The sequence below is a fragment of the Collinsella sp. SGI.241 genome, assembly GCF_050312955.1.
Taxonomy (GTDB): domain Bacteria; phylum Actinomycetota; class Coriobacteriia; order Coriobacteriales; family Coriobacteriaceae; genus Collinsella.
Map to the genome: position 1 here is coordinate 57,672 of NZ_JBNPKM010000002.1, position 115,343 is coordinate 173,014.

Consider the following 115,343-nt stretch of genomic DNA (forward strand, 5'->3'; position numbering starts at 1 on the left):
GCTTTTAGCAACTTTTAGCTCCCCAAGTAGTTAAAAAAGCCCCGTCCCAAAAAGACTACTTAGCCCAAAACGTGAGCCATGCGCGTCTTGAACTCGGACAGGAAGCGCGGGGCATCCACGGTCAGCGCCACAAGTGCACTCTTGTCCGGATCGGACAGGCGATGCTCGTCGCAAATGGTGCGGCCGCGATACTCGCCCAGCAGATCAACACGCAGATTGCAGCCGAGCGCACCCACGAGCGTGGGGTCGATCGCCACGGCGACGGCCAGCGGATCGTGCAGCGCACAACCACCCAGGTAGGGTGCGTTCATCTCGTACGAGCCAATGTAGTGCTCGACCATGCTCGCAAACGCACAGCCCGCCATGGTGCCCGAGCCCGTCCATCCGGCAATGTCGCGACGCGTGAGCACCACGCGATGCGTCACGTCCAGGCCCACCATAGTGAGCTTGCGGCCCGAGCGCAGCACGGCATCGGCCGCCTCGGGATCGCTTGCCATGTTGGCCTCGGCACCCGCGCTCACGTTGCCGGGCACGGTCAGGGCGCCGCCCATCACCACCACGCGGCCGATAGACATCACCGCCGCCGCATCGCGCTCCAGGGCAAGCGCCAGGTTGGAGAGCGGGCCGGTCGCTACGTAGACCAGATCGGGACCATAGGTGCGCGCGGCATCGATTAGATAATCGACTGCAGCGTTGCCATCGGCCGACGTCGCCCCCACCGGCTCGTAGGGCGACGCGGGCACGCTCGCGCCGCCGATGCCATTCTTGCCGTGAATGAGTACGGTGGACGCCGGCGGCGTATAGGGCTCAGTCGCCTGCAGAGGACGGTCAGCACCCAGGTACACCGGCACCTCGGGACGGCCCAACAGGTCAAGCACCGCCAGGCAGTTGCGCGCCGACTGGTCGACGCGCACGTTGCCAAAACACGTGGTAATGCCCACGAGCTCAACCTCGGGGCTCGCGATGGCATAGGCAAGCGCCATCGCATCGTCCACACCCATATCCAGATCAAGGATCAGCTTCTTGGTTGCCATTGTTCTACTCCGCTTCTCCGTCTTGTACTAAATCGTCTAAACCAAACACGCGCTCAACTTCGGCACGCGTGGGAATCGACTGCTGCGCGCCCAGGCGCGACACCGTCACTGCCGAGGCGCGAGCACCCGCGGCCATGCACTCAAAGAGCGGCAGGCCCTCCAGACGAGCCGCGGCAAGCGCACCGATAAATGTATCGCCCGCAGCCGTCGTATCGACCACCGAGCTCGAAAGCGCCGGCATGCGCAGCAGCTCGCCGTCGTCGCCGAGCGTAACCGAGCCGGCGCCGCCCAGCGTGATGACCGCGGCGCCGGCACCCTTGGCGAGCAAGGCGTTGATCGCCGCGACGCAGCTCGCATCGTCTGCAGGCAAGATGCCCGTCAGTACCTGGCACTCAGTCTCGTTGGGACAGACCAGGTCGACTGCAGGCCAGACCTCCGCAGGCAACTCGCAGGCTGGCGCTGGATTAAAGACCGTATAAAACCCCTGCTCGTGAGCGCAGAAAAGCGCCTCGACAGTCGCCACAAGGTCACATTCGCCCTGGGCGATAAAGACGCTTCCGGCAGCCGGGGCAATCTCGCTGGCGTCGCCGTCGAGCTCATCGGCCACCAGGCGCCTCAGCGCGCGGGCAACGTCCTCGCCCGCAAGTGCATGGTTGGCGCCCGGCGACAGTACGATGCGGTTATCGCCCTCACAGCGAATGATGGTCGCCGTTCCCGTCTCCACATCGTCGCGACACGCCACAAAGTCACAGTCCACGCCAGCATCTTGGAGCCCCGCCACGAGCGACGAGCCAAACGCGTCGCGGCCGACCGCGCCGATCATGCGCGTGCGCGCGCCCATGCGCGCAGCTGCTACGGCCTGATTGGCGCCCTTGCCGCCGGCGTTGGTGATAAACCCGCTGCCGCCGACGGTCTCGCCCGCACGCGGCATGCGCTCGCACGCCACCGAAAGGTCCATGTTCATGCTGCCAAACACCGCAACGATGCCGCAATCTGCCATGAAAACCTCCTCGTCCGCGGGCCCCGCACCCGCTGTCGGCCGTCAATCGTGCGCTCTCGCACCTCTATAACTTTAGTTCACTTTGATGTGGACGCGCGCTTGAGCTTACGCCAGCAGCAAGCATTCACAGGAGTAGGCGGCTACAATGAAAGCGTGCTGATTATTCTCGTCATTGGATGATGTTTTATGGATCAATTCCCGCGATCGAGCTCGCGCAGCTCACGCCATGCGAGCGATCAACAAGCGCCGCACGAACGTTCGCGCACTAACCGCCAAACCACCGAGCCGCGCCGCGCTGCAGGCTCCCATCGCTCGCCCGCCAACAAGGGCGCCCGCACCGACAGCGCCGCAAAAGAACAGGCGCCCACGCGTCCCAAATCTCGCTACATCCCCGCCCTCGACGGCCTTCGCACGCTCGCCGTTGTCGCGGTGGTGCTCTATCACCTCAACCTCACGTGGGCTCAGGGCGGCCTGCTCGGCGTCACGATCTTCTTTGTGCTCTCGGGATACTTGATCACGCGCCTGCTCCTCAACGAAATCGCAAAGACCGGTCGTATCGATCTCAAGAGCTTCTGGATCCGCCGCATCCGTCGCCTGTTCCCCGCCGTGGTAACCGTCGTGGTGGTGACCTGCGCACTGTGCACTGTCTTTAACCATGTGATGCTCACCAAGATGCGCCCCGACATCCTGCCGTCGCTGCTGTTCTTTAATAACTGGTGGCAGATCATGCAGGACGTTTCGTACTTTAACGCCCTGGGCGACCCCTCGCCGCTCACGCACTTTTGGTCGCTTGCCATCGAGGAACAGTTCTATCTTATTTGGCCGCCGCTGCTGCTCGCCATGGTGTCGGTGCACATGAGCAAGCCCAACACGCGCCGCGTGGTCCTGGGCCTTGCCGCGGTATCCGCCCTCGCCATGATGGTGCTCTACAACCCCGCCACCGACCCCAGCCGCGTGTACTACGGCACCGACACCCGCGTGTTCTCGTTGCTGCTGGGCGCCTGGATGGCCTTTATCCCCGACCGCGACCTGGCGCCTGCGCGCCTTGTCCGCCATCTGGGGCTCGACCGACTGGCCGGCGCCGCCAAGCACGGCAAGTCAAAGAGCGACACCGCCGAGGCCGCCACGACAAAGCCAAGTGAGCTCGCACGCTTTTGGTCCTCCCCCGCATCCATCGATTTGATGGGCGTCGTTGGCCTGGTCGGACTCGCCGCCATGGTCGCGCTCACCAACGGCTATACCGCGTTTCAGTATCGCGGCGGCACGCTGCTGTGCTCCATCCTCACACTGATGGTTATCGCGGCATGTGTGCAGCCCCAGGGCATGGTCGCACGGGCCTTGGCCGCCGAGCCGCTCGTATGGATCGGCAAGCGCTCCTACAGCATCTACCTGTGGCATTATCCGCTGCTGCTCCTCATGAACCCGGTCGCCAACATTAACGACACGCCCTGGTGGCACTACATTTTGCAGGTGTTGTTGGTGGTCGCCGTGGCCGAGTGCTCCTATCGCTTTATCGAAACGCCGTTTAGGAAGGGCGCTTTTGGGCGCACCGTTGCCGAGCTCCGCGACGGCACCACCACGCCCGCCGGCTGGATGCGCGCACATGTCCCCACCTGCGCCGTTTGCGCCGTCGCGCTTGTTGTGGCGCTGGGCGGCCTGGTCTTTGTGCCCGACACATCCGCACTGAGCGGCGAGGGCGCCGAAATCCTAAACAAGGAGGCCAAAAATGCAAAGCCTCAAGATCAGCGGGCGGCCGATGACACCGACAAAGATGACGACGGCTTCCCCGACGGAGCCTACGACCTGCTAATGATTGGCGACTCCGTGTCCCTGCGCGCCGTCGATGCCTTTGACGGCGTGTTCCCGCACAGCCACATCGATGCCGAAAAGGGCCGCCAGTTTGATGCGGGCCGCGCGACATTTGAGGGCTATATCCAGCAGAACCTTGCCGGCAAGATCGTGGTCTTTGCCCTGGGCACCAACGGTTTGGTAACGGACGCCCAGGTCGACGCGATCATGGCCGACGCCGGTAATCAGCGTATTGTCGTGTTTGTAAACACGCGTAGCCCGCAGCCGTGGGTCGGGTCCACGAACCAGGCCATCGCCAACGCCGCTACGCGCTACAAGAATGTACGCGTTATCGACTGGTACGGATACAGCACAAATCGCAACGACCTGTTCGATGGCGACGGCACACACCTGTCGACTACCGGCGTGACCGAGTACCTTAAGCTCATCCACGATGCCGTCAAGAAGGACCTACCCGTGCACCCCGAGGACCACGTTAACGATCCGCAGCCGGCGGCTGTCAAATCCGCTGCCGAGGCACTCGTCAACGCCCTCGCCTACAAACCGCACAAGCTAGGCACCGACAAGTAACGCACCGCCAAATCTGCTTACAATCCGGCACTTGGGACCACTTCCGCGACTTACAAAGCCGCCTCTGGGCTGTTAATTCACCCCAGAGGCGGCTTTATAGCTGCACATCGGTATATAACTAGCACCCTATAGCAGACAAAAACAGGCCACAGCCCATGGCGGCGGCCTGTTTAGAGTCCAAGAGAGGTGCTACGCGCTGTAGCCCATCGCTTGCAGAACAAACATAACGACCGTCAGCACCGTAATAACGCCGATAGTCGCCCAAGTGAGCACATTCCACACACGGCCGTTGCGGTTGGCGCCCATAATGTGTCGATCGGCGGCAATAACCACCTGGAACACCAGAACCACGGGCAGCAACACGCCGTTGATGACCTGCGAGGTCATCATAATCTGGAACAGGTCGACGCCGGGCATGAGCACCAGCACGGCAGAAATGCCACTGATTGCCGTAATGATGCCGCGATAGACCGGGGCCTCGTCCCAGCTGCGATCGGCACCGCGTTCCCAGCCAAACGCCTCGCAGATAGCGCTGGACGTAACGCCCGGCAGCACACAGGCGGCCAAGAAGCTCGCCGCAACCAGGCCCGAGGCAAACAGCACCGTGGACCACTGGCCCGCAATGGGCTCCAGCGCGCGGGCAGCGTCTGCAGCATCGCTAATCTGAATGCCCGCGGGGAACAATACCGTACCGGTCGTGATGATAATAAAACCGGCAATGACATCGGCGGCAATCGAGCCGCTCACGGTATCGATGCGCTGCAACACGATATCGTCCTCGCCCGCATTCTTATCGACCACGTTGTTCTGTGCCAAGAAAATCATCCAGGGCGCGATGGTGGTACCGATCGTCGCGACCACAAGCGACACGTAGCTGGGGTCATTTTGAATGTTGGGTACAACCAGATCGACCGCCACCTCGCCCCAACTGGGACCAGCCATAATTGCAGCGACAATGTAGGTCACAAACACGCAGCTCACCAGCAACAGAATCTTCTCGATGCGCTGGAAGCTACCCGACATGGTAAGCATCCAAACCATCAGCGCCACAAGCGGCACCGAGATGCTCGCCGGCACGCCAAAGAGGGCAAGGCCGCTCGCGATACCCGCAAACTCCGAAATGGTCACGGCTGTGTTGGCAATCAGCAGCGCCGCCATGGCCAGCACGCTCTTGCGCACGCCAAAGCGCTCGCGAATGAGCGAGGCCAGGCCCTTGCCCGTCACGCAGCCGCAACGCGCCGCGGTCTCCTGCGTCACGATGAGCAGCACGGTCATGACGGGAAGCATCCAGAGCATCTTGTAACCATAGCTGGCACCGGCGCTGGAATACGTGGCGATGCCGCCGGCGTCATTGCCCGAAAGCGCCGCCAGAAGGCCAGGACCCATGGCACCAAAGATGGCCGCGATGGTCAGCTTTTGCTTGGTGCCCTGCTTTTGCTTGCTATTTTGCACGCGACCACCTAACCCATGACCGACATGGTGTGCAGCACCGCAGCGGCACAGTACGCCACGCACGAGATCATGACGGCAATGACGTTCATGGCGGTACCCGACGTATTGAGGTCGTGCTCGTCGCGCCAGAACAGCACCATCAGGTAAATCACAGCGCTCATGTTGCCAATCAGGCAGACGATGGCCGCGATGTTAAAGCAGCCGGTAAAGAGCTGCTCCTCAAGCATGGGCGCGTCGGGGAACGCCGTGGTGCGCACCAGCTGAGCGCACAGGTAGGTCACGAGCGACAGGATCAGGCCCATGCCCGTGCTCTGGAAGAAGAATCCCAGATACGGCTTGGGTTCATCGTCATGGCCGTCGTACTCCAGGAAGTAGTTCTTGACGAACGACACCATACGCGAGGCAGCCAGCAGCACGAGCGGCATGGCGCACATGGGGAACACCACCAGATGTGCGGAGCCCAGCGCCGTCCCCAGCACTGCCGCCATGATGCACGAGGCAATGCCCCACACGACAACCCAGTACTGGCGATGCACAAACCAGCTGAGCACATTCGTCGAGTCGTCGGACGCGCTGTCGCCCGAGCCGACGCCTGCGATCTGCAGGTCCTCCTGGTGCTCCTCGGCGATAACGTCCATGGCGTCGTCGAAGGTCACAATGCCCAAGATGTGGCGGTTCTCATCGCAGACGGGGATGGCGACCAGGTCGTACTTGGTCATCTCGTCCGTTACGTCTTCCTGGTCCTCGTCGGGCGATACATAAACCAGGTCGCGGTAGGCCAGCTGGCCCAGCGTGGCGTCGCGGTCGGCCACGATCAACGTGCGCAGCGAGAGCACGCCGGTCAGCATACCGCTCGGATCCTCGGTATAGACGTAGTAGACGCTTTCGAAATCCTCGTCGAGCTTGCGGATCGCCTCGATGGCGTCACCGACCGTCGCCGTGGCAGGCAGGGAGACAAACTCCGAGGTCATAATGCGGCCGGCAGTGTTTTCCTCATAGCCCAGCAGGTTACGAATCGCCTTCTCCTCCTGAACGCCCATCAGGCGCAGGAGCTTCTCGGCCTTCTCGTAATCGAGCTCGTCGATCAGGTCGGCGGCGTCGTCCGGGTCCATCATGGCCAGCATCGACGACGCATCCGTGTCGGACAGGCCCTCGAGCATCTCGGTCATGAGCTCGTCGTCATCGAACTCCGAGATGGCCTCGGCGGCCTGGGCGGTGTCGAGCTGCGCGAACACCTGCGCGCGTAGGCGAGGATCGAGCTGCTCGATAATGTCGGCAATGTCGGCAGGATGCAGCTCGCCGAGCGTCTTATGCGACACCGACAGCTGGATGTTCTTAGTCGATCGATCGAGCAGGTCCATGTAGGACCAGGCGATGATGTCCTCGCCGAGCGGTTTGCCCAGGTGCTTCATAAAGCCCTCGACGACATGTTCAAGAGCGGGGCTGATTGCGCGCAGCAGACCGCGGGCACCGACTTCGGCACCCAGCAGGCGCAGCTGATTTTCGCCCGACATGGAAAACTTGATGTCGTTTACGCGCACGACCTTCATGCCCTGCGTGTCGACGATTTGTTTATTGAGCACGTCGCGCGCGAGCAGGAGTTCGGTCGGCTGCAGGTACGAAAAACGGATTTCGGTGGCCGACGTCTTAAGGTATACGCCCGTCTCGTCGATACGGTCGACCCATTTTCGCCAGCTGATCATAAACGGCGTCTTGCCGGGACCGCGGAACGCGAGCGACGTCACGTGCGGAAAAACTTCGCCGGTAGCAATGCCAAAATCGTTCACAACGCCGAGCTTTTCGCCATCGACGTCCAAGACCGGCAGCTTGAGCATCTCACTCAGATAATTCACTGGTGCTCCCCATCATTATTCCTTCGGACCGTGGCCATGCCGGCACGCCATCCGTGGACTTTTAGATATGTATACGCATGCGCGGGCGGCACACCGCTCGGCGCTCACACCCCGTGCATGCGCAAGAAGCACCTGCAAGGGGTCATCGACTGTATGGTCGAGGTTTGGATTTCACCTGCAACCTTTCTCTTGACCCTTGTTATCCGCAGTAACTATAGCATCAGCATCGCGCCGTGACGCCAAATTTATGCTCCAAACATCGCAGGCATACCAAACGCTGACGCATCCGTGACATAGTCGTTTAAAAACGTCCCCCGTGACTAGTCTGTGGTGTCGTTTTCTTCGGCGAGCTGGGGAAACACGGCGTTCTTGGGCATGGAAGTCTTCGTTAGCGAGGTGAGTTTTTTGCTCAGCGACGTATCCGTCTTAACCAAATCGCTCAGCGTCACGATCTTGTAGCCCTTGGCGACAAGGCCATCGATGATCTGCGGCAGCGCTTCGAGCGTCTGTTCGGAGCACTCGTCGCTATCGGTGAACAAAACAATGTTGCCCGGAGTCACCGATTCGAGCACTGTCGAAACCTGTTCGTCGGCGCCGTTGAGCAGCCAGTCGCCCGAATCGACATTCCACGAGACCACGGCAGACACCAGGTCCATCGCATCGATCCAGTTTTGCTCGTCAAACGCGGCGTAGGGAGCACGCAGCAACATCGTCTCGACGCCGGTCGCCGACTTAATCGCCTCGGTGCCCTTCGTGATCTGCTTGCGCACCGCCTCACGATCCTTGCCCTTGAGCGAATCATCGCTGTAGCTGTTGGAGCCGATCTCGCATCCGGCATCGACAATCGCTTTGGCAGTAGCGGGCGAGGCTTCCGCAGCATCGCCCGAAAGGAAGAACGTCGCCGTGACGCCCTTTTCCTTGAGCACCTGCAAGACCTGCTTGGTCGCGCCGCTCGGACCCTCGTCAAATGTCAGGGCCACGTACTTTTCGTTGCCCTTGGGCGCTACGCTCGCGCACTCGACTACACAGTCGGTGGCGGGCACGACCTCGCCGCGGTCCTGCGTCTTGCCCGACTGCTCGCCGACCCATACCTCGGAGCGGCCCCGAACGCCCCAGGTTTTAACGTATTCGATAGCGCCCGTGCCCTCGACCTTCAACTTGGGCTCAATGGTCGTGACCTGGACCTCGTGCTTCTCGTACGTGTCGCGGCCGTCTTTGACCGTCACTTTCTCGCCGCCCGTTAGCTCGCGGCTATTCCACTTGCCCTGCTTCACCCGTTTGCCGTCCACCTTCACCGACAGCTTTTCGCCGCCACGGCGGGTAAGCACGCTATCGTCGACAGCCAACAAGTCGCCGGCATCGTAGGTGTCGGTCAGGCCTTGATCATCGATAAGGTTCTGCAGCGTGGAGCCCACGCGCACCGAAGCCTGCTCCCCATTGAGCACAATGTCCACGCTGCGATTGACATAGCCCACGACGGCAGCGATAAACAGCACGAGCGCACAGCCGACAGCGATGAGCGCATAGGGCAGGCGGGACGGTCGGCGCGGTGAGCGCCCGTTGCCGATGCGCGCGCTGCGATCGCTAAACCCACGGCTATGGTTGAGGTACATCGCGCCGGGTTTACGGCGACGTCGACGCTGACCGCTGGGCAGCTGCCCCAGGTCGCGTCGCGCCGTCGGACGCGCACCCGAGCGCCCGTTTAAGTTAGATCCGTTTTGGCGCATGTGCCCTCCCCCATAAACACAGCGAGCCGGAGCAACATGTCTCCGGCTCGCCCCCCGTCATTTGGTACGTCGCTATTTGCTAGCTTTTGACGAGCCCCCGCTCGCCTTTTGATATTCGTCCTTAAAGGCCTTGAACATACCGCGCGTCTTGCCGAGCTGCTTGCCCAGTGCGCGACTGCCCTTGTCCACGGCGGCCGATCCCTTGTCATCGAGCACCTTGGCGCCCTTCTTGACCTTATCGCCCACCACGACACTGGCCTCGGCAGCCTTGGCGGCCGCGCCGCCCGAATACCCGAGCGACTTGACCTCGTCCGAGACAATCATCGCGCCGTTCTCGTAGCCGCGCAGCATCGTCGGCGGCATCAGTGTGTCGCCCACCAGCACACTCGAGGCAGTGCCGGCGGTCACGTAGAACGTCTGCACGATACCCGAACGCGGCTTGAACTCAACGTCCGAGCAGTAGCCCACGACATCGCCCGATTCCGTGCGCACGTCCATGCCAACCCAGATGATGCAATCGTCCAGGTTGATATCGAGGCGCTTGGCCGCGGCGGCATCGTAGGTGCCCTTGACGTCGTCGACCGCAACAGCACCCTCATAGACGCCGATGGCATCGAGCGCCACAAATCGATCGGGGCGCTCGATCATGCCCGCGATATCGGACTGGCGAACCATAAAGCCCACCACGCGCGTACCGCCCGGGGTAAAGACCGGAAAGTGAATCTTGCCGAGCTTTTTGGGGCTGCGCGGCGTGCCGTCCTTTTTGGTGCGCTTGTCTTCGGCAGGCTTACGATAAACCTTGACGCCAACAAAATCCCCTGCGCGCATTATGCCTCGGTCGAGGGCTCCGTGGCCTCGGTGCCGGCCTCAGTGACGTTCTCGACCACGACGTCGGCAGCGGGCGTCACGTTGCCGCCCGAGATGGCGTCGTTGAGCTGCTCGCGAAGCTGGTCCATGCGCTCGCGGGCCAGGTCGACCTTGGCGCGCAGGTCATCGGTCTTGGCGTCGACCATCGGACCAAAGTCGTTGACCGCGGCACGAGCCTCCTCGGCACCGTGCTCGTAGGTGTCGCGCATGTTGTCCCAGGCATCGTTGGCGATATCGGCGGCCATGGCACGGGTCTCGGCACCCGAGCGCGGGGCCAGAGCAACGCCGATGATAGCGCCGGCGGCAGCGCCAAAGAGCGCACCGGAGACAAAGCTGAAAGTCTTTCCCATGATCATTCCTCTCCTGCGGGCACCTCGATGCCCACCGTTTAAATGCTGTCCATTATACCCGCAGCGCAACACTTGCCGTCGCGCACATCTGCGTACGGTAAAAGCGCAGGTACATGATAGTGATAAGCGAGTGAGCCTACTCCTGCGGCATGGCAGGCATGGCCACCGTGGCCGCCGGGTCCTCGCCGGCGCCATCAACGAGCGGAAGCGCACCTTCCTGTGCGGGGCCTGCCGGAACCGTCGCCGCGCCACCGTAGACGGCAGCGGGGGCCTCGTGGCTCTCGGCGGTCGCGCCCTCGGTATCGATTGCCTCCTGCGGCTCATCGTCAAAGCTCGGGACACCCTGGGGCTCCGCGGGCTCGGACTCGACGGCTTCCTCAGCAGCTGCCTCGACGCCGGGTTCGGAATCGGCAGGAGCCTCGCCTTCGGCCCCGTCCTCGGCGTTTGCGGCGGCGATGGCCTCGTGCGGATCCTTGCCCTCGGCCTCGGCGCGCATACCCAGCACCAGGTTGCGCAGGCCCGCGACCGTGCCCTCCACGTCAGGGGCAGGCTGGTCGGCGTGCAGATAGGCCCAGTCCATCATAAAGGTCGCCGAAGACAGCGCGCCGATGGCCAGCGCGTCATCGGGGCATGAAAGCTCAACCTCAAAGACACGCTCATCGTGCTCGCTTACGCGGGTACGGCCGCACGAAATGCTGCCGGCGAGACCGGTCTCGTTCATGAGCTCCACTGTCACGTGCTCCAGCAGATGGCAAAGCTCGGTCTGGCCCATGCAGTCCTGGAATTCACGACCGGAATCGCCTAGGCACAGGTGCTTGGCAATCGCGGGCACCAGGTAATACACGCGCGCCGTGGCCTCGATGTCCTCCGAGGTCATGAGCGGCATGCCGGGGTTCACCAGCACATGCGCGCAAATCTTGTCCTCGCTGACGGTGACCTTAAGGATGTTGAACAGGCCTGCCATAACTCTCCCCTACTCTTCCTTGCCCCACTCGTCGCCGTCGTGCGGGCCCGCAGAGCCCGCGCCCGGCGCCGCCGGCTTATCTGCCGAGGACTCGGAATCCTTCTTATCGGTTTCGTCCGGAGCGATCACGCGAATAAGCGAGATGCGCTGGCCACGCATCGACTGCACCTTGAACTTGTACCCTGCAACCTCAAACACCTCTCCGATGTCGGGCACCGAGTCGCAAAGTTCCAAAATCCAGCCGGCGATGGTCTCATAATCATCGCTTTCCTCGAGCGGCCAACCAAGCTCAATCGCATCATCGCACGAAAAACGCCCATCGACGAGCCACTCACGGCGCGAAAGACGCGTGAGGTACTTGTTGTCGGGGTCGAACTCATCCTCGATCTCGCCCACGATCTCCTCGACGATGTCCTCGATGGTAATGATGCCGGCCGTGCCGCCGTACTCGTCCACGACCACCACGATCTGGTCGTGCGAAGTCTGCATCTCGGACAGCAGCGGCAGGATGTCCTTGGTGTCGGGCACAAAGGTGGCATCGCGCAAATAACCGGCGATGGGCTGGTCGCCCTCGCCGTCGAGCGAGGGCTGAATCAGGTCCTTGATGTGCGCGATGCCCGCCACGTTGTCGGGATCTTCGTGATAGACGGGGATGCGGCTAAAGCCGGTCTGGCGCATAGTGGACAGCACGTCGGCGACCGTCTCGTCGTCCTCGCACATGGTGGTGTCCACGCGCGGCACCATGACCTCGCGGGCAACGGTATCGCCCAGGTCGAAGATCTCGTGGATCATACGCTTTTCCTCGTCGAGCAGGTCGTCCTGCTCCGAGACCATGTACTTAATCTCTTCCTCCGAGACGTTTTGGCGATCGTCGGCGCTCTTGATGCGCAGGATGCGGGCCAGACCATCGGAGCAAGCACCAGTCAGCCACACGAGCGGACGGGCGATCTTTTGGAAAAACGACAGCGGCCCCACGACCTGCTTGGACACGCCTTCGGCATTGGCCAGACCAATGCGCTTGGGCACAAGCTCGCCAATCACGATGGACACGAAGGCGACCGCAACGGTGATGATGACCGGCGCCAGTCCGCGCGCGATGGCAGAGAGCGGCGCGATGCCAAAGCTCATGAGCCACGTGGCGAGCGGGTCGGACAGGCTCGTCGAGGCGACGGCGGACGAGGCAAAGCCCACGAGCGTGATGGCGACCTGGATGGTGGCGAGCAGCTGGTCGGAGTCGGCAGCCAGCTTAACGGCGCGCTCGGCGCGTTTGTCGCCTTCCTCGGCCTCGTGCTCCAGCACGGCGCGCTTTGCCGTGGTGAGCGCCATCTCGGACATAGAGAAGTAGCCGTTGATGAGGGTCAAAACGAGGGTGGTGATAAGGGAGATGGTTATGTCCATCGGGAGTTTCTCGAACCTCCAAGATTCGGGACGTTAGGTAGTAAGCGTAGATAACGGATAGGGCAGTTGCGTCCGGCGGCCGCTTGGATGGGTCCGCAGGCACAGACGTGATCGCTAGATTACGAAGAGGATCACCGCCATGAACTGGAAGATACTGCCGGCGAGCACCCACAAGTGAAACACACTGTGCAGGTAGCGCACGTTTTTAGCGATGTAGAACGGCACGCCCACGGTGTAGCACACGCCGCCGACAGCGAGCAGGGCAAGTGCCACGGGGTTGAGCAGCGACACGAGCTCGGACAGCTTAAAGACGACGAGCCAGCCCATCAGCAGGTAGACCAGGCCGCTTACCCAGTGCGGTTGACGCTCGCGCATAAAGCACTCGAGGGCGATGCCGATAATGGCGATGGCCCATACGGCAAAGAACAGCATAGGGCCGCCGTCGTTTGCGAGCGTGATGAGGCAAAACGGCGTATAGCTGCCGGCTATGAGCAGGTAGATGCAGCTGTGGTCGATGATGCGAAACACGCGCTTGGCGCGTGCGGGCTGAATCGCGTGGTAGAGCGTAGAGGCTAGGTATTCGAGGATAATGCTGACGCCATAGACAATCGCCGCGGCCATGTGAGCCGGGCCTCCGCCGCGAAGAGCGGCAAATACGATCAGGAGCACCAGGCCCGCGATGCCCAGCAGGCAACCGACACCATGGGTGACGGAGTTCATGATCTCCTCACCCACCGTGTAGTGTGGAACGGCCGCGGCCTTGGGTCGCGGCTTAGAACTGTCGCTCGAATCGGACATGCCGGTTACATCCTCCAAGTAAATAGTTCTCAACACTATATCAAAGCGTCTGGGTACGTGCGAAATTTGCACCATACGTGACCCCTTGTTTACCCATTCTTTTCTTGTTGACGCATCAACGGCGAACAATCATGGTTGATTACAGCGCTGGAGGACCGTTTTGGCTCCCGCCTTCGGAAGTATGCGGCAAAATCTGGAACTGCCGACCAGACCGCAGTTTTACCAACAATTTATCAGGGGTTTTGTTGCCAAAAAATGTCGTGTGCTCGGCTGTCTCGAAATTTGCCGCATACTTCCGGAAAGCCGCCCGTGAGCGCTGTGCTCGCGAGCGGCTTTTGCTCGAATTACGCCACAAAGGCGCTTATATTGTCCAATAGCTAGGCGCTATTTGACCTCGATAAGCTCGTACTTGCTCGTGCCCAGGCCGATCTTCTCGGCGTGCGCGATGCACGCGCGCCAGTCGGTGTCGGGATGCGTGATGCAGAAGGGGTCACGCGCCTGCTCGCCCTCCAGATGCTCGTGGTTATGCTCCATCTTGGCCGCGCTATCGGTGAGCTCGGTGTTGGGCAGCGGCTCGGACGCCATGACGGCATCGGCACAGGCCTGGTCGATGGCGACCGGGTCGAAGCTCGCGAACATGCCGATATCGTTGACGATAGGCGTATCGTTTTCGGGATGGCAATCACAGTTGGGGCTGATATCCATGGCAAGCGAGATGTGGAAGCTCGGGCGGCCGTCGACGACGGCCTTGGTGTACTCGGCGATCTTACAGTTGAGCACGTCGGCCGCGGCGTCATAGACGGGCTTGATGGCGTCCTGGTTGCACACGCCGATGCAGCGTCCGCAGCCCACGCAGCGATCGTGGTCGATGGCAGCCACGTGCACCGTGCGAGTAGCGCCGCTGGCAAGCTCGCGCTCGCGGGTGTCGTCGAACGAGATAGCGTTGTGCGCGCAGATCTTTTCGCAGGCACGGCAGCCAATGCAGTGCTCGGTCGCGACGTTCGGCTTGCCGGCGGCATGCTGCTCCATCTTGCCGGCACGGCTGCCGCCTCCCATGCCCAGGTTCTTCATGGCGCCGCCAAAACCGGCCTGCTCATGGCCCTTAAAGTGGGTGAGGCTGATCACGATATCGGCATCCATGAGTGCCTGGCCGATCTTGGCCTCGCGCACGTACTCGCCGCCCTCGACCGGGACGAGCGCCTCGTCGGTACCCTTGAGACCGTCGGCGATGATGATCTGGCAACCCGTGGCATACGGGGTAAAGCCGTTCTGATAAGCGGTATCGATGTGCTCGAGCGCGTTTTTGCGGCTACCGACATAGAGCGTGTTGCAGTCGGTGAGGAAGGGCTTGCCACCCAGCTCCTTCACGACATCCGCGACGGCGCGGGCGTAGTTGGGGCGCAAAAAGCTCAGGTTGCCCAGCTCGCCAAAGTGAATCTTGATAGCGACGAACTTGTTCTCAAAGTCGATCTGCTCAATACCGGCGCGGCGGATGAGGCGCTTGAGCTTGTCGAGCTGGCTCTCGCGAGCATGCGTACGCAAGTTGGTGAAGTACACCTTAGCGGGTGCTGCAGGTGAAGTTGCGGTCATAGATCTATCCCCTCGGTCTATATGGCGTTACAGACATAGAGGATGGTACCCGTTAAAGCGGGGTCAAAGTCAAGTACGGCGCCTAGTCATTGGGGACAGACTTAAATGACTGAAACCACTCATTGGGGACGGACTTAAATGAGTGCCTCGCCACCTGGCGGCTAGGGACGTTCTTTTCCTGCCGGCAGTTGGGGACAGTCCTTGGCAACCCTGCCGGCGAGCCAGCGAATCGGCAAAGACTGTCCCCGATGACTAGTCGTTTAAGTCTGTCCCCAATGACCACTCTTGGTCGTTTAAGTCTGTCCCCAATGAGCACCCAATGACTAGGTGGCTAGGCGTGGGATTTGGCGTGAGTGAGGGCTAGGCCTACGGCGGCGATGGCCATGGCAAAGAGCACCGTGACGCCCAGATCGCAGACGATGTCGCCCAGCACGGCGGACGTCAGGTCCGACGAGAGCGCCTTGCCGATTGCGTCGTTCACCCAATACGTCGGCACAAAGTGCGCCACCGTCTGCACGGCCGGGCCCATCAGCGACAGCGGCATCCAGGCGCCGCCCAAAAACGTCATGAGCATGCCGAGCAGGTTACCCACACCGTTGAGCAGCTCCTCGCGCGCGCCCAAGCCCGACAACGCAAAGCCAACGGCCAGCGGCGTGCACGCCAGGGCAAACGTTGCCGCCAGCGCCAGGCATACACGACCTACGCCGACCTCGGCGACCGCGCCGGCAAAGCCCACGACGCCCATCATGCTCGACACAAACCAGATGCAGACGGTGATCACGGCAGCGGCCGCAAACACGGCAAGGGAGCGCTGGCGCTCGGAGATTGGGCCGGCCTCCATGCGGCGCACGCGCTCGGGTTCGTTCATGCCCGAGAACACCAGCCCCACCGACACGATGACCGACGAGATAATCGCGTACGCGCCAAAGTTGAAATACGACTCAAGCGTGGCGGCGGCTGTCGAGTCGACCTTGACCTGCTCGATCTCGACCTCCGCGCGCTTGGCGGCGGCATGCTCGGCGGCCTTGGCGACGTCACCGTCGGAGGCAGTAGGATCAAGTGCGGCCGCAGCGCCCGCGAGCGAAATCCAGCGCGAGGCCTCGGCAGACGAAAGCGCCGCCGCCATGGTGCCGGCACCGTAGGTCACATCGAGCTTGGGCAGGGGCTCCCCCGCTCGGGCGGCTGCAACGAGGTCGTCCTCAAACCCCTCCGGAATAAAGAACACGCAATCGGCGCTACCCTTGGCGCTGTTGCTCTTGGAGAGCGCGTCCGCAAGGTCGTAGGTGTCCTCGCCGATACCCGTGACCAGATCAAAGCGCGAGCCCAGGTGCTTGGTAAGCGCACGCGAAAGATCGCTGTCGTCGCGGTCGACCACGATCACGTTGGCATCGTAGGGCTCGTACTCGGTGAGCTGCGACGAGTTCCAGCTCACCGAGGCCGCGATGAATACGCCCATGAGCGAGATGAACACCGTATAGATGAGCAGGTAGAACGGGTGCGCCAGCGCCATGCGAAGCGCAGTCTTAAAGGTGCTCATAGCGGCTCCTTCCAAAGATCAGCGTGGCGGCGGCAACGAACAGCAACGCCATAAGGACCAGCGCGCCGGCACGAACGGCAAAGGGACCCAGGTCCTCAAAGAAATACAAGCGGTTGAACATGTCGCAGATAAGCTTGACGGGGTTGAGCCAGCACTCGGCCGGACAGGCGCGGGCGACGTCGTCGGCAAGCGCCATCGCCGGCTCGCCGTAGAGACCGGCGAACAGGGCGCACGTGGTGGCGAAGCCCGTGAGGATGCCCGACTTGGATGCCTTGCCGCCTTTAACGGGAAGCGTGCCCACAAAGAGCCCCAGGCCCGTCGCGGCAAGCGCGGAGGCAGCGCCGCCCACCAGGCAGAGCCCCTCGCGCCCGCCAAAGCCGACGCCCACGACCAGGCGCACGTAGCCGATCGCGATCGTCATCGAGGCAAAGGAGACCAACCACGCGCCCACAAAGATGCCGGCCAGCGACGCCGTCTTGGAAAGGCCGCCCACGCAGCGACGCGCACCAAGGCCAGACAGATTGGGCTGCAGGTCGACAACGCCCAAGGCAGCAAACTCGGCAGACATCATCGCAACCAGGCCAAAGAGCGCGTAGTAGTAGATGACCGTGCCATCGGGCGTGGCACGCGTCAGGCTCACACGGCGGGTTCCGCCCTCAAGCGACAGAGCGCGCGCAACCACCTCCGGGTCGGCGAGCGCCGCCTGGTTGTCCTGGGCAATCTGGCGCATGAGTTCGGCATTTTGCGTATACGAGCTTGCCACCGTCTCCAGGATGCTGCGGTCGGTGAGCACCGACGTCGCACGCGAGCTGTCATAGCTCGAAAGCAATGTGAGTTTGGGCGTGCCCGCGGCATCGACCGTATAGATGCCCGCGACCTCGCCGGCTTTAAGCGCACGGCTCGCATCGACTGCGTCATCGCACTCGTGGATCTCGAGCAGTTGGTTGTCGCCTTCCTTGGCAAGCGACGTCGCCACGTCCTTAAAGGTCGAGGCGCCCCAGGCCTCATCCGCCACGACGGCCACCGGCACCGGGTCGACCGTGCCGTCGGAGCTCAGATTCGCAAACATAAACATGAACATCGTGGAAAGCGCGACGGGAAAGATCGCGCCCCAAACCCACGTGCTCGGCCGGCGCAGCAGCGTCTTGACCGTGATAATAATGGTGTTGAACATGACCGCCCCCTAGTCGCGCAGCTCGCGGCCGGTGATCTCGAGGAATACGTCGTTGAGGGTCGGCGGCTCGCTCCACACGCGGCCGAGCGCCACATCGGCGGCGCGCAGCGTGTCGAGGATGTCAACCAGGTTGTGCGGGCTCGCTTCGCAGGTGCAGACGAGCTCGCCGCCGGAAAGCTCGACGCTGAGCACGTGCTCGAGGGCGCGCAGTCGCTCGACCGTGGCGAGCTCGACGGCGCCGACCTCGACGGTCACGCGCTCACCCATCTGAATCATGCGCTTGAGCTCGTCGTTGGTGCCCTGCGCCAGCACGCGCCCGCCGTCCATGATCATGATGCGGCTGCAGATCTGCTCGACTTCCTCCATGTAATGGCTGGTATACACCACCGTGGCGCCCTCGTCGCGCAGGCGGCAGATGCCCTCCAGGATGGCGTTGCGGCTCTGCGGGTCGACCGCCACCGTGGGCTCGTCGAAGAAGATGAGCTCGGGCTTGTGCGCGATACCGCAGGCGATGTTGAGGCGACGCGCCAGGCCGCCCGAGAGCTTGCCGGGGCGAAACTTGGCAAAGTCGCCCAGGCCGACAAAGTCGATGGCCTCGTCGACCAGCGCGCGACGGCGTTTGCGGTCGTTGACGTAAAGGCTGCAGAAATAGTCGATGTTCTCGCGGACGGTAAGCTCGTCAAACACCGCAACTTGCTGCGGGACCACGCCGATGCGGCGCTTGAGGTCGTAGCGGGCGGGCGTCATGGGCTCGCCGAACAACTCGATGGTGCCTTTGTCGTAGGCGAGCAGCTGCAGAATGCAGTTGATGGACGTGGTCTTGCCCGAGCCGTTGGGGCCCAGCAGGCCAAAGATCTCGCCGGGGGCTATGCTCAGGTTAAAGTGGTCGAGCGCGATAAGATCGTCGTAGCGCTTGACGAGGTTTTCGACGTGGACGATGTCTGTCATGAGGTGGCCCTTCTGTTGATTTCGGCCCGGAACGATTGCATCATCGCAGGAGCCGCCGGCGCGCACCAGTGAGCTTTGTCACGAGTGCGGCGGGGGCGGGCGGGAGGAATGTCACGGTTGCGGCACCTGAGCAATCGTCGCGCGCACCATCGCGTACAATACCCGTATGAACAGGCTATTCGACAAATCGATCGTGCTGGCGTGCTGTATCGCGGCCGCTCTGGGCCTTGCTGTGGATGCTTGCTTGGTCGCGGCGTTTTGTCTTGGCGTCGTAGTCGCCTCGCTTACGGAAATTGCGCAAGGCGAACGTGCCCGCCGCGCCGGTGAGGCCGCGAGCTACGCTTACATTATGGTGGCCGTCTTTGTGCCGTCGTTTGTGCCGTTTGCGCCCCTCGCCCTCTATGACATCGCGCGACGCGTGCGCCGTGAACACGTTTGGGTCGCGCTGGGCGCCGGCGCCATCTTTGTCTGCGCACTCGTCGCATATGCCCACGCCGGCGCGCTTCCCACCCGTGCGCTGCTGTTGACCGCCATCCTTTCAGTCGCCGCCACCTTGCTGTCTCTGCGCACCGCTCAGCTGGAGCGCGAGCAGGAGCGCATGCGTCGCACCCGCGACGAGCTGCAGGAGCGAGCCCTCGCGCTCGAGGCGCGCAACCGCGACCTTGCCGACCGCCAGGACTACGAGGTCGAACTCGCAACGCTCGCCGAGCGCGCCCGCATCGCACGCGAGATCCACGATAACGTGGGGCACCAGCTCACGCGCGCCTCGCTGCAAACCGAGGCCCTACGCGTGGTCCACGCCAACGAGCCCGGCGTCGCCGCCGACTTCGCTGACGTCAAGCGCACCGTGGACGAAGCGCTTCAGCTCGTGCGCTCGAGCGTCCACGCGCTCAACGACAACGCGGCGAATCTCTCCGTACAGCTCGAGCGCATCGTGGAGGGCGCGCGCTCAGATGGCGGGCCGCAGATTGAACTTGAGGTTTTGGCCGAGCATGCGCCCGCAAATGTCGCCAACTGCTTTGCGGCGGTCCTGCGCGAGGCGCTCTCCAACACCATGCGCCACGCTTGCGCCCAGACCGTCACCGTACGATGCATGGAGCATCCGTCGTTTTACCAGCTCATCGTTACCGACGATGGCGCGGGCGGGGTCCAAGCAAGCGGCCGCGGCACCGCAGAGGGCATGGGGCTCGGCTCCATGCGCGAGCGCGTCGAGGCGCTTGGCGGCACCTTCACCGCCGGCCCGCGCGCCGGCACCGGCGGCTGGCGTGTGTTTGCCACCGTTCCCAAACAGCAAGGAGATGAGGTCCGATGAGGCTCATCGTTGTCGACGACGACCGCTTGGTGGTCGATTCGCTCAAGATAATCCTGGGCGCCCAGCCGCAGATCGAGGTGGTGGGTACCGGCGCCGACGGCAACGACGCAATGGCTCTTTATGCCGAACACGCACCCGATATTGCGCTGCTCGACATTCAGATGCCGGGGCGCGACGGGCTTTCGGCGGCCCGCGAGATCCTTGAGCGCGACCCTGCGGCGCGCGTGGTATTTCTGACGACATTCTCGGATGACGAGTACATTGTGTCGGCGCTCAAACTGGGTGCCCGCGGCTACCTGATCAAAACCGATGTCGCTGCCATCCCGCCGGCGTTGGCCCAGGTCATGGACGGCAAACGCGTGCTCGAGGGTAAGGCGATCGAGGATATCAACTTTGGTGGGGCGGGCGTCGAGGTGGGCACGACCCGCCGGCCCGCGGCCTTCGTCAGCCTGACCGACCGCGAGTTCGAGGTCGCCGAGCTCATTGCCCGCGGCCTCGATAACAAGGAGATTGCCGCCACCGCCTATATGGGCGAAGGCACCGTGCGAAACCACATCAGCTCAATCCTGGCCAAAATGGGCCTGCGCAACCGCACCCAAATCGCCATCGCCTACCTGCGAGGGTAGTTGCCCGAAGACCGACCGCCCCGACATAACAAAATGTCTGCTACCGGTTTAATGCTATTTCAAAACTATGCCGGTTTACGGGGCCAAACTCAGGGCCCCCATCCATACCCGCGTTTTCTGTAAAATGACGGCTCGTCTACCTGCGGTTTTATTTTCACGAATATCAGCATGGTTGGAGACTCGTGACTCAGCCCCGTAAACCGGCCTAGTTTTGTCCGAGCGGCCACGTCAAGTGTCTCCGCAAGCCGCTTCAAGCCAAAAATGATCCGTTTTCCTCCGTCCCCAAGGGATCAGCCGGAACCGCTCCACGAAATCGGCCCATCTACTACGTTTAACTCGATACCCCTGACCATACCTTCGTTTTGAGCAAAACCGCAGGCGTTCTACCTGCGGTTTTGTTTTCGCGTTTTTTGACATGGTTGGGGGTAAGGGACTAAACGTAGTAGATGGGCCGGTTTCGTGGCGAGCCCTCCTCGCCTACGCACAAAAGCGCCGCCACGGAGGAGGGAGATGCCTCCGTGGCGGCTGGGGGTGGGGGGGGTGGGGCTATGTTCTGGCTCCCCGCCGGCCGCCCGGGGCCTTTTGGCCCCGGGCGCCGCCAGCGTGCCTAGCGTTTACGGATACCCCAGACCAGGGCTCCGACGCCGGCTATGGCGATAACAAATGCCATGAGCAGTGCGGCGGTCTGCTGGTCACCCGTGGTGGGCAGGAAACCCTTGACCGTCTTGACGATGTTCGTCACGGTCTTGGGCGTGCCGGGATCGGGCGTCGGCACGGGCGTCTCGGGCTTCTTGTACGTGTTGTTGAACACGATGCCCTCGACGCTCTTGTCGCCCTTGGTAAAGGCGACATTCGCCTTGAGGTTGCCCTCGCCGTCATCGGCCACGTTGACGGTCGCGGTAAAGACGGACTTGTCATAGGTCATACCGGCCTCGTCGCCCTTGACCTCGCTGATGGTATAGACGTACGTTCCGGGCTCGTCGTACTCGAACTTGTCGAAGTTGATCTTGCCGTCGGCATCGTTGGTGATAGTGGACTCGATGTCCTCGCCAACGAGCTTAAAGCTAAACTCGTCCTTCTTGAGCTCGCGTCCCTCGAGCACCTTGATGGCACCGATGGAGACCTGCGTGGGCATGGCATGATACTTGTTGGTAAAGCCAGCCGACTCAGTAGTTCCCTCGAGCTTGTGCGTCGCGGTCAGCGTGCCGTCGCCGTTGTCGGAGACGGTGGTCACGACGGTGTAGGTCGTGCCGTCATAGGTGACGCCCTTGTACAGGCCGAGCGCGTTGGGGCAAGCCTCGCGCAGCATGTACGTGTGCGCGCCAGGTGCCTCGTAGCGGATCGGGCTCAGCGCGACGGTGCCATTGGCGTCGTTGGTGCCGGTCGCGACAACCACGCCGTCCTCGAGCAGCTCAAACGTGAACTCGCCTGCTGCAAGGTCGCGTCCGGTCAGGCGCTTGACCGTCTTGACCTGATCGGTCACCACAGAATCGGTAGGCGTCACGCTGTAGGTGTTGGTGAACGTGAAGGCAGCGCCGTCGTCACCCTCGCGCACGACCTTCAGATGTCCGGCACCGTCGTCAGTCACGGTGTAGGAAACCTTACGCGTGGCGTTGGCGTCGTTGGTCACGCCAGGGGCGCTACCGGACTCGGTCACCGTGTAGGTAAAGATGTGCGAGCGCGGGGCGGTGGGGGCTGCGGGCTCGGACTCGCCGCCGGACTCGTCGTCATTGGCATCAGCGTCGACGTCGGCCCCTTCAGCCTCTGCCTCGTCGGCCTCGGCTTCATCAGCTTCGTCTGCCTCAGCCTTATCGGTCGCATCATCCGTCACGCCCAAGGCGCGGTTGAGGTCCTCGAGCGTAAAGTGGATCTTGCCAAAGTCCACGTTGCCGGCCGCGTCGTTGGTTGCGGTCGTGTGCTCGGGCATCGGGGCGCCCGCCTCATCGGCGGTCACGGTAAAGGTGAACTTACCCGTGATATCGACCGGGGTCAGGCCCTCGGCAGCCTGGAGCTTCTTGGCGCCGGCGAGCGCGGCGTCAACGGCATCGGCGCCGTAGACGTTCTCGAACACGGGCTCGACGCCACCGTAGTCAGGATTCGCCGTCAGAGTGCCGTCGCCGTTGTCGACGACGATGACCTTAAAGCTAAAGCTCGACTTCGCGGCAGTAATACCCTTTGCTGCGAGCGGGGACGTGTACTCAAACGCCGTGTAGTTGATAGTCCACGCAAGCTTGGCGTCCGTGTCGGTACGGATGGCGCGTCCGGCGCTCACCAAATCGGCGAGCATCTCAGTCGTGTAATGCAGCGTGCCAAAGCTCACCTGGCCGTTGATGTTGGTCGCCACAGTGCCGTCAATGGCTTCCGTCTCGCCCGCATAGGCGATGCCAAAGTAGAACTCGCCGTTGGCCAACGGACGACCGGTCAGGGTCTTGGTGGCGACAATCTGCGCAAGCTCGCCGCCCGGGTTATCGGTCGAGGCGTGGTAGCTGTTGGTGAACGAGACCAAGGCGCTCTCGACCTTATTCTCGCCGCTCTTGTGGACCGCCACAGGCGTGCCATTGGGTCCGCCAGAAACGGTCGTCGTAGCGGTGAGCGTACCAGCGCCATCGTCGGCGATAGCGATCGTCACGGTGCGCACGGCCTCGTCGTAGGTGTAACCGGGCTGGCCATCGTTCTTCTCGGCAACGGTGTATGTAAAGGTCTTGCCCGCGTCAGCCTGCGTAAACTTGACCTCATGGCCAGCCAGGATGTCGATCAGACCAACCGTTGCCTCTGCCGTTGCAGGGGACTTGTACACGTTGGCGCCCTCGTGCAGGCCGAGCGCGATGGCCGAAGCCTCGTCGGCGGGCGTCACGGTAAAGGTGAACTGACCCTCGGTCATGGGACGTCCGTAGAGGGTCTTGCTGAGCTTGAGGCCGCCGGCCGCGGCGTAATCGAGCTCAGAGCGGTACATGTTGGTGAAGCGGCCGCTTTCCTTCTTGGTGACGTTGGCGGTCAGGGTGCCGTCGCCGTTCTCGGTCACGGTCACTTCGGCGGTTGCGACATGCGCGTCATACGTCATACCGGCCGCGCTGCCCGCGTTCTCACGGATCTCGTACTTGTAGGTTCCGGCAGCCGTGTAGTGGATCTTGCCAAACTTGATGGCGGCGATGCCGTCCTTCGCGTCCTTATTGCTCACGGTTACGGTTGCGGGATTAGGCAGCGGGGCGCCTTCGGGGGCGGTGATGGTAAAGCTGAACTCGTCCGCATCCGTCCAGTCGCGGCCGTCAATGGCCTTGCTCAGGCCAAAGTCGAGCTCTGCATCGAGCGGTGTCACGCTGTAGGTGTTCTCGAAAGTTGCAGCCTTGACGTCGTCCTTCAGGACGTGCTCGGCCTTGAGCGTACCGTCGCCGTTGTCCGTGATGGTGGTCTCAACGGTGTACTTGGCGTTGCTGTAAGTGACGCCCTTGCTGGTGGTTCCGCCGTTGACCTCGCGCAGTGTGTAGGTGTGCTTGCCGGGCTTGTCGTACTTCACGGCGTTCATCGTGATCTTGCCTTCGGCATTGTTGGTGCCGGTGGCGACGACCTTGGCGTCCTCGCCCTCGCCCTCGACGAGCTCAAATCTAAACTCGCCAGCCTTGAGGTCGCGTCCGGTCAGGACCTTGGTCGCGGTGATCTGGTCGGTGACGCTTTTCTCGACGGGCGTCACGCTATAGGTATTGGTGAACGTAAATGCCGCATCGCCGTCCGGCTTGCGGGACACCCTCAGAGTACCCTCGCCGTCATCAGTCACGGTGAAGGAAACCGTACGCGAAGTCTCGGCGTCGTTGGTCACGCCAGCGACCTCACCGGACTCGGTCACGGTGTAGGTAAAGGTGTGCACGCGCTTCTCGGGCTTCTCGCCCAGAGCCTTGTTAAGGTCGTCGAGCGTAAAGGTGATCTTGCCAAAGTCGACCTTGCCCTTGGCATCATTGGTCACGCTCGCGTTCGCGGGCATGGGTGCGCCCTCTTCACCGGTCACGGTAAAGGTGAACTTGCCGGCAATGTCAGCCGGGGTCAAGCCATCAGGAACCTGCAGATTCTTCTTGCCCACAAGCGATGCCTCGACAGGCGCGGCAGTGTAGGTGTTCACAAACTCGTTGCCGGCATCGCCGTAGACAGCCGTCGCCGTCAGGGTACCATCACCGTTGTCGACAACGGTTACACATGCGTCAATTGCCGACACGGTGGCGCTCACGCCCGCAGGCAGCTTTCCGGTCTGCTCGGCAGCAATGTAGCGAATGGTCCACGTGGGCTTGTCGGAGCTAGCATCAACCGACGCCTTGCCCTCCTCGACCAGCTTGGCAAGCGACTCGGTCGTGTACGTCAGCGGCCCGAACTCAACCTTGCCACTCTTGGTGGTTGCATCCAGCAGAACCTCGTCGTACCCCGCATAGCTCAGCGCAAACTTAAATTCGTCATCGGCCATCGGGCGCCCCGTGAGCGTCTTGGTTGCCTCAAGGGTCAGCGGGGTTTCCGTCTTGGCGCTATAGGTGTTCTTGAACTCGGTCTTGCCCGAGATCTTTTCAACGTCAGCCTTAAGCCCACCCGTGGCCTTAACCGCCACGGTCACCTTGAACGTGGCAACGTTCTCGCTGTAGGTGATGCCACCGGCGCCGCCCTTGACCTCGCGGACCTCATAGGTGTACTCGCCCGGCTTGTTGCAGGTGATCTCGCCGAAGTCGATAGCTGCCTTGCCATTGTCGTCCAGGTCGTCATTGGTCACGGTCGCGGTCGCGTGTGCGGGCATCGGGGCGTCATTCTCAGACGTTGCGGAGAGTTCAAACTTAAACTCGTCCGCATCCGTCCAGCTGCGGCCCTCGAGCACCTTGGTCAGGCCAAAGCTGGCCTTGGTATCCACCGTTGTCGGCGTCACGTTAAAGCTGATCTTGCCGTTGTTGCCCAGGTAGGAATTGACATGCGTCGCGGTCGCCTTGGCGGACACGTTGTTCCACTTGGGGTTAAGAACGTCGGTCGCGGTACCAGTGTTGTTGCCGCCCACACTCTCCTTGGTGGTGTGGAGCTCGTCGATAAAGGCTAGGCGCGCGGTTCCCACGCTAAACGAAAGGCTGCCGTCCTCGTCAGCAACAATAGCGCCGTCAAACTTCGCAGCGTCGCCGCCGATAAACTCGATGACGGCAGAGGCGGGCTTGGCCTCATCGTTTTCGCCCTGCTCCTCAAACTCATCCTTGTAGTAATAGGTGCCGGTATCTGCCAGCGAATTCTTTGCAGGCTGCGTGCAGTCCTTGTCCGTGTAAATTGGGGTCTGTTTCTGGAAGTAGTAGTAGCGGTTGGTGTCGGCCGGCTCAAAGGTCGCAACCGTATTACCCAACGCGCCGGTCTCCCACTTGTTCGCGTAGAAGTTCACGGTCTTGGTGCCATCGTCGGCAACGGTCGTATTCTTTTCGATGTAAGCCTTGAGCCCCGTGACCTCCTCGGGCGTAAATAGGTTGTCGAGCGCAACACTCTTCACGCTCGAAGCATACTTCACCTGAATGGGCTTAACGTTGTCGACCGAAAGCTTGCCGTCTACGGTCTTAAAGTGACTCAGCGGAATCAACGACGCAGGAATATTGACCGTTACGATATCGCCCTTCTGGGGATTGTCATCGCCGGCGCGCTGCACGGTAATGAGCAGGTCTTTTGCCTTGCCGGTGAACTCGTAGGTGTCGGTATTGGTTTCTTTGTTGACCGTCTTGCTCGCCTTGGTAAACGGCGTGCCGTTAATGACGACTTCGGTAAATCCGTCAACCTGCATAAAGTCGCCCAGCTCGTCGGTAAACGTGATGTAGCCGGACTTGGTCTCGTCGTAGCCCTTATGGATTTCGGTCGGATAAGGCGCCTCCGATGTGATGGCCTGCGAGATGTCGTCGAAGACCTTCTTGAGCTCTTCGGCATTGGTCGCCGACTTGTAGTAGTCGGAGTTTTCCGCACGCGTTCCGTGAGAATTCCATTTCGTGGCATTGGGGTAGTTGCTCGAAACGGCCTGCATGAACTTGTTCTCTTGGCTTGTCTTCGAATCCTGGACGCTGGCTTTGGGATCCGCACCATCAAAGATGCCGATAGTATAAACGGTGGCCTTGCCGTCCTTCATGTTCTTAGCAGCTGTCACGGCAGCGTTGGCAACACCCGCATCGAATTTATCTTGCTTTGTTGGCGTACCGTCGGTAAAGAACACAATAATCTTCTTGGCGTCTTTGCGGCCAGAAGTGATAGTGATTCCCTCGGCCAGCTCTAGGCCATAGTCGGCGCGCGTGGCGCCGGCAGGCTGAATTTGATTAATTGTATTCTTCTTGAGATCATCCGCATTGCTGCCGGAACAGTAGGTCAATTCTTTCATAACCTGGGTGTAATTGTAGGAGTACCCTCCGTCGCGATACATATTGTTGCCGATATCGTTGGACTTCTTGCCCGCAAACTTAACAATGGCAACCTTATGCTGCCTATCCACGCCCTCGATACCCTCGTTTTGCTTGGCGATGGTATCAATAAAGCTGTTCGCAGCGCTCTTCAGTGCATCGATACGCTTGGTGGAATCTCGACCGCCCATCTCACCATCCATCGAGCCAGAAGCATCCAGCACCATCACGATATCGAGCGGCGTGGTGACCGTCACGGTTGAATTAGACGTCGAGGACATCGCCGAAAGCGTGGTCAAAAAGTCCGACTTTTCGTTTTCTCCAGTTTCCTTAACCGTCTTGTCGGTCCAGATTCGACCGACGTTTTGGGTTGTTACTTTATTACCGCCGTGGCCGGCTGCCCAGATTTCCCAGCGTCCGCTGGTGTCGGGATCGACGACGACCTTTCCGCTCATTGTCGGTCCATCCATTCCGGTGCTGGACCTGGCGTTGGCCTCAGGCAGCATGGCAAATGCTGCAGCCGGCAACACAAGCACTACGGCAAGTATCACCGCCAAGAGACCCCTCGTGTACTTACTCATCGCGTCTCCCTTCTCGCGGTTTCAGACCTTGCATCAGCCTAAAGTTACGGAATGAGACACAATTAGGGCAGGTGACACATGTTCCAGATTCGGTTTTAAGCGTGAGACAAATGTCTCATCAAAGTTGAGACACGAGGGTTTTCGCAGGAAAACGGGTGCGACTCAAGATTGACGGAACAAAAGGGCCCGTTTTCCTCCGTCCGCGGGAGATCAAGGGCTGTTATGAATGTGGTGCCATTTCAAAACTATGCCGGATTACGGGGCAAAAGCCGGAGCCCTCATCCATACCTTCATTTTTTCAAAAACAGCAAGCAGTCTACCTGCGGTTTTGTTTTTGCGGTTTTCAGTACGGTCGGAGGTTCGCTATCTAGCCCCGTAAACCGGCATAGTTTTGTTAACGGCAGCCTAACCGCGCGTTTAAGCGCGGGGCCGGTGGGGCATTTTTGCCCCACCGGCCCCTATTCCAGCGCTATTCCGGCTTGGTTTCTACCGTGGGAGTCTTGTTCGCCGCGACTGGAGTGCGCGCGGTGTCCATAGTCAGGCAGTGCTTGGGGCAGCTCTCGATGCACTCGCCACACACCACGCAGGCGTACGGGTCGATCGACCAGGTACCACCCTTGCGATCGACCGCAAGCGCGCCCGCCGGGCAGCGACGAGCGCACATACCGCAGCAGATGCACACGTCCATATCGTTGACGATATGCCCGCGCAGGCGCTCGGGCGCCGCCAGCTCCTCCTGCGGATAGCACACCGTGACCGGCTGCTTGACCATAGAGCCCAAGGCCGTCTTGGCAAATGTCAGCAAACTCATGCCGCGCCTACCTTTCCGTGCAACTAATGCAGGGGTCGATGGTCAGGATAATCATGGGCACGTTGGCAATGAGCACGCCCTGCAGTGCATGCGTCAGGCCCGCCAGGTTTTGCGACGTCGGCGTGCGCACACGGAAACGGTCTAAATTCTTGGTGCCGTTACCGCGCACATAGTAGTACGCCTCGCCGCGCGGTTGCTCAATCACAACCTCGCCGCGCGCGCCATCGGCTGGCGTAAGCTTGGTACGCCCGCCGATGCCGTCGTGCGGAATCTTGCCCACAAGCTCCTTAATGATGTCCATGGCCTGCGTGACCTCGGCGCAACGCACCTGGCAGCGGGCATAGCAATCGCCATCGGTAGCAACGATGGGCTCAAACGCAGCCAGGTCCGCATAGGCACCATCGCCAAACATGCGCACGTCGTAATCCACGCCCGAGGCGCGCCCAAACGGACCGACCATCGACAGGTCCAGCGCGTCTTTCTTGCTGATCACGCCCACGCCATGCAGGCGCTCGCCGCAGCTGTCGTCGTCCAAAAAGGTATGCACCAGGGCCTCGTAGTCGGGGCGCATGGTGTCGAGTGTCTGGACAATGCCCGACAGCTCGGAGTCCTCAATGTCATGCTTAAGGCCGCCGATCTCGTTAATCGACAGAATCACGCGGCCGCCGCACGTGCTCTCAAAGATCTTGAGAATCTGCTCGCGCAGGGTCCACGAACGATAGAACAGCGCCTCGAAGCCAAAGGCATCGGCGAGCAGGCCCAGCCACAGCAGGTGCGAGTGAATGCGCGAAAGCTCGTGCAAAATGGTGCGAATATACTGCACGCGGCCAGGCACCTCGATATCGAGCATGCGCTCGCAGGCGCTGGCATAGCCGCAGCTGTGACCCACGGCGCAAATGCCGCAGATGCGCTCGGCGATGTAGCCAAACTGGTGCATGTCACGCTTTTCGGTGAGCTTCTCGAGTCCGCGGTGCACAAAGCCGATCTGAGGAATAGCCTCGATAACGCGGTCGTCCTCGAGCACCAGGTCTAGATGAAGCGGCTCGGGCAGCACCGGGTGCTGCGGGCCAAACGGAATAACGGAGCGATGTGCCATGGACCTTACGCCTCCTTTTTCTGCTTATCGCGGGCGGCTTTGGCGGCAAGCGCCGCGCGAACCTTGGCCGCTTTCTCGGGATCCATGGCGGCGAGCTTTGCCTCCATCTCGGCAGCCTTGAGCGCGGCCTTGGCGGCAGCCTCGTCATGCTGAGCATCGGAGCCGGCAGCCGCAGCGGGCTGAGCGACGGCAGCGCCCGCAGCATCGCCAGCGCCCTCCCCCGCAGCGGCCGCGGCAGCGGCGGCCTTCTCGGCCGCGGCCTTGCGCGCCTTGGCCTCGGCGGCGGCACGGACCTTCATGGCCTTCTCGCGCGCAGCCTTAACCTCGGGCGTGATGACGCTCATGGGCTCGGTAGTCGAGACCTGGTAGAAAAAGCCCTTAAAGTCAATCTGCATGTCGGTAATGGCAAGCCCAAACAGGTCGTGTGCCTCATTTTCAAACGGGAACACCGCAGGGTAGTACGAGCTGATGGATGGAATCTCCTGGTACTGGTCGATGCCCTCAACCACCAGGTTCTCAATCGCATAGCTGCCGTCCTGCGCGATCTGCTCCTGGGCAGCACGAACGTTGATGAACGTATAGACCAAGCGATACGTGCCGTCGTCCACGTTGCGCTCGGCGTGCATCTGTACAAAACGGGCACCAGCACCCTTGAGCGCCAGGACATGCGACAGCAGCGCATCGAGCTCGACGGTGGTATAGATTGCCTTTTGCATTACTCGGCCCCCCTTGCAGCGGCGGACGCGGCGGGCGTCCCAGCAGGTGCGTCGCCAGCGGCGGGCGCGTCGCCGGCCTCAGCCGCGGCCACAAATCCGTCCTCGCCCAGCTCAACGCCGCCATCCCAGGTAGCAGCACCGCCCACGGTAAGCGGGTCGCCGCCGGCGCGCATCACGGCCTCCTTCTGGTCCAGGATGCCGCACGCCTCCACGATGGCGTCGATCACCGTCTCGGGACGAATGGCGCACCCTGGCGCGTACACATCCACGGGAATCGCGCGGTCCACGCCACCGATCACGTTGTACGCATCGCGGAACACGCCGCCCGAGCACGCGCAGATGCCGCACGCCACCACGCACTTGGGCTCGAGCATCTGGTTGTAAATCTGGCGCACGACGGGCAAGTTCTGGGCGTTGACCGACCCCGTCACCAAAAAGATGTCCGCATGTTTGGGGTTGCCGGTGTTGACCACGCCAAAGCGCTCCGCATCGAACAGCGGCGTGAGCGAGGCCAGCACCTCGATATCGCATCCGTTGCAGCTCGAGCCGTCGTAATGAATAACCCACGGCGAGCGCGACATTTTATGATCCATGGATGCCGCCTCCTAAATAAACACGTCGACGAGGATGGGCATAAGGTTGAGCAGGCCAAACACCAGCGCCACACCCCAGCCGAGCTTAAAGCAGCTGCGCCAGGTGCTACGGGCGAAGGTGTTATCGATCAGTACCTCGGCAAAATACGTCATGACCATAACGACCAGGGCGACCACCCAGCTCACCGGGTTGTCCCAAACAAAGAACATGCCCACCCACATCAAAAACAGCACGGTCTCGCACCAGTGCATAAGGGTCATCTTGGCCAGCGTGCCGCCGCTCATCTCGGTGGCGACGCCCTGGACGATCTCCTGATGCGCGTGATGCGAGTACGAAAGGTCAAACGGCGACTTGCGCAGTTTGATGGTAAGCACCGCGAGCAGCGCGAGGAAAATGGGCGCGCTGTACACGATGATGGGGGCCGACTGCCCCGTCACGGCGATGGAATCGAAGCTGTCGGTGGCAAGGTACAGGCCCACACTCATCAGCAAAACGGCGGGCTCGTAACTCATGACCTGCAGCAGCTCGCGGTCGGCTCCGACCTGGGCAAACGGGCTTTGCGTCGAGGCGGACGCCAGCACCACAAAGATCGCAGCGAGGGTAACCATAAAGGCGCATAACAGTGTGTTGGAACCCGACACAAAGATGCCGCCGCCCACCACGGTAAAGATGAGCGCGCACGCCATGTAGGTATCGTCCACGGTGTTTACGCTGGCAGGGGCTTTGCGCAGGAGCTTGGCTACATCGTAGAACGGTTGCAGCAGACGTGGTCCCACGCGGCCCTGCATGCGGGCGGACAGCTTGCGGTCGACGCCGTCGATCAGGCCACCAACCAAAGGCGCCAGCAGGGCAAACGCCACGGTGCCTATAAAGATGCCTACGACACCCGAGCCTTCGAAATACTTGCCGCGCAGCACCGAGGGCTCGCCCATGGCGAGCGTATCGGGACCAATCCATGCGCAGCATAGCAGCGCGAACAGGATGATGCTGCAGCACACGATGCTGCCCGCGGGGCCAATGCGATTCTCGCCAAGGGCGTCCTCCAGGTACCAATTGCGCTTTTCGGCCTTCACCTCGTGTCCCATCGAGCCGCGGAAATGACGGTAATTGTCGGTTCCCACACCCGAAAGATATACGTTTACGTGCGGTTTGTCGCTCACGCGGAATGAAGTCAGCAGCACCACGGCGATAAAAGCCACGATAACCACCATTAGATACATGGCATCCTTGCCAATAACATACGGCACGCGGCCAAACACCATGGCCAAGTAAGGCGACACCAGACCGCTCGAGATAATCGGGAACGCTACACAGCACAGAATCAGCAGCGCGGCGATAGTGTTGAGCGCTATCCATTCGGTCTTATGGACATTGCCCTCCACGTTTTCGGCCGTAGAATCCACGCCCGAGAGCTTGGCGAGCCACTTGCCCCAGAAGAAGAACGTCGCGGCCGAGCCAAAGGCCAGCACCATGATCATGAGCACATTGCCGGTCTGCGCAAACGCCACCAGGGCGCCCCACTTAGACACGAGCATGCCAAACGGCGCCACGAACATGCCCATGATGCCCAGCATCATCAGGCGCGTCAGGTGCGGCATGCGACTGAACATGCCGTCCATGTCCTCGATATTGCGGCTGCCGATATGATGCTCGGCCGTGCCCACGCACAGGAACAGCAGCGACTTTGCCACCGTATGGAACAAGATCAAGAAGATGGCGGCCCACACGGCCTCGGGCGCGCCGACACCCAGGCAGGCACTGATGAGGCCCAGGTTGGAAATGGTGGAGTACGCGAGCACACGCTTGGCATTGCTCTGCGAGACGGCCATGAGGGCGGCGAGCAAAAACGTGATGGCGCCCACGCTCGTGACCATAAAGCCGGTCACGGGATAGGTGGCGTACAGCGGGCTCAGCTTGACCATCAAAAACACGCCGGCCTTGACCATGGTGGACGAGTGCAGCAGGGCGCTCGTGGGCGTGGGGGCGACCATGGCGCCGAGCAGCCAGGTGTGGAACGGCATCTGTGCGGCCTTGGTAAGCGCGGCGATCGACAGCAAGACGACCGGCAGCACCAGCAGCGCGGATTGCGCGGTTCCGGCGCCGGAAAGCTCGATCATGCCCGAGATGGTCAGCGGCACGCCGTTGACGTGCAGGAACATAAGGCCCGCCAAAAACGCGATGCCGCCCAGCATGTTGAGGATGATCTGGGTAAAGGCGTTTTTGATGGCCTCGGGCGTGCGCGTATAGCCAATCATAAGAAACGAGCACACGGTGGTGATTTCCCAGCCGCAGAACAGCCACTCCAGGTTGTCGCTCGTCACGATGACGAACATGGCCGAAAGGAACAGGAACATAAGCGCCAGGAACTGCGGGCGTCGGTCGGGCGCGGTCTGCCCACGCAGCGCGGCCTCGCGCTCATCGTGCGCCTGGAAGTCCTTCATGTAGCCCAGGGCATACACGCAGATCAGGCTGCCGACAATGCCGACGGCGAGCACCATGATCACGCTCATATAGTCCAGGTAGAGCGGCGTGGCGGTGACGACCTCGGCCGTGGGCAGCGTCATGGCAGCGAAGGCAACCGAACCCACCAGCTGCACCACGCCGAGCACACCGGTAAACGCGTTCCTATATTTGAACGCGTTGTACAGGATGACGGCGCACAGAATTACGTCGATGACGGAGCTGATGATCGAGAGCACATGCGAGGTGCCGGGGGCAACCTCAAAGCCCTGCGGACCCGTGCCAAAAAATAAGACGGCAACTACAACGGTCACCGCCATAATAATGCCGGAGCCTACAAGCCCTACCGCATCGCGGGCTCGGTCACTGCGCGCGAGCAGCATGCCCATCGCCGGTACCAGCGGAAACAGGGTAAGGAAATACAGTAGCGTCATACCATCACTCCCCCATGCAAAAACGCTGCAATTATTTAACGTTATAGCTCAAATTGGGGGTTCAGGCGGCAGGTTTTCGGTCAACTGGGGGTTTTAGGCGTATGGGGTAAGGGCATGTCCGCTTTGGAGCAGAGAGGCGACGCTCCCCCTATCGTAGCGGCGGGCGCACGGGCCACTGCGCGCGGTTTATTGACCACTTTGAAGGATGTCCCGATAGACTCGCGGCGGTCCAAAAAGTTGGCGCGGCAAGAAAAATGCGCCCCTGCGGACGCACCATCCCGTTCGCTATTCCGCCTTTTTAACGCGCGGTTTACGACCCCGCGGCTTATCGACCAAGGCGGCCTCGCCACCGTCGCGATACTGTCGGCACCAAGCTTTAACCGAAGACTCGCTGGGGATCTTGTGCTTGACCATGACCTCACGCACCGTCAGACCATGTTCCAAGCGGTCCTTAACCACGGCAAGCTTAACGTCAAACGAATATGTGTGGTGATGAGAGCCCGCATTGAGAACGGCGTCGGCGCCGCCCACGGCATACGCACGGGCCCACTGACGGGCTGTGGCCTGGGGGATGCCAAGCTCTGCGGCGAGCGCGCGATGGCCGACCCCTTCTTGGAGGATCTCGACAGCACGCTGCCTAATCTCGGGCGCATGCGTGCGAGTCCTTGTTGTTTCTGACATACCTGCCACTTCTACTTCTTAGCCTTAAACGTTAAATTGCTTTCTTACGCGCAAGTTAGATAGTAGCATTTTACTGTTTGCTCAAAGCAGTTAATTAAAATAGACGCGGCGCTATCTGGGAATTTGACACCAATTTACGACATTTCTTTATTGATTATTTACGCTGGTAACTAGCTCGCAGCTAATCGTCATTCGCTTGCCAGCAAAATTGGCATCTCTTTATATCCTTTGGAATAGAGGATATGATTATTAACCCCTCCTCCAATAATTTTGAGCAGCCTGCAAGGCAGTAGACGCCTCACTCCCCATGATTAGCGCGCATTGCCGTCCACCGGGGCAAAACAAAAAGGGCGGGACCTGCTGCGCTTGCAGGCCCCGCCCCGATTGACACCCGATGGGACGCGGCCGGGCGAGACAGATCCGTGCTACCGCCCCGCCTGGCCGCGATGTTCAACTACAGCTCGTTGGCCGCGTGATATGCCGTGCGAATGGCGTTCGCAATGTCGGCGGTGCGCTCGCCCGAGCAGTCGCCCACACAGGTCACGGGCACCGTAACGCCATCCAAGTCAAACGCGTTGGCCTTGGAACCGACGGCCATCACCACGTAATCGCAGGCGATCTTCACCGGCTCCTCGGCGCCGTCATCGGCAGTGCGAATGGCCTCCACGCCCTCGTCGGTAATGGCGGTCAGACGGGTCTTCACGTGCTGCTCCACGTTGTGCTCTGCAAAGTCGCTCATAATCAGCGGCAGAATGGTCTCGGACTCGCCCGCGGCAATCTTGTCGAGCATCTCCACGATCGCCACTTCGCAACCGTGCTGCAGCAGGTACTCGGCAGTCTCGGTGCCCACCAGGCCACCGCCAATGACGGCGACGCGGCCCGTAAGCTCCACCTTGCCGGCCAGCACGTCCCAGCTCGAGACGACCTTCTTAGAATCGGCACCCGGAACGGGGATGACCACGTCGTGCGCGCCCACAGCCACAATCGCGGCGTCGGCGGCGTTGAGGTCCTCAGTGGTAGCGGCATGGTTGAGCTCAACCTTCACGCCCAGGCCGGGCAGAATCTTCTCGTAATACTCGACCGAGCGCATGATCTCGTCCTTGCGCGGAGGCGCGGCCGCCAGCACAATCTGGCCGCCCAGATGATCGCTCGCCTCGTAGACGGTCACGTCGTAGCCGCGCTTGACCGCCACGCGCGCGGCCTCCAGACCGGCAATACCGCCGCCCACAACGGCGATCTTCTTGTCGCCCACGCCCGGCTTAATCGCGATGGTGGCCTCGTCGCCGTTCTCGGCATTGAGCACACACGAGATGTACTTGCGGTTTTGAATCGCATCGACGCAGCCCTTGTTGCAGTTGAGGCACTCGCGGATGGGTTCGCCCGTGGCGGCCTTCAGCGCAATGTCGGGGTCGCACATGAGCGAGCGGCCATAGGCGACGATATCGGCTGCGCCGTCTTCCAGGATCTTCTCGCCAGCCTCGACCGAGACAACACGGCCCACAGTCGCCACCGGCACGGAGACCAGGGCCTTGACGCGCTCGGCCACGGGCAGCGTCCAGTTGTAGGGCATGGCGCCCATGGACGGAATGGTATCGCCCATATTGCCGGTGTGGTTGGCCTGTGCAACCTGGATCATATCGATGCCCGCGCCCTCGAGCAGCTTGGCGAACTCGCAGGCCTCGTCGGGCTGCAGGCCGCCCTTGCCACGCGGCGTGCCATCGGGGTTCTCCATGATCACGGGGAGCTTATACTCCACCATCAGCTGCGGCGCGGCTTCCTTGATGGCAGCGACGACCTCCAGCGCGTAGCGAACGCGGTTCTCAAACGAGCCACCGTACTCGTCGGTTCGCTTGTTGAGGATCGCAGAGCACAGCGAACCCACCAGGCGGTCGCCGTGGACCTCGATGGCATCGATGCCGGCCTGCTGCGCGCGAGCGGCCGAGGCAGCGATGGCCTCCTTGATCTGGGTGAGCTGCTCTACGCTCGCCTCGTTCACAAAGTGCTGCATATCGTGGTGCAGCTTGGCATATGCCTGCTTGCGGATCTCGTTGGACTCGGCCATCTTGGCGGCAAAGGTCTCCTCGTCGCCGGCGGCCTTGGCCTCCTGCGCAGCTTTGGCCGCAGCCATGGAGCCCATGACCATGCGACCGACACCGGGCACGTCGTACTCGGGGTGGAACAGCTGCAGCGCGACCTTGGCACCGTGCTTGTGGACGGCGTCGGCCAGTGCCTTAAACGTGGGGATCTGGGCGTCGGTTGCCAGCTTGGGCGTGGGGCTTGCGGTCATGACGGGAGCGACGTCGCCGATGACGATGTAGCCCACGCCGCCACAGGCCAGGCGCTCGTAAAAAGCCAGGCTGCGCTCGCCGATGGAACCGTCGCGCTCCTCATAGCCGGTGGTCAGCGGCGGAAACATAATGCGGTTCTTGAGCTCAAGGGGGCCAACCGTAATGGGCTGGAGCAGCTTGGACGCAGGTGCGGTCATGGACATTCCTCTCTTGTAGACGCGGCGGCGATGGTGCCGCGTAGTTGTTTAGAGGATATGGCATGGGGGTACAGCGGCACAACGAAAATCGGCGGATAGCAGGCAGCGGCAGGCGGATGGGGCGGGGCGGCCCGTCGGTTTGTCTCAATCTGTAACAGCTACCCAGCAAAACCGGGTCTTACTGTTACAGATCGAGATATTTCTCTCGACCCATCCTCAACAATCTCAATCTGTAACAGCTAGACCCGCTTTTGACCCCTACCTGTTACAGATCAAGACAAACGGAAGCGTTCCGTCGGAAAATCTCGATCTGTAACACCTACAGGCCAAAAACGACCCCAGATGTTACAGATCGAGACGAACAAACTCGGTCCGACCAAACATCTCAATCTGTAACATCTAGACCGACTTTTGGCCTCCACCTGTTACAGATCAAGACAAACGGCAACTGTCCGTCCGAATATCTCAATCTGTAACAACAACTCGGCAAAATCCGTCCCTCGTGTTACAGATCGAGACAAACGGAGCCCCGCTCGCCGGAAATCTCAATCTGTAACATCTACAGACCAAAATCGGACCCACCTGTTACAGATCGAGACAAACCCCAGCAGCAACACCGTCCCCGTTCGAGGAAACGACCGCCACACTCACCTTTTTAAACAACCTAATACTGCGCAGCCTGCGATAATAATTTGGTCACGCGTCGACTACGGCGAAGACGCGGCAGAGGGGACACCCATGCAACCGAGTACCACCGATAGGTCCACCGCAAAGCAAGCGCTGCTCGAGGCGCTCTTGAGCGACGCGGGACTCAAGAACCTCACGCAAACAGCCTCTACCGTTATGGGCAACCCGGTGCTCGTCGTCGATCCCGTCTACCGCTATGCCGCCCGCGGTGGCTTTGAGCTCGACGATGCCGACGACCCCCCCTTGCAGCCATCACCCGCGCCGAGCTCTCCGAAGGCGATATGCTGCAGGACGAAGCCGTGCGCTACATCATCGAACGCGATCTAGACGAGAAGATTGCCCGCTCGACAGGCCCGCTCACACGCTATAACGACATGTTCTGCCTCAACACCATGACCGGTGCGATCAAGGTGCACGGCACGTGTCTGGGTCGGGCGATGATGATCGAGCGCAATCTCATGCGAATCCTCCTTTATAGGGCTCTCGGACGAGCCCGGGTTTCATGCGAATTGCATGCGTATCGACAGCCATACTTTCGCTCGAGAACAGGCTCAAAACCATGTGCAGGCGCACCGATGTTTGCCCATAGCGACCATGGGCTTTGTGCGGATGAACCATGCGTTTGGGCAACGCTTTCGAGCGCATGGTCCTGGCGCCATACGCACAAGGGGGGGGCGGTGTGCCTTATGGCACCCGCCCCTGATAATCGAGTTTTCTTATGTTTAGTCCTATTAAACAGTCCAATATCTTTAGGCAAGATCACCCCGACGGCGCTCATCCCACTTGGAAGGCCAGACTCCACCCGCCTGCTCGATGGGATGAGTCCGCGCATCACCTGGACTCTCTACGCCTCCAATGGATCGGTAGCCTCTTACGAACACTTTCAAAAGTATGACAAGAGAAAGAAAAGTCCGTAGATTATGCATCTTTAGACTCGCGAAAAAGCACATCATGCCCGTCAGCGGCGACGCACCGGCCTTCGGGACGCCTGAAGGCTACTGGGCACGGCGGCGATATTCATAGCGAATGATACGGACGCTGCAACTGGTATTATATGACGTACTATTGAAAGGATGCTGAAGAGGTTGCGGGAAAATGCTTGCTTACTAGAAGCAGAGCAAGGAGATCCAGAAGACGGATTGCGGACAAATGATATGAATTAAATAGGGCACTGCGCGCTATAGAAGGAAAAGGGTGGTGGGTCCTGATGCTGGTACTGTCTGCTGTTTTAAGTTTATTAATAAAATCTGGCTGTGTAATCTGTGCAGCCCTTTATTTAATCCTCTATATCGGAGGTCAAAAGAAGGAATATCTGTATATCGCTCTGTTTATGCTAAGCCAGTACTTGATTGAGCTAATAGTTCGAGGATACGAAATTAGTTCGCCCCTTTATTATTACTTTCATAATTTTTTTTCGGTGCCCGTAGTAATCAAGTCGCTATTATATTTCGCCTGCGCCTTTCTCATATGTCATTTATTCAAGGGGGCTGTTGGAGGGTCAAAAACATGGATATTGACATTGGTGGAAGCGCCATTGTTCATCTGGCTCATCATGTTCCCTTTGTTAAAGGTGCGTACAGGATTCTTGTATATTTGTTATTTATTGCCATTCCAGCTTCTGGTTATCGTACTAGCCTTTATCGGTAGCAGGTCCTTTGGCAAAACAGTGCATAAGAGCATGTTTTTAAGGTTAGATATGTTCTTGCGACTGGTTGGAATCCTTGGATTAATGACTGTCTTTGAGGATATTCTTACGGGGTTACATTATGGGCTAAATAATGATGTTGCAAGCCTAGTAACTAGCGGCGCGATTCGAAGCCGCAATTTTGGCGAAAGCGTCTCCCAGATAGTTGTTGCCGCATATCTTATTGTTGTTGCGGCGCGTTTTCTTGTTGACAAGATCACAGTGAAACCGATTAGCTATGAAGCCTTGACAGGAGAGCTTTCGGAAGAAATCATAGACGCCTATGCGACATCTATTGGCCTTAGTCTCAGAGAGCGAGAGATTCTGGGATTCTTGCTCAAGGAGAAAAGCACACAGGAGATATCCGAACTGTTGTTTATTTCGACTGGCACCGTCAAATCTCATACACATAACATTTACCAGAAGGCCGATGTTAGCAACAGGATGCAGTTGCTGCAGAAAATCAGATGTTCATAACGTTGATTACGTTGGGCTAATCAATATGAATCCCGCTTCCTTTTGTTTATACAGTTTAGCGCTTTATGAACCCTGGTTCATAAAGCGCTAAACCAGGGTATAGGCTAAGATTGAACATATTTATCGAGACCAGTTCATGTGAAAGCGGATTGGAAAACTACATAATTTTGTCATTGGGTTGTCGGCAACGAGGGGCCTTTGCTTTAGCCATCAAGTTATCGGCAACACGGAACCTCTGAAAGAGAAGGTGACAAGATTATGAGAAGAAAGATAGCCTGCGTATTGTGTTGCGCCAGCCTATGTTTAAGCATGGTGGCAGGCCCAGGATGTTCTGCAAATAATACGCAAGGTGGGTCATCAGACGGCGCGCTGGCAAATGCCGGATCAACTTCTGAAAACGAAGAGTTTGACGGGAAGTTCGATGCAACCGTCAACGCAGGAAATGCGCAAGAAGTTGTGTATGTAAATGGCTCTTGGTTTGACATGGGAAAGCAGTATGGCTTACAGCAAAAGGATCAGTTAGAAAATAACTGGACAGCTGTAATGTCTTCAATTTATGCAGAGGCAGACGATGCCGCATATAACGAAGCTATGGGTAAGATTCTGAAACATTATGAAGAGGATGATCCATCTGTATTTGATTTCTTGTCGGGAGTAGCTGAGGGGGCAGGAGTCTCAAAGGAAGATGCAGTAGTTGCAGTTATGGGCTCATCTGTTCTTAACTATGACCTCATGATGCATTTTGATCCAGAGAGCTCAAATGATCCAGAGCGTTCAAAAACATGTATGAATGTATCTGCTTGGGGAAGTATGACTCAGGATGGTCATCATCTTGGAGCTGCTAATCTTGATGCAGTCAGCACAACACCCGCCGCAATGTTCTCGAGCATGGTTTCTTATCCGAAACATGGCAATGCAGTCATTGCATCAGGTGGATTGCAGGGAAATGCGTTCATGAACTCTAAGGGCCTTATTATTACCTATGCCGGAGGGCCTACGGCATCGCCAAGCGATGATGCTAAGACAATCGATAGGGAAGGCACCTTCCTCGATACTTTGTTTGCTTATTGGTACACAGCCACAAAGTGCGATACGGCAGACGAAGCAGTCAAAATGCTTACGAAAACTGAGTGGATTCACACGGGTAACATCAACGTTTCCGACAACAAGGGAAATGCGTATCTCATCGAGCAAAAAGATAATGCATATGTAGTACGCAAAGCCGGTGACTACGGTGAGACGGACTATCTAATTGCAGCGAATCATTTCAGGGATGAGCTCTGGATGAATGATTCATATGAGGCATATCCGGATAGCGTGCCAAGAGCCAATACTCTAGAAAAGGTTATGCAAGACGAGAGCGGCAGCGTTACCCCACTCACGCTCGCGAACGGACTCGGAAGCATTCGTTACTATGACGAGGGCAAATGGAGTGAGGAAAATTGGGACTTCGGTGGTTTCTATCAGTTCCACTCTCCAGAAGGCGATGACATAGAATTCAAGACAATTTTCAGGACAATTTTTGATGCAACTGATCAGGAAATGTATGTCTTGAGAGGTCATGACGAGAAATTCCGTTCAGACGTTCCCTATGGTACAGCTAATTACTACAAGCTTACCCTCGGAAAGAACATGCAGGCCACTAATAAGAGCGCAGAAATCGACGCGCGTATTGCGGTAAGAAATGCAGGAGCTGAATTGTATAAGAAGGGCTCAGTGGATGACGAGTCCATGGAGTATTACAATAAGGCTGCTGAGGCGGTGCACACGGGATGCAATTACACCACTATGGCTGATTGCGCCAATGCGAAAGGCGATAAGGAGCAGGCTGCGATTATGTATGGCCTTGCTACTTCGCAGTTTGCCAATGCTCAGCGATACGCACAGGCATCCTATACTGCTGAAAATGTAATTATTCAATAATCTTGCGTAACGCTCAGCTCGTCATTTAAAGAAAGCGGAAGTGATCTCGAACCCTCCCTAAAGATAACGCTCGAGATCACTTCCAAGATGTACCATCATGCCGATCATCTCGGCATGATGGTATTTTTCGTTTATTCGCGCTGCCAGGCTTTCCTGCGTCCGACCCGGAGTTTTGATCGCGGAGGGCGGATTCGAACCAACGACCTCCAAGGCGCAGAGATTGACACGGGGGATCCAAAATGCCCGCTCAGCAACTAGCTCGCCGTGCTATTTATCCAAAGAAAAACAGCTCAGAGGAACAATGCCTCTGAGCTGCTGAAAGTCTTGGTCGCGGGGGCAGGATTTGAACCTACGACCTCCGGGTTATGAGCCCGGCGAGCTACCAGACTGCTCCACCCCGCAATGTCTGGGCGCCTCATATGCGCAAGAAGGAATATTACTCGGGAGTTCGGTGGACGGCAAGGAAAATCTCGTAGAGCATAATTCCTTCATATTTAAAACCTCTCAGCCCATATCACCGTAAACGAATCGCAGCCGAGCGCCGTCGACAGCACGTATACAATGGTGCGCGTCCTTTTATGCCGAAACCGGGAGTAGACATGCTGCTCGCTATCGATATGGGAAACACGCAGACGGCCATGGGCCTGTTTGACGGAGACGAGCTGGTGCAGTCGTGGCGCATGCCCACCGACCGCTCCTATACCGCAGATGAAATCCATGTGCGCCTGATGGGTTTTTTTAAGATGTACGGCCTTTCGCTCGACGCGGTCGACGCTATCGCCTTTGCGGGCGTGGTGCCGCAGCTCTCGCGCGAATGGCATACCGTGGCCGACCGCATTGCCGCAGACGTCATCGTCATTGGGCCGCAGACGGCCGCCGTGACCAAGCTGCGCGCGGCGCGTCCCCAGGCCGTTGGTGCCGACCGCGTTGCCAACGCCGTTGCGGCCGAGACCTTCTACGGCGCGCCGGCGATCGTGGTGGACTTTGGCACCGCAACCAATATCGACGTCATCGATGAGGACGGTTATTACATTGGCGGAGCGATCGCGCCGGGCATCCGCATCTCCATGGATGCGCTTGCCGCCCGCGCCGCCAAGCTCGCCAGCGTGCCGCTCGAGGCGCCCGAGCACGCCATCGGCCGCGATACCGAGGAGTGCATCAAGGTCGGCGCCGTGGTGGGCACTGCCGCTATGGCCGAAGGCCTGGTCGCGCGCATGAAGCGCGAGCTGGGCCGCGAGGATGCCACCGTTATCGCCACGGGAGGCCTCGCCGGCATCGTCGCCGATTCGACCGATGCCTTCGACGTGGTCGATGGACAGCTCACCATTAAGGGTATCTGCGAAATCTACCGCCGCATGCAGGAGCTGGGGCAAGACAGAGACCGGAGCCAAGCGTGAGCATTGTCTTATCCCCTCGGTTTCTCTGACGCACGGACTAGGTGACTCTAGTTCTCCAACCCCTCCGTGAGCCAAATCAAGGGACTACGTTTCATTAAAACAGAATAGTCAGCTGGAAAGAGTACGTTGGCAACCCTTGGCATAGCAGCCCCCCTCGCAAACCTCAACCTCACCTTTCTTGCACGTCCACCGACGGCAGCGCGACGCTTGCCACAAAGAGCGGTACGCCGGTGCGAGACACGAGCGCTGCATAGAAAGGCCTGTCAAGCGTTATCTTGCGCGGCTCTGGTGGGTTCTCCGGCGGAAGGCCCGCGACAGCGACCATCACCGTGTACGCGCCGGCCTCTACGCCGTTCTCATCGACAGCGAACTTCGCGCCATGGACAATCTGCGTTGGAGTCCCCTCTACCCCCACCATAGGTGTAAGCTCCATCGCAGTTGCCGTAGAGACGCCGGCGGCCTTTAGCAGCGAGCAGACGTCCGAGAGCGTCGACTCGCATTCAAAGCGAGGAATCCCCAGCTCGACGGGCTCCCATTCTCCCTCGCCTCGGGACAGACGCTCGAATAGCCCAAGCGCGTCATCAACATGATCATCCTCGCCGCTCGGAAGAACAAAACACACGCCGGCATCGGAGCTGAGCGGCAACAAGAAGGCAACCCTGCCGTTCTCGACGATCACCGCGCAATCGCGCTTGCCACGCATAAACGCTGCTTGAACATCACCGTTCTTTGCATGGAAGGTCTCAACTTTGGTCGATTCGCCATCAAACGGATCCGCCCATGCATCCTTCATGTAAAGCGCGCTCACAAGACAGGCAAGAGCCACTGGTGATAACTCGATGCTTGGCGACAGCAGGCCGTGAGTTTGTTCGGCTATCCAATCGGTCACCCGTTGGCTAACGCGCGGATCGGCCAAGTCATCGATTGACACATGCACGCTGCATTTGTCGCACTCGTGCAGAAACGCCTCCGATGGGCTCGCGGACCTGGAAAGCCAAGCCGCCGTTGCCGAGTTCGCATCATAACCGTCATAGCCCCAGTTCCGCTCCAGCTCGATGCCGAAGGGATCACGCTCGCTAAACATGTCGCCATCGCCCAGGAGCATGTCGAGCTCCCGACATGTGGCGCCCGAGGCACCCTTTCGTACAATCGTCAACAAGCTCGCGACGCACGCAGGCGACCAAACCCCGTTCTTGCCTTGAGCGAGTATTTTCTCGGATAGGGATTTTGCAACCCTCCATGCCTGTGGACACGCCGAATTTGCTTTGTCAGCCATAGTCTGCTCCCATCGTTAGGACATAAACTATTATTTCGCACGGCGCGGACACAAATCTCGCACCGAAAAGGCAGCCCAATGGCTTTCTAAGAGGCTCAAAGCCTTTCTATTCCTCAAAAACGAAAAATTTTCAGTTTTGAGGAATAGACTCGATGCACGCTACGCCTCACCGCACAGCCACCTCGCCAGGTCCACGATCTGCACTCCGTCGCGGTCCGTGGCCTCGTGATGCGTGCGGGCGAGAATCATCTTGGGATACGCATCGCCAATGCTCAGCAGATGCGAAATCTCGCGTTCAAATGTCTTATCCGAGCTGATGTCGTCGCTCACCTGAATGTAGAGCTTCTCGCTTCGCTTGATTGCTACAAAGTCAATTTCCTTTTTATAGAGTACGCCGACGTATACCTCATATCCGCGGCGCAGCAGCTCGATGGCCACTATGTTCTCGTACACGCGACCCCAGTCCATATCGCGTGTACCGAGCAGCGCGTATTTGAACGCGTGGTCTGCCAGGTAATACTTCTCGCCGCTCTTAAGATATTTCTTGCCGCGAATGTCGTATCGGCGAACTTTATAGAAGGCAAACGCATCGCACAGGTACCCCATGTACGCACCGACCGTCTTGTTCGTAATCTTTAGTCCATCCGCATTTAATGCATCGGTAATGTTGCGTGCCGACGTAATGTTGGAAACGTTGTCCATCATGTAATCGGCAATGCGCAGCAGCGCCGATTCGTTTCTCACGTTATGCCGTTGCACGATATCTCTCACAATGAGCGTCTTAAAGACGTTGGAGAGATATTGATAGCGCTGCTCCTGCAGTGGATAAGGGTAAGAGCCAGACATACCGCCGGTTCTCGCGTACTCATCGAAGTCACGGTCGACCTCGCCCTCGTCGCCATAGAGACGATACTCCTCAAACGAGAATGGGAAAACCTCGATCTCGAACGTGCGCCCCGTAAAGAGCGTCGACAGATCGCTCGACAGCAAAAAGGCATTCGATCCGGTAATGAAGATGTCATAATGCTCGGATGCGTGAAGGCTGTTGATCGCACGCTCAAAACCTTCGCACATCTGAACCTCATCGATAAGCAGAACGTTTTGTTTGCCGGGCACCCGATGATCTTTTACATAAGCGAGCAACGCGTGATACTCGAGCAGGTTCTCGAACTCATCGAGGTTGTAGTTGATATGGATGACATTCGAATTAGGCAGATTTGCCTCCACGTAATCGCGGAGGGCCTCGAGCAATTTTGATTTACCGCTGCGGCGGATGCCCGTGATGACCTTGATATCCGGCACGCCAATAAGACTCGTCAACGTGTCCATATATGACGCTCTATTGATGAGTTTCATCGGGGGCTCCTCGCGGTCTTTTATCTCTATTCCTCAAAAACGAAAATTTTTCAGTTTTGAGGAATAGGCTCTATAGCGAATATACCTCGCAAAAGGCCGAGCTGCCTTAATCCTATTCCTCAAAAACGAAAATTTTTCAGTTTTGAGGAATAGGGCTGCGATGCCACCCTGTAGTCGCGCAAAGACCCTCCCTGGCAGAGGCAGTTCACTCTGCCGGGGAGGGTCTTGTTGTCATCGTTGTCTTTGAGCGCGGACATCTCGCGTTACAGTCCGCGAATCCGTACGGCCTCGGGCGGAAACTCCTGCTCGCCGGCATCGGTCTTGATGGTCGCGCGACCCCAGATGTCCAGGCCCGCAAACACACCAACCGCAAGCGGCAAGCCGTTGGGCGACACCGCCGCAACCTGGCGGCCCAGCAGCGGCACCATGTCGAAGTACTCGCCCAGCACGGGAGCCAGCGGGCCGGCGGCGCCCTGCGGCGTGTTGGCGACAACCGCCCAGGCGTCCACGCGGGCCAGCACGGCGGTAGTCAGCGCTTCGACCAGCGCTTCATCGGTCACATCCACGCCAAGTTCGCCCAGCGCCGCGCGCTCAATATCCACCGTCACGGCACCGAACATACCCGCGGCACCGGCGCCACCGTTGACGGCGACGCGTGCAAACGACGTCTCAAACGCGGGCGCACCGCACACGATATCGCTCGGCCACTGAATGCCCACCTTGCCGACAAGGCCCAGCCCCGGCGTCGATGCCGTTCCCGCGAGCGCGTCCATCATGCCCATCGCCGCCACAAACGGCAGGCCATGGAAGGCGTGCATATTCACATCCGGGCGCACGACCAGCGAAAACGTCAACGACGCCTCGCCCACGCTCCAAGCGCACCAGCCCGCGGACACGCCCTCGCGGCCCGCGTCACGTGCCGCGTCGAGCTCGGTACCGGCGGCAACAGCATTCATCTCGATCATCTACATACGCCCCAATTCGCCCACGATATGGCCCACGCGATCCTCGGGCTCCTTGACCTCGACGCCGTTGTAGCGGAAGAACCGCGCCGGGTCGTGCATCAGGTCCTCGAGCGGCACCAGCACAAAGTCGCGCTCGCCAATGAGCGGATGCGGCAGGCGCAGCTTTTTGCCGCCATGGGTCTCGCCATCCATCCACAGCAGGTCCAGGTCGATGGTGCGCGGGCCGTTGACCTTGGCCTTCTTGGATCGGTCGCGCCCCAGCTCGGCCTCGATCTTCATAAGCTCGTCGAGCAGCACCAGCGGCGCCAGCTCGGTCTTGATCTCGATGACAGCGTTGGCAAACGCGTCTTGGCGTGTCTTGTAGGCCGGCTCGCTCTCGTAGATGCGCGAGCAGTTGGACACACAGGTGAGCGGAATCTCGGCGATCATGTCGCGCGCGGCGCGGATGTTGTCGCAACGATGCCCCAGGTTGGAGCCCACGGCCACAAACGCGCGACGCGGCTGCGGCTTGGCAACAGCCCAGTAGCCGTTCAGGAACTGCGCAAAGCCGGTGACATCGTGCACGCGCACGATGTTGGCACCGGCCTGGATAGCGCCCAGGCACACGCCAAATGTGGCGGCATCGCGCTCGGCGGCCTCGGTCACGCCCGAGACGGCGCCCACAAAGCGCTTGCGCGACACGGCGCACATGAGCGGATAGCCCAGCGACGCCATCTTGGCGGTCTCGCGCTGGATGACGATGTCTTCGTTGGCCGTCTTGCCAAAGCCCGGGCCCGGATCGATGCAGATACGGTCGCGTGACACGCCGGCGTGGATGAGCGCGCGGGCCTGATCGGACAGAAAGCCCATGACGCGGCGCATGATGGGCGCCGAATCGGGCAGGGTAAAGCGGCGGAGCTGCGAGGTGGGAACATAAGCCTCCTCGCGGCGGGCGCTGCGGCGCATCATGGCGGCCAAGTGATCGCTGGGCTCTGGCGCGGGCTCAGGGGTCGCGGCGGCCTCGGCGGCAGGGGTAGCCTGCTCGGCGGCCGGCGTCTCCTGCTTCTGCTCGCCCGTTGGCTCGGGCGCTGGCTCCGGATCGCCAAACGGCAGCGAGGGCTGCACCACGCCACCCGGCAGTTTGGCCTCCGTCTTGGGCTCGCCCAGCAGCTTGCCGCGACGACGGCGGGCGGGCTTCTCGGCCTCGCGCGCGGCCTCGGCAGCCGCCTCGCGCGCCTTCTCGGCAACAAACGCCGCGGCAGAGGTATCGAGCTGAACCGTTGCATGCGTGCGAGCGGGCGCGGCGACCTCGCCGGCGTGCATCACGATGACGCCGCAGGTGCTCGTCGCGACAAACTCGACCATCTTGGGGTCGGTGAATCCCGTCACGTCGTTGACGATCGAGGCGCCGCAGCGCACGGCCGCCTTGGCAACCGCCACGTGACGCGTGTCGATCGAGACGATGGCGCCCTCTTTGGCCAACGCACGCACAACGGGCAGCACGCGGCGAGCCTCCTCGTCGGGGTTGACCGGGGTAAAACCGGGGCGCGTGGACTCGCCGCCCACGTCGATGATGTCGGCACCGGCGTCGAGCATCGCCAGGCCGTACTCGATGGCGGCATCCGGGTCGAAATGCTCCCCGCCGTCGCTAAACGAATCGGGCGTCACGTTGAGGACGCCCATGATGCGCGGACGGTCAAAGCTGAGCTCGTACTTTCCGCACCGCCATGTCTTGCTGTCGTTCGCCATGAACATCCTCCTAAAATGCCCGCGCCGCCACGCTCGGGCGCAGGCGGCGGGGTCGCTTTGCAATTAGTCTTTCTATTGTATCCGCGCGCGCGGGCTAGAACGCAAACGCGGCAGCGATGTCGCAAGAAATCAGCAGGTCGGCATTTGCATCCTGATCGGTGGGAGCAAGATTGCATATGGCCAGCGTATCGCCGGTAAAGTATCGCGTAAGGCCCGCCGCCGGATACACCACGAGCGAGGTCCCGCCCACAATGAGGGCATCGGCCGCGGCAATGGCGGCAACGGCGTCGGTCAGCACATGCTCGTCGAGCGGCTCCTCGTAGAGCACCACATCGGGCTTAATGCGCCCGCCGCACGCGGGGCACACGGGCACACCCGCGGCGTCCTCGTGCCCGCGGGCGCAAATCCACTCGGCGCTATAGACCGCGCCGCACGACTGGCAAATGTTGCGATGGACCGATCCGTGCAGCTCGAACACGCGCTGCGAGCCCGCCATCTGATGCAGGCCGTCGATGTTTTGCGTCACCACGACATTTAGTTTACCGGCACGCTCCAGCTCGGCCAGCTTGGTGTGGCAGCGGTTGGGCTTGGCGCCAAGCGAGATCATCTTGGTGCGGTAGAAGTCGAAGAACTCGGCCGGATGCGCCTCGTAAAAGCTATGCGAGAGCATGGTCTCGGGCGGGTAGGCAAACTGTTGGTGATATAGGCCGTCCACGCTGCGGAAATCGGGAATGCCACTCGCCGTGGAAACACCGGCGCCGCCAAAGAAGACCACACGCTTGTGAGTACCAAACAGCTCCGCCAGTGCGGCGGAGGCCCGCTTGGGATCCGTTATCGCCTGCGTCATATGAGTCCTCCGTCCTTGTTGGTCGGGCAGCGTCGGGCGACATCCCAGCATGCGGCCTTTGAGTCAGCACGCGCGGAGCCCACCACCGCCCCTTTTGCGCTAATCTTAAGCCTGCAAACCCCGTCGAAAGGACACCATGCCTCAGACTTACACTTTCGCCTCGTGGAACGTCAACGGTCTGCGCGCCGTGCTCAAAAAGGACCCGAGCTTTATCCAGATCGCACAGGAGCTCAATGTCGATATCCTGGCGCTGCAAGAGACCAAGCTGCAGGAGGGCCAGGCCGATATCGACCTGCCCGGTTATCACCAAACCTGGAGCTACGCCGAGCGTAAAGGCTATTCGGGCACTGCGGTCTTTAGCCGCCAGGAACCGCTGCGCGTGCTGCGCGCCGATGCGCTGCTGCCTTACGCCGGCGAGGGCGCGGCAGCCGAGCTCGTGGCGCAGGCCGCGACCGAGGGCCGCGTCTGCGCGCTCGAGTTCGACAAGTTTTGGTTTGTGGACGTCTATACGCCCAACGCCCAAAATGAGCTCGCGCGCATCGATGTGCGCATGGCCTGGGACGATGCCTATCGCGGCTTTTTGGCGGGACTCGAGCGCGAGACCGGCAAGCCCGTGGTGACCTGCGGCGACTTTAACGTCGCGCACGAGGAGATCGACCTTAAGAACCCCAAGTCCAACCGCGGCAACGCAGGCTTTTCGGACGAGGAGCGCGGTAAGTTTACCGAGCTACTCGACGCCGGGTTTACCGATACCTGGCGCGCGGCAAATCCCGACGTCGAGGGCGTCTACAGCTGGTGGAGCTACCGCTTTAATGCCCGCAAGAACAACGCGGGCTGGCGCATCGATTACTTCCTGGTGAGCGACGCCATCGCCGGCAACGTGCGCGACACCGGCATCCGCGGCGACATCTTTGGCAGCGACCACTGCCCCGTCACCCTCACCCTAGAGCTCTAGCACCAGCCGACCCCTCGGGGACGAAGCAAAACGGATCATGTTCACCTCGCGAGGGAATCCACGCGGCACACCCGCCACGAAACTGCCCCATCTACTACGTTTAAGCCACTACCCTCAACCACGGCGAACAACGAAAAAAGAAAACCGCAGGTAGAAAGCCTGAGGTTTTTCATAAAACGCGGTCATGGTCGAGGGTATCAAGCTAAACGTAGTAGATGGGCTAGTTTCGTGGCAAGCGCCGTCAACTGATTCCCTGGGGACGTCTGGGGGCGGAAGAAAACGGATCGATTTGGCTCTCTGAGGGCCACGACGCCCGTCATATCAGCCGGCCATTCCAAAACTATGCCGGTTTACGGGGCTGAATCGCAAATCCCCAACCAAACGCAATTCAAGCAAAATAAAACCGCAGGTAGACGGATCGTCTATTTTCGGAAAAAGCCGGTATGGTCTGCCTGGGCCAATCTAGCCCCGTAAACCGGCATAGTTTTAAAATGTCACTTCAACAGTATTGATTCTCGCCCCGGCGCAACCGCCACTACAGCCCGTATTTCACGACGACACGGTTAATGCGACGACACCAAGGTTTGTAGAGAGCGGCCAAGAACAAGCAGGTCGCAAGGCCGTGTGTGATATCGAACGGTACCGCCGTGGCAAGACGCGCCACGGCGCCCGCCCACGTGAGCGGTTGCACAAAACCGATGATGTCGTAGGCGTTAATCACGGCGCCATAGAGCAGGCCCGACGCAAAGCCGTACGCCATCAGCGCTGGCATGCGCACGGTGCCGTCGGCGCGGTCGAACGCACCCGCATACGCCAGCGCACCGCCAACATAGCCGACCAGACCCCAGGCATACATCTGCCACGGTGTCCACATGCCCTGCCCAAAAAAGAAATTGCTGGTCAGCGCCGCCAGCGCGCCAACCATAAAGCCGTTACGACGACCGAGCGTCGCCCCGGCGATAATGGCGATGGCGCTCACGGGTTTAAAGTCGGGAATGGGGCCAAACAAGATACGCCCCGCCGCGGCCAACGCCGCCAGAACCAGCGTGGGCATAATCTGGCGCAGGCCCGGTCGCGACGCCTCGTAGCCCGCAAAGAACAGCGCGAGCACCAGCGCCACCACGACAAGCATGGCAAGCGCCGCCTGCTCAACGCCTGCCAGCAACGCCGCGGCCATTACCGCTGGCACCGCCAGCAGCAGTGGGATCTCCAGTTTTGCGAGTAGGCGCAAGACGCGATAATTCGCCATCCCATCACGCCCTATAAAACACATTGTCGGCAAAAAAGTCGGCGGGCGGCTCCATGCAGGCAATCTCACCGTCGAACATCATGGCAATGTCATCGGCAACCTGCTCGGCAAAACCCAGATCGTGCGTTGCCATGATGACGGTACCGCCGGCCTCCGCATGGTCGCGCAGGGCGCGGGCGATGATGCGACGGCTGGCCAGGTCCAGACCCTTGGTGGGCTCATCGAGCAATAGCAGCTCGGGGCCGATCAACAGCAGCTTTGCCAACGCAAGCAGCTGGCGCTGCCCGCCCGAAAGATCGTACGGATGGCGCCCATCCAAGCCGGACAATCCCAGACTCGTCGCGCGCTCTCGCGCCATAGCCTCGTCATATCCGCAGGTCGAAGCCCATTCCATCAGCTCCTCGCGCACCGTCTCGGCAACCAGCAGCGCCTTGGGATTCTGAGGCAGCAGTGCCGCCGAGGCCGCCCCGCGCTCCATATGCCCACGCTGCAACTTGACCGTCTTGGCCAGCACCGAAAGCATTGTCGACTTACCGCAGCCGTTACCGCCCACAACAGCATGCACCGCGCCTGCCGAAAACGACGCATCGAGCCCGCGCAGCACCCAGCCGGACGCTCGATCGTAGCGAAACCAGCCCCCTGCCAGGGTGGTAGCCGACCCAGCGTGCATTTTTGGGAGTATTCGGCATCCACCGGCGCACGACGGCGCCCCCGAGTCGTCTTGCGACAGGATTTGCGCCTCAAATTCAGCCGATTTGTCCGATTTCGGTCTTTTTTTTGCGCCCGGAGCGCCCACGCGCGGGTCCAAATAGCCCGGCCGGCCACTGGCGCTGCTGAAAACTCCGTTTTTTGCACGCCGCGAGCCACCCCACCCTGGCACCTCGCCAGAAAACAGCTCTTCGCGATGCCCCAAGGAGGCGATGTCAGCGACCTCGCATACGCGCCCGCCCTCAATCCGATACGCGCACGTCGCGTATTCGAGCATCGGGCGCGGCTGGTGCGTTGCCACAACAACCGTGCAGCCCAGCTCGCGATTCACGCGAAACAGCGCATGCAGAAAATTTTTCTCGGCAACGGGATCCAGTTGGGACGTGGGCTCGTCGAGCAGCAGCACGCGAGGGCGCAACGCCAGCACGGCTGCCAGCGACAGCAGCTGCTTGCGTCCGCCCGAAAGCGTATCGGTATCGCGGTGGAGCCAATCCTCCACCCCAAAGAAATAACTGGTCTCGGCCACGCGACGACGCATCTCGTCGCGTGACATGCCTAAGTTTTCCAGGCCAAACGCCATCTCGTGCCACACGGTTTCGCACACAATCTGGTTCTCGGGGTCCTGAAACACATAGCCCACGCGCTCCGCGGACGCGCGAACGTCCATGTCGGCAACGCTTTCGCCCAGCATGCGCAGCTCGCCGGAGCATTCGCCCGCCGGCGAAATCTCGGGCTTGAGCAACGAGAGTAATGTCGACTTGCCCGACCCGGTACCACCGACAAGCAACGCAAACGTCCCTTGGGGAACACGCCAATCGAGCTCCTCGAACACCGGCACTTCGGCCCCGGGGTAGGCAAAGCGCAGGCCCCGCACTTCAATCGCCGGTATATCCGAGCCGCACACCGCGTCCGCCATGATGCTCCCGTCCAACCGAGCCATCAGCCAAACCTCTTCTCGTCAATCGCATGCACCACGCAGGGCAGCGCCATCCAGGTCGCGTATACAACATAGCCAGGCCACGGCGCTGGCACCGAAAGCTGCGGGTAAAACGAATACTGCATCGTCGCGGTCCACGCCACTGCCGCCGTGGCCACGCCAAACAGCGCAAGCCCAACCAGCGCGGCAACGTCGCCGCGCGCCAGCCGATACCGCACGTACGTCGTGCGACGCGCCGCGGCGCCCCACCCACGGGAGCGCATGGCGTCCGCACGCTCCAGCGAATCTTCCATGCCCCAGCCCATCAACACGCTCGATGCCCGTAGGCGCGAACGCACGGGGTCGGCCGGCGCGCGGCCCGGCACATCAATCGCATCCTGCACCGCCAGCACCGTGCGACCGCGACGCAAAAACTGCGGGATAAGCCGCATACACATCGAGATCATGAGCGCGATCACCGGCGCGGCATTACCCAAAAGCGCAAGCACCTTGTCGTAGCTAAGCATCGATGCCGCGGCCTCAAACCACAGCACGCTCGCCACAAACAGCCCGCCCATGCACAGGCCGTATACCATGCTCTCCAGATACACCGCGCGCATGCCAATACGGAACAGTTCCGTCGAGCCCGAAGCGCTAAATAACGGGTTGAGCACCGCGATAATCAAAATCACCGGCAGCTGCCAGCGAAGCGCCCCCAACGTGCGTGCGACGCCGCGCGTCGCAAACCCATACGCCAGCCCGCCCGCAAGCGACAGCGCAAGCAGCACCGGTTGCATCGAGAATATGGTGAGCCCCAGCGTCAGCACCATGTAGAGCGCCGGCACCGCCGGATGCGACATCGAGAATGCCGCGACGGGCTCGTTGCCCGACTCCTCTCGCATGATATCCACGGACACCCCCATCCCCTCGCTCAAACGCCAACGCCGCAGTGCCGCCGCCATGCACAACCAGCGCAAACATCACGCCGGTGGCACCGACATCGGCCGCCATGCGCCAATCGTTACGCGCTCATCATATGCCTGCGGTATCATATTGCGCCGTGTATCGTTTCCAAACTCACGTCTCTATAACGTAACAGGAGATCACATGGACGCAACCGCAATTATCCTCGCCGCCGGCGAGGGCACCCGCATGAAGTCGAACCACTGCAAGGTTTCGCACAAGATCCTGGGCAAGCCCATGGTCCAGTGGATCGTCGACGCCACCATCAAGGCCGGCTGCAGCCGCGTCGTGGTCGTCATCGGCAGCCACGCCGACGAGATGCGCGCCCTTATCGACGGCGCCTACGCCAACAGCGCCACCAAGGTCGAGTGCGTCGAACAGACCGAGCGCCTGGGCACCGGCCACGCCGTAAAGGTCGCGCTCGAGGCATGCGGCATCATGCAAGGCCCCGTCGTCGTGCTCAACGGCGACCTGCCGCTCATCACCGCCGACACCGTCGCCAAGTTCGCGAAGACCGTCGCCGGCGGCGAGCTCGCCTGCACCGTCATGACCATGACCCCGCCCGATCCCTTTGGCTACGGCCGCATCAAGCTGGGCGCCGACGGCCAGATCGAGCGCATCATCGAGCAGAAGGACTGCACGCCCGAGCAGGCCGCCACGCTGCTCGAGTGCAACGCCGGCTGCTACGCCTTCGACGGCGCGCAGCTCGCCGCCCACATCAGCGAGATCGGCAACGACAACGCGCAGTCCGAGTACTACCTGCCCGACATGCTCGAGATTCTCAAGGGCCACGGCCAGGCAGTCTCCATCTTCCACTGCGACGACTACCGCGACGGCCTGGGCGTCAACAGCCGCATCCAGCTCGCGCAACTCACCGCTATCGCGCGCGACCGCATCAACGAGCACTGGATGGCCGAGGGCGTTACCTTCATCGACCCCACGCAGGCCTGGATCGGCCCCGACGCCGTCATCGGCCGCGACACCGTCGTGTGGCCGCAGACGCACCTGATCGGCCACGTCACCGTGGGCGAGGAGTGCCAGCTCGGCCCCAACAGCCGCCTCACCGACACCACCGTTGGCAGCGGCTGCACCATCGATGAGACCATCGCCATCGAGGCTGTCATCGAGAACGGCGTCGACTGCGGCCCGCGCGCCTACCTGCGCCCGGGCACCCACATGCTCGATGGCTCCAAGGCCGGCACACACGTGGAGATCAAGAAGTCCACGATCGGCGAGGGCTCCAAGGTACCGCACCTGTCCTACATCGGCGACACCACCATGGGTTCCGGCGTCAACGTGGGCGCGGGCTCCATCACCTGCAACTACGACGGCGTGCACAAGCACAAGACCGTCATCGGCAAGGATGCCTTCATCGGTTCCGATACCATGATGGTCGCGCCCGCCCAGATCGGCGACGGCGCGCTCGTGGCCGCCGGCTCCGTCATCACCGAGCCGGTCCCGGCTGACGCACTCGGCCTGGGCCGCGCCCGTCAGCTAAATATTGAGGGCTGGGCCGCCGATTATCGCCGCCGTCTGCACGAGGACGACGAGGTATAACGTTTTACCAAACATCTAAGGAGCTGTTCCCATGGGGATGGCTCCTTTTTCTATGCTGACCTGCGCGACCGGATGAGTGGTCGGTTCGTGTCCGTTGACGGTAAAGACGTTATCAAGACCCGATAAACCCCGCCGCGCGGTTACAATGCAACAAGGCATCTATATGGCATTCGATATATAAAGGAGAAGGGTAATGCCGATTAATGATCCCGAGAAGTCGGAGAATATGCGCAAGTCCATCCGCGTGTATTCCGGTTCCTCCAACCGTCCCCTCGCTCAGAAGATCGCTGAGTACCTTGGGGTCGAGCTTTCGGGCCTTACGCTAAAGCAGTTCGCCAACGGTGAGATTTACGCCCGCTACGACGAGACCGTCCGCGGCGCCGACGTCTTCCTGATTCAGTCCGTGGCCGGCGGCAACGTCAACGACATGCTCATGGAGCTGCTCATCGCCACCGACGCTGCCAAGCGCGCATCCGCCCGCTCCATCACCGCCGTCATCACCCACTACGGCTATGCCCGCCAGGACCGCAAGGCCGGCCCGCGCGAGCCCATCACCGCCCGCCTCGTCGCCAACCTGCTCGAGCGCGCTGGCGTCAACCGCATCATCACCCTCGACCTGCATCAGGGCCAGATTCAGGGTTTCTTCGATATCCCGGTTAACCACCTGTCTGCACTGCCGCTGTTTGGCCAGTACTACAACGACATGCACTTCGACACCGACAACCTGGTTGTCGTCTCCCCCGATGTGGGCCGCGCCAAGGCCGCCAAAAAGCTGTCCGACATGCTCGGCTGCAGCCTCGCCATCGCCCACAAGGGCCGTCCGCGCCACAACGCCGCCGAGGTCATGGGCATCATCGGTGACATCAAGGGCAAGACCTGCATCATCAATGACGACATGATCGACACCGCTGGCACCCTGTGCGCCAACGTCAAGGAGCTCAAGGCCATGGGTGCCGGCGACATCTACGTGTGCGCCACCCACGGCATCTTCTCGGGCCCGGCCATCGAGCGCCTGAACGACGCCCCCATCGTCGAGTGCCTCGTCACCGATGCCATCCCCGTCGAGGTTGGCGGCAAGATCAAGACCATCTCGGTCGCCGAGGAGTTCGCCGAGGCCATCTCTGCCGTTTACCACGAGGAGCCCGTCTCCACGCTCGTCGGCGGCGACTTCGCGCTGTAATCCAGCGCGCATCGCATCATCTTTGGTGTTTTTGAAGGGTCGGAGGCTCGCTTCCGACCCTTTTTTCTGCCCCTCGATAACCCGTCTTGGACAGTTAGTTCAGATTTGTATTAATGTGGCATTCGTTTGGGCCATTTAATGCGTCGAAAGCTCTCTTGCCGGCATAATTCCACTCGATTCCTCCACCTATGGATCTCTTCACCATGCCATTGGCCCCATTTTGCCCACCGAGTCCTTCAACAACGGCAATACACCCCGGTCACCTTGTACAAATCTGAACTAACTGTCCAGCACCCATCTCAGTAGATGCCTCCAAGGCCAACCCATCACTCCATTCTCCACTTTTCCAAGGCATTCCGTATGATGTCGTTACCGCCCGCGGCGCGCGACGCCCCTTTGAGCGAAAAGAACGGCACGGCCATATCATTTCGCCAACGGCTTAGTACCTTATAGCTATGACAACCGTAATTTCACACCTCTCCGCCCTCCGCGCAATTCGCCGCGCTCGACGGGCGTACTCCGCCCTTCCCTGGGACGCCATCGATGACGAGCAACAGACACAAGCCCTCGTAGGTTGCGTTCCCAACAAGGACGCCATAGACTTTGCGGCCCTTGCAATACTTGACGCCTGGAGCGAAGACGACTCCGAGCGTCTAGACCTCTTTGTTGCGAGCGGCAGCAACAGACGACCCGACGGACGGCTCCTCCAGCACACCATCACCGCCCCTCTCCCCCAGGGCGCGATCATGCACATCGAAGCCGACATCTACGCAACGTCTCCCGCCATGACGGCCATGCTTTGTTCCAAAAATGAATCGGTTGCCAAAACCTTGATGCTTCTCATGGAACTGCTCGGAACCTACTCACTTCCGCCCGAAGCAACTTACCCCATCGCCTACGACGACACGTGGCCCGAGGCCAACAGCTTCGAAACGATGGACGATCTCGATTGCCAGGGCGATCAACCGACACCCGAAAAGCAAGCCGAAACCCGCTACGAACAGGCACACTACAAATGCGAGCCCGCCACAACCATCGAAGAGCTCGAGGCAGTCGCACGGTTTGCCAAAAGTAGTTCCTACGCCTCGTTTCGCACAGCTATCAAACTTGCCCGGGCCGGATCCGCATCCCCAGCGGAATCATTGATGTTCGCTGTCCTGGGCGCACCCATGCGCTTTGGCGGATTCGGGTGTTGCAGCCTGCCCATGGGAGGCCTGCTGCTCAACTATCGAGTCGATTTCGACACCCTTGCGGTCAACATGTCCTCGGGTATCCCCTACGCCATCTGCGACTTATATTGCCCAGCCGCCGGAGTCGACAACGAATACAACGGAATTGGACATGAGCTTCAAAACGCTCGCATCCACGATGGCAATCGCAACAATGGCCTTAAGGCCATGGGTATCCACGTCCTGGTTATCAACCGTGACCAAATGAAGGACCTTGTTGCACTCGAAGCCTTCGCCCAGACGATGCATCGACTTGCGGGAGTTCGATTCCGCTACCGCATCAAGGGTTATCGCAAGCGTCAGGCCGCCTGGCTCAACACCCTGCGGGCCGGAATCGGCCTCGCGCCGGTCTAAAAGACTTTTACCCAGTGTTACCGAGCATGGCTGGACAGTTAGTTCAGATTTGTATAAACAGACGGCTCATGTCGAGGTAGTTTGCCGCCATCCCGGCGCCAATCACCTCATTTGAAGACTCAAAAGATCTGAAATAGCGCAAATTGTGCTCCCCAAAGCGCCGTGACAATTCCGTGGCCCCGATTTTGGCAGTCAAAGATCTCTTGGTTTATACAAATCTGAACTAACTGTCCATCCCGGCTTCTGACGACTGTCCAAACGCCCTCATGCAGCCTCAATCACCCTCCATTTGACAGCAGCGACGGGGTCGCTCACCATAGCAGGCGACAAATCGATGAAAGGAAGCACATGGCAGCTGCACAGCCGCTTAAGATTCGCATGGTTGCCGGACTTGGCAACCCTGGCGATGAGTATGCCGAGACCCGCCACAACGCAGGCTTTAAGGCGATCGACGAGCTGGCGCGTCAGGCCGGCGTCACGTACTGGAAAAACCAGGCCGGCGCCGAGGTCGCGCTCATCAACATCAACGATCCAGAGGAAGAGGGCGGCAAGCGCCAGATTGTGCTGGTCAAGCCGCAGTCGTACATGAACACCTCGGGCGGCCCCATCTCCAAGCTTTGCCGCGAGTACAAAATCAAGGCCGAGGAGCTGCTCGTAATCCACGATGAGCTCGACATTCCGGCCGGCGACGTGCGCGTCAAGGTGGGCGGCGGCCACGCCGGCCACAACGGCCTGCGTTCCATCATCGACAAGATGGGCAGCCGCGACTTTAGTCGCATCCGCACCGGCATCGGCAACCCTCCCGGCAAGATGGCTGTCGCCGACTACGTGCTCAAGCAGCTGCGCGCCCGCGAGGCCGAGGACTTCCAGGACACCTGCGCCCGCGCCGCCGACGCCGCCGGCCTGGCGATTGTGCACGGCGTAATCTATGCCCGCGACCACGTCAACGGCTCCGCCTCTGCCAACGGCAAGCACTAAAACCTACCAAAAAGGGACGTTTATTTTGGCAGGTTTTATATGCGAAAACGCCGCAGCGGCCGCATCGCAATAAACCCTGTGCCGCCATACATACCCAACACCCCAAAAGGGGCCGGCCTCACCGATGTGCAAGGCCGGCCCCTTTTGTCGTTTTATCTGATAAAACCCGCCAAAATAAACCTGTCTCTTTGTGCTAGATCACTTTTCCCGCCTGCCAAAGATACACGTAAGCAACATGTCCATGAGGGTATAATTTACACCGTATGTCTGCACAACGCCTGTGCGCGTACGGTTTTATTCGGGCTGCCGTCCATTTCCGTGGAGGCACGGTTCGGTTGCCCTAACAAGAGAGGGGTTCTATGTATAAGATCCTGGAGAAGACGCAGTTCTCGGAGAAGGTGTTCAAGTTCCGCATCGAGGCGCCTGCAATCGCCAAGCATGCGCACGCTGGACAGTTCCTCATGGTTCGCGCCAACGAGACGGGCGAGCGTGTCCCGTTTACCCTGGCCGGCTGGAACGGTGACGAGGGCTGGGTCGAGTTCATCTTCATGGTGATCGGCAAGACCACCGAGATGCTTTCCACCTACGAGGCCGGCGAGTCGCTGCGCGACGTCGTGGGCCCGCTGGGCGTTCCCACCGAGATGGCCGAGGGCCCCTGCGCCGTCATTGGCGGCGGCGTCGGCCTGGCAATTGCCTTCCCGGTCGCCAAGCACCTGGTCGAGACCGGCCACGAGGTGCACGCCATCATGGGCGCTCGCACCAAGGACCTCCTGCTCATGGAGGACCAGTTCCGCGAGCTCCTCGACGAGGACCACATCCACATCACCACCGACGACGGTTCCTACGGCGAGCAGGGCGTTGTCACCGCTCCGCTGGAGCGCCTGCTGCAGGACAAGGCCGTGAGCCAGGTCTTCTGCGTCGGCCCCGTTCCGATGATGAAGTTCTCGACCCTCACCGCCCAGAAGTACGACACCCCCATCACCGCGTCGCTCAACCCCATCATGGTTGACGGCACCGGTATGTGCGGCTGCTGCCGCGTCGAGGTGGGCGGCGTGACCAAGTTTGCTTGCGTCGACGGCCCCGACTTCGATGCCACCCTGGTCGACTGGGATGACCTTCGTGCCCGCCAGGCCGCTTACCGTTCCGAAGAGGGCGAGTCCCTCAAGGCCTATGAGGAAAAGAGCTGCGCATGCCACTAGTTAACGGTCGTTTCGTTGCCGATATGAAGTCGCCCCGCACCCCCGATAACGAGGAGCCGGCCGCCGAGCGCGCCTGCGACTTCCGCCCCGTCGACAAGGGCTTCACCGAGGAGATGGCGCTGGCCGAGGCCGAGCGCTGCCTCAACTGCAAGAAGCCGTTCTGTGTTGAGGGTTGCCCCGTCAACATCAACATCCCCCGCTTTATCGAGCAGATCCGCGAGAAAGATTTTGGCGGCGCCCTCGATACCATCCGCGAGGACTCCATGCTTCCCGCCATCTGCGGTCGCGTCTGCCCGCAGGAGAACCAGTGCGAGGGCAAGTGCATCCGTGGTAAGAAGTCCGAGCCCGTGGCCATCGGCCAGCTCGAGCGCTTCCTGGGTGACCGCCCCGAGCTCGCCTCCACGCCCAAGATGGCTCCCAAGAACGGCAAGAAGGTCGCCGTCGTCGGCTCCGGCCCGTCCGGCATCACCTGCGCTGGCGAGCTCGCCCGTAACGGCTTTGACGTCACCGTCTTTGAGGCCTTCTTCACCGGCGGCGGCGTGCTGGTCTACGGCATCCCCGAGTTCCGTCTGCCCAAGGCGGTCGTCAAGCGCGAGATTGACGGCCTTGAGGACATGGGCGTCAAGTTTGAGTACAACTCCGTCGTGGGCAACATGGCCACGGCCGATGAGCTGTTCGAGCAGGGCTTCGACGCCATCTACGTGGCGACCGGCGCTGGCCTGCCCAAGTTCCTCAACGTCCCCGGCGAGAACCTGCCCAACGTCTTCTTCGCTAACGAGTACCTCACCCGCGTGAACCTGATGAAGGCCAACAAGTTCCCCGAGTACGACACCCCCACCAAGCACGGCAAGAACGTCGTCGTCTTTGGCGGCGGCAACGTGGCTATGGACGCTGTCCGTACCGCCAAGCGCCTGGGCGCCGAGCACGCCATCATCGCCTACCGTCGTACCGAGGACGAGATGCCCTGCCGTCGCGCTGAGCTGCACCATGCTAAGGCCGAGGGCGTCGAGGTTCTGCCGCTCGTCTCCCCGCTCGAGTTTGTCGCTGGCGAGGACGGCTCCGTGTGCGCCGTCAAGGTCCAGAAGATGGAGCTCGGCGAGCCCGACGAGTCCGGCCGTCGTCGCCCGGTGCCCATCGAGGGCGCCATCGAGGAGATCCCCTGCGACGTCGCGATCTCGGCTATCGGTACCAACGCCAACCCCTTCGCTGCCAAGATCGGCGGCAAGATGGAGCTCAACAAGTGGGGCTACATCGTCGCCGACGAGGAGACCGGCCAGACCACCGATCCCCGCATCTGGGCCGGCGGCGACATCGTTACCGGTGCCGCTACGGTCATTCTGGCGATGGGCGCCGGCAAGAAGGCCGCCGCTTCCATCACCAAGAGCCTGCTGGGTGAGTAATCACCTGCAGCGCTAACCACCAAACGGCAAAGTCCCCGTCGGGCACACGCCCGGCGGGGACTTTTTCTATGCCGGCCGCCCGATCACCATAAAGGGAACGGGCACCTTTGTGATGGCTTTTGGTCGGCTAGCCTTCGAGCTGCGCCACCTTGTAGCGGTAGGCAGCGGCTATGACGTCTTTGCAGCCCTCGCGGCCCAGCTTGGCGCGGTTGACGACGATATCCTTGCCGCTCGTCATTTTCCACTTTCCGGCGCTGTAGCGCTTATAGAACGCCTCGCGTGCCTTCTGCTGCTGCTTGACCAGCTTGGCGCCCTTCTTTTTGTTGAGCCCACGCTTCTTGCGCACGATCTCGACGCGGTCCTCAAAGGGTGCGGTCACCAACACGGCAATGTGATTAGGGTTGTTACGCAGCAGGTAATCGGACAGGCGACCCTCGATAATGCAGCTCTCGGTCTCGCCCAGGTCCAAAATCACCTGGCTCATCTTTTGGAACAACTTGTCCGAGTACGAACGCGCATCGTAGCGGTCGGGCAGAAACGCCATGTTCTCCACGGCCAGACGCTCGTCATAGGCGGCCATCTTATCGAGCGACTCACCCGCGCGCATCGACGCACGCACCAGCAGCTCGTTGTCGTACAGCGGAATTCCCAACTCGTTGGCAAGCATGCGGCCAATCTCGTGGCCCTCGGCGCCAAAGTCGCGCGCGATGGTAATGACCACAGGATTCTTCTTGTTCTCCAGATCGCTCATCGCGATTCCTTTCTCTATGTGACAAAGGGACAGTCCCTTTGTCACATTCATTTTGCCCCCACCTTCGTCCTGGTTTCCCAAGTGCGGCAGATTGCCCCGAAAGAGGAGCGCCGCGTACTAAATGTACGCAAGCGACGATTGAGGGGCAAGGTGCCGTGCTTGGGGAAGCAGGACTATGCGGCCACAATGCGACGTTGATATGCCCTCACCAGCAGCGAGATACCAAAGTTGAGCACAAAGTACATCGCAAACACCAGGCCGTAGAGCATAAGCACCTGCGACAGGTCGATCGCGTGGGCCATCACGACGTTTGCCGTGTACATGAGCTCGGCCACGTTAATGCCCGAAAGATACGAGCTGTCCTTGATGACGGTCGTGCACTGGCTAAACAGCGCCGGAATGATCGTCTTAAACGTCTGCGGCAGAATGATGTAGCGCATGGTGGCAAAGAAGCCAAAGCCCTGGCTCTGCGCCGCCTCAAACTGGCCGCGCGGAATCGAGTTGAGGCCGCCGCGCACAATCTCGGCCATAACGGCGCTGGTAAACAGCGTAAAGGCGATGGTCGAAATCACAATGTCCAAACCCTGCACCGTAAAGTAGATAAACAGGATCCACAGCAAGTTTGGCGTGCAGCGGAACAGCTCGATATAGGCGCTCACCAAAATACGGAATGGACGGGGCGCGTAGCTTTTAACGAGCGCCAGCACCGTGCCAAAGATGAGCGAGAAAAAGATCGACAGCGCCGAGATCTCGATCGTCTTAACAAAGCCGCCCCAAATGTAGAGCAGGTTGGTCGCGTTGAAGATTTCCATGCGCTAGGCCTCCTCTACGTTGTCGAGCCCCAGCTCGGCCAGGCTCATGCCGCGCGGGCGCTCCTTGGAGCGGCGCTCGAGCCACTGCACCAGCATGGCGAGCGGAAAGCAGATGATGAAATACATAAGGCAGCAGACGATGTATCCCTGCAGGTAACCGTACAGACTCACAAAGTTGTCGGAACGGTACATAAGGTCGCCGCCGGCCACAAGCGCTAGCACCGACGTGTTTTTGACCAGGTTGAGTGCCTGGTTACACAGCGGCGGCAGAATGATCTTGAACGTCTGGGGCAGCACGATGTAGCAGTATGCCTGCGCACGGGTGAAGCCCTGGCTCTGGGCCGCCTCCATCTGGCCACGCGGAACGGCCTCGATACCGGTACGGATGACCTCCGAAATGTAGGCAGCGTGATACAGGCCCACGCCCAAGAAGCCCAGCACAAACGGCGCGATACGCACCGGCTGGTCGGCACCGGTTATGGCCTGCAAAAACTGCGGACCGGCCATGTACATAAAGAGCACCTGCACGGGCAGCGGGGTGTTCTGGTAAAACTCCACGTACACGCGGCTTATGGCGCGCAGAACGCGAGAACGAGTGGTAGAGAACACGCCCAGCAGCGTGCCCAGCACCAGCGACAGCAGCAGACCGGCAACGACCACCTGCAGCGTCACGCCAAAGCCCTCCCAGAAGGGCCCCATGTTTTGGAATGTCGTCGACCAGCGGTCGGCGTCAAACAATCCTTCGAGCATTTGATTCCTTCCTTGGACGATGCGCCTATACAAGACCCCAGGTCTTAACCTCTTGGTCGAGCCAGCCGTCGGCCAGGCGATCGCATATCACCTGATCGACCACGGCCGAAAGATCACAGCCCTTCTTGGTCGCCACGCCGTAGCCCTGCTCGCCAAACTTGACCTCGGGTTGCAGCAGCTCGACGGTCTCGTTCATGTAACCGGCCAGCGTGGAGCGGTCCATGGCAAAGACGTCGATATTGCCGGCATCGAGCGAACTCTTAATGATGGGGTAGCCGCTAAAGGCCCTAAACTCGGGCTCGCAGCTAAAGCCGTTGTCCTTGATCATCTGCTCGATCAGGCCCTGCGTGGTGGCACCCTGGCTCACGCCAATGACCTTGCCGTCCAGGTCCTCAATCGAGGTAAAGCCCGAACGCTTCTTGACCATGAGTCCCACGTAGTCGGTGCGGTACGGCGTCGAGAAATCCCAGCTCTTCTTGCGCTCGTCGGTGATGGTGTAGGTCGCCGCGACCACGTCGAGCTGGCCGTTATCGATCAGTGGGCCGCGCGTCTTGGGCGTTACGTCGGTAAACTCGACAAGCTCCTGGGCACGGGCCTCCTTGTAGCTCACGCCAAAGACGGCAGCGGCGATCTGGTAGCACAAATCGACCTCCATGCCCTCAAAGCGGCCCTTGGCGGTGTCGTAATAGCCGTAGCCAGGAACGTCCTTCTTAACGCCGGCATTCAGATGGCCACGCGACTTGATGGCCGCAAGCTTAGACCCCTTGTCGGAGCCCTCGCCGCCGGTGGAGTTGTCGCAACCGGTAAGCGCGGTCCCCGTCAGCGCGAGCATACCGGCGCCCGCCAGCTGCAAAAAGTGGCGGCGCGACACGGCCGCCCTCGTCATATCCGTCATGTCCATCACCGCGCCTAGTGCAGAATCTTGGACAAAAACTCGCGGCAGCGCGGGTTCTCGGGGTTATCGAAGAAGTGCTCGGGTGTGCCCTCCTCTAGGATGCGGCCGTCCTCCATAAAGATGACGCGGTCGGCCACCTGGCGCGCAAAGCCCATCTCGTGCGTCACGCAGATCATGGTGATATCCTCCTGCGCGAGCTCAATCATAACGTCCAGGACTTCCTGGACCATCTCGGGGTCGAGCGCCGAGGTCGGCTCGTCAAACAGGATGATGGGCTGCTTGGTGCACAGGGCACGGGCAATGGCGATGCGCTGCTGCTGACCGCCCGAGAGGTTCTGCGGATACTCGCCGGCCTTATGCGCCATGCCGACGCGCTTGAGCGCGGCGATGGCGATCTCGGTCGCCTCCTCCTTACTCTTCTTTTGCAGCTTGATGGGCGCGAGCGTCAGGTTGCCCAGCACCGTCATGTTGGGATATAGGTTGAACTGCTGAAACACCATGGAGCTGTACTTGCGAGCCATCTCCAGATGATTCTTCTTGGTGAGCGGCGTACCGTCGATGATGACCTCGCCCGACGTGGGCTCCTCCAGATAATCGACGCAACGGATGAGCGTGGACTTGCCCGAGCCGGAAGGCCCGATCATTACGAGCTTCTCGCCGCGCTTGACGGTGAGGTTGATATCTTTGAGCACATGCAGGTCGCCAAAGTACTTGTTGAGATGCTTGATCTCGATCATGTCTGCCATGAATATCCCTTCCCTGCGCTTACACGAATTGCTCTATTTTACGGAAAGAACCACGTTTCCGCAGCCCACACTACATTCCCGTAAAGAACCCGCAACCTTTAACCCACTCATTGGGGACAGACTTAAATGAGTACCCAGCCCACCAAAAAGGGGCGCGACCATGACGGCCATACCCCTCAAGAACCGAAAATAATACAACCGCCCTTGTTGAGCATAAGTCAGCGAAAACCCGTACACGCGAGCAAGGTGACGTGAAATGAAAGGGCGCAGACCTCATGGTCGCGCCCTTGAAATTGAACGTCAGATTGCCGCGTGTACGGGTTTGCAGCGTCAAGCCGTTACGCGGTTTGGTAAAACCGCGTAACAAATTACACGAGTTTGCCGCCGACGATCTTTGCCGCGGCCGGCTTATCGAAGTTGCCGCCGGTGGCCTTGCCGAGCGCCCCCATAACCTGGCCCATCTGCTTCTTGGATGTGGCGCCCAGCTCGGCGATGACCTGCTCGATCAGCGCCTCGAGCTCCTCACCCGAAACCTGGGCGGGCAGCAGGCTCTCCAGAATCTTGACCTGCTCGGTCAGGTTGTCGGTACGATCTTGATCGGTACCGGCCTTGATGGACATCTCCAACGTCTCGCTTGTCTGCTTAATCAGACGCTTGATCATGCTGTTGACGTCTTCCTCGGTCACGTCGCGGCGCTCGTTGACCTCGATGTTCTTAACCTCGGCCTTGACCTGGCGAATGATAGACAGGCGAACCTTGTCCTTGGCCTTCATGGCGGCAATCATTTCCTGCTGCAGCTCTTCGTTGGTCATCTGCAAATCCTCCTCAATAGTGTGGGCGGCACTCGCACGAGCACCGCCCCTTGATTACTCAGTCGTCGACGAATCGTCGGTCGAGCTCTTGGTGACGCCCTTCAGGCTCACGTTATAGGGCACGTCCTTGGGCATGGGGTTGACGGTAATGTCGGCATCCTTCGTGTACTTCTCCAGCCACTCGTTGTATGCCGTGCCCGATGCCTGGGTCTTCACCACATTGGAAACGTACTTCTTAATAGCCTTGGGCACCTGATTGATGTCATCGACCTGGCCATCGACATGGAAGTAGTCGGTGCACTTGATGATGTGGTAGCCATACGTCGACTCGACCACGTCGCTCACATCGCCCTTGTTAAGGCCCTCGAGCGCCGTCTGGTAGCTGTCGACAAAGGTGGTGAGCTTATCCCAGCCCACGTCACCCTTCTTCTCCTTGGAACCGGTGTCGTCGGAATACTGCTTCACGGCATCCTCAAAGCTCAGCTCGCCGGAGTTGATCTTATCCAGGCACTCCTGCGCCTTGGCCTTGGCGGCGGCCTTGTCCTCGTCGGAAGCGTCGGAATCAACCTTGATCAGGATGTTCGACGAGCGGCGGGCATCGTTGTAGTTAGACAGGTTCTCGTTAATGTAATCGACAATCTCGCTGTCCTTGGGCTTGCTGGTGGGAGCAACGGCATCCTTAAGTTTCTGCTGCGCCAGGCTCTCCTTGAGCGAGTCCTTGTAGGTGTCCTCGGTATAGCCGTAGGTCTTAAGGGTCTCCTTAAAGGTCTTGGCGCCGCCCGCGCTCTTGCAGGCGTCCTTCCAAGCCTTCTCTACTTCCTCGTCCGAAACCGTCACGCCGTTCTCCTTCTGCGCCTGCTGGAGCAGAATCTGCTGCGTATAGGAATCGATGAGCTGTTTGCGGTACTTCTTGGGCGTCAGGTCGTTATTGACCAGGTACTGCGCCCAATCCTTGTCCTTGGTATAGCCGTAAGACGTGCGCATGCTCATGATCTGCTTGGTTACGGTGTCCTCGGTGAGGTTGGTGCCGTTGATAGTAGCAGCCACACCGCCGGTCAGTTTGTAACCCGAGTTATTGTTCTCGGTCTGCGACATCAAACCGGAGCACGCCATCGCCGAGACGGAAAGCAGCATCGCCAGCACGCCGATAACCACCAGGACGATCTTGACGGTCTTGGACACATAGGTCTTGCGCTGCTTCTTGCGAGAGCTGGAGGCAGCGCGGGACCGTTGCTCGGGCGTCGGTGCGGCCTCTGGGTTCTTTTTCTTGTTTGCCATAGTTGGCCTTTCGCATCACGAATCGAACAAACGTCATTGTGTCACAACGCAGCCCCGCGGCACACCTGGTGCATGGGAGACAGGTCAATCTGCACCATTTTGGTGCAAAGGGGACAGCTCCGACAGCTAGGGACGTTCCTTTTCTGCCGGCAGTTAGGGACAGTCCCCAAATGCCGGCCCTAGAAGTGGCGGCGGATGGCGTCGACCATGCCCTGGGACGAAGTCTGACCGAGCACGTCGGCTGCGGCGTCGGCATCCATAAAGATATTCATGAGCGCTTGCAGGGCCTCGACCTGGCCGCCCGGCTCGGCAATACCCAGATTGATGATGATCTGCGCCGGCACGGGGGCACCCATGCCCGCCATAGCATTGAACGTCACGGGCGCGGAGGGCTTCATCACCGCGATATAGGGCTTAGCCACAAACCCCGGATCGGTATGCGGGATGGCAATATTGGCCGCCGGCATAGCGAGGCCCGTGGGATAGATGTCCTCGCGCGTACGGACGGCATCGAGCCAACCGGACGCAATGTAGCCGCGCGGAGCGAGCTCGCCCTCGAGCCGCGCAAACACCTCATCCGGCGTCGCGCACTCCCAATCAAAAAACACCAGCTCAGGCGCGAATAGCATCTCTGCGTTATCCGCCATACCGTCCTCCAAAGTTGCATGAGGTTCACAATGCCCCATATGATAGCGAAACCAGACAGGCAAGGTTAGCCGAGGATCCCAATCATCTCGAGTGCGCGGGCAGGCGTCAAGCACACCTCGGGCATCGCCTCCAGCATGCGCCGGTCGCTCGTGACCACGTAGTCAACATCTGCCGTCTCGCCCGAAGCGATGATGAGGTTGTCTTCGAGATCCGGCATGCGCTTGCCAAGCATGCGCGCCATCTCGCACTCTGCCACCGAAAGCGGAGAGGCAGTTGCCACCTGCATCATGTGCTCGATGCAGGCCCATGACGCCGAGGCAAACGAAACGTTAATCCCATTCGCATTCCGCCGGGCTAGACGCCGAGGCAGGATATAGAACACATCCTTTGCCGTCGTGGGCGCGTACAGAAGATCAATCTTTTCCGCCTCGGCCAGTTCAACTAATCTCTTCGCTTCGTCGAACGCCCCCTCTTGCAGGTAATAATCGAGCCAAACGTTCGTATCTACCAAGAGACGCTTTGCCTCGATCATCGACAATTCGCCTCAATATCGGCAATCATCGTGTCATACATATCATCTCGTACGGCATCCCAGTCTTCCGCAGATGATCCAACTGGCGCAAAATCCGAAGCACTTAGCCCCAGCGATGAAAAAGCTAGGCCACACCCCTGCTCAGCCAGGCTCTCCGCGCGGGGTGCCTCGCGCTTATCCGTCACCATAAATCCCGGCAACGCTTGATGCTCGACAAGATAGGCCCAAAGTGCACGAACGGCATCGCTCGGCCCCAATCCATTGCGTGTCAGGACCGCATCGCCACCAGCCTTGAGCATAGGATCGATTCGTGTGTTGAGCTGCACCGTTGCTGCACCCATAGCGGCTCCTCTCTACTTGCTAGCAGTATAGCAAACATAAAAGGCCACGCAAAAGGGCCCCACCCACACGCGGACGAGGCCCTATCGGATTTCTTGGAATGGGAATGGTGCCCGTCACGTTATCCAGAGCCCAAAATCAAAGAGATATTAAGCTGATTGGGGCACATGCGATTCCATGTGCCCCAATCAGCTTTTTGATAGTTTACGTCGCAAGGAAAACCAAGCGAATCCTTTTACGCACGATGGCGCGCCGGGTCAATCGCCACCTTGCCGCTCTCCAACACGTGGACGCGGCCGTCAGCGAGCATCTGCACGACTTCGGGATACAGCACGTGCTCGATCGCATGGATGTGCTCCTCGAGCGTGTCGACATCCCAACCTTCCTCAACAGCCAGCGCGCGCTGGGCGATGATGGGACCGTTGTCGTAGATCTCGTTGGCAAAATGCACAGTCACACCGGTCACCTTGACGCCGCGCGTAAAGGCATCGTCGATCGCATGCGCACCGGTAAAGCTCGGCAGCAGCGCCGGATGCAGATTGACAACGCGGTTGGGGAACGCCGCCAGCAGCGGCGTATGCACCATGCGCATGTAGCCAGCCATGACCACATACTCGCAGCCGCGCTCGAGAAGCTCGTGCGCAATAATCTCGTCGGCGGCGATAGGGTCGGCGTAGACATCCTTGGAGAGCGTCAGCGTCTGGATACCCGCACGCTCTGCACGCTGCAGGCCCTTGGCCGAAGGACGGCTCGACACCACGAGCTCGATCGAAGCATTGAGCTTGCCGGCGGCGATCAGGTCGATCAACGCCTGTAGGTTGGTGCCCGAACCGCTGATGAGCACGCCGATCTTGAGCGGCTCGGTGGTATCGGTGCCGGTCGGACGGGTATAGGGCGCAAAACCCAGGCCCTCGGCGGCAGCCGTCTGCTCGTTAGCGCTCATCGGAGTACACGACCTTACCGGAGCCCTCGACGCATTCGCCCACGCGGAACGGCTTCTCGCCCAGCGCGACCAGGGCATCGGTTACCGCGGCCTCATCTTCGGGAGCGACAATCAGGCACAGGCCGACGCCCATGTTGAAGGTCTTGCATGCCTCGTTGGGCGTAAGCTCGGCCTGGTGCGAAACATAGGCGATGACGGGCGGAATGTCCCAGCCCATCTCGGCGCCATTGCGGGTGACCACGGCGTCGACGTCGTCGGCCAACGCACGGTTAAGGTTCTCGGTGATGCCACCGCCGGTGATATGGGCGATGGCGTGCACCGGAGCGCCGCCGCGGAGCAGCTCAAGAATCGGCTTGACGTAGATGCGCGTGGGGGCCAGCAGAGCGTCTGCCAGTGATGCGCCGCCGAGCTCCTCGAGCGGACGGCTCAGCTCCTCGGCCTTAGCGGCGGCCTCGGGCGTACCCGGCTTGATGCCGTCAACGCCGATGACCTTACGCACGAGCGAGTAGCCGTTGGAGTGCACGCCGGTGGAGGGAAGGCCCAGAATCACGTCGCCGGGGCGGACGTTGGCGGGGTCGAGCATCTTGGAACGGTCGACGACACCCACGGTAAAGCCGGCGAGGTCGTAGTCGGCGGGAGCCATGACGCCCGGGTGCTCGGCCATCTCGCCGCCCACGAGCGCGCAGCCCGCGAGCTTGCAGCCGTCTGCCACGCCCTTGATGATCTTTGCCATGTGCTCGGCCTCGATGTGGCCGATGGCAACATAGTCCAAAAAGAAGAGCGGCTCGGCGCCCGAAGCCAAAATGTCGTTGACGCACATGGCAACCAGGTCCTGGCCCACCGTCTCGTGACGGTCCATAATCTGGGCGAGGACGAGCTTGGTGCCCACGCCGTCGGTGCCGCTGATCAGGATCGGGTCTTCCATATCCTTAAGTGCGGCGGCCGAGAACAGGCCACCAAAGCCACCGATGCCACCGATAACCTCGGGACGGTTGGTATCCTTAACCATTTGCTTAATAGCGTCGACGGCGCGGCCGCCCTCGGCGGTATCGACGCCGGCATCCTCATACGTCACATGCTTGCTGTCGCTCATCTGAGCCTTCCTCTCCCACTACTGTTTGACACACAGACGCCAAACAGTGCTCATAGTTGCGTTCATATCGGCGCACACCGCAGCGGTGCGCGCCGTCATATCAACAAAACAGCAGATAAAACCTGCCAAAATAAACCTGTCCCTAAATGGCAGGTTTTAGGCCTCGCCGTGCTTCTCTTCCCAGCTGCGGTCATCGTATTTCTCGACCACGGCGTCGTCGCCAAAGTGCAGCGGCTTATCCAGGTTGCGGGGCTTAAAGCCCTCCATAAACTTGTCGCGGCCAAAGCTCTCGGGAATCGCCACGGGATAACGGCCGGTAAAGCACGCATCGCAGTAGCCGCCCTTGGGCATGACCTTCAGCAGGCCCTCGACCGAAAGGAAGGCCAGCGAATCGGCGCCGATGTACTCGCAGATCTCATCGACCGTCTTGTTAGCGCTGATGAGCTGCGACTGCACGTCGGTATCGATGCCGTAGAAGCACGGCCAGATGACCTCGGGCGAGTTGATGCGGATGTGAATCTCCTTGGCGCCGGCGTTGCGCAGCATCTTGACGAGCTGCACCATGGTGGTGCCGCGAACGATGGAGTCGTCGATGACGACCAGGCGCTTGCCCTCGATATTGTCGCGCAGTGGGTTGAGCTTCATGCGCACGCCCATGGCACGCAGCTCCTGCGTGGGCTCGATAAACGTACGGCCCACATAGCGATTCTTGATGAGGCCCTCGCCAAAGGGAATGCCGCTCTCGCGCGAATAACCCTCCGCAGGCGGCAGACCGGAGTCGGGCACGCCGATGACCAGGTCGGCATCGACGGGCTCCTCGTGTGCCAGCTGACGACCCATGTCGTAACGGCAGGCGTAGACGCTCTTGCCGTTCATGATGGAGTCGGGGCGGGCAAAGTAGACCTGCTCAAAGATGCAGTTAGCGGGCTCTTCGGCAGCGGGCACACCCTGCTCGGATACCAGGCCCTCGGCACTGATGCGCAAGATCTCGCCGGGACGGACATCACGGACATACTCGGCGCCCACGATATCGAGTGCACATGTCTCGGAGGCAACGACCCAGCCGCCAGCGCGCGTGACATGAGCGGCAGCGTCGACCGTCGCGGCGTCGTCTTGCGACGGTAGCTGCGAAACGGATGCGGCGTCGGCCTGGTCCAGGCCCTCGTCCACGAGCTTGCCCAGCACCAGCGGACGAATGCCATGTGGGTCGCGGAAAGCGTAGAGTGCCTGCTCGTTGATGAGCGTCATGGCGTAGCCGCCGCGCACGAGCTCCATGGTCTTGCGAATGCCCTCGCGCAGGTGGCCCGTACGCTGGGTAAAGTAGCCAATGAGCTTGGTCGCGACCTCGGAATCCGAATTGGAGAGGAACGGCACGCCGAGCTCGATCAGCTGGCGGCGCAGCTCGTCAGTGTTAACCAGGGTGCCGTTGTGCGCAAGCGCGATGATGACGCTGTTGATGGTGGAAAGATGCGGCTGCGAGGCTTCCCAGCTCTTGGCGCCGGCGGTACCATAGCGCACGTGGCCCACAGCCAACTGGCCGGAGAGCGTCGACAGGTCGGCGTTGGAGAACACGCGATCGAGCAGTCCCAGGTCTTTGCGAACCATAACCGTGCCGCCATCGCCCACGGCGATTCCCGCCGATTCCTGGCCGCGATGCTGCAGCGCACGCAGACCAAAGTACGTCAGTCGAGCCACGTCGCGATCGGGTGCCCACACACCAAAGATGCCGCATTCCTCATGCAGCTGGTCGGAGTCCGGATCGTACGTCGACATGGTCGTCACCCGTCCTGTAGCACGCTCGGCCGCGCGGATGGTTTCTTGAGACATGGCATCCCCTCAGAGCCTCGTTATTTGGCGTTACCTGCCCTATTATACGCACGGCAAGACAAGCACTCCCGCGCATGAACAGCGGTTTTTAAAAGCCCACCGAGCTTATAATCCGTTTTGCGGCCAAACATTTTATCGGGCAACCCGCCCTCGGGGCCAACGGTCCCGTATGTTTCCGTCGCGACGCGTCTCGCCCACCGTTAGGGCTTACATTGCTGCAATTGGGCCATTCGTCCTGTCTTTAAGCAGGTCGGCGGCGTATCCTTGTAACCTACAACAAAACGAGAAAGGTTCCGTATGGATCGAAACGAACTCGACCCCAGCGTCCCCAGCGCCACGGAGGTCAAGAAGATTCCCCTCATCATTAAGGTGTACGCCGTCCTGTGCATCCTGTCCGGCGTAGGCACGCTCCCTTCGGTCGGCGCTTTTATGTGGCAGGTCATCACCGCGCTCATCAACGGCAACGCCGCCGCCAAGCTCGGCGACAACACGCTCGTCGCGGTCGGCCTTATCGTCGCCGGCATCATGCTCTCGGCGGCGAGCGCGGTCATCTTGATCATCTTTGGCCTGGACCTCATCAAGAACCAGCGCCGCAACGCCGCGCGCCTGTCCTATATCCTTATCGCACTTACCGTCATTGAGCTTTTGGTCGACGTGATGCTCCAGGGTATCGGGCCGTTCTTGCTGCGCCCCGCCATCCAGCTCGGCATCCTCGTCGCGCTTTCGGCCACTGTTGACCCCACGCTTCGTCAGGAGCGCGAACTGCAGCGCCGCCTGCAGGAGATGCTCGATCGCGACGCCGCCGCCGAGGGCATGCTCGGCCGCGATGAGACCGGCGAGGGCTACATTAAGCTCAACTACTTCAACCTGTTCTGGGTATTCTTTGTCTGCTGCGTGCTCGGCCTGATCCTGGAGGACATCTGGCACATGACGGTCGACGATCCAGGCGTCTACCAGAACCGCGCCGGCATGCTATTTGGCCCCTTCAGCCCCATCTACGGATTTGGCGCCGTACTCATGACCATGGTGCTCAACCGCTTCTACAAAAAGAACCCCATCATTATCTTTTTGGTGAGCGCCCTGCTTGGCGCAAGCTTTGAGGTCTTTGTGGGCTGGTTTATGCAGACCTCGTTCGGTGTGGTCTCGTGGAGCTACTCGCATATGAAGCTCTTTGGCATGCCCGATCCGCTCGCCGTGCTTACGGGCGGTCGCACTTGCACGGGCTTCGCCTGCCTGTGGGGTCTGGGCGGACTCATCTGGATCAAGCTGCTGCTGCCCAGATTGCTCAAGCTCATTAACATGATTCCCTGGAAGAGTCGCTACTCAGCCACCGTCATCTTTACCATCATCATGCTGGTCGACGGCGTCATGACGCTGCAATCGCTCGACTACTGGTACCAGCGTGTCAACGGCACGGCCAGCGATATTCCCGTTGCGCAGTTCTACGGAAAGTACTTCGATGACGAGTATATGGAAAATCGCTTCCAGAGCATGACCATGAGCCCCAAGGACGCCACACGCGTGTAGCGAGCGCCGGCACAAAACAGCCCCAACACACCAAAGCCCGCTGGCAGATCTACATGAACTGCCGGCGGGCTTTCGCTATAGACAGACTCGGATTGCCGACGAGGCCTTACGCCTCGCGCTCGACCTCGCTCACGCACTCGTTCTTGATGGTGCCGACGAGCGACTGCAGCGCATCGACCACATGCGGGCGGATATCCCCTCCAATAAGTACAAGCATGATGTCATCGCCCACGGCAAGCTCACCGCTCGCCAGCCATACGCGCACATAGCCGATGCCAGGCATCGCACGCGTCGCTTCGATGGCAGACCGTACCTTGTCGGCGTCGTAGCCAAACACCATGCCGCTTACTTTATGACCCGGCGCCACGCCATCGGTCTTGACACCACGGGCCTCAGACTTGGGCGTTGCGCGCACCACGCCGTTATGCGTCAGGTACATACCGCACGCCGGTGCCGAGGCGTCGGCCTTGGCCTCGCGCAGCCAGACATCGACCGAAGGCATCATCTTGCCATTCTCAAGCATCATTTCCCCTTATTGTCGTCGAGTAGCCTTGGGGCGGGGTTCCTTATAGCTACCCTTCGATTACCAGCCAGATTCTCTGTCAAACAGAATGAGAGCGACTAAAAGATCCCCGTCCCAAATTAGCCACCCTCGGGCAATTTATTCTTCAACCGGCGTGAGCACCATCACGGCACGCGTATCGCTAAAGGAAAGGGAGCGGCAGGTGATGAGCGTTACGGCCTTGGTTGCCGAAGACGCACGATCACTCGCATCATAGGCCTTCGCCGATGCTCCATCCAGCATTTCGGAAAGATAGTTCTTTAGACCGTCTTCGCCATCGAAGCTCGGTGTGCGCGCTTTGTTATACGTATCCTCGACAATCTTGGTCACGAGCGGCTTGAGTTTATACGTACCGTCGCGCGTAATGTAGTACACATACTCGATGCTATCGAACTTTGCCTGGTCGGTTGTGTCCGAAATAATGTTGAACATCGAGCCGTCGTTCATATGATGGCCATAGATCGTGGTCTGCTGGTCCACCATACCGGGGGCCGTATCGTCGCAGTCCAGGAAAATTGCACCGGAAGCGTTGGATGTACCGTCAAACAACGTGTTGAGGTACTTGGAGTTATTGTTGGCCTGAACCACCGGATAATTGATAGTAGTATCCGGAACGTAAATCCAGCCGACAATCTCGGGGTTCGTCTGCGCAAGGGCATCAAAATCAACGACGGGGATGCCGCTGCCATCCTTATCGCTCACATATTGTTTCTCGATCTTTGCATACGAGTCGCTTGCCTGTTTGTAGCCAATTTGCGCATTGATGTAGATAGCCGCTGCGGCAACAATCAATCCGATTCCGACAATGATGAGCAAGATAGGGAAAATCGACCGACGTTTTTTGCGCGGCTGTTGGACATGTCCCGCCGAGTCCTTATGGGCCGGTGGCGTAGTACGCTGCGGCGATTTCGCCGTGCTATACGCCGAAGGACGGTATGCGGCAGGCGTATTCTGGCGCTGGCGGCGCTGCCCTGTCGGCACCACGGGGCGTGGGGCACGGGCATGCTGGGGAGAGGATGCCCGACCCTGCTGAGGCGCACGACTGTCAGCGGGCTTTGAAGGGTCGGGGATTTGAGAGGACCTAAAACGTTTTCCCTGATAGTCGGACATAACTCTCCTTATGGCACAAAAGGAATGGTGGCGATCTTACGCGTCAGCCATCTCCTGTTTCATTTTCTCAATGACCGTACGATACTCGGGGTCGCAAGCGCCCAGAATCTGTGTGGCGTAGATAGCGGCGTTCTTGGCGCCGTTGATGGCAACACAGGCTACGGGCACGCCCGAAGGCATTTGCACCATCGACAACAGCGAATCCATGCCGCCCAGGTCACTCGTCTTCATAGGAACACCGATAACCGGCAGCGGCGTAAAGGCAGCCACGACACCGCCCAAGTGAGCGGCCTTGCCGGCGGCGGCGATAATCACCTTGATACCGCGATCGGCAGCAGTCGAAGCCCACTCGTGAACCTTCGCCGGCGTGCGGTGCGCGCTTGCGATCACGAGCTCATAGGGCACGCCCAGCGCCTCGAGCTCGGCGGTGCAGCCTTCCATAACGCCCAGATCGGACTTGGAGCCCATGATGATCCCGACAACCGGCTTCTGATCTGCCATAAATAAAGACCTCCTGTTGAGAGCGGTGACGCGGCCAATCCGCGACCCTTAACTACTGAGAGTAGTATAGCCGCTCCCGTCCCTGCGGTCTGTTGGTGCTCTGCGGCGGCCCGGTGTTTTCATCTTCACTCCGGTTGCTACGCAAAGTCGTTCAGATGAAAACACCGGGCCGCCGCAGAGCACCTTCGACCTACCGGGAATTGCCATGACGTACGTTGGCTGAAATAATGAGCTTCCCTTGCTTCGCAAAGTCGCTCAGCTAAATAACCCAGCCCGCCGCGGGGCACCCGGGGACCTACCGGATATTGCCATGACGTACGTTGGCTGATTTGGTTTGGAATGGGAGGTTGACGAGGCTGAAAGTCCCTCCTACATAACGTGGGCGCCGTCGTTCGAATGAACGACGGCGCCCACACTCAATTTTATTCAGCCCCAGTCATCGCGCAAAGCCCCTTCTGCAGCACACGGTGCAGCAAAGTCACCGCAGGCCGGGGCGGGAGGGGCCGAGTTTCCTCCTGAGCGACTCTGCTTGCAGCCGGAGCGAAAGGGGGAAATCTCGGCCCCTCCCGCCCCGGCCGACCAGGTCACATTACACCGTGTACTGCGGCAGGTCCTGCAGGGCGATGACGTCCATGCCCATGTCGTTGGCGCTGCCGTGGCCCTGCTGGTCCTCGCGCACCGCCTCGATAGCACTCACGTAGGTGTTGGCGGCAGACATCGCCGTCACGCAGGTCACGCCGCGGCGCACCGCCTCGGTGCGCAACAGATAGCCGTCGCCGCGCGAGCCCGGGCCGTACGGCGTATTGATGATCACCGCGATCTTGCCATCGGCGATAAGGTCACCGATGTTGGGACGTTCGCCGTCGTGCGGGCCGCTGATCTTTTCCACGACCTCGCACGTCACGTTGCCTCCACGCAGCACGCGCGCCGTACCCTCGGTAGAGCAGATGTCAAAGCCCAGATAGCGCAGGATGCGCGCGACCGAAAGGATGTGACGCTTGTCGCGGTCGCACACGCTAATGAATACCTTGCCGCTGCTGGGATCAGGCAGCTTGTAGTCAATAGCCAGCTGCGTCTTGGCATATGCCTCGGGATAGCTCTTGGCAATGCCCATGACCTCGCCCGTCGACTTCATCTCGGGCCCCAGGATAACGTCGGCTCCCGGGAAACGACCCCAGGGCATAACGGCTTCCTTCATGCAGAAGCAGTCCAGCTGGCGCTCGTCGCTCGGCAGGCCCAGGCTCGCGATGGAATCGCCCGCCATGATGCGCGCCGCGCACTTGGCCAGCGGCACGCCGGTGGCCTTGGAGATAAACGGCACGGTACGGCTGGCACGCGGGTTGGCCTCGATCACGTAGACGGTCTCGCCCTTGATGGCATACTGCACATTGACCAGGCCGCGAACTCCCAGCGCCATCGCAATGCGGCGCGTGGTCTCGCGGAGCTTCGCCTGCAGACTCTCGCTAAAGCTAAACGGCGGAATGCAAGTCGCGGAGTCACCGGAGTGGATACCGGCCTCCTCGATATGCTCCAGAATACCGCCGATGTAGACTTCCTCGCCGTCGCACAGGGCATCGACATCGGACTCGATCGCGCCCTCCAGGAAGCGGTCGAGGTACACCGGGTAGTCGGGGCTAATGCGCGCAGCCTCGGCCATGCAATCGTGCAGATGCTCGGCATCGTAGGCGATCATCATACCGCGGCCGCCCAACACATAGCTCGGACGAACCAGCAGCGGGTAGCCGATATGCGCAGCCACGGCCTCGGCCTCCTCAAACGAGGTGGCCTGACCCGCCGGCGGGTACATAATGCCCAGCTTGTCGAGCAGGGCGGCAAAGCGCTCGCGGTCCTCGGCAAAATCGATGGCATCGGGCGTGGTACCCATGATGTTCACGCCGCTCTCCTCGAGCATGCGCGCCAGCTTAAGCGGGGTCTGGCCGCCGAGCGTCACCACGACGCCGTCGGGGCGCTCAACATCGATAACGTCCATGACGTCCTCGTAGGTGAGCGGCTCAAAGTACAGACGATCGGACGTGTCGTAGTCGGTCGAGACGGTCTCGGGGTTGCAGTTGACCATGATGGTCTCGAAGCCACGGGCCGCCAGCGCATAGCTCGCGTGCACGCAGCAGTAGTCAAACTCGATACCCTGGCCGATACGGTTGGGGCCGGCACCCAGAATCATCGCCTTGGGCTTATCTGCCGGCGTGGTCTCGTCGGGGGCAACGCACTTCTTGGCGACCGGGCTCGTGCGGTAGATGTTTTCGTAGGTCTTGTAGTGATACTCCGTGGCACTCGAGAACTCAGCAGCGCAGGTGTCGACCGTCTTCATGCTGGGAACCACGCCCAGACCCTTACGGTAAGCGCGAACAAAGCGCTCGTCCGAGCCGGTCAGCGCGGCAATCTCGGCATCGCTCGTGCCATACTGCTTGAGCAGGCGCATCGCGTCGGCGTCGATGTCCTCCACGCGCAGGCCGCGAATGCTCTCCTGGACCTGCACCATATCGTTGATACGGTTGAGATACCACGGATCGATGCCGCAGATGGCGTGGATGCGCGCGACATCCCAGCCACGACGCAGAGCCTCGACCACAAAGAAGATGCGGTGCTCAGTCGGGGTGCCCACGGCCTGAGCGAGCTCGTCGTCGCTCAGCTTATCGGCACCTTCCTTGCCACCAGCGCAAATGCCCTGATGCCCGTCCTCCAGCGAGCGCATGGCCTTGCCAAAGGCCTCCTCAAAGGTGCGGCCGATCGCCATGATCTCGCCCACGGCTTTCATGCGCGTTGTGAGCGTGGGGTCGGTACCCTTGAACTTCTCAAAGGCAAAGCGCGGCACCTTGACCACACAGTAGTCGATCGTGGGCTCAAAGCAGGCAGGCGTGGCTTTGGTGATGTCGTTGACGATCTCGTCGAGCGTGTAGCCCACGGCCAGGCGAGCGGCGGCCTTGGCGATGGGGAAGCCCGTGGCCTTGGAGGCCAGTGCGGACGAACGGCTCACGCGCGGGTTCATCTCGATGACGATCAGGCGACCGGTCTGCGGGTTCACGGCAAACTGCACGTTGGAGCCACCGGTCTCGACGCCGATCTTCTCCAGAATGGCGAGCGAGGCGACACGCATGCGCTGATACTCAAGGTCGGAGAGGGTCTGCGCCGGCGCCACGGTGATGGAGTCGCCGGTATGCACGCCCATGGGGTCGAGGTTCTCGATGGAGCACACGATGATGCCGTTGCCGGCGTGGTCGCGCATGACCTCCATCTCGTACTCTTTCCAACCCTCGATGGACTCCTCGACCAGCACCTCGTGGGCGGGCGAGAGCTCAAGGCCCTGGCTCACGATGGAGACGAGCTCCTCGTGGGTGTGCGCGATGCCGCCGCCGGCGCCGCCCAGGGTAAAGCTCGGGCGCAGCACGCAGGGATATCCCACGCGCTCGGCGATGGCCTCGGCGTCGGCCACGCTGTAGGCATAGCCCGAGCGCGCGACCTCCAGGCCGATCTCGGCCATGGCCTCGTTAAAGAGCTTGCGGTCCTCGCCGCGCTCGATGGCGGCAAGGTCGCAGCCGATCATCTCGACGCCGTACCGGTCGAGCGTGCCGTCCTTTGCCAGCTCGACGGCGGCGTTCAGACCGGTCTGGCCGCCCAGCGTGGGCAGCAGCGCGTCCGGGCGCTCCTTCTTGATCACGCGCTCGATAAATTCGGCGGTGATGGGCTCGACATAGGTGCGGTCGGCCAGGCCCGGGTCGGTCATGATGGTCGCCGGGTTGGAGTTGACCAGGATGACCTCAAAGCCATCCTCCTTGAGCACCTTGCAGGCCTGGGCGCCGGAGTAATCGAACTCGCAGGCCTGGCCAATGACGATGGGGCCCGAGCCAATGACGAGGATGCGCTTGATGTCAGTACGTTTAGGCATGTTAGTTCTCCTCGGTCTCGGTCGTGGCGGAACCATTGTCGGCAAAGTTCCAGCCAGCCAGGCGGTCCTTCGCGGTATCGATGTCCAGGTAGTTCTCCTCGCCGTCCATGAGTCGCGTAAAGGCGGTAAAGAGATAGTGGGCATCGGTGGGGCCGGGCGAGGCCTCGGGGTGGTACTGGACCGAGAAGCACGGGGCGTCGAGCAGCTGAATGCCCTCGGCGGTGCCGTCGTTGAGGTTCACGTGCGTCAGGCGAATGCGGCCAAAGCGCTCGTTCATCACGACGGGCGCGATACCACGGCGCACCCAGACGCGCAGATCGCCGTCGGCCGCATGATCGGTCTCGCCGCCCGAAAGTTCGGGGACAAGCCTGCCCAAGCTGGGGAACAGCAGGCCAAAGCCATGGTTTTGCGCGGTAATTTCCACGCGGCGGCTGACCAGGTTCATAACCGGCTGGTTACCGCCACGGTGACCGAATTTGAGTTTTTCCATCTGGGCGCCGCATGCCAAGCTGATCATCTGGTGCCCCAGGCAAATGCCAAAGACGGGCACCTTGCCGATCAGCTGCTGCACCTGCTCGTAGGTCTCTACCACGGCATCGGGGTCGCCGGGACCGTTGGACAAAAAGACGCCATCGGGATTCATGTCGAGTACCTGACGCGCGGGTGTATCCCACGGCACGACGGTGAGGTCGCAGCCAGCACGGACCAGACCCTCCAGGATGCCACGCTTGACACCGCAGTCGTACGCGACCACGTTGTGGCGGGCGGGAGCGGGGGCCGCAAGCGCAAAGCCATGCTCGGCAGGCAGATCGCTTCCGGCGAACGGATGGGGTGCAGGGCAGCTCACGGTCTTGACCAGGTTCTCCCCCACCAGCGTGGGAGCAGAGGCCAAGCGCTCGGCAAGCTCGTCGATGTCGAGGACCTCAGTCGAGATAATGCCCATCTTGGAGCCATTGTCGCGCAGGTGGCGCACCAGGGCTCGGGTGTCGACGCCCTCGATAGCGACGATGCCGTGTGCGCGCAGGTACTCCGGCACGCTGACGGCCGAGCGCCAGTTAGAAGGCGTGGCACACATGTCGCGCACGATCATGCCGCGCATGGCGGGAGCACTCGCAGGGCGTACGTCATCGCCGGGGAAGGCGGACTGGACATCGGTCTCGTCGATGCCATAGTTGCCAATCTGCGGATAGGTCATGGTAACGATCTGGCCAGCATAGCTCGGGTCGGTCATAACCTCAAAGTAACCCTCGAGTGAGGTATTGAAGCAGACTTCGCCGGTCGCGGTGCCCTCGGCACCACATGCACGGCCATAAAAAATGGTCCCATCCTCAAGGTACAGGATGCAGGGACCGCAAGCACCCTTGCTGGTTTTGGCCAGCATGCGCTGGCACAGTTCGCTGGGCGCGATGGTGCGGGCAGCAGCGCCCGCAATATGGTTGTTCGCCATAGTTCTCCTTCCCGGTCTCTCGGGACCGGCTTAAAGGTGTGTAGTTAGGCCTCGCGGTATTCTAACCGTAAGTATGCCGTATGGCGTTAATTACATAGAATTGTTTACAAAATTATAATTATGACTTCTTATGCATAATGATTTTTCTGGGACGGGGATTAAAAAATCATTCTGAAAGCAGAGCTTTGTCGCTGAGTAGTCAATTTGGGACGGGGCTATTTTAGCTGCCCCGTCCGTCAATCAACCTAACCGTCGTGCCACCAGCCGGGGCAGCTAAAATAGCCCCGTCCCAAATTGACTACTCGCCAACCGCATACATGACAGAATGATTTTTTAATCCCCGTCCCAGAAAAATCGTCCCGCGTGGGCTTGCGGCTCACGCGGGATGTCATCGTTCTATGTGGCTGCGGACTACTTTTGCTTGTCCTGCTCAAGTAATTCGGACGGGGTGCGGCCAAGCTTGCCGCCACGGAAAATCTCGCGGCCGTGCAGGCGGTGCTCCAGGTCACGTTCGGCCTTTTCCTCGTCAATCTTAGTCTGGCTCACCGCCGGGTCCTCGATGAGCGACGATACCGAGTTCACCTGTTTCTGAATACGCTCGGCAATGGTGTCATCCATGCTCACGATACGCATCTTCCAGTCGATATTGGTGGCGTTGGAAGAGCTCTTGGTCCAGACGAACGTCATGATGGCACTCTGGTGGCCCTGGGCGGGAAACATGCCAAAGAAGGAATCATGCTGAATCCTGCTGTCCTCGTCGATATAGGCGTGGACGTTATACACCACACGGTCAATCTTGTCGTTGAGCAGGGCATTGGTTGCGAGCGCCGCCGCCTGAATCTGACCGTTGGACAGCAACTCGAGTTCATTGGCAGAAGACGTGTCCAGCACCGTCACCTCAACCGTGCCCGTACCCTCGTCGGCCTCGTCGACGGTAAAATCGAGCGGGAACTGCGTAAAGCCGTTGCCCCATTCAAGTCCACCTTTGAGCGCGGTCGAAACGGTATCCACCGAAACGCTCTCGGAGAGGTTCGCGGTGTTCAGGCGTCGCATCACGCCGTAGCCGATCTGCATGCCCACAATCAGCACCAGGATGCCGATAACCACGGCCATGGCAGTTTTCGTAATGGTATGGCTCACCTGCGAACCCGAAGGATCGTCCTCGGACAGCGGGTCGATATGTTTTGCCTGGCTCGCGCGATCCTCGCTGCGCAGCCGCGCCAGTGTCGCCTTGTCACCGCGTTTGACGGCAGACTCTTTCTCGCGCATGCGCTCGGTACGCTTTTTGGCGAGTGTAGGATCCAAGACGCCGGATGCATCGATTTCGGAGAATAACTCCGTCACTTCTTCCGGAGTCAGATGGTTCTTATCAGCCATAACCTTCCTGTCATATCAATCAGTCGAGCTCGTGCGCACGCGCACCTTCGAACTGCATTCGATAGTAACGGGCATAAGTGCCGCCACGGGCGAGAAGCTCCTCGTGCGTGCCACGTTCCACAACGCGACCATGCTCAACGGTCGCAATCTCGTCGGCATGCTTAATGGTCGAGAGACGGTGAGCGATGATGATCGTGGTGCGGCCACGCGCCAAGCGCTCGAGCGACTCCTGCACCGCCTCCTCGCTCTCGTTATCCAGAGCACTGGTCGCCTCATCCAAAATAAGGATCTTGGGATTTTTGAGAAACACGCGCGCGATGGCGACGCGCTGCTTTTGACCACCAGAAAGACGGCTGCCGCGCTCGCCCACCACGGTGTCGTAGCCCTGCGGAAGCGACTCGATAAAAGCATCGATGTTGGCGCGATGGGCCGCCTCGGCGATTTCTTCTGCCGTGGCGCCCGGCTTGCCATAGGCGATGTTCTCGCCAATCGTTCCGTCGAACAGATAGACATCTTGCTGCACCAGGCCGATGGATCGGCGCAGGCTACGCTGCGTCACGTCGCGCACATCCTGGCCGTCAATGCTAATGGAGCCGGCGGCAACGTCGTAAAAGCGCGGCAACAGCGAACAAGTCGTTGATTTGCCGCCGCCCGAGGGACCAACCAAAGCGATGGTTTGACCGGGCTTAATGGACAGATCCATATGGTCGATAACGGGACGCGTCCCGTCGCCCGCGCCCAGCTCGACATCCTCGTAGCTAAAGCACACGTCGCGATACTCAACAGCGCCGGCCGTCACCTGCAGATCCGCAGCACCCGGCTTATCCTGAATATCGGGAACAGTCGAGAGCACCTCGTCCATGCGCTTAAAGCCGGCGATGGCTTTCTGATACGTCTCGGCCGAATTGACGAGCGTCTCAAGCGGCGTGCAGAACAGCGAAATGTAGAGCGCGAAGGTTGCCATATCGACCGCCTGCAGCTGGCCTTGGGCAACGAGCCAACCGCCCAGCAGCACCACGATTACATAGAGCACGCCCGAGAGCAGACCATACGTCGCGGTGTAGACGCCCATGGCGTGATACATGTTTTCCTTGGACGAAAGGTAGCGATCGTTAGAGGCACGGAACTTAGAGCGTTCGGTCTGCTCATTGGCAAAGCTTTTGACCACACGCATACCCGCCAGCGAATCCTGCAGCTGCGCATTGATGCCGCTGATCTTTTTGCGGTTATCGCTAAAGACCTCGCGCATGCGCATATTCTGCCAAAACATAATGACCGCGAACACCGCCGTCACCACGGCCATGGCGAGCGCGAGCACAGGCGCAATGGTAAACAGAATCACAAACGAGCCAATGATCTCGATACCGCAAATAATGATCCATTCGGGCACGTGGTGCGCCGCCTCGCAGATATCGAACAGGTCGTTGACCACGCGGCTCATCATGTCACCCGAGCTGTTGCGATCAAAGTACGCAAAGCTAAAACGCTCGTACTGATCGAACAAGTCCTCGCGCATCTTGGACTCCATGCGCGCGCCCATCACGTGGCCCCAATAGCTCACAAAGTAGCGGCAGGCGCAGCGGGTGGCATACATCAGCACCAGTCCCACCGCGATCATACCGAGCGCCTGCATAATGGCAGTCTGGCCCTGGGTAAACAGCCCGCCGCACAGATTGCGCAGGATAATGGGAAACGCCAGGTCAATGGCGGCGAGCACCAGGGCGCAAATGGTATCGGCAACAAAAAGCCCCATCTGGGGCTTGTAGTAAGACAGAAAACGCTTCAGCATGTGATCCTCAAAGAAATATCAGCAACATAAGACCCTGGGACAAAGCAATCAGTAGTACTTGTCCCAGGGCTATCCCCACTCGTTACAGCTCAGAACCACCAAGGCGGTGCGCGATGCTGTCGCAGGCAAGTGCGCCCACGACGGTCTTGGCATCCTCGATCTTGCCGTCGAGCACGGCATCGATCAGCTCGTGCAGCGGCACCAGGTCAACGTTGACAAACTCGTCATCGTCGGGGTTGGGCGCATCGAACTCGAGCTTGGTGGCCAGGTAGATGTGAATAATCTCGTCGCAAAAACCGCAGGTCGTGACAATAGACGTTAAAAAGCGAATGCGCCCGGCCTTAAAGCCCGTCTCCTCATGCAGCTCGCGCCTGGCACAATCGAGCGGGTCCTCGCCTGGATCGAGCTTGCCGGCGGGAATCTCAACCGTCACGCGGTCGATGGCGGTGCGGTACTGACGCACCAGTACGATCTTGCCGCTCTCGGTCAGCGCCACAACGGCTGCCGCACCCGGATGGCGAACGATATCGCGGGCGCTGCGGTGACCGTTGGGCAGCTCAACCTCAAGACGGTGGACGTCGAGGATCTTGCCCTTCCAGGCGCACTCCTCCGAAAGAATCTTCTCGTGCAGCTCGGCATCGTGCGGGTCGTCGTCGCCCAGCACCAGCGCCGGCTCGTCAGCGACCTCGCCACCAGGCTCGCCCTCGGCGTGCCCATACATGCGGCTGTCCTCTTCGACGATTTGCGCGTCCACGAGCTCTTCGTTCTTCTCGTCCATCCGTCTCATTCCTCTCGGATTTTAGGCATCCCAGGCGTCGCGGCCGCGCAGCGCGCGCAGGCCAATGTCGTGACGCAGGGTCTTGCCCTCAAAATCGATCTTTTCGCAAGCCTCGTAGGCAAGGTTGCGAGCGTTCTCGAACGTGTCGCCCAGCGCGGTCACGGCGAGCACGCGGCCGCCGTTGGTCACGAGCTGGCCGTCCACCACGGCGGTGCCGGCGTGATACACGGTCACGTTCTCCATGGCCTCGGCATCCTCGATACCGGTGATGATCTTGCCCTTCTCGTAGCTGCCGGGATAGCCCGCGCTCGTCAGGACAACGGCCACCGCCCACTCGTCACGCCAATCGAGCTCAATCTGGTCAAGCTCGCAGTTGGCGCAGGCAAGCATGACCTCGACCAAGTCGTTCTTAAGGCGCGGCAGCACGACCTGCGTCTCGGGGTCGCCAAAGCGGGCGTTAAACTCCAGCACCTTGGGGCCGGCGGGGGTAAGCATAAAGCCGCCGTACAGGCAGCCACGGTAATCGATGCCCTCGGCGGCGAGCTCGGCCACGGTCTGCTCCATGACCTTCACCATGGTGGCGTGCTCCTCGTCGGTCACGATGGGCACCGGGCTGTAGACGCCCATGCCGCCCGTGTTGGGACCAAGGTCGCCCTCAAGCGCGCGCTTGTGGTCCTGCGAGGTGGCCATGGGGCGCACGGTCTTGCCGTCGGTAAAGGCCAGCAGCGAGCACTCGGGGCCAACGAGCATCTCCTCGATCACCACGGTGTTGCCGGCATCGCCAAAGGTGCCGCCAAAGCACTCGCGCACGGCCTCTTCGGCCTGCGAAAGCTCGGTTGCCACAATAACGCCCTTGCCCGCGGCAAGACCGTCGGCCTTCACGACCAGCGGAGCGCCCTGCTCGCGCACATAGGCGAGAGCCGAAGCCTCGTCGGTAAACGAGCCGTAGGCGGCCGTCGGAATGCCCGCGCGCTCCATAAGCTGCTTGGAGAACAGCTTAGAGCCCTCCATCTGAGCGCCCTCGGCACCCGGGCCAAAGCAGGGAATACCCGCCGCGCGCACGGCGTCGGCCACGCCCGCCACGAGCGGAGCCTCGGGGCCAATCACCACGAGTCCGCATCCGTGGCTCTGTGCAAACGCCGCCACGGCAGCAGGATCGCAATCGTCGAGAACCACGTTCTCGCCGCAGCTCGCGGTGCCGCCGTTGCCCGGGGCGATGTAGAGCTTGCCGGCGCGCGGTGATGCCGCGAGCTTGGCTGCCAAAGCATGCTCGCGGCCGCCGCTGCCCAACAACAGGATGTCGATGGTTTGAGTGTCCGCCTTCAAGGGTGCCTCCTCTATGGATTAACGGCCCGTCAACCATGCGGGCCCATTACAAGCAAATATACCCCTCGGCCGCCCGTCCGGGCTGCGAAGGGGTATATCGCAATAACCAAATAACGCCGATTACTTCCAGAATCGGTTGATGATCTGCTCGCGGCCGGCGCCAACACCGACAAACGTCACGCGCGTGTGCGCCAGATCCTCGACAAATGCCACGTAGTCCTGAGCCTCCTGCGGCAGCTCCTCAAAGCTGCGGCAGCCGGTGATATCGCACTTCCAGCCGGGAAGCTCCTCGTAGATGGGCTTGGCATGCTCAAAGCGCACCTGGTGCTCGGGCACGCTGGTGTAGCGCTCGCCGTCGACGTCATAGGCCACGCACACCTTAATGGTGTCGAAGACCGAAAGCACGTCGAGCTTGGTCAGGGCGATGTCGGTAAGACCGTTGACGCGCGAGGCGTAGTTGGCGATGGGACCGTCAAACCAGCCGCAGCGACGACGGCGACCGGTGGTCACGCCGTACTCATAGCCCTCCTCGGTCAGCGTATGGCCGGCCTCGGACTCGTAGGAAAGCTCAGTGGGCATGGGGCCTGCACCGACGCGGGTGATGTAGGCCTTCATGACGCCCAGCACGCGGTCGACGTTTTTCATGCCAACACCAGAACCGGTGATCGCGCCGCCGGCGGTGCAGTTAGAAGATGTGACAAACGGATAGGTGCCATGGTCGATATCGAGCAATGTTGCCTGGGCGCCCTCAAAGAGCAGGGTCTTGCCCTCATCGATCATGTTGTTGAGCAGCAGGCTCGTCTCGGTGATGTACGGGCGCAGGCGCTCGGCCATGGGCAGGTACTCTTCACAGATCTGGTCCACGGTGTAGGTGGGCAGGCCGTAAAGCAGCTCGAGCTCGGGATTCACGCGGGCAAGAGCGGTTTCCAGCTTGTCGCGGAAGAGCTCCTCGTCCAGCATGTCCTGCATACGAAGACCAATACGAGCCATCTTGTCCTGATAGCACGGGCCAATGCCGCGCTTGGTGGTACCGATGCTCTTCTTGCCGAGCTTCTGCTCAAAGGCGCCGTCCAGGTCGACGTGATACGGCATGATCACGTGTGCGTTGCCGCTGATCTTGAGGTTCTTGGTGGTGATGCCATCGGCCTCGAACATGTCGATCTCCTCAAGGACAACCTTGGGGTTGACGACGCAGCCGTTGCCAATCACCGACACGTGGTCGGCGTACATGATGCCGGAGGGCACCTGGTGCAGGCCGTACTTCTTGCCGTTGACAACGATGGTGTGGCCGGCGTTGTTGCCGCCCGAATAGCGCACGACGGCATCGAAGTCGCCGGCGATCAGGTCGCAGATCTTACCCTTGCCCTCATCGCCCCACTGGGCACCGACCAAAACGGTTGACGGCATGTTTACTCCTTACATACATGGACTGTCTGCGCGCCACACGGCGGGCAGAAGCACAAAACATTCCCAGTATACCCGTGCAACGGGCGCCTGTCCTACTCCTCGGTATGCACCCCATCAAGCTCATAGAACTTGGTGGATGCCGGCAGGAACATCAGGTCGACGTCGCCGATCGGGCCCGAACGGTTCTTGGCCACGACAATACGCGTGACGCCCTCGTCAGGTCGGTCGTCGCGCGAGGCCTCAGCCTCGTCGGCGGAACGGTCCAAGAACATGACGATATCGGCGTCCTGCTCGATGGAGCCCGATTCGCGCAGGTCGGAAAGCTGCGGGCGCTTGCCGGTACGGGATTCGACCTGACGCGACAGCTGAGACAGCGCGATCAGCGGAATCTTGAGTTCCTTGGCCATAATCTTTAAGCCACGCGACATCTCGGAGACCTCGACGGTGCGGCTCTCGGAACGGCGTCCCGGCGGAGGACTCACCAGCTGCAGGTAGTCCAAGATAATGATGGCCTTCTCCTTGTTGTGGAGCATGCGGCGGCTCTTGGCGCGAATCTCGGTCACCGTGGTGCCGGGCGTATCGTCAATCAGAATATCGAGCTTGGACAAGGTCTGCGTGGCCTCGTTGATATTGGCCCACTGCTCGGGGCTAATGCGACCCATGCGAAAATCACTGATCGAAATCATGGCATAGGCGCAAATCAGGCGCTGGGCAATTTCCTTGCCCGACATCTCCAGCGAGAAAAAGCCGACGGTGTAGCCCGCAGCGGCGGCATTGAGCGCCAGGTTTAGAGCGAACGAGGTCTTACCCACGGCGGGGCGGGCGCCGATAATGATGAGCTGGCCCTCACGGAAGCCCATAAGCATGCGGTCGAGTGACGGGAAGCCCGTGGGCACGCCCGCTGCCTGGCCACCGGCCTGGCACACTTCCTCGGCCTCGTTATAGGCCTCGACCATAAACTCGGTCAGTGTCTTGTAGCTCGACTTAACCTCGCGCGCCGTAACCTTGAGCAGCTTGCTCTCGGCCAGCTCCACGATCTCTTTGGTATCGGTGGGGGCGTTATAGGCCAGCGCGTTAATCTCGTTGGTGGCGCCAATCAGCTCACGCAGCATCGAGTCGCGACGAACGATGGCGGCATGGTGCTGCCAGTTGACGAGCGACAGGGTCTGACCCATCAGCTCCAAAATGTACGCCTCGCCGCCCACGGCATCGAGCTTGTTGATGCTTCGCAGGTAATCGATCAGCGAGATGGAGTCGATGGGAATGCGACTGTTGTACATATCGACCATCGCGGTATAGATGGTCTTATGAATGGGCCGGTAGAAATCATCGGGCTGCAGCTCGACCTGGGCTTCTTCGACCACCTCGGGCGATAGCAGCATGGCGGCCAGTACGTTGGCCTCTGCATCTTGGTTTTGGGGGAGACCCAACTTGGAGCCGCGGTCCTCGACCGTCAGCCATGTCTCCCTATCGTCATATGCCATGAGCATCCTCATTCATATCGCTTGCGAGCATCCATAGTATCAGCCACAGCTTTAAATCGAGGCGCGCCTTAACAATCATCACCGAACCAAACGGATGAACGGTCCCTTATGTGGAACTACATCTCAATGTATGACGTGACGCCCACTCAGCGCAAAAAATAAAAGGGCGCCCCGGTCTCCCAGAGCGCCCTTCTTAGAACAAGATTGTTGCGTTGCAGCAAATGCTACTCAGCAGCAGCCTCGGTCTCGACCTCGGCGGTCTCGGCCTCAGCGGCCTCCTCGACCTCAGCCTCGGCAGCGAGCTCCTCGGCGGTAACGCCGACGAGAACGACAACCTCGGCCTTGATCTCGCGGTACAGCGAGATGGCAACGGTGTGGGCACCGGCAACCTTGATGGGCTTACCGAGCTCGACGCGCTTGCGGTCGATGTCCATACCGAGCTGATCCTTGATGGCGTCAGCGATCATAGCGGCGGTGACGGAGCCAAAGAGGATGCCCTCGTCGCCGACCTTGACGTCAACGGTGACCTGCTTGCCCTCGAGGGCAGCCTTGGTCTCGTTGGCGGTAGCCAGACGGACGGCCTCGCGCTTGGCGATGTTGTTGCGACGCTCGTCAAGCTGCTTGAGGTTGCCCTTGGTGGCGGCAACAGCGAGCTTCTTGGGGAACAGGAAGTTCTCAGCGTAACCCTGAGCGACCTCTACGACGTCACCCTCGCCGCCCTTGCCCTTGATCTCATCGAGAAGAATAACCTTCATGATGCGTCTCCCTTCTTAGCCGCGGTCGCGGTTGCCACGAGAGGAAACCACGGGGACGGTGTACGGCAGGAGAGCCATCTCGCGGGCACGCTTGATGGCGTTGGCGATGTCATGCTGATGCTGCGTGCAAGCGCCAGTGACGCGACGGGGCTTGATCTTGCCACGGTCGGTCATGTACTTACGGAGAAGCTGAGTGTCCTTATAGTCGATGAACTCAGTGTTCTCCTTGCAGAACTGGCAGTACTTACGACGCGGCTGACGTGCAGAAAAATCATTAGCCATGTCAAAATACCTTTCATTTGGCAACTTCGGCGAACCGAAGCCGCCTCTCACTCAAAAATAGGTGAACAACCCTTAAAACGGGATGTCCTCATCGTAGACGTCGACCGCGGGCGGCGTAGCCACCGGTGCGGCCGGACGTGCTGCGGGCGCGGGAGCTGCGGGGGCGTAACCGCCCTGATCGTAGCCACCCTGGCCACCACGGGAGCTCATAAACTCGATCTCATCGACGATGACCTCAAGCTTGCTCCTGCGCTGACCGTCGCGCTCCCAAGAGCTGTAGCGCAGCTTGCCCTCGATCGCGACCTTGTTTCCCTTTGCCAGGAAACGGCTCACGGCCTCGGCGCGGGTGCCGAACATAGTGCAGTCGACAAAGTTGGGATAGTCCTCCCACTCGCCAGTCTGCGCATTGCGGCGGCGATCGTTCACGGCGACGCCAAAGGACAGAACCTGGGTTCCGCCGGCAGTGGCGCGCAGCTCGGGATCGCGGGTGAGGTTACCGGTGATGTTCACTCGATTGATGCTCATTACTCACTACTTCCTCTTGGGGCACAAGCCCAGTCCAAAACGACAGTCTTACTCCTGGTCGTCGCGACGGACGATCATGTGGCGGACCACAGCGTCGGTGATGCGCAGGACGCGATCAAGCTCGGCGATCTGGGTAGGATCTGCGTGGAAGTTGATGAGGGTGTAGTCACCATCGGTGAGGTCGTTGATCTCGTAGGCGAGCTTGCGCTTGCCCCACTCGTCAACGGAGTCGACCTTGCCAGCGCCCTCAGCGATCGTGGTATCGATACGCTTCATAACAGCGAGACGAGTCTCGGGGTCGAGCGACGGGTCAACAAAGAACAGCAGTTCATAAGCCTTCATATTGTCACCTCCTCTGGACAAATGTGGCTTCAGGTCGTGAAGGTGCGCCTGAAGCAGGAAAAGACTTGGTAATAGTATCTTCCAACCTCCCAGGCTGCAAGAATATGCAGCTACAACCTCATGACCTCCACATATGCCCATACTCGCACGGCCTTTCTTGCATATTCCAACCAAATGCTGTCCAAGAGCTTGACGGATTTGAGGACAAGGGCGGGTACATACCGACTTTCTGCCAGATAAACGCAAGTCGCTCGCAGCATGGCTGCGGTCGCAAAATGCATACCAGCGGTACAACGCGACATTTTGAATTATTAAACTTGATTCCCGACCGTCCGTAACTACCTCATTTGAACAGTTCGCCTGGGCCGATTACACAGGTCATCGATTGGTTTCGGCACGGTTGGGCAAACGACGGAGCGATGCGATTTAAAAAATGCCAAGTTTTTGGTTTGCACTTTGCGATTCCTCGTGTATACTGACTTTCGCATTTAACGGAGAGTTGTCCGAGTGGCCGAAGGAGCACGATTGGAAATCGTGTAGGCGTCAAAAGCGTCTCCAGGGTTCAAATCCCTGACTCTCCGCCAGTTAATTCCAAAGCAGGCCTTTGTGCCTGCTTTGTTTTTACCCCACGCGGAGGGGTGGCAGAGTGGTTGAATGCGGCGGTCTCGAAAACCGTTTGGCCTGTATAAGGTCACGAGGGTTCGAATCCCTCCTCCTCCGCCATTTTGGTTGAGAAAGCTCCCAACAAAGGGAGCTTTTTTGTTTTGATTCCCTTACAGACAAATACGGCGGCGGAGGAGGGGTTCGAACCCGACAGGGCGTTCAACACCAACCCAGATCTCCAAACATGTACATCACCCTCCAAAGATGTCAAAAAATGTCGTTTTTGGATGCTGATGTACATGTTTGGAACCTGTGACCGCGCCCAGTTCCGACCGTTTACCGAGCAATGGGGTCACGACCTCCCACAACCATGTACTATGTACGGGCATTTTCCAATCCAACTACCCAAAGGAACCCACCTTGCCCGTCATCGCCACTGTAATCGTTACCGCACACGCCTCGGATGCCATGGTTGCCATCCCGTTTTGGCTCGAGATGTTCGCTGTCGTCGCGGCGTCGATTTCGGGTGTACTGGTTGCGCGCGAGCACAAACTCGATCTGGTGGGCGCCGTCGCGCTCGCCGTGGTCTGCGGTCTGGGCGGCGGTCTTTTGCGCGATATGACGCTCCAGGTGGGCAACGTCTACATCCTTAACCAGCCCATGGCGCTTCCGCTGTCCATCGCCACGGCGGCCATCATCTACATCTTCCCTGCCATCGTCGACAAGCCCGACAAGCTCATCCCCCTGCTCGACATCATCTCGGTGGGTATTTATGCGGCAACCGGCGCAGATAAGGCGCTCGTGTACGGATTTGCACCGGTCGTGTGCATCATGATGGGCTTTTTTACCGCGGTAGGCGGCGGCATGCTGCGCGATGGTTTTATGGGCGTGGTGCCGGGTATTTTCCAGCGCACCAACTTCTATGCCATCGCGGCTATCGCTGGATCGGCAAGCTATGTTTGCCTTGTCATGAGCGGCTTGGTCAGCAATGTCGTCGCGCTGGTCGTTTGCGTCGCAGTGACCATGGGCCTGCGCTGGCTCTCGCTGCGCTTTGACATCAAAAGCCCCACCGAGGACGATATCGCGCGTTTCCTACATCGTAAAAAATAGATAGCACGGCCCGGCCCATCGCAAGGTGACAGCCTATCTACAACCGGCCGCAGGCCCGATATCCCACGACGTCTTACGTAGGCAATTGCCCATGCAGAATACTGCAACCGCGAGTTTCTTTTAGAGCGAAGGCGCAATGGGTACCATATTGGGCGTATGCAAATCACCAAGCAAAGGATTCACCATGCCTCACAACCAACCCGCGGCGGCACAACGTCACAACATGCGCGGACGCCTCATTATGGCCTTCGCGCTTATCGCGCTGGCGTTTACCGCGCTGCCTTCCATGGCATTCGCCGGCACCGACACCGCGGGCAATGTTTTCGTGTCCGACGGGGATTCCAGTCCATCCGGCGTCGGGGGCGATCTGTACTGGGCCGGTCAAATCCTTAGCCTGGACGACGCGTCCATCGACCGCGATATCATCGCCGCCGGCGAAAGCCTGTCGATTCGCGACTGCACCGTAGGCGGCGCCGTTCGCCTGGCGGCGCGCACCATCGATATCGCCAAGACCACCATTGATGGAAGCGTGACAGTTGCCGCTCAGCACGTCGTACTTAACTCCGGCAGTACCGCCAATTGCTTCTATGCCGCAGGTGAGACGGTTGCCCTGCGCGGCTCCGCCAAGTCGGCAGTGCTCGCGGGCAGTACGGTAACCATCGACGGCACTGTCGATGGCGATGTTGAGGTCTGGGCCGACAAGCTGGTGCTCGGCAAAAACGCCAACATCACCGGCACCGTAAACGCTCATGTCTCACAGGACCCCGAACGCGCCGACGGCGCCAAAGTGGGAGCCCTCAAGATCGACCGCACCGAGAACGAGGATACCTCCACCATCAACGACGTCATCGGCGGCATCGTTGCCGCAGCTCTTTCCACCTGCTTTGTCGCGATTCTCCTTGAGCTCGTCTTTCCGCGTGCAACAGCCAGCGCGGCCGGTATGCTTCACCAGCACCCCGCCCCGCTGTGGGTGAGCGGTCTTTTGGGCACGGTAGCCGCCGCTCCCGCCATCTTGCTGCTCATCATCTCGATTGCCGGCCTGTCGCTCGCCGGAGCCCTGATGTGCGGCGTCATCGGCATCGCCCTGGTCTCGGCGGCCTTTGCGGGCACCGCGGTCGCACGCATGGTCGGGCACAGCCAGAACCGCTACGCCATGGCCGCCGTGGGCGGCGCCATCGCCGGCGCCCTTACAGCACTTCCCCTTATGGGCAACTTTATCAGCGGCGTAGCCTTCGTCTTTATGCTGGGCTATCTCATTCAGATCATCTGGCGCAGCGCCCACGTCAAACCGCAACAGGCCCCCAACACCCCGGGCCTTCCCTCCGCCTAACCGCCAACCACCGCAAAGGTGCCCTTCCTCTTTGTGGTGGTACAAAAAGGGCGCCGGCCGCGATGGTCGACGCCCTTTCTTGTGAATGCTACAGAGCTCAGCGCTTATTTGTTGACCTGACCGGCGCGAACGGCAGCCTTCTTGCGATCGGTGGCGTTGAGCAGACGCTTGCGCAGACGGATGTTCTTGGGGGTGATCTCCACCAGTTCGTCATCGGCGATGTACTCCAGCGCCTCCTCCAGCGAGAAGGTGCGAGGCGGCACCAGCTGCACGGAGATATCGGAGGTCGAGGAACGCTGGTTGCCCAGGTTCTTGGTACGGGCGATGTTGACGACCATGTCGCCGGCCTTGCTGCGCTCGCCCACGATCATGCCCTCGTAGCACTCGACACCCGGCTCAACAAACAGCTGGCCGCGCTCCTGCAGCGTGCCCAGAGCGTAGGCAACGGCCTTCTCGGTGGTCATGGAGATCATGGCGCCGTTCTGACGGTTGCCGATCTCGCCGGCGTAAGGACCGTACTCCAGGAAGGTGTGATAGAACACGCCCTCGCCGTGAGTGACGTTCATGATGCGGTTCTTAAGGCCCATGATGCCGCGGGTCGGGATCTTAAACTCAAGGTGCGTCACGATGCCCGAGGTGTCCATGCTGGTCATAATGCCGCCAGAGGTGCCAAAGACCTCGACGACCTTGCCCGAGTACTCGTCCGGGCACTCGACGACGGCCTGCTCGACTGGCTCCATCTTGTTGCCGTTCTCATCCTTCTTAAACAGAACGCGGGGACGGCCGACCTGGAACTCAAAGCCCTCGCGACGCATGGACTCCATCAGGACGGACAGGTGCAGAATGCCGCGGCCCGAGACCTCGACGCCGCTCTTGTCCTCGAGCTCCTCAATCTTCATGGTCACATTGTTCTCGGCCTCATTGAACAGGCGCTCCTTGAGCTGACGGGCGCCCACAATGTCGCCATCGCGGCCGACGAGCGGAGAGGTCGAAGCCTCGAAGACGATGGACAGGGTCGGCGGATCGATCTCGATAGGCTCGAGCTCGACGGGGTTCTCGGGATCAGTGTAGACATCGCCGATGTCGGTGCGCTCGATACCCACGACGGCGGCAATGTCGCCGGCGCCGACTTCCTGGCACTCGGTGCGGCCCAGGTAGTCGAAGGTAAAGAGCTGCTTGACGGTAGCGGTGGCGCTGGAACCGTCGTTCTTGACGACCAGGATCTGATCGCCCTGGCGAATGGTGCCGGAGTACACGCGGCCAATGCCGATGCGGCCGACAAAGTTGGAGTGGTCGATGGTCACGCACTGCATAGCGAGCGGCGCGGTCTCGTCAACCTCGGGCGCGGGCATGTCGTCGATGATCATGTCGAGCAGCGGGTACATGTCCATGTTGCCGTCGTTGGGGTCAAGGCGGGCAAAGCCATTCATGGCGCTGGCATAGACCACGTGCTCCATGGCAAACTCGAGCTGGTCGTCGGTGGCGCCCAGGTCGGCCATAAGGTCCAGACAGTCGTTGTAGGCCTTCTCGGGGTTGGCGCCCGGACGGTCGATCTTGTTGATGACGATCATGATCTTAAGGCCGGTGTCGATGGCGTGACGTAGGACGAAGCGGGTCTGGGGCATGGGGCCCTCAAAGGCGTCGACCAGCAACAGGGCACCGTCGGCCATGCGCAGCACGCGCTCGACCTCACCGCCAAAGTCGGCGTGGCCCGGGGTGTCGATGACGTTGATCTTAACGTCCTTGTACTCGATAGAGATGTTCTTGGCGAGAATCGTGATGCCGCGCTCGCGCTCCTGGTCGTTGGAGTCCAGGACGCGATCCTCGACCTGCTGGTTGGCACGGAAGGCGTCCGTGGCACGCAGGAGCTTGTCAACCATCGTCGTCTTACCGTGGTCGACGTGGGCGATAATGGCGATGTTCCTCAGATTGTCTACGCGCATGTAGTTCCCCTATCTTCTATCTATATACAAACGGCACGCGTATGTGACCCGTCCAGCAACACAACGCTCGGCGGGAATATTGAGCCTTTTACCGAAAACTCGTTTATTTTAGCGATTCTAGATGAGAGGGGTTTCCTCACCTGCAGGTTCAGGGTCGCTCCACATAAAACCATCGCCGGCGCCCATGCCCTCGTACAGCACATATGCCGAAAAACCGCTCTCGAGCGTGGTCTCGAAGAAGCTAACGAGCAAAGCGTCGTGATATCCGCCCTCGATCTCCACACAGCCGGTGTAGCCGATGGCATAGCGGGCGATGCGGCCCAGGCCTTCGTCCTTGAGACCCATCTTGTGCTCGGAGATAAAGTTGGTGGCAGCCTCCAGGCATGCTTCCTCACCGTCCTCGTCGAGAGCCGCAAGGTAGCGGTTGGAGGCGGCATCCTCGATCGCCACGACAACGCCCGGGTTTTCACCGGCGGCAAGGTCGTCCAAAAACGCACCGATCAGATCGCACACCATGGCGTCGAGCTCGGCGGAGACGTTACCGGCGTCCTGCATATCCTGTGCCATCTTTTGACCTTCCCATCGCATTCGGCGTCGTTATAACTCCTGTGCCTCGGCCGCGATTCTGGCGGCAGCGTCACGGGCGCGAACCATATCCGCCGCGCGCTTGTCGAGCACCTTGATCTGGTTGGTCAGCATTACCGCATCGACCACGCCTCAGATCACCAGGCCCGTCGAAATCGAAAACCCAAGCGCACCAACTGTACCACGAAGCCGCGACAAGATTACCGCGGCAAGCGCGGAGACAACAACCATCTTGATATAGGAGTCACGGCGCTCGCGAAGGGTGCGAGCCTGCGTCACATACGCAATGCGCGCGGCCTCAAATGCCTCGACGCGCATATGGGCCTCACGCGCGATAGCGGCTGCTTCGGTCGACACACTGGTACCCATCAGCGCTCGCCGTGCATCGTGCTCAACCGACATTTAGAAATCATCGGGCGAGAGCGTGTGGACAAACTCGTCAAACTTCTCGAACTCACTCTCGTCGTCAACCTCGTCGGCAAGCGGGGAAACGGTGCCCAAGCGATTCATGATGTCGTCCTCCACAAACATGGGGGCATTGCTGCGCACGGCAAGGGCGATAGCGTCGCTCGGTCGTGCGTCAAGCATATGCTCGCCCCTATCGGTGTGCACGACGACCGTCGCGTAGAACACCGGCGGCTCGGCGCGCCCGATCTCGATACGCTCGATCTTTGCTCCCACCACTTCGATGGTATCGAGCAAAAGATCGTGGGTGATGGGGCGATCGGTGCGGCCGGCATCGATACCGCGGCTGATGGCCGCTGCCTCGTAGGAACCGGTCTGGATGGAAAGAGAGCGCAGCGGCGCGGACGAATCCGACTTACGGCAACGCTCGCGCAAGACGATCAGCGATGGCACGGGACCGGCGGCCATGACGATGGTCTCTATGTCGACACGAACCATGGAACACCTCCGGTACGTTGTGATTGGCATGCGCGGCAGCTCCGCCGCATTGAATAGCTATACTACCCAAACTTTCGCACCGCACACAAAAACTTATTGGATAGGTAAGAAAAGAGCCCCGAGGCAATAGCTCGGGGCTCTTTACGTTTTAGATGGTGGACCTGACAAGATTCGAACTTGTGACCTCCCGGTTATCAGCCGGACGCTCTAACCAACTGAGCTACAGGTCCATCATGGTGGAGGTTAGGGGGATCGAACCCCTGACCTCAGGCTTGCAAAGCCCGCGCTCTCCCAGCTGAGCTAAACCCCCACGGAGACAGTAATAAACACCCCAGCGGCGACTCGGCTCTCGCTGGGGTGTTTATTGCGAAAGAAAGTGGTGGACCTGACAAGATTCGAACTTGTGACCTCCCGGTTATCAGCCGGACGCTCTAACCAACTGAGCTACAGGTCCATCGCGCAAGGGATATATTAGACGAGTCGTTACGCACGCGTCAACAACTTTTTTGAAAATCTTTGAAGGGTGTCGGCCCCGGCTGCCCGGCGGCATGCGAAGTCGCCTGCTAGGACAGTCCTGCTCGCACGGAGAGCACATTAAGTGCTCTCCGGCTCATGCGGAACTCGCGATCGACTTCGCATGCCGCCGGGCAGCCGGGGCCGACGTGGGGTTCAAAGATTGTCAAAAAAGCGGTCGGCGCACTGCGCGCCGACCGCCGATATATGGGGTCTGATGATTTTTACCAGCTAGGGCCTCTTACTCGTCTAGGAGATCCTCTGGTATGTCGTTGCCGTCGCTTGGGTCGACTGGGGCCTCTTCGGTGACGTCTGCGGTCTCGGCACTTTCGCCCTCGGGCTTCTCTTCGGCGGCCGTCATGCGGGCAACGGCGCACACGCGGTCGTCATCGCTTACGGTCATCATCTTGACACCCTGCGTGGTTCGACCGGTCTGGCTGATCTCGTCGGTCTTGACGCGAATGACCGTCGCGCCCTCCGTCACGATAAACAGCTCATGCTGCGGGCCGACCGCCTTCATGGCCGCAAGGTTGCCCTTGCGCTCGGTCATTTGGATGGTGTAGACACCCTGGCCGCCGCGGTTTTGCTCCGGATAATCCGAGACCGGCGTGCGCTTGCCGTAGCCGCACTCGGTAATGACAAACAGGTCGCCCTCGCCGTTGGTGACCTCCATGCCCAGGACACTCACGCCGTCCTTCATGCCAATGCCGCGGACACCGCTGGTGTCGCGGCCGGTAGCGCGAACCTGGTCCTCGGGGAACATGATCGCCTTGCCCGCAGTGGTGGCCATGATAATCTTGTCGCCCTCGCGTACTCGGCGCACGGCGAGCAGCGCGTCGTCGTCCCTCAGGTTGATGGCGATTAGGCCATCGCGGCGGCTGCGATCATAGGCGCTCATCACGGTCTTCTTGACCATGCCGTTCTTGGTGGCAAACATCAGGTACTCATCGGCGGGGAACTCACGACAGCTAATGACGCTCGCGATCTTCTCGCCTTCCTCAAAGGGAAGCAGGTTGACGATTGCGGTGCCGCGCGCCTGGCGCGTACCAACCGGCAGCTCGTGCACCTTCAGACGGTAGACCTTGCCCTTGCTCGAGAAGAACAGCACATACTCGTGGGTGGACGCGATAAACATCTCGTCGATAACGTCGTCCTCTTTAAGGTTGACGCCCGACACGCCCTTGCCGCCGCGCTTCTGGGCGCGGTAAGCGGCCACCGGGATACGCTTCACATAGCCGGTGTGGGTGATGGTCACGACCATGTCCTCGTCGGCGATGAGGTCCTCGACGTCCAGATCCTTCTCGACCTGGCTGATCTCGGTACGGCGCTTGTCGCCAAACTTCTTGGAGATCTCGCGCATCTCTTCCTTGATGACGCCCAGAATCTTCTCCTCGTGCGTCAGCAGGTCCTCGTAGTAGGCGATAGCACGGCGCAGGCCGTCCAGCTCTTCCTGGATCTTGTCGCGCTCCAGACCGGTCAGGCGACGCAGCTTCATCTCGAGGATGGCCGTGGTCTGCTCGGGCGTAAAGCCAAAACGCTCGATCAGGCGGCTGCTGGCCTCGGCATCGGTCTGCGAGGAGCGGATGATGCTAATGACCTCGTCGATATGGTCGAGGGCCATAAGGTAGCCCTCAAGGATATGTGCACGGGCCTGGGCCTTTTTAAGGTCAAAGTGGGTGCGGCGGGTGACTACGTCGACCTGGTGGTCGATGTAGTGCTGCAGCATCTCGCGCAGGCTCAGGCATTTAGGAACGCCATTGACGAGCGCCAGATTGTTGGCACCAAAGGTGGTCTGCAGCGAGGTGTACTTATACAGGTTGTTAAGTACGACCTGCGGGATAACGCCCTTCTTGAGCTCAATGACCAGACGGATGCCCTTTTGGTTGGACTCGTCGCGCATGTCCGAGATGCCCTCGATGCGCTTGTCGTTTACGAGCTGGGCGATCTTCTCCTGCAGGGTGCCCTTGTTGACCATGTAGGGAATCTCGGTAAAGACCAGGCGGCTGCGGCCGGTCTTGGTGGACTCCACATGGGCCTTGGCACGCACGGTGATGGAACCGCGGCCGGTCTCGTAGCTCTGCCTAATGCCGGCGCTACCCATGATGATGGCACCGGTGGGAAAGTCCGGGCCGGGCATAATCTGCGTGAGCTCGTCGACGGTGGCGTCGGGGTTGTCGATCAGGTAGCAGGTGGCCTCGATCGCCTCGGTGAGGTTATGCGGGGCGATATTGGTGGCCATGCCTACAGCGATGCCTTGGCTGCCGTTAACCAGCAGGTTGGGGAAGCGTGCGGGCAGTACCACGGGCTCGGCGAGCGACTCGTCGTAGTTGGGCTGCCAGTCGACGGTATCCTTCTGCAGGTCGCGGAGCAGCTCCATGGCGGGCTTTGCCAGACGGCTCTCGGTGTAACGCATAGCTGCGGCACCGTCGCCGTCGATGTTGCCAAAGTTGCCGTGGCCGTCGATAAGCGGCGTGCGCATGGAGAACCACTGCGCCAGACGAACCATGGTCTCATAGACCGCGGAGTCGCCGTGGGGGTGGTACTTACCGATAACTTCGCCGACCGTCCAGGCCGACTTCTTGTGCGGGCGGTTGGGGTAGATGCCGCTCTCGTTCATGGCGTACAGGATGCGGCGGTGCACCGGCTTTAAGCCGTCGCGCACGTCCGGCAGGGCGCGTGCCGTAATGACCGACATCGAGTATTCGATAAACGACTGCTTCATCTCGCGGCCAAACTCCGAAATCTGGAGCTGGCCGCCGTTGATGTCCTCGCCGGCCGAGGCACCGCGATCGACCGCGCCAAAGCTCTCCTCGAGCTCGGCGTCGTCATCCTCTTCCTCTTCATCCTCGACATCGGGGTTGTAGGAATCCGGATCGCCATCCTTGCCCTGCTCGGCGCGGGCGAGCAGGCGCTTCAGATCATCGGGCATACCGGCGGCGCCGGCCGCATCCATACCCTCGTTGTTGTTGATATCGTCTGCCACGTTACCTCCTCATGGTTTGCGTGGTCCATTAGTTCCCTACCACGGAGACGGCTTTTCCAGGTGCCGCAGATTCGCCCGAAAGAGGAGGGAAGCGTACTTGGATACGCAACCGACGATTGAGGGCGAAGGTGCGGTGGCTGGGAAAGCCGAACAGGTTAGGCATCTAAGAAGCGTGCATCATGCGCATGCTTTTCAATGTACTCGCGGCGATAGCCCACCTCGGAACCCATGAGCTCGCGTACGGCACGGTCCGCCACCACGGCATCCTCGATCGTCACGCGCTGCAAAATGCGGGTCTTGGGGTCCATCGTCGTCGAGGCAAGCTGCTTGGGGTCCATCTCACCCAGGCCCTTGTAGCGCTGAACGGTATAGCCCTTGCGCTTCTTGGTGATCTTGCCATCCTTGGCCTTGCCGTCCTCGTCGTTGTCGTCGGGGTTCAGGCCCAGGCTCTGAATGGTGTCGCGCAGAATCTCGTCTTCGGGCTGTCGGCCGTTGGGATACACGTAGTGGATCTTGTTGCGCACCTTAATGCCAAAGATGGGCGGGCAGGCAACATAGACATAGCCGGCATCGATCAGCGGGCGCATGTACTTGTAGAAGAACGTCAGCAGCAGGATGCGGATATGCGCACCGTCGACATCTGCATCGGTCATGATGATGATCTTGTGGTAGCGCGCCTTGGTGATATCGAAGTCGCCGCCGTCGCCGGCGCTCGTCGTGACGCCGCAACCGATCGCGGTGATCAGCGACTGGATGGTGTCGCTCGAGAACGCACGATGGTCACCCACGCGCTCGACGTTCAGAATCTTGCCGCGCAGGGGCAGAATCGCCTGGATGTCTCGGCGGCGGCCGTCCTTGGCCGAACCGCCTGCCGAGTCTCCCTCTACGATGAAGAGCTCGGTCAGCTCGGCATCGCGCACCGAGCAGTCGGCGAGTTTGCCGGGCAGCGACGCCGTCTCGAGCAGGCTCTTGCGACGGGTCGCCTCGCGCGCCTTGCGGGCGGCGTTGCGGGCCTTGCAGGCCTGCTGCGCCTTCTTGACGATCTCGCGGGCGGGCTTGGGGTGCTCCTCGAGGTAGTCGGCAAGACCGTCGGTCACGATCTTGAGCGTAAGCGCGCGCATGTAGGAACTACCGAGCTTGGCCTTGGTCTGGCCCTCAAACTGCGGATCGGGCAGCTTGACCGAGATGACGGCCGAGAGACCCTCGCGCACGTCGTCACCGCTCAGGTTGGCCTCTTTCTCCTTAAGCAGGTTCTGCTTGCGGGCGTAATCGTTAATCACGCGGGTGAGGGCGGTGCGGAAGCCCTCAAGGTGCATGCCGCCCTCGGGGGTGTAGATGTCGTTGGCAAACGACATGACGTTCTCACCATAACCGGCGTTCCACTGCAGGGACACCTCGACCTCGCCCATCTTGGCCACGGGCGCATCCGGGTCCGATTTGCCCTCAATGTAGATGGGTTCCTTAAAGGCCTCGGGGACGTCCTTGCCGTCGTTGAGGAACTTGACGAAGTCGATGATGCCGCCCTCGTAGCAAAACTCCTCCACGCGGGGAGCCGCCTCACGCTCGTCAGTCAGCACGATCTTGAGGTTCTTGTTGAGAAACGCCGTCTCTTGCAGACGATTGTGCAGTGTATCGAAATCGTAGACGCAGGTCTCGAAGATCTCGTCGTCGGGCCAGAAGGAGACGGTGGTGCCCGTCGAATCCGAGGCGCCCACGACCTCCATCTTCCTGACGGTCTTGCCGCGCGAGAATTCCATCTCGTAGATATTGCCGTCGCGGCGCACCTGTACGACCACGCGCTTGGACAGGGCGTTGACAACGGAGATGCCCACGCCGTGCAGGCCGCCGGAAACCTTATAGGCCGAGTTATCGAACTTACCGCCGGCGTGAAGGATCGTCATGACGACCTCGAGCGTCGGAATCTTTTTGACAGGGTGCTCGTCGACGGGGATGCCGCGCCCGTTATCGACGACCGTAATGGAGTTGTCGGCGTGGACCGTCACCTGAATCTCGGTGCAGAAACCGGCCATGGCCTCGTCGACGGAGTTGTCAACGATCTCCCACACCAGGTGGTGCAGACCGCTGGCGCTCGTCGAGCCGATATACATGCCCGGGCGCTTACGGACGGCTTCGAGACCCTCGAGGATCTTAATTTCGCCGCCATCGTAATCGTTTTCGTTTGCCACACGTCCTCCTTCGGTTAAGAAAATCTGTATAGCCTTACTATTTTATCGTAAAAATACCCTCGGGGACGAGGGTATTTGCCTATACAAGGCCACCAGATGCGATTTAAGACTCTTTTTTGCTTTGCACGCCCTTGGCCCACTCGGCACTGGCCCTCATGGCGTTCTGGAGGGCCTCACGCAGTTTTTGGTCTTCGATGGGCGATACCTGGCGCTCGATCTCGGCGCGCTCGGCTTCATTCAGGTCGGCATGCGGCGCGGGCGGGCGCCCGGTCGCGACCGGGCGCAGGCGCTCTTTTGCCGCGGGCGGCGTGTGGCCGGGGCGGGTCGTCTTAAATACCAGGCCATCCACATGCGCGCCGGCACGCTCCATGCGCGCGCGGATTATCTCGCGCAAAAGTGTCATCTCCTGTGTCCACGAGGGCGAATCGAGATACACCAGAAGCTCGTTGGACTCGGGAAGATAACGCAGCCCCGTCACGTGCCGGCCCTCGCGCGTGCCCGAGCACACCGCGTTCCAAGCACGGTAGACCGCGCGCGATTCCTCGGCGGCCTCCATTTGCGCACGACGATCGGGCGTGGCCGACGCCAAGATGCGCTGGCGCTCGGCACCCAAAAAGTCACTGAAGGCAGCCGTGCCGTTCTCACGCTCGTAATTAGCACGCCTCACCCATGCTCACCACCTTGGCTCGATCAAGTAACTCATCGGTAAAGTATCCCAAATTGGTGGTGGTTATGACTGTCTGGATGTCGTCGCCGATCAGCTGCAAAAAAGCGGCGCGGCGATCGCCGTCGAGCTCGCTCATCACGTCATCCAAAAGCAGCAGCGGGGCGGTACCCAGAATATCGCGGGCTACGGCCACCTCGGCCACCTTCCAAGCCAGAACCAACGTACGTTGCTGACCCTGACTGGCAAACGAGCGGGCCGAGCGGCCGGCGACCGAAAACTCAATCTCGTCGCGGTGCGGACCCACGAGTGTCACGCCGCGGCGGATTTCCTCGTCGGCGCGCTCGTCGAGCGCCGCGAGCATGTGCTCGTATGCCCAGCCCCTCAGCTCCTCGCGGTCATCGGTCTGGGGCAGCTCTCCCAACGTGGACGCATAGGCCACATCGGCCTCCTCCCCGGACGCAACCAGCCCGTAGGCATTGCGCACGTGGGCGTCCAAGCGATCGAGCAAGGCCAAGCGGTGCACCAGCAGGGCCGATCCGGCGCGGGCAATCGACTCATTCCACGCACCGAGCATCTCACGGCAGCACCATTTCTCTTTGAGCAGGGCGTTACGCTGCGTCACGCAGCGGCCATAGGCGCTTGCCAGGTCGGCATAGCGGGCGCTCAGCTGCACACCAAAGTCGTCGAGCGCGGCGCGACGCACGCTGGCACCGCGCTTAACCATATCCAGATGATCGGGGCAGAACAAAACACTCGGCAGCACGCCGCGCACGCCAGAGGCGGCACATCGCTTGCCGTTGCGGCTAAACGAACGCTTACCGTCCTCCACGCATAGGCCCATGTCCAGTACGCGGCCATCGCCCTCGAGCCTAAGCTCGGCCTTGCACAAACCCGTGCCGTCGTGCACAAGCTCGACGGCAGAGGAATGCCTAAACGAGGCGCCGCTCGTTAGCAGCTGCAGCGCCTCTATGAGGTTGGTCTTTCCCGCCGCGTTGGGCCCCGCGAGCACCGTCACGCCATCGCTCAGCGCCAGGCGATAGCTATCGAAGCTGCGGTAGCGCGCGACGGAAAGGTCGCGGGCGAACATAGCCATAGGGCGCCGCTAGATGCGCACCGGCATGACCAGGTACAGATAGTTGATCTTGTCGTAGGACTTAAAGATGCCGGCCTGCGAGTAGCTCTTGAGCTCCAGCGTGATCTCCTTCTCCTTGGACAGGGCGTTGAGACAGCCAAAGATGTAGTGGTAGTTAAAGGCAATGGTGCCCGACTCGCCCTCGGCCTCGACATCGATCGTCTCCTGCGCCAGATCCTGGTCATTGGAGATGGAGGACAGGCCCATCTGGCCGTTCTCGACATCGATCTCAAACTTGACGGCGGGGTTGGCGCTCGCGATGACTGCCACGCGCTTGAGGGCGGCATTAAAAGCCGCCACGTCGATCTTGACGCTCGTTACGCACGAATCGGGGATGAGCTGCTTGTAGTTGGGATACACACCCTCTATGCGGCGCGACACGTAGGTGGTGTTGCCGGCTTCAAAGACAACCTGGGTGTCGGTGGCACCGATCATAATGGTCGCCTGGCCCGCCATGATGCTCAGGGCGTCGTTGAAGGCATCGGCCGGCACGTTGAGCTCAAAGGAGCCCTCGAGCGTCGAGGTCTCCACCTGCGTATCGCACACGGCCAGACGGAAGGAGTCGGTCGCCACCAGGCGCACGGTGTTGTTTTCGACTCTCATATGCACACCGCCCAGGATGGGGCGGGCCTTGTCGGTCGAGGTGACGCGCCACACGCGGCTGACCATCTCGGACAGAATGTCGGTCGGGAGCTCAACGGCGCTCTCGATGGCATAGGCCGGGAACTCGGGGAAATCGTTGGCATCGAGCGTATTCAGGCGGAAGGAACTCTTCTCGCAACCGATCAGCACCTGGCGCTCCGAAAGCTCAAAGGTAACTGGGGCATCGGGAAGGGTCTTGGTGATGTTGGAGAGCATCTTGCAGGGGATTACCATCTCACCTTCCTCTTCCACATGTGCCGCGATGCGGTGACGAATCGAGATAGTGTAGTTAGAGGTCTGGAATTCCAAGATGCCGTCTTGTGCCTTGATGAGCACGCCCGACAGAATGGGGAGGGTGGATGCCGAAGCGACACCCTTCATGACGACGCCGATTGCTTGCGTAAGCGAGCTCTGGCTGACGGTGAACTTCATCTTTTAATACCTTTCTATAGATATAAATATCTCAATAATAGTAATAGTACTGACGAAACTGTTGATTACTCCCAAACATGCAGGTCAAACCCAAAAAGAGAATCGACAGTTCCCTGTGTGCAACAGGGGTCGTTTTCCACGTTCAAAACCTGCGCAAAACTTTTCATCGGAGCAGACTGGGTTTTAGACACCTTATGCCCGCGGTTTCGACAAGTTTTCAACAGGTGTGCCTATTTCCCTACGAGCGCAGTGTAATTTTGTCTCGTAGCGATTTGAGGTCCTCGGTCACGGTCCGGTCTTCCTGAATCATCTTCTGGACTTTTTTGTAGCTCGTGCTGACGGTCGAGTGGTTGCGGTTGCCAAACTCCGCACCCACGGCGGTGGTTGTCATCTCGCACATCTCGATCGCTAGGTAGATGGCGATATGGCGCGCCTTGGCGATATTGGCATTGCGGCGCGGACCAATGAGCTCCTCATGCGTCACGCCGTACTGCTCCTCGATAACAGACTGAACTGTCTGCACGTTGATCTTTTTGGCCGACGTGTCGAAGTACTGGCTGGCGATGGCATCGATGTCGTCGAAGCTCAGCTCGCTACCCTCGCGCTCGCGGTCGCCCGCCTCCCCGGCGCAGCGCTCGCAGAAGCTCTCGAGCTCACGGATGTTGGTGCCTGATACCTCCGCCATATGTTTAAAGTGCTCGTCGGTCAGATGTCCGCTGTCGCCACCGTAGGCCGCCAGCAGCGAGTCGTCGCCCGCCTCGGGCGCCGCCGCGATCGTGTTCTCGTAATAGCGCTGCAGAATCTTGTACTTCATCTCGTAGCTGGGCTCTGCTACCAAGCAGAGCATGCCGGCGTTAAAGCGGCTGGTCAGGCGCTCGTCCATGTTCAGGTCCTTGGGCGCACGGTCTGCGGCAATCACGACCTTCTTGTTGTTGCGGATAAACTCGTCCATGAGCTGGAAAAAGTAGTCCACGCTCGCGCGCTTGCCGATGATGTTTTGGATGTCATCGATGATGAGCACGTCCACGCCGTGGTATGCCTGCATGATGGGGGCGTTGCTCTTCTTTTGGCGGTCGAATTCTGTCATCAGATCATCGATGTATGCCTGTGAGTTGGCGTATTTCACTTTGATCTCGGGCGACTTCTCGGCGAGCTCGTTTTTGATAGCGAGCAGCAGGTGGGTCTTGCCCAAGCCCGATTTGCCATAGATGAACAGGGATGTGCAAGTACCGCGTTCGTCTGCGAGTGCGGCGAATTTAAGCGCCGAACGATAGGCATGGCTGTTTTCGGGGCCGTAGACAAAGTTTTCGAAGGTGAATTTTGAGTTGGCCACGAGGGGCGCGCCATCGGCGTTCTGCTCGCCCGGCGCCGCAGCCGCAGGCACGCTCACAGGCGATGTCGAGACTGGTTTTGCGCTCTTGGCGGGTGCCACGCCCCTCATCTGATTCATCATGCGGCGGAAATCGTCTGCCGACAGCGTGTTTTTGATCGCGATGCCCGGTTCTTCGCCCGGCGCCGCATCGTGCGCGACGGGCATGTGTGAAACGTTGGGCGCGGTTGCTACCGGCACGGCTGTTGCGTGGGGCATGGTTTCACAGGAAACATCGCTCGCATTGGTCTCCGGAGCCGCCACGGGGGCGACGGTCGTCAAAGGGGGAGTGACGGGTGCCGCCCCTGTGGCGCCCGTCGTGGGACCCTGCGGGGCCACGATGTTGAGCGCGATCGGCGCAAAGGCAATCTCTTCTAGGTAGTGCTCGATAGTCGGCTGGTGCTTTTTGAGCTGCGCAATGGCAAAGCGCGACGGTGCCTCGATGGTCAAGGTGTCCTCGGTCAGGCTCACGGCACGCGATTGCCCCAACATGTTGATGAGGCGTGCATCTTGGCCGTCGCGCTGGCAAAAGGCGATGGCATCCTCCAGGATGATGCTTGCTTCCTCGTCCACTGTCTCTCCCGTTCCTTAACTTTGGGCACGCATGCGAGCGCTGCCGAGTTCGGTCAGATGGTATTTCTGACCGTGTTTGATTACCAAGCCGGCCTGCGCCAAGTCATTGAGTGTGCGTGACCACGTGGGCGCGGAGTTTCCAAATGCTCGCGCCAGGTCGGTGGCGCCGCACTCTTGGTTTTGAGCCAGATATCCCAGCGCCGCGTTGCCGCGCTCGCTCACAAATACGTCCGGTTGCAGCTGTGCGTATTGATTCGCCGCATTAGGATACATCATTTGAGCTGCTGGTTGTTGAGAACTCTGCATGGTTGGTATCGGCTGTTGAAAACTTTGCGGCCACTGTTGGTATGGCTGCGGCGGCATCTGCTGGGCCCAGGGATGGTACGGCTGCGGCATCTGCTGATACGGCTGCTGATAGCTCTGGGGATACTGCTGCATATATTGCTGGGAGTATCCCTGCTGCGGCATATATTGTCCCGGATATGCCTGCGGGTACGGTTGGAAGCCCATCTGCCGAGCTCCCTGCATGCCCGTCACCTGCTGCATCGCGGCTGCATCCGAATCGGCCGGGACCATGGACTCTGCCGATCCTTGAGTTGTCGTCTGTCCCGCGGGCTGGGGGTCCTGCATGGGCGGCATGCCGGGTTGATGCATCTGCTGCGAAACCATGGGCTGTTGTAGTGGGGACGCGGCCATGGTTTGCTGCGGAGTCATCATTGCTTGCTGTGGAAATGCTCCCGGCAGTGGGTATTCCGACCCCTGGGCCTCGGGGCGCACGGCTGCCCCGCGCCCTCCCGCGCGCTCAATTTCCTGCACGCGCTTGGGGTCGAGGCTCACCGTGACGACGGTGCCGTTGCCCATGTTATCTTCGATGGAGACTGCCCCGCCGGCGTTTTCCAGGTATTCCTGCACCATGGGAAAACCTGCCCCGGTGCCGCGTATATACCGCTTCATCTTGCTGTTTGCGCTGGTGACGCCAAAGTCGAAGGCGCGCTCTTTGTCGTCGATGCCCGGACCTTGGTCGGCAAAGCGGATAGTTTCCCCGCCGTCCAGGATCGAGATAATGGGCTCGGCAAAGTGGGCGTGGATAAAGTTTTCGACAATCTCGCGGATAACCATGAGTGAGATGTGTCCGCCTTGCTCTTTCATGCACTGGTAGACGGTGTTAGTCGTCTCTTCCAGATACGTGCGGATGTCTTGCGGCTCGATGACGATCACGCGCGGGGTCGAAAGCATGTCGTCATAGACGGCGATGCGCGCCGCATACATGGTTTTCGGTGTCTGTTTCGATGTCTGCTCGCCCTCTTTGCGCTCTTCGCGTACGCCGTTGATGTGCTCGTTGTCGGGTGCCGGGTCACCGGAATCGACCATGGTGTAAAAGTCGTCAGACATGCCGCTCGCAATCTTTCAAAAGGTTTCGGATAAATAGTAGCTCACCGCGCAATGTTTCTCATCTTTCGACAAGTTTCCAAAACATGTTGAAAACTTTGGAAAATGGGCGAAAAGTTCTCAACATTGCCAACATGACCTGTCGAAAACTCGGTGAAATATCGTGAAAAGTTGGAGTCATACTCAAAAACTCATCCGGCTTATGGCGGAACCGTGTGAACTGCGCAACCTTTTACCTTTGATTTCTTGACATTTGAACATTGATTTCCCTACAATCTTCAAGCTCACGTGTCTATATCTGCGTCCGCGCCCTCGCGGACACTCGAAATGCAGCAGGAGGAACTTAAGATGAAGCGTACGTATCAGCCTAATAAGCGTAAGCGTGCCAAGACCCATGGCTTCCGTGCCCGTATGGCCACCAAGGGTGGTCGTGCCGTGCTCGCCCGTCGCCGCGCCAAGGGCCGCAAGCGTCTCACTGTCTAGCAGCGATACACACATCTCGCATGAAGACTATTAAGTCTCGGCAAGATTTCGAGCATGTGTTCAGTCAGGGGCGTCGTTTCAATCATCCTCTGATTCGAATGACCATATGTGAATCGGTTGGCGAAGGCGACTCTGGAAGGGTCGCCTTCGTTGGTGCTAAACGACTCGGTTGCGCAGTTGTGCGCAACCGTTCTAAGCGTGTGATGCGCGAGGCCGCCCGCAGCTGCGGATTTCCCGTTGCGGGTTATGACATCATCTTGTTCGCGACCCCCAAGACGAGGATCTCGTCGCCGGAGGAGATGAACGAGGCATTGCGTTCGCTTGTGATACGCGCCGGCGTTGCCGGGGAGGAGCGATGAGCAATCACGTTTTGCGACGTGTTGCCATCGCTCCTATTCGCATATATCAACAGGTTATTTCGCCCTTATTGCCTGACGCCTGCATTTATTATCCAACGTGTTCTCATTACGCCGTCCAGGCTATCGAGAAATACGGTGTTTGTAGAGGCTGCTGGCTTGCCGTGAGGCGCATCGCTCGCTGCAATCCCCTGCACGTCGGCGGTTATGACCCTGTGCCCTAGCGGGCACTCGCTATCGGAGGAAAAATTACATGTGGGATTGGATCGTTAACATCCTTTTCGAGCTGCTCAAGCTCATCCAGACCTTTGCGGTCGACTGGGGCCTGTCCATCATTATTCTGGTGGTCATCGTCCGTCTGCTGCTGACGCCGCTCATGCTCAAGTCGACCAAGTCGACGGCCCGTATGCAGGTGCTGCAGCCCAAGATGCTCGAGATCCAGGAGCGCTACGCTGACGACCCCCAGCGTCAGGCCGAGGAGATGCAGAAGTTCTACAGCGAGAACAAGTTCAATCCGCTGTCCGGCTGCCTGCCGCTTCTGATTCAGATGCCTATCCTCATCGCCCTGTTTACGCTTCTGCAAAACCTGCCTCATTACTTTAACGAGGGCACCTTCTCGTTCTTCAACATTCTGCCCGATCTGACTACCACGCCGAGTGCCTCTTTTGCCGATGGCTTTATGGTCGCACTGCCTGCGCTGGTTTGCCTGATTCTGTTTGCTGTCCTGACCCTGATTCCGCAGCTGTACATGTCGCGCAATCAGACTGGCCAGCAGGCCCAGAGCATGCGCATGATGGCCGTCGTCATGACCGTCATGATGCTCTGGATGGGTTGGAGCCTGCCCGTTGGTGTTCTTTTGTACTACGACGTGTCTTCTGCCTGGCAGGTCATCCAGCAGATCTTTGTGACGCAGAAGGTTATCGAGAAGGCTAAGGCCGAAGAGGAGGAGCGTCTTAAGAACGCCCCGCTGCAGGTTGAGGTCACGCGTCGCGAGAAGAAGCCGCGCCCGCACAAGAAGAAGTAGCGGTATAGTAATCTTATTTAGGTACCTAACTTTTGGAGTACGTTATGTCTGAAGAGATCGTCGAGGATATGCTTGAGGAGGTTGCCCCGCAGGCCGCGGGCGATTATCTCGAGATTGCACAGCGCTACAAGGCTGGTGAAGAGCTTACGGATGAAGAGCTCGACACCATTGCCGATGTTGCGATTTCTATTCTTCGTTCCATCCTTTCGCATTTCGACGCCGCCAACTCTCCTATCGATGAGTATGAGGGCGACGAGGGCGAACTGATTCTTGATGTAACGGCTCCCGACCTTGCCGTCCTTATTGGTCGTCATGGACGCACCCTTGATGCCCTTCAGGTTATGTTCTCGCTGTTGGTGAGCCGCAAGCTAGGCTTTAGGTATCCGGTCGTCGTCGACGTCGAGGGATATAAGAGCCGCCGCCAGGACAAGGTTGCCTCTATGGCTCAGTCTGCTGCCGAGCGGGCAGTGCGCACTCACAAAAGCGTTTCGCTTCCGCCCATGAATGCCTACGAGCGCCGTCTGGTTCATATTGCTCTTCGCGGCAACGACGCCGTCGACACGCATTCTGAGGGTTCTGACCCCGATCGTCATGTTGTGATTGTTGCTCGATAACCTAAACGAGATTATCTTAAGGGGACGTGGTTTCCACGTCCCCTTTTTTTGTCAAAAGTTCTTGATACATTGATTTTTGTCAGATAGGAGTTTGTCTTGTTTGTACTAACCGATGAACAGACAAGCCAGATGCTTAGTCGTCTAATTTCGTATTGCGAAGACTATTCTTTGAAGGTCTCCAATGATGCCCTTCGCTCATGTATTGAGCATCTAGATCTTGTTTTGGAGGCTAATAAGACCACCAATCTTACGCGCATCCTAAATATCGAAGATGCGGCTGTTCTTCATATTCTTGATTCGCTTGTGTTGCTTCCCTATATAGACATAGCTCCAGAAGGCGCTTTGTTAGACATGGGTACTGGTGCTGGGTTTCCTGGAATCCCTTTGACAATTGCTAGCGGACGTAAGGCTACCTATATCGATTCGGTTGGCAAGAAGGTTGATGCCGTCAACTCATTTGTTGAAGCTCTCAGTCTCAAGCATGCTCACGCGGTTCATGATCGTCTTGAAGAATATGCCCGAAGCCATAAGAAACAGTTTGCTGTTGTCACTGCTCGTGCACTTGCACCGTTACCAGTTCTCGTCGAGTATGCTTCACCATTTCTAATAGATAATGGTCTCTTTGTTATTACTAAGGGAAACCCTTCAGACGTTGAACTTCAGTCTGGTCTAACTGCCGCTAGCATATGTGGGTTCACCACACTTATGACAGATGATTTAGATTTGCCAAATGGCTTGGGTCATCGCGAGTTTATCATTCTAAAAAAATCTCGTCCAGCAGCTATTTCACTTCCACGTGCTAATGGCATGGCGAAGAAGAATCCGCTTGCCTAGATGTTTCACGTGAAACATAATGGATAGTAATTACTTGTTATGTTTCACGTGAAACATAACATATGATGAATCGGAATGTTTCATGTGAAACATCCTCCGTTTAACAGCTTAAAATACACCAGGAGGGACCGTGGGATTTCGCGACGTTAAGCGTTCAAAGAGCGCAAAAGACACGCGTATCATTGCAATCATCAATCAAAAGGGTGGTGTGGGTAAGTCCACCACAGCAGTAAACCTTGCAGCAGCACTGGGTGAACAGGGTCGAAAGACGCTGATTGTCGATTTTGATCCACAAGGTAATAGCACGAGCGGCTTTGGAATCGAAAAAGAAGAACTCGATAACTGCATCTATGATGCATTGCTGAATGATGTTCCGGCGGAATCGCTTGTTCTTGATACAAATTGCAGTAAGGTATTTGTAATTCCGGCTACTATCCAGCTTGCAGGTGCAGAAATTGAGCTTGTAAGCGCAATTGCACGAGAAACACGCTTGAAGGATCTGCTTGAGCCTGTTAAGGATGAGTTTGACTTTATATTTATCGACTGTCCGCCTTCACTTGGCTTGTTGACCATTAATGCGTTGACGGCGGCGGACAGTGTTCTGATTCCGATTCAGTGTGAGTATTACGCACTCGAAGGTGTCACGAAGCTGCTTGAGTCGATGAAGATGGTCAAAACACGCCTAAATAAGAGCCTTGATACCTATGGCGTGCTTATGACGATGTATGATTCGCGTACATCGCTCTCAAATCAGGTTGTCGAAGAAGTGCAGTCGTACTTTGGCGATAAGGCATTTAAGACCTTGATTCCGCGTACGGTTAAAATATCAGAAGCACCGTCGTTCGGTGAGCCGGTAAT

The 115,343-nt window shown here is 59.9% G+C and carries 93 protein-coding genes and 6 tRNA genes (1 of these 99 only partly in view); 26 read left to right on the plus strand and 73 right to left on the minus strand.

Going from position 1 to position 115,343, the window contains the following annotated elements; genetic code table 11:
* Positions 1–59 precede the first annotated feature (59 nt).
* Together ACQQ92_RS01230 and ACQQ92_RS01235 are read right to left on the minus strand one after the other, a co-directional pair.
* A complete protein-coding gene (locus ACQQ92_RS01230; RefSeq protein WP_427795351.1) occupies positions 60–1,034 on the minus strand; it encodes a nucleoside hydrolase in 975 nt (324 codons plus the stop codon).
* 4 nt (positions 1,035–1,038) lie between these two features.
* Positions 1,039–2,034, minus strand: a complete 996-nt coding sequence (locus tag ACQQ92_RS01235; protein WP_427795578.1) for a ribokinase — start codon at positions 2,032–2,034, stop codon at positions 1,039–1,041.
* A gap of 186 nt (positions 2,035–2,220) precedes the next feature.
* Here ACQQ92_RS01235 and ACQQ92_RS01240 point away from each other — a divergent pair, with 186 nt between their 5' ends.
* Positions 2,221–4,413 (plus strand): acyltransferase family protein, encoded by a 2,193-nt coding sequence (locus ACQQ92_RS01240; RefSeq protein ID WP_427795579.1) that lies wholly within the window; start codon positions 2,221–2,223, stop codon positions 4,411–4,413.
* A 189-nt stretch (positions 4,414–4,602) separates the two neighbouring features.
* On the opposite strand, the gene ACQQ92_RS01245 is transcribed toward ACQQ92_RS01240, so the two are convergent.
* The 12 genes from ACQQ92_RS01245 to ACQQ92_RS01300 all read right to left on the minus strand — a co-directional run bounded on the left by ACQQ92_RS01245 (position 4,603) and on the right by ACQQ92_RS01300 (position 19,071).
* Positions 4,603–5,799 carry an Nramp family divalent metal transporter gene (locus ACQQ92_RS01245; RefSeq protein WP_427795629.1) on the minus strand — a complete coding sequence of 399 codons (1,197 nt, stop codon included), beginning with the start codon at positions 5,797–5,799 and terminating at the stop codon, positions 4,603–4,605.
* Positions 5,800–5,873: 74 nt separating this feature from the next.
* Complete coding sequence (locus ACQQ92_RS01250) at positions 5,874–7,718, minus strand: magnesium transporter (protein WP_427795580.1); 1,845 nt, start codon at positions 7,716–7,718, stop codon at positions 5,874–5,876.
* Between the two features lie 320 nt (positions 7,719–8,038).
* A complete protein-coding gene (locus tag ACQQ92_RS01255; RefSeq protein WP_427795581.1) occupies positions 8,039–9,445 on the minus strand; it encodes a polysaccharide deacetylase family protein in 1,407 nt (468 codons plus the stop codon).
* A 72-nt stretch (positions 9,446–9,517) separates the two neighbouring features.
* Positions 9,518–10,273 (minus strand): PRC-barrel domain containing protein, encoded by a 756-nt coding sequence (locus tag ACQQ92_RS01260; protein ID WP_427795582.1) that lies wholly within the window; start codon positions 10,271–10,273, stop codon positions 9,518–9,520.
* Positions 10,273–10,662, minus strand: a complete 390-nt coding sequence (locus tag ACQQ92_RS01265; protein WP_427727249.1) for a YtxH domain-containing protein — start codon at positions 10,660–10,662, stop codon at positions 10,273–10,275. Before ACQQ92_RS01265 ends, ACQQ92_RS01260 begins: the two co-directional genes overlap by 1 nt.
* Before the next feature lie 136 nt (positions 10,663–10,798).
* Entirely contained in the window at positions 10,799–11,626 is an 828-nt protein-coding gene (locus ACQQ92_RS01270) for a cyanophycin synthetase family protein (protein WP_427727246.1), read from the minus strand.
* 9 nt (positions 11,627–11,635) lie between these two features.
* Positions 11,636–13,024 carry a hemolysin family protein gene (locus tag ACQQ92_RS01275; protein WP_427727243.1) on the minus strand — a complete coding sequence of 463 codons (1,389 nt, stop codon included), beginning with the start codon at positions 13,022–13,024 and terminating at the stop codon, positions 11,636–11,638.
* A 114-nt stretch (positions 13,025–13,138) separates the two neighbouring features.
* Positions 13,139–13,822 (minus strand): PAQR family membrane homeostasis protein TrhA, encoded by a 684-nt coding sequence (gene trhA, locus ACQQ92_RS01280; protein WP_427727240.1) that lies wholly within the window; start codon positions 13,820–13,822, stop codon positions 13,139–13,141.
* A gap of 384 nt (positions 13,823–14,206) precedes the next feature.
* Positions 14,207–15,412, minus strand: a complete 1,206-nt coding sequence (locus tag ACQQ92_RS01285) for a DUF362 domain-containing protein (RefSeq protein WP_427727237.1) — start codon at positions 15,410–15,412, stop codon at positions 14,207–14,209.
* Between the two features lie 331 nt (positions 15,413–15,743).
* Positions 15,744–16,949 (minus strand): ABC transporter permease, encoded by a 1,206-nt coding sequence (locus tag ACQQ92_RS01290; protein ID WP_427795583.1) that lies wholly within the window; start codon positions 16,947–16,949, stop codon positions 15,744–15,746.
* Positions 16,936–18,123, minus strand: coding sequence for an ABC transporter permease (locus tag ACQQ92_RS01295; protein WP_427795584.1), 1,188 nt, complete (start codon positions 18,121–18,123; stop codon positions 16,936–16,938). Before ACQQ92_RS01295 ends, ACQQ92_RS01290 begins: the two co-directional genes overlap by 14 nt.
* Positions 18,124–18,132: 9 nt before the next feature.
* Positions 18,133–19,071 (minus strand): ATP-binding cassette domain-containing protein, encoded by a 939-nt coding sequence (locus ACQQ92_RS01300; protein WP_427795585.1) that lies wholly within the window; start codon positions 19,069–19,071, stop codon positions 18,133–18,135.
* A gap of 166 nt (positions 19,072–19,237) precedes the next feature.
* Here ACQQ92_RS01300 and ACQQ92_RS01305 point away from each other — a divergent pair, with 166 nt between their 5' ends.
* Both ACQQ92_RS01305 and ACQQ92_RS01310 read left to right on the plus strand, forming a co-directional pair.
* Positions 19,238–20,383 carry a sensor histidine kinase gene (locus ACQQ92_RS01305; protein WP_427795586.1) on the plus strand — a complete coding sequence of 382 codons (1,146 nt, stop codon included), beginning with the start codon at positions 19,238–19,240 and terminating at the stop codon, positions 20,381–20,383.
* Positions 20,380–21,009 (plus strand): response regulator, encoded by a 630-nt coding sequence (locus ACQQ92_RS01310; RefSeq protein WP_427795587.1) that lies wholly within the window; start codon positions 20,380–20,382, stop codon positions 21,007–21,009. The genes ACQQ92_RS01305 and ACQQ92_RS01310 overlap by 4 nt, the downstream gene beginning before the upstream one ends.
* A gap of 607 nt (positions 21,010–21,616) precedes the next feature.
* Here the strand turns inward: ACQQ92_RS01310 and ACQQ92_RS01315 are convergent.
* The 8 genes from ACQQ92_RS01315 to bilR form a co-directional block, all read right to left on the minus strand.
* Positions 21,617–27,841, minus strand: a complete 6,225-nt coding sequence (locus tag ACQQ92_RS01315; RefSeq protein WP_427795588.1) for a Spy0128 family protein — start codon at positions 27,839–27,841, stop codon at positions 21,617–21,619.
* A 595-nt stretch (positions 27,842–28,436) separates the two neighbouring features.
* Entirely contained in the window at positions 28,437–28,778 is a 342-nt protein-coding gene (locus ACQQ92_RS01320; RefSeq protein ID WP_427795589.1) for a 4Fe-4S dicluster domain-containing protein, read from the minus strand.
* A 7-nt stretch (positions 28,779–28,785) separates the two neighbouring features.
* On the minus strand, positions 28,786–29,874 hold the full coding sequence (locus ACQQ92_RS01325; protein WP_427795590.1) for a nickel-dependent hydrogenase large subunit: 1,089 nt from the start codon (positions 29,872–29,874) through the stop codon (positions 28,786–28,788).
* Between the two features lie 5 nt (positions 29,875–29,879).
* The gene (locus ACQQ92_RS01330) at positions 29,880–30,590 is read right to left on the minus strand and encodes an NADH-quinone oxidoreductase subunit C (protein WP_427795591.1); all 711 of its coding nucleotides are present in this window, start codon (positions 30,588–30,590) and stop codon (positions 29,880–29,882) included.
* The gene (locus ACQQ92_RS01335; protein WP_427795592.1) at positions 30,590–31,183 is read right to left on the minus strand and encodes an NADH-quinone oxidoreductase subunit B family protein; all 594 of its coding nucleotides are present in this window, start codon (positions 31,181–31,183) and stop codon (positions 30,590–30,592) included. The genes ACQQ92_RS01330 and ACQQ92_RS01335 overlap by 1 nt, the downstream gene beginning before the upstream one ends.
* A gap of 12 nt (positions 31,184–31,195) precedes the next feature.
* Positions 31,196–34,078 (minus strand): proton-conducting transporter membrane subunit, encoded by a 2,883-nt coding sequence (locus ACQQ92_RS01340; RefSeq protein WP_427795593.1) that lies wholly within the window; start codon positions 34,076–34,078, stop codon positions 31,196–31,198.
* 285 nt (positions 34,079–34,363) lie between these two features.
* Entirely contained in the window at positions 34,364–34,759 is a 396-nt protein-coding gene (locus ACQQ92_RS01345; protein WP_229770663.1) for a helix-turn-helix domain-containing protein, read from the minus strand.
* A gap of 454 nt (positions 34,760–35,213) precedes the next feature.
* A complete protein-coding gene (bilR, locus tag ACQQ92_RS01350) occupies positions 35,214–37,244 on the minus strand; it encodes a bilirubin reductase, long form (protein WP_427727203.1) in 2,031 nt (676 codons plus the stop codon).
* Positions 37,245–37,982: 738 nt separating this feature from the next.
* Here bilR and ACQQ92_RS01355 point away from each other — a divergent pair.
* The 3 genes from ACQQ92_RS01355 (at position 37,983) to ACQQ92_RS01365 (ending at position 42,015) form a co-directional block, all read left to right on the plus strand.
* Positions 37,983–38,258 (plus strand): hypothetical protein, encoded by a 276-nt coding sequence (locus ACQQ92_RS01355; RefSeq protein WP_427795594.1) that lies wholly within the window; start codon positions 37,983–37,985, stop codon positions 38,256–38,258.
* 880 nt (positions 38,259–39,138) lie between these two features.
* Positions 39,139–40,092, plus strand: coding sequence for a helix-turn-helix transcriptional regulator (locus tag ACQQ92_RS01360; RefSeq protein WP_427727197.1), 954 nt, complete (start codon positions 39,139–39,141; stop codon positions 40,090–40,092).
* A 258-nt stretch (positions 40,093–40,350) separates the two neighbouring features.
* Positions 40,351–42,015 carry a C45 family autoproteolytic acyltransferase/hydolase gene (locus ACQQ92_RS01365; protein WP_427728884.1) on the plus strand — a complete coding sequence of 555 codons (1,665 nt, stop codon included), beginning with the start codon at positions 40,351–40,353 and terminating at the stop codon, positions 42,013–42,015.
* A gap of 325 nt (positions 42,016–42,340) precedes the next feature.
* On the opposite strand, the gene ACQQ92_RS01370 is transcribed toward ACQQ92_RS01365, so the two are convergent.
* A tRNA-Met gene (locus tag ACQQ92_RS01370) sits at positions 42,341–42,417 on the minus strand.
* A gap of 197 nt (positions 42,418–42,614) precedes the next feature.
* Here ACQQ92_RS01370 and ACQQ92_RS01375 point away from each other — a divergent pair.
* Complete coding sequence (locus ACQQ92_RS01375) at positions 42,615–43,412, plus strand: type III pantothenate kinase (protein WP_427728881.1); 798 nt, start codon at positions 42,615–42,617, stop codon at positions 43,410–43,412.
* A 169-nt stretch (positions 43,413–43,581) separates the two neighbouring features.
* Here the strand turns inward: ACQQ92_RS01375 and ACQQ92_RS01380 are convergent, their stop codons facing one another.
* The 5 genes from ACQQ92_RS01380 to ACQQ92_RS01400 form a co-directional block, all read right to left on the minus strand.
* Positions 43,582–44,688: a serpin family protein gene (locus tag ACQQ92_RS01380; RefSeq protein ID WP_427728878.1), complete on the minus strand. Its 1,107-nt coding sequence runs from the start codon at positions 44,686–44,688 to the stop codon at positions 43,582–43,584.
* Positions 44,689–44,847: 159 nt separating this feature from the next.
* On the minus strand, positions 44,848–46,044 hold the full coding sequence (locus ACQQ92_RS01385) for an ATP-binding protein (RefSeq protein ID WP_427795595.1): 1,197 nt from the start codon (positions 46,042–46,044) through the stop codon (positions 44,848–44,850).
* A 263-nt stretch (positions 46,045–46,307) separates the two neighbouring features.
* On the minus strand, positions 46,308–47,009 hold the full coding sequence (locus ACQQ92_RS01390; protein WP_427795596.1) for a hypothetical protein: 702 nt from the start codon (positions 47,007–47,009) through the stop codon (positions 46,308–46,310).
* Positions 47,010–48,737: a dihydropteroate synthase gene (gene folP, locus ACQQ92_RS01395; RefSeq protein ID WP_427795597.1), complete on the minus strand. Its 1,728-nt coding sequence runs from the start codon at positions 48,735–48,737 to the stop codon at positions 47,010–47,012.
* 94 nt (positions 48,738–48,831) lie between these two features.
* Entirely contained in the window at positions 48,832–49,584 is a 753-nt protein-coding gene (locus tag ACQQ92_RS01400) for an NAD-dependent protein deacylase (protein WP_427795598.1), read from the minus strand.
* A 136-nt stretch (positions 49,585–49,720) separates the two neighbouring features.
* Between ACQQ92_RS01400 and ACQQ92_RS01405 the strand changes: the two genes are divergently transcribed.
* On the plus strand, positions 49,721–50,539 hold the full coding sequence (locus ACQQ92_RS01405; protein WP_154516667.1) for an exodeoxyribonuclease III: 819 nt from the start codon (positions 49,721–49,723) through the stop codon (positions 50,537–50,539).
* Positions 50,540–51,074: 535 nt separating this feature from the next.
* On the opposite strand, the gene ACQQ92_RS01410 is transcribed toward ACQQ92_RS01405, so the two are convergent.
* From ACQQ92_RS01410 to ACQQ92_RS01420, 3 genes are read right to left on the minus strand one after another with little or no spacing between them, the layout of a single operon-like run.
* A complete protein-coding gene (locus tag ACQQ92_RS01410) occupies positions 51,075–51,788 on the minus strand; it encodes a DUF6580 family putative transport protein (protein WP_427747599.1) in 714 nt (237 codons plus the stop codon).
* Positions 51,789–51,792: 4 nt separating this feature from the next.
* Entirely contained in the window at positions 51,793–53,412 is a 1,620-nt protein-coding gene (locus ACQQ92_RS01415; protein ID WP_427747598.1) for an ABC transporter ATP-binding protein, read from the minus strand.
* Positions 53,413–53,435: 23 nt separating this feature from the next.
* Entirely contained in the window at positions 53,436–54,314 is an 879-nt protein-coding gene (locus ACQQ92_RS01420; protein ID WP_427747653.1) for an energy-coupling factor transporter transmembrane component T family protein, read from the minus strand.
* A 205-nt stretch (positions 54,315–54,519) separates the two neighbouring features.
* Here ACQQ92_RS01420 and glmU point away from each other — a divergent pair, with 205 nt between their 5' ends.
* From glmU to gltA, 6 genes are all read left to right on the plus strand, one after another.
* Complete coding sequence (gene glmU, locus ACQQ92_RS01425; protein ID WP_427795599.1) at positions 54,520–55,932, plus strand: bifunctional UDP-N-acetylglucosamine diphosphorylase/glucosamine-1-phosphate N-acetyltransferase GlmU; 1,413 nt, start codon at positions 54,520–54,522, stop codon at positions 55,930–55,932.
* Positions 55,933–56,125: 193 nt separating this feature from the next.
* Positions 56,126–57,112 carry a ribose-phosphate diphosphokinase gene (locus ACQQ92_RS01430; RefSeq protein ID WP_154516678.1) on the plus strand — a complete coding sequence of 329 codons (987 nt, stop codon included), beginning with the start codon at positions 56,126–56,128 and terminating at the stop codon, positions 57,110–57,112.
* A 455-nt stretch (positions 57,113–57,567) separates the two neighbouring features.
* Positions 57,568–58,695, plus strand: coding sequence for a hypothetical protein (locus ACQQ92_RS01435; protein ID WP_427795600.1), 1,128 nt, complete (start codon positions 57,568–57,570; stop codon positions 58,693–58,695).
* 348 nt (positions 58,696–59,043) lie between these two features.
* Positions 59,044–59,673, plus strand: a complete 630-nt coding sequence (gene pth / locus ACQQ92_RS01440; RefSeq protein ID WP_427717993.1) for an aminoacyl-tRNA hydrolase — start codon at positions 59,044–59,046, stop codon at positions 59,671–59,673.
* A gap of 359 nt (positions 59,674–60,032) precedes the next feature.
* Positions 60,033–60,872 carry a sulfide/dihydroorotate dehydrogenase-like FAD/NAD-binding protein gene (locus ACQQ92_RS01445; protein WP_006235793.1) on the plus strand — a complete coding sequence of 280 codons (840 nt, stop codon included), beginning with the start codon at positions 60,033–60,035 and terminating at the stop codon, positions 60,870–60,872.
* Positions 60,863–62,272, plus strand: a complete 1,410-nt coding sequence (gltA, locus tag ACQQ92_RS01450; protein WP_427728860.1) for an NADPH-dependent glutamate synthase — start codon at positions 60,863–60,865, stop codon at positions 62,270–62,272. Before ACQQ92_RS01445 ends, gltA begins: the two co-directional genes overlap by 10 nt.
* Positions 62,273–62,399: 127 nt before the next feature.
* On the opposite strand, the gene ACQQ92_RS01455 is transcribed toward gltA, so the two are convergent.
* The 13 genes from ACQQ92_RS01455 to purF all read right to left on the minus strand — a co-directional run bounded on the left by ACQQ92_RS01455 (position 62,400) and on the right by purF (position 73,698).
* Entirely contained in the window at positions 62,400–63,023 is a 624-nt protein-coding gene (locus tag ACQQ92_RS01455; protein WP_427717988.1) for an AAA family ATPase, read from the minus strand.
* Between the two features lie 173 nt (positions 63,024–63,196).
* Positions 63,197–63,835: an amino acid ABC transporter permease gene (locus ACQQ92_RS01460; RefSeq protein ID WP_055285379.1), complete on the minus strand. Its 639-nt coding sequence runs from the start codon at positions 63,833–63,835 to the stop codon at positions 63,197–63,199.
* A 3-nt stretch (positions 63,836–63,838) separates the two neighbouring features.
* On the minus strand, positions 63,839–64,585 hold the full coding sequence (locus tag ACQQ92_RS01465) for an amino acid ABC transporter permease (RefSeq protein WP_427728857.1): 747 nt from the start codon (positions 64,583–64,585) through the stop codon (positions 63,839–63,841).
* Positions 64,586–64,610: 25 nt separating this feature from the next.
* The gene (locus ACQQ92_RS01470) at positions 64,611–65,486 is read right to left on the minus strand and encodes a transporter substrate-binding domain-containing protein (protein WP_427795601.1); all 876 of its coding nucleotides are present in this window, start codon (positions 65,484–65,486) and stop codon (positions 64,611–64,613) included.
* Positions 65,487–65,494: 8 nt separating this feature from the next.
* Positions 65,495–66,226, minus strand: a complete 732-nt coding sequence (locus ACQQ92_RS01475; RefSeq protein ID WP_055251548.1) for an amino acid ABC transporter ATP-binding protein — start codon at positions 66,224–66,226, stop codon at positions 65,495–65,497.
* Between the two features lie 368 nt (positions 66,227–66,594).
* Complete coding sequence (locus ACQQ92_RS01480) at positions 66,595–67,038, minus strand: GatB/YqeY domain-containing protein (protein ID WP_427717979.1); 444 nt, start codon at positions 67,036–67,038, stop codon at positions 66,595–66,597.
* 54 nt (positions 67,039–67,092) lie between these two features.
* Positions 67,093–68,316, minus strand: coding sequence for a peptidylprolyl isomerase (locus tag ACQQ92_RS01485; RefSeq protein WP_427795602.1), 1,224 nt, complete (start codon positions 68,314–68,316; stop codon positions 67,093–67,095).
* Between the two features lie 179 nt (positions 68,317–68,495).
* Positions 68,496–68,963 (minus strand): PTS sugar transporter subunit IIA, encoded by a 468-nt coding sequence (locus ACQQ92_RS01490; RefSeq protein ID WP_427793748.1) that lies wholly within the window; start codon positions 68,961–68,963, stop codon positions 68,496–68,498.
* 65 nt (positions 68,964–69,028) lie between these two features.
* On the minus strand, positions 69,029–69,496 hold the full coding sequence (locus ACQQ92_RS01495) for a PIN domain-containing protein (RefSeq protein WP_427795603.1): 468 nt from the start codon (positions 69,494–69,496) through the stop codon (positions 69,029–69,031).
* The gene (locus ACQQ92_RS01500) at positions 69,493–69,837 is read right to left on the minus strand and encodes a type II toxin-antitoxin system RelB/DinJ family antitoxin (RefSeq protein WP_427795604.1); all 345 of its coding nucleotides are present in this window, start codon (positions 69,835–69,837) and stop codon (positions 69,493–69,495) included. The genes ACQQ92_RS01495 and ACQQ92_RS01500 overlap by 4 nt, the downstream gene beginning before the upstream one ends.
* 233 nt (positions 69,838–70,070) lie before the next feature.
* Positions 70,071–70,778, minus strand: coding sequence for a phosphoribosylglycinamide formyltransferase (gene purN, locus ACQQ92_RS01505; RefSeq protein WP_427795605.1), 708 nt, complete (start codon positions 70,776–70,778; stop codon positions 70,071–70,073).
* A complete protein-coding gene (purM, locus tag ACQQ92_RS01510; protein ID WP_427795606.1) occupies positions 70,768–71,871 on the minus strand; it encodes a phosphoribosylformylglycinamidine cyclo-ligase in 1,104 nt (367 codons plus the stop codon). Before purM ends, purN begins: the two co-directional genes overlap by 11 nt.
* Before the next feature lie 156 nt (positions 71,872–72,027).
* A complete protein-coding gene (gene purF / locus ACQQ92_RS01515; RefSeq protein WP_427717962.1) occupies positions 72,028–73,698 on the minus strand; it encodes an amidophosphoribosyltransferase in 1,671 nt (556 codons plus the stop codon).
* 297 nt (positions 73,699–73,995) lie between these two features.
* Between purF and ACQQ92_RS01520 the strand changes: the two genes are divergently transcribed.
* Positions 73,996–75,225, plus strand: a complete 1,230-nt coding sequence (locus ACQQ92_RS01520; protein ID WP_427795607.1) for a putative ABC transporter permease — start codon at positions 73,996–73,998, stop codon at positions 75,223–75,225.
* A gap of 106 nt (positions 75,226–75,331) precedes the next feature.
* Here ACQQ92_RS01520 and ACQQ92_RS01525 read toward each other — a convergent pair whose 3' ends face one another.
* From ACQQ92_RS01525 to rpsF, 15 genes are all read right to left on the minus strand, one after another.
* Entirely contained in the window at positions 75,332–75,748 is a 417-nt protein-coding gene (locus ACQQ92_RS01525; RefSeq protein ID WP_427795608.1) for a molybdenum cofactor biosynthesis protein MoaE, read from the minus strand.
* Between the two features lie 138 nt (positions 75,749–75,886).
* Positions 75,887–76,603: a class B sortase gene (locus ACQQ92_RS01530; RefSeq protein ID WP_427795609.1), complete on the minus strand. Its 717-nt coding sequence runs from the start codon at positions 76,601–76,603 to the stop codon at positions 75,887–75,889.
* A gap of 330 nt (positions 76,604–76,933) precedes the next feature.
* Entirely contained in the window at positions 76,934–77,398 is a 465-nt protein-coding gene (purE, locus tag ACQQ92_RS01535) for a 5-(carboxyamino)imidazole ribonucleotide mutase (RefSeq protein WP_373575402.1), read from the minus strand.
* Between the two features lie 589 nt (positions 77,399–77,987).
* Positions 77,988–81,302 (minus strand): carbamoyl-phosphate synthase large subunit, encoded by a 3,315-nt coding sequence (carB, locus tag ACQQ92_RS01540; RefSeq protein ID WP_427795610.1) that lies wholly within the window; start codon positions 81,300–81,302, stop codon positions 77,988–77,990.
* A 1-nt stretch (position 81,303) separates the two neighbouring features.
* Positions 81,304–82,749, minus strand: coding sequence for a glutamine-hydrolyzing carbamoyl-phosphate synthase small subunit (carA, locus tag ACQQ92_RS01545; protein WP_427795611.1), 1,446 nt, complete (start codon positions 82,747–82,749; stop codon positions 81,304–81,306).
* A gap of 411 nt (positions 82,750–83,160) precedes the next feature.
* Positions 83,161–84,126 carry a hypothetical protein gene (locus ACQQ92_RS01550; RefSeq protein ID WP_154516741.1) on the minus strand — a complete coding sequence of 322 codons (966 nt, stop codon included), beginning with the start codon at positions 84,124–84,126 and terminating at the stop codon, positions 83,161–83,163.
* 19 nt (positions 84,127–84,145) lie between these two features.
* A complete protein-coding gene (locus ACQQ92_RS01555) occupies positions 84,146–85,915 on the minus strand; it encodes an ABC transporter ATP-binding protein (protein ID WP_427729202.1) in 1,770 nt (589 codons plus the stop codon).
* A gap of 82 nt (positions 85,916–85,997) precedes the next feature.
* Positions 85,998–86,693, minus strand: a complete 696-nt coding sequence (locus ACQQ92_RS01560) for an NUDIX domain-containing protein (protein ID WP_195838565.1) — start codon at positions 86,691–86,693, stop codon at positions 85,998–86,000.
* A gap of 21 nt (positions 86,694–86,714) precedes the next feature.
* Positions 86,715–88,019, minus strand: a complete 1,305-nt coding sequence (gene purD, locus ACQQ92_RS01565; RefSeq protein WP_427729204.1) for a phosphoribosylamine--glycine ligase — start codon at positions 88,017–88,019, stop codon at positions 86,715–86,717.
* Between the two features lie 120 nt (positions 88,020–88,139).
* Positions 88,140–89,426, minus strand: coding sequence for an adenylosuccinate synthase (locus tag ACQQ92_RS01570; protein ID WP_427717940.1), 1,287 nt, complete (start codon positions 89,424–89,426; stop codon positions 88,140–88,142).
* Between the two features lie 92 nt (positions 89,427–89,518).
* Positions 89,519–90,916 carry a replicative DNA helicase gene (dnaB, locus tag ACQQ92_RS01575; protein ID WP_156599526.1) on the minus strand — a complete coding sequence of 466 codons (1,398 nt, stop codon included), beginning with the start codon at positions 90,914–90,916 and terminating at the stop codon, positions 89,519–89,521.
* A 218-nt stretch (positions 90,917–91,134) separates the two neighbouring features.
* A complete protein-coding gene (rplI, locus tag ACQQ92_RS01580; protein WP_427795612.1) occupies positions 91,135–91,665 on the minus strand; it encodes a 50S ribosomal protein L9 in 531 nt (176 codons plus the stop codon).
* Positions 91,666–91,680: 15 nt separating this feature from the next.
* Positions 91,681–91,947, minus strand: coding sequence for a 30S ribosomal protein S18 (gene rpsR / locus ACQQ92_RS01585; RefSeq protein ID WP_006235829.1), 267 nt, complete (start codon positions 91,945–91,947; stop codon positions 91,681–91,683).
* A gap of 72 nt (positions 91,948–92,019) precedes the next feature.
* Complete coding sequence (locus ACQQ92_RS01590; protein ID WP_006235830.1) at positions 92,020–92,472, minus strand: single-stranded DNA-binding protein; 453 nt, start codon at positions 92,470–92,472, stop codon at positions 92,020–92,022.
* Between the two features lie 48 nt (positions 92,473–92,520).
* Entirely contained in the window at positions 92,521–92,814 is a 294-nt protein-coding gene (rpsF, locus tag ACQQ92_RS01595) for a 30S ribosomal protein S6 (RefSeq protein WP_006235831.1), read from the minus strand.
* Positions 92,815–93,307: 493 nt separating this feature from the next.
* Between rpsF and ACQQ92_RS01600 the strand changes: the two genes are divergently transcribed.
* From ACQQ92_RS01600 to ACQQ92_RS01615, 4 genes are all read left to right on the plus strand, one after another.
* A tRNA-Ser gene (locus ACQQ92_RS01600) sits at positions 93,308–93,398 on the plus strand.
* Between the two features lie 48 nt (positions 93,399–93,446).
* Positions 93,447–93,537: transfer RNA gene (locus ACQQ92_RS01605), tRNA-Ser, on the plus strand.
* A 300-nt stretch (positions 93,538–93,837) separates the two neighbouring features.
* The gene (locus ACQQ92_RS01610) at positions 93,838–94,527 is read left to right on the plus strand and encodes a trimeric intracellular cation channel family protein (RefSeq protein ID WP_229770653.1); all 690 of its coding nucleotides are present in this window, start codon (positions 93,838–93,840) and stop codon (positions 94,525–94,527) included.
* A gap of 184 nt (positions 94,528–94,711) precedes the next feature.
* Entirely contained in the window at positions 94,712–95,857 is a 1,146-nt protein-coding gene (locus tag ACQQ92_RS01615; RefSeq protein ID WP_427795613.1) for a polymer-forming cytoskeletal protein, read from the plus strand.
* 104 nt (positions 95,858–95,961) lie between these two features.
* Here the strand turns inward: ACQQ92_RS01615 and typA are convergent, their stop codons facing one another.
* The 14 genes from typA to ACQQ92_RS01685 form a co-directional block, all read right to left on the minus strand.
* The gene (gene typA / locus ACQQ92_RS01620; RefSeq protein WP_154516764.1) at positions 95,962–97,800 is read right to left on the minus strand and encodes a translational GTPase TypA; all 1,839 of its coding nucleotides are present in this window, start codon (positions 97,798–97,800) and stop codon (positions 95,962–95,964) included.
* A 117-nt stretch (positions 97,801–97,917) separates the two neighbouring features.
* A complete protein-coding gene (locus tag ACQQ92_RS01625) occupies positions 97,918–98,367 on the minus strand; it encodes a hypothetical protein (protein ID WP_154516767.1) in 450 nt (149 codons plus the stop codon).
* A 150-nt stretch (positions 98,368–98,517) separates the two neighbouring features.
* Positions 98,518–98,787 (minus strand): hypothetical protein, encoded by a 270-nt coding sequence (locus ACQQ92_RS01630; RefSeq protein WP_427795614.1) that lies wholly within the window; start codon positions 98,785–98,787, stop codon positions 98,518–98,520.
* Complete coding sequence (locus ACQQ92_RS01635) at positions 98,788–99,288, minus strand: bifunctional nuclease family protein (RefSeq protein WP_427795615.1); 501 nt, start codon at positions 99,286–99,288, stop codon at positions 98,788–98,790.
* 153 nt (positions 99,289–99,441) lie between these two features.
* Positions 99,442–99,518: transfer RNA gene (locus tag ACQQ92_RS01640), tRNA-Ile, on the minus strand.
* 4 nt (positions 99,519–99,522) lie between these two features.
* Positions 99,523–99,598, minus strand: a tRNA-Ala gene (locus tag ACQQ92_RS01645).
* Positions 99,599–99,665: 67 nt separating this feature from the next.
* Positions 99,666–99,742: transfer RNA gene (locus tag ACQQ92_RS01650), tRNA-Ile, on the minus strand.
* 300 nt (positions 99,743–100,042) lie between these two features.
* Positions 100,043–102,754 carry a DNA gyrase subunit A gene (gene gyrA / locus ACQQ92_RS01655; protein ID WP_427795630.1) on the minus strand — a complete coding sequence of 904 codons (2,712 nt, stop codon included), beginning with the start codon at positions 102,752–102,754 and terminating at the stop codon, positions 100,043–100,045.
* A 185-nt stretch (positions 102,755–102,939) separates the two neighbouring features.
* Complete coding sequence (gyrB, locus tag ACQQ92_RS01660; protein WP_427795616.1) at positions 102,940–104,970, minus strand: DNA topoisomerase (ATP-hydrolyzing) subunit B; 2,031 nt, start codon at positions 104,968–104,970, stop codon at positions 102,940–102,942.
* A gap of 103 nt (positions 104,971–105,073) precedes the next feature.
* A complete protein-coding gene (locus tag ACQQ92_RS01665) occupies positions 105,074–105,637 on the minus strand; it encodes a DciA family protein (RefSeq protein ID WP_427795617.1) in 564 nt (187 codons plus the stop codon).
* Positions 105,624–106,730: a DNA replication/repair protein RecF gene (gene recF / locus ACQQ92_RS01670; RefSeq protein ID WP_427795618.1), complete on the minus strand. Its 1,107-nt coding sequence runs from the start codon at positions 106,728–106,730 to the stop codon at positions 105,624–105,626. Before recF ends, ACQQ92_RS01665 begins: the two co-directional genes overlap by 14 nt.
* Positions 106,731–106,739: 9 nt before the next feature.
* The gene (gene dnaN, locus ACQQ92_RS01675; protein WP_427795619.1) at positions 106,740–107,843 is read right to left on the minus strand and encodes a DNA polymerase III subunit beta; all 1,104 of its coding nucleotides are present in this window, start codon (positions 107,841–107,843) and stop codon (positions 106,740–106,742) included.
* Positions 107,844–108,081: 238 nt separating this feature from the next.
* Positions 108,082–109,785: a DnaA ATPase domain-containing protein gene (locus tag ACQQ92_RS01680; protein WP_427795620.1), complete on the minus strand. Its 1,704-nt coding sequence runs from the start codon at positions 109,783–109,785 to the stop codon at positions 108,082–108,084.
* Between the two features lie 15 nt (positions 109,786–109,800).
* The gene (locus tag ACQQ92_RS01685) at positions 109,801–111,177 is read right to left on the minus strand and encodes an ATP-binding protein (protein WP_427795621.1); all 1,377 of its coding nucleotides are present in this window, start codon (positions 111,175–111,177) and stop codon (positions 109,801–109,803) included.
* A 345-nt stretch (positions 111,178–111,522) separates the two neighbouring features.
* Between ACQQ92_RS01685 and rpmH the strand changes: the two genes are divergently transcribed.
* The 7 genes from rpmH to ACQQ92_RS01720 all read left to right on the plus strand — a co-directional run.
* A complete protein-coding gene (rpmH, locus tag ACQQ92_RS01690; RefSeq protein WP_019127408.1) occupies positions 111,523–111,657 on the plus strand; it encodes a 50S ribosomal protein L34 in 135 nt (44 codons plus the stop codon).
* 20 nt (positions 111,658–111,677) lie between these two features.
* Positions 111,678–112,016, plus strand: coding sequence for a ribonuclease P protein component (rnpA, locus tag ACQQ92_RS01695; RefSeq protein WP_154516785.1), 339 nt, complete (start codon positions 111,678–111,680; stop codon positions 112,014–112,016).
* Positions 112,013–112,237: a membrane protein insertion efficiency factor YidD gene (yidD, locus tag ACQQ92_RS01700; protein WP_154516787.1), complete on the plus strand. Its 225-nt coding sequence runs from the start codon at positions 112,013–112,015 to the stop codon at positions 112,235–112,237. Before rnpA ends, yidD begins: the two co-directional genes overlap by 4 nt.
* Positions 112,238–112,266: 29 nt before the next feature.
* Positions 112,267–113,037 (plus strand): YidC/Oxa1 family membrane protein insertase, encoded by a 771-nt coding sequence (locus ACQQ92_RS01705; protein WP_154516790.1) that lies wholly within the window; start codon positions 112,267–112,269, stop codon positions 113,035–113,037.
* Between the two features lie 44 nt (positions 113,038–113,081).
* The gene (locus ACQQ92_RS01710) at positions 113,082–113,651 is read left to right on the plus strand and encodes a protein jag (RefSeq protein ID WP_154516793.1); all 570 of its coding nucleotides are present in this window, start codon (positions 113,082–113,084) and stop codon (positions 113,649–113,651) included.
* A 96-nt stretch (positions 113,652–113,747) separates the two neighbouring features.
* Complete coding sequence (rsmG, locus tag ACQQ92_RS01715; RefSeq protein ID WP_427795622.1) at positions 113,748–114,485, plus strand: 16S rRNA (guanine(527)-N(7))-methyltransferase RsmG; 738 nt, start codon at positions 113,748–113,750, stop codon at positions 114,483–114,485.
* A gap of 130 nt (positions 114,486–114,615) precedes the next feature.
* Positions 114,616–115,343, plus strand: the 5' portion of a protein-coding gene (locus ACQQ92_RS01720; RefSeq protein WP_427729019.1) for a ParA family protein. Its footprint extends 73 nt past the window's final position; 728 of the gene's 801 nt are visible here — the first part of the coding sequence; its start codon is at positions 114,616–114,618; the stop codon falls past the right edge of the window.

What these genes read in the sequence shown, in the direction of transcription:
- ACQQ92_RS01485 (WP_427795602.1), bottom strand. Translation starts at nt 68,316, where the DNA reads ATGGCAAACAAGAAAAAGAACCCAGAGGCCGCACCGACGCCCGAGCAA.
- ACQQ92_RS01320 (WP_427795589.1), bottom strand. Translation starts at nt 28,778, where the DNA reads ATGAGTTTGCTGACATTTGCCAAGACGGCCTTGGGCTCTATGGTCAAG.
- ACQQ92_RS01500 (WP_427795604.1), bottom strand. Translation starts at nt 69,837, where the DNA reads ATGGGTGCAGCAACGGTGCAGCTCAACACACGAATCGATCCTATGCTC.
- rpsR (WP_006235829.1), bottom strand. Translation starts at nt 91,947, where the DNA reads ATGGCTAATGATTTTTCTGCACGTCAGCCGCGTCGTAAGTACTGCCAG.
- glmU (WP_427795599.1), top strand. Translation starts at nt 54,520, where the DNA reads ATGGACGCAACCGCAATTATCCTCGCCGCCGGCGAGGGCACCCGCATG.
- ACQQ92_RS01525 (WP_427795608.1), bottom strand. Translation starts at nt 75,748, where the DNA reads ATGCTTGAGAATGGCAAGATGATGCCTTCGGTCGATGTCTGGCTGCGC.
- purM (WP_427795606.1), bottom strand. Translation starts at nt 71,871, where the DNA reads ATGAGCGACAGCAAGCATGTGACGTATGAGGATGCCGGCGTCGATACC.
- ACQQ92_RS01365 (WP_427728884.1), top strand. Translation starts at nt 40,351, where the DNA reads ATGAGAAGAAAGATAGCCTGCGTATTGTGTTGCGCCAGCCTATGTTTA.
- ACQQ92_RS01340 (WP_427795593.1), bottom strand. Translation starts at nt 34,078, where the DNA reads ATGACGCTACTGTATTTCCTTACCCTGTTTCCGCTGGTACCGGCGATG.
- ACQQ92_RS01625 (WP_154516767.1), bottom strand. Translation starts at nt 98,367, where the DNA reads ATGGCACAGGATATGCAGGACGCCGGTAACGTCTCCGCCGAGCTCGAC.
- ACQQ92_RS01380 (WP_427728878.1), bottom strand. Translation starts at nt 44,688, where the DNA reads ATGGCTGACAAAGCAAATTCGGCGTGTCCACAGGCATGGAGGGTTGCA.
- ACQQ92_RS01390 (WP_427795596.1), bottom strand. Translation starts at nt 47,009, where the DNA reads ATGATCGAGATGAATGCTGTTGCCGCCGGTACCGAGCTCGACGCGGCA.
- purE (WP_373575402.1), bottom strand. Translation starts at nt 77,398, where the DNA reads ATGGCAGATCAGAAGCCGGTTGTCGGGATCATCATGGGCTCCAAGTCC.
- ACQQ92_RS01430 (WP_154516678.1), top strand. Translation starts at nt 56,126, where the DNA reads ATGCCGATTAATGATCCCGAGAAGTCGGAGAATATGCGCAAGTCCATC.
- ACQQ92_RS01265 (WP_427727249.1), bottom strand. Translation starts at nt 10,662, where the DNA reads ATGGGAAAGACTTTCAGCTTTGTCTCCGGTGCGCTCTTTGGCGCTGCC.
- ACQQ92_RS01495 (WP_427795603.1), bottom strand. Translation starts at nt 69,496, where the DNA reads ATGATCGAGGCAAAGCGTCTCTTGGTAGATACGAACGTTTGGCTCGAT.
- recF (WP_427795618.1), bottom strand. Translation starts at nt 106,730, where the DNA reads ATGGCTATGTTCGCCCGCGACCTTTCCGTCGCGCGCTACCGCAGCTTC.
- ACQQ92_RS01410 (WP_427747599.1), bottom strand. Translation starts at nt 51,788, where the DNA reads ATGGCGAATTATCGCGTCTTGCGCCTACTCGCAAAACTGGAGATCCCA.
- dnaB (WP_156599526.1), bottom strand. Translation starts at nt 90,916, where the DNA reads ATGCTCATGGCATATGACGATAGGGAGACATGGCTGACGGTCGAGGAC.
- ACQQ92_RS01460 (WP_055285379.1), bottom strand. Translation starts at nt 63,835, where the DNA reads ATGGAAATCTTCAACGCGACCAACCTGCTCTACATTTGGGGCGGCTTT.
- ACQQ92_RS01635 (WP_427795615.1), bottom strand. Translation starts at nt 99,288, where the DNA reads ATGGTTCGTGTCGACATAGAGACCATCGTCATGGCCGCCGGTCCCGTG.
- carB (WP_427795610.1), bottom strand. Translation starts at nt 81,302, where the DNA reads ATGCCTAAACGTACTGACATCAAGCGCATCCTCGTCATTGGCTCGGGC.
- ACQQ92_RS01255 (WP_427795581.1), bottom strand. Translation starts at nt 9,445, where the DNA reads ATGCGCCAAAACGGATCTAACTTAAACGGGCGCTCGGGTGCGCGTCCG.
- yidD (WP_154516787.1), top strand. Translation starts at nt 112,013, where the DNA reads ATGAGCAATCACGTTTTGCGACGTGTTGCCATCGCTCCTATTCGCATA.
- gltA (WP_427728860.1), top strand. Translation starts at nt 60,863, where the DNA reads ATGCCACTAGTTAACGGTCGTTTCGTTGCCGATATGAAGTCGCCCCGC.
- ACQQ92_RS01335 (WP_427795592.1), bottom strand. Translation starts at nt 31,183, where the DNA reads ATGGATCATAAAATGTCGCGCTCGCCGTGGGTTATTCATTACGACGGC.
- ACQQ92_RS01375 (WP_427728881.1), top strand. Translation starts at nt 42,615, where the DNA reads ATGCTGCTCGCTATCGATATGGGAAACACGCAGACGGCCATGGGCCTG.
- ACQQ92_RS01590 (WP_006235830.1), bottom strand. Translation starts at nt 92,472, where the DNA reads ATGAGCATCAATCGAGTGAACATCACCGGTAACCTCACCCGCGATCCC.
- ACQQ92_RS01275 (WP_427727243.1), bottom strand. Translation starts at nt 13,024, where the DNA reads ATGGACATAACCATCTCCCTTATCACCACCCTCGTTTTGACCCTCATC.
- ACQQ92_RS01270 (WP_427727246.1), bottom strand. Translation starts at nt 11,626, where the DNA reads ATGGCAGGCCTGTTCAACATCCTTAAGGTCACCGTCAGCGAGGACAAG.
- ACQQ92_RS01420 (WP_427747653.1), bottom strand. Translation starts at nt 54,314, where the DNA reads ATGCGAGAGGAGTCGGGCAACGAGCCCGTCGCGGCATTCTCGATGTCG.
- ACQQ92_RS01705 (WP_154516790.1), top strand. Translation starts at nt 112,267, where the DNA reads ATGTGGGATTGGATCGTTAACATCCTTTTCGAGCTGCTCAAGCTCATC.
- ACQQ92_RS01315 (WP_427795588.1), bottom strand. Translation starts at nt 27,841, where the DNA reads ATGAGCGGAAAGGTCGTCGTCGATCCCGACACCAGCGGACGCTGGGAA.
- ACQQ92_RS01355 (WP_427795594.1), top strand. Translation starts at nt 37,983, where the DNA reads ATGCAACCGAGTACCACCGATAGGTCCACCGCAAAGCAAGCGCTGCTC.
- ACQQ92_RS01285 (WP_427727237.1), bottom strand. Translation starts at nt 15,412, where the DNA reads ATGACCGCAACTTCACCTGCAGCACCCGCTAAGGTGTACTTCACCAAC.
- ACQQ92_RS01550 (WP_154516741.1), bottom strand. Translation starts at nt 84,126, where the DNA reads ATGGCTGATAAGAACCATCTGACTCCGGAAGAAGTGACGGAGTTATTC.
- ACQQ92_RS01405 (WP_154516667.1), top strand. Translation starts at nt 49,721, where the DNA reads ATGCCTCAGACTTACACTTTCGCCTCGTGGAACGTCAACGGTCTGCGC.
- folP (WP_427795597.1), bottom strand. Translation starts at nt 48,737, where the DNA reads ATGGCGAACGACAGCAAGACATGGCGGTGCGGAAAGTACGAGCTCAGC.
- ACQQ92_RS01630 (WP_427795614.1), bottom strand. Translation starts at nt 98,787, where the DNA reads ATGTCGGTTGAGCACGATGCACGGCGAGCGCTGATGGGTACCAGTGTG.
- ACQQ92_RS01325 (WP_427795590.1), bottom strand. Translation starts at nt 29,874, where the DNA reads ATGGCACATCGCTCCGTTATTCCGTTTGGCCCGCAGCACCCGGTGCTG.
- ACQQ92_RS01400 (WP_427795598.1), bottom strand. Translation starts at nt 49,584, where the DNA reads ATGACGCAGGCGATAACGGATCCCAAGCGGGCCTCCGCCGCACTGGCG.
- ACQQ92_RS01290 (WP_427795583.1), bottom strand. Translation starts at nt 16,949, where the DNA reads ATGAGCACCTTTAAGACTGCGCTTCGCATGGCGCTGGCGCACCCGTTC.
- ACQQ92_RS01415 (WP_427747598.1), bottom strand. Translation starts at nt 53,412, where the DNA reads ATGGCGGACGCGGTGTGCGGCTCGGATATACCGGCGATTGAAGTGCGG.
- rpsF (WP_006235831.1), bottom strand. Translation starts at nt 92,814, where the DNA reads ATGAAGGCTTATGAACTGCTGTTCTTTGTTGACCCGTCGCTCGACCCC.
- ACQQ92_RS01240 (WP_427795579.1), top strand. Translation starts at nt 2,221, where the DNA reads ATGGATCAATTCCCGCGATCGAGCTCGCGCAGCTCACGCCATGCGAGC.
- ACQQ92_RS01235 (WP_427795578.1), bottom strand. Translation starts at nt 2,034, where the DNA reads ATGGCAGATTGCGGCATCGTTGCGGTGTTTGGCAGCATGAACATGGAC.
- ACQQ92_RS01310 (WP_427795587.1), top strand. Translation starts at nt 20,380, where the DNA reads ATGAGGCTCATCGTTGTCGACGACGACCGCTTGGTGGTCGATTCGCTC.
- ACQQ92_RS01360 (WP_427727197.1), top strand. Translation starts at nt 39,139, where the DNA reads ATGCTGGTACTGTCTGCTGTTTTAAGTTTATTAATAAAATCTGGCTGT.
- bilR (WP_427727203.1), bottom strand. Translation starts at nt 37,244, where the DNA reads ATGACCGCACCTGCGTCCAAGCTGCTCCAGCCCATTACGGTTGGCCCC.
- ACQQ92_RS01455 (WP_427717988.1), bottom strand. Translation starts at nt 63,023, where the DNA reads ATGAGCGATCTGGAGAACAAGAAGAATCCTGTGGTCATTACCATCGCG.
- ACQQ92_RS01520 (WP_427795607.1), top strand. Translation starts at nt 73,996, where the DNA reads ATGGATCGAAACGAACTCGACCCCAGCGTCCCCAGCGCCACGGAGGTC.
- ACQQ92_RS01435 (WP_427795600.1), top strand. Translation starts at nt 57,568, where the DNA reads ATGACAACCGTAATTTCACACCTCTCCGCCCTCCGCGCAATTCGCCGC.
- typA (WP_154516764.1), bottom strand. Translation starts at nt 97,800, where the DNA reads ATGCGCGTAGACAATCTGAGGAACATCGCCATTATCGCCCACGTCGAC.
- ACQQ92_RS01470 (WP_427795601.1), bottom strand. Translation starts at nt 65,486, where the DNA reads ATGGACATGACGGATATGACGAGGGCGGCCGTGTCGCGCCGCCACTTT.
- dnaN (WP_427795619.1), bottom strand. Translation starts at nt 107,843, where the DNA reads ATGAAGTTCACCGTCAGCCAGAGCTCGCTTACGCAAGCAATCGGCGTC.
- ACQQ92_RS01330 (WP_427795591.1), bottom strand. Translation starts at nt 30,590, where the DNA reads ATGCAAAAGGCAATCTATACCACCGTCGAGCTCGATGCGCTGCTGTCG.
- ACQQ92_RS01385 (WP_427795595.1), bottom strand. Translation starts at nt 46,044, where the DNA reads ATGAAACTCATCAATAGAGCGTCATATATGGACACGTTGACGAGTCTT.
- ACQQ92_RS01445 (WP_006235793.1), top strand. Translation starts at nt 60,033, where the DNA reads ATGTATAAGATCCTGGAGAAGACGCAGTTCTCGGAGAAGGTGTTCAAG.
- purF (WP_427717962.1), bottom strand. Translation starts at nt 73,698, where the DNA reads ATGTCTCAAGAAACCATCCGCGCGGCCGAGCGTGCTACAGGACGGGTG.
- ACQQ92_RS01260 (WP_427795582.1), bottom strand. Translation starts at nt 10,273, where the DNA reads ATGCGCGCAGGGGATTTTGTTGGCGTCAAGGTTTATCGTAAGCCTGCC.
- ACQQ92_RS01245 (WP_427795629.1), bottom strand. Translation starts at nt 5,799, where the DNA reads ATGGGTCCTGGCCTTCTGGCGGCGCTTTCGGGCAATGACGCCGGCGGC.
- purN (WP_427795605.1), bottom strand. Translation starts at nt 70,778, where the DNA reads ATGAGCGCTAACGAGCAGACGGCTGCCGCCGAGGGCCTGGGTTTTGCG.
- ACQQ92_RS01560 (WP_195838565.1), bottom strand. Translation starts at nt 86,693, where the DNA reads ATGGACGAGAAGAACGAAGAGCTCGTGGACGCGCAAATCGTCGAAGAG.
- gyrA (WP_427795630.1), bottom strand. Translation starts at nt 102,754, where the DNA reads ATGGATGCGGCCGGCGCCGCCGGTATGCCCGATGATCTGAAGCGCCTG.
- ACQQ92_RS01345 (WP_229770663.1), bottom strand. Translation starts at nt 34,759, where the DNA reads ATGTCAGAAACAACAAGGACTCGCACGCATGCGCCCGAGATTAGGCAG.
- ACQQ92_RS01300 (WP_427795585.1), bottom strand. Translation starts at nt 19,071, where the DNA reads ATGACAGACATCGTCCACGTCGAAAACCTCGTCAAGCGCTACGACGAT.
- ACQQ92_RS01230 (WP_427795351.1), bottom strand. Translation starts at nt 1,034, where the DNA reads ATGGCAACCAAGAAGCTGATCCTTGATCTGGATATGGGTGTGGACGAT.
- ACQQ92_RS01295 (WP_427795584.1), bottom strand. Translation starts at nt 18,123, where the DNA reads ATGTTCAACACCATTATTATCACGGTCAAGACGCTGCTGCGCCGGCCG.
- ACQQ92_RS01615 (WP_427795613.1), top strand. Translation starts at nt 94,712, where the DNA reads ATGCCTCACAACCAACCCGCGGCGGCACAACGTCACAACATGCGCGGA.
- ACQQ92_RS01685 (WP_427795621.1), bottom strand. Translation starts at nt 111,177, where the DNA reads ATGTCTGACGACTTTTACACCATGGTCGATTCCGGTGACCCGGCACCC.
- ACQQ92_RS01490 (WP_427793748.1), bottom strand. Translation starts at nt 68,963, where the DNA reads ATGGCGGATAACGCAGAGATGCTATTCGCGCCTGAGCTGGTGTTTTTT.
- rplI (WP_427795612.1), bottom strand. Translation starts at nt 91,665, where the DNA reads ATGAAGGTTATTCTTCTCGATGAGATCAAGGGCAAGGGCGGCGAGGGT.
- ACQQ92_RS01555 (WP_427729202.1), bottom strand. Translation starts at nt 85,915, where the DNA reads ATGCTGAAGCGTTTTCTGTCTTACTACAAGCCCCAGATGGGGCTTTTT.
- rpmH (WP_019127408.1), top strand. Translation starts at nt 111,523, where the DNA reads ATGAAGCGTACGTATCAGCCTAATAAGCGTAAGCGTGCCAAGACCCAT.
- ACQQ92_RS01305 (WP_427795586.1), top strand. Translation starts at nt 19,238, where the DNA reads ATGAACAGGCTATTCGACAAATCGATCGTGCTGGCGTGCTGTATCGCG.
- ACQQ92_RS01710 (WP_154516793.1), top strand. Translation starts at nt 113,082, where the DNA reads ATGTCTGAAGAGATCGTCGAGGATATGCTTGAGGAGGTTGCCCCGCAG.
- pth (WP_427717993.1), top strand. Translation starts at nt 59,044, where the DNA reads ATGGCAGCTGCACAGCCGCTTAAGATTCGCATGGTTGCCGGACTTGGC.
- ACQQ92_RS01475 (WP_055251548.1), bottom strand. Translation starts at nt 66,226, where the DNA reads ATGGCAGACATGATCGAGATCAAGCATCTCAACAAGTACTTTGGCGAC.
- ACQQ92_RS01570 (WP_427717940.1), bottom strand. Translation starts at nt 89,426, where the DNA reads ATGCCGTCAACCGTTTTGGTCGGTGCCCAGTGGGGCGATGAGGGCAAG.
- trhA (WP_427727240.1), bottom strand. Translation starts at nt 13,822, where the DNA reads ATGTCCGATTCGAGCGACAGTTCTAAGCCGCGACCCAAGGCCGCGGCC.
- ACQQ92_RS01465 (WP_427728857.1), bottom strand. Translation starts at nt 64,585, where the DNA reads ATGCTCGAAGGATTGTTTGACGCCGACCGCTGGTCGACGACATTCCAA.
- ACQQ92_RS01480 (WP_427717979.1), bottom strand. Translation starts at nt 67,038, where the DNA reads ATGACCAACGAAGAGCTGCAGCAGGAAATGATTGCCGCCATGAAGGCC.
- rnpA (WP_154516785.1), top strand. Translation starts at nt 111,678, where the DNA reads ATGAAGACTATTAAGTCTCGGCAAGATTTCGAGCATGTGTTCAGTCAG.
- carA (WP_427795611.1), bottom strand. Translation starts at nt 82,749, where the DNA reads ATGGCGAACAACCATATTGCGGGCGCTGCTGCCCGCACCATCGCGCCC.